The following is a 113,337-nucleotide window of genomic DNA, read 5'->3' as shown; positions in this document are numbered from 1 at the left end:
CCAGGACGCTCGGGCCCGGAGCCGCTCAGCTGTTGCGCACCGCGTTCGCGAGGATCGCGTCGTGCAGGTACCGGGCCAGGTCCGGGCGGATCTGCTCGTACGTCTGCGTGAAGCGGTCGTCCGTTACGTACAGTTCGGCCAGTCCGGTGTGGATCTCGTAGCCGCAGTCGTAGAACCAGCGGACGATCTGCTGCCGGTGCTCCTCGGCGAGGTCCATCGCGGCCTCTCCGTCCGCGGGTGCTCCGGCCTCCATGAGCGCGACCACGCGGCGGTTCCAGTCGGCGCTCTCCTCCTTGAAGCGCAGCCAGTCGTCCTTGGTGTAGCGGGCGGAGCGCCGCTGCGACTCGGCATAGGCCGCGCTGCCGCCCCAGCGCCGCTCGGCCTCCTCGGCGTACTGCTCGGGGTCCTTGTCCCCGAAGACCTCGAACTTCTCCTCGGGGGTGAGGTTGATGCCCATCTTCTTCGCCTCCATGGCTTGTTCGACGGCGGCGGCCATCTCCTGCAGCCTGGCGATCCGGCCGGTCAGCAGCTCGTGCTGCCTGCGCAGGTGTTCGCGCGGGTCCGCGTCCGGATCGTCGAGCAGCGCCGCGACCTCGTCGAGCGGGAAGCCGAGCTCCCGGTAGAACAGGATCTGCTGCAGCCGGTCGAGGTCGGCGTCCTCGTAGCGCCGGTGGCCCGCGTGGCTGCGGCCACCCGGACGGAGCAGTCCGATCTCGTCGTAGTGGTGCAGCGTGCGCACGGTCACTCCGGCGAATGCGGACACCTGTCCCACGGAGTAGCTCATGGCTTTCCGCTCCTTCGTCTCTCGTTACGCGTCCCAGCCTCACGCCTCACGTTGCGTGAGGTGCAAGCCCGTACGAGCCTGAGAACTGACCGCACACCCATGCGCCAGGAAGGCGATACCGACGATGCCACTCCACAAGGGCGCGGCCGCCCCTCCCCACAAGGACGGCTCCGCCGAGCACACGCCGGAAATGCGCAGGCTCGCGGTCAATCCCTTCTTCGGTGCGACCGACCCGACCAGCGGAATGACCGCGGCCCCGCCCACGCACCGACTTCCGGACGGGCCGCTTCCGCCCATGACGGCGTACCAGCTGGTGCACGACGAGCTGATGCTGGACGGCAACGCACGGCTCAACCTCGCCACCTTCGTCACCACCTGGATGGAGCCGCAGGCCGGGGTGCTGATGGCGGAGTGCCGGGACAAGAACATGATCGACAAGGACGAGTACCCGCGCACCGCCGAGCTGGAGCGGCGTTGTGTGGCCATGCTCGCCGACCTGTGGAACGCCCCGGACCCGGCCACCGCCGTCGGCTGCTCGACCACGGGCTCCAGCGAGGCCTGCATGCTCGCCGGGATGGCGCTCAAACGCCGTTGGGCGCAGCGCCACGCGGACCGCTATCCCGGCGCCGCCCGGCCGAATCTGGTGACGGGTGCCAATGTCCAGGTCTGCTGGGAGAAGTTCTGCAACTTCTGGGAGGTCGAGGCGCGTCTCGTGCCGATGGAGGGCGACCGCTTCCATCTCGATCCGCAGGCGGCGGCCGATCTCTGCGACGAGAACACCATCGGCGTGGTGAGCGTGCTGGGCTCCACCTTCGACGGGTCGTACGAGCCCGTCGCCGAGGTCTGTGCCGCGCTGGACGCCCTTCAGGAGCGTACGGGCCTGGACATCCCGGTCCATGTCGACGGGGCGTCCGGCGGGATGGTGGCGCCGTTCATCGACGAGGATCTGGTCTGGGACTTCCGGCTGCCGCGGGTCAAGTCGATCAACACCTCCGGGCACAAGTACGGCCTGGTCTACCCGGGGGTCGGCTGGGCGCTGTGGCGCTCACCCGAGGATCTGCCGGAGGATCTGGTCTTCCGGGTCAACTATCTGGGCGGCAACATGCCGACGTTCGCCCTCAACTTCTCCCGTCCGGGCGCTCAGGTCGTCGCGCAGTACTACACGTTCCTGCGGCTGGGCAGGGAGGGCTACCAGGCCGTTCAACAGACCTCCCGGGAGATCGCCTGCGGGCTCGCGGACCGGATCGGGGCGCTGGAGGAGTTCCAGCTCCTCACAAGAGGCGACCAGTTGCCGGTCTTCGCGGTCACCACCGCGCCGGACGTGAAGAACTTCGACGTCTTCGACGTCTCGCGGCGGCTGCGCGAACGAGGCTGGCTGGTCCCCGCCTACTCCTTCCCGCCCAACCGCGAGGACCTCTCGGTACTGCGACTGGTGATCCGCAACGGGTTCTCGGCCGACCTCGGCGAGCTACTGCTGGACGATCTGAACCAGCTGCTGCCGGAACTGCGCCGCCAGCAGCACCCGTTGAGCACGGACTCGGCGCGGGCTTCGGCGTTCCACCACTGATCAGCGCTCGTCGTGCGGGTGCCGCTCGCCCGTCGCGTACGGGTTCTCCTCGCCCTCCGCGAGCACCCCCGAGAAGGGCTCCCCCTCCCCCGCGAACACGTACGCCCCGTCCTCGATCCGCCGGATCAGCCCTCGCGTCCACTCCGCGCCGAAGTCCGCCGAGCCCACCCACATGTTCATGATTTCGCCGATGTGCCCGATCGACTCGGGCCCCGCCTCCGGTGTGTAGTACTCCGTCACCGAGGTCCGCCACTCCTCCAGGCCGCGTACGCGCTCCTTCAGCAGGGCCACGGCATCCTCCCGCGCGAGATCGACGATGAAGCCGATCCCCGCCGAGAGCACGTCCATCTTCTCGTCATAGGCCGTCAGGGACTCCCGCAGCAGCCTGAAGAACTCTTCGGTGCCCTTCTCGGTGATCTCGTACTCGGTACGCGGCGGCCCGCCGGCCGTGGACGGCGCGGTCTCGTGGGCGCGCAGCAGTCCCTGCTTCGCCATCTGCTTCAGCGCGTGGTAGATCGATCCCGGCTTGGCGTTGGACCACTCGTGCGCGCCCCAGTACTCCAGATCGTTGCGGACCTGGTAGCCGTGCGCCCGCCCGTGCTGGCGTACGGCCCCGAGGACCAGCAGCCGGATCGCTGACATCCGCGTACCTTTCTATTCAACTTTGAATAGGGTACGGCCGGGCTCAGCCCCAGCTCTGGCCGCTCTCCAGCGCCACCAGCTCGAAAGCGCCCTTGCCGTCCAGCGACTCGCGGATGATGTCGGCGTGCCCGGCGTGCCGGGCGACCTCCTCGACCAGGTGCAGCAGCATCCAGCGCATGGACACAGCGGCGTCCTTGGGGAACCAGGGCGCGGGAGGCAGCGGGAAGGTGTCGTTGAGGCTCGGTACGGAGTGGATGAAGGCCTCCGTCTCCTTGACCACCTCGTCCCAGAAGGCCAGCATCCCCGGGATGGTCTCGTCGCCCACCAGCCGGAAGCTGTCCTGCCAGGTCTCCTCGGTGCGCTGCTTCTCGTTCGTTCGCTGCTGCGCCCGCCGCAGCCAGCCGAGCTCCGTTTCCGCGACATGCTTGAGCAGCCCGGAGAGCGAGAGCTCACTGGCGCTGGGCCGGCTCGCGGCCTGTTCCTCGGTCAGCGCGAGTACCGAGCGGCGGATCGCGCCGCGCTGCGCCTCGATGAAAGCGAGCAGCGCGCCGCGCTCGTCGCCGTGAGCCTCCGCGGGAACGTGAGTGACCATGATGTCCGCCCTTCCGAGCCTGGTTGTGCCGTTCTGACACCGACCAGGCTAGTGACCCTTGCGGTCAGCTTCTGTCCGCAAGGGGGCTGCGCCCCGGAAATCAGAACGGGAACTGCGAGCGTCCGTGCTGCACCGAGATCCACTTCTGGGTGGTGAACGCCTCGATCATCGACTCGCCGTTCAGCCGCCCGCTGCCCGAGTGCTTCTCGCCGCCGAAGGGCACGATCGGCTCGTCGTGGACCGTGCTGTCGTTGATGTGGATCATCCCGGTGTTGATGCGCTGGGCGATCCGTACACCGCGCTCGATGTCAGCGGTGTGCACCGCGCCGCTCAGGCCGTACGGAGTGTCGTTGGCGATCCTGACCGCCTCGTCCTCCCCGTCGAAGGGCACGATCAGGGCCACCGGGCCGAAGATCTCCTGCTGCAGGACGGGCGAGTCGGCTTCGAGCCCGGTCAGCACCGACGGGCGCACCAGATTGCCCTCGGAGCTGCCGTGCAGCAGCGCCGTCGCGCCGGCCTCCACGGTCTGGTCGACGAGCGCCGTGACCGCGTCCGCCTGCGTGGAGTTGATGAGCGGGCCGATGTGGGTGGCAGGGTCCTTGGGGTCGCCGACCTTGAGGCTCTTGACCTTGGCGACGAACTTCTCGGTGAACTCCTTCTCCACCGTCCGGTCCACCAGTACACGGTTGGCGGCCATGCAGACCTGGCCCTGGTGCACGTAACGGCTGAAGACCGCCGCGTCCACCGCGTAGTCGATGTCCGCGTCCTCCAGCACGATCAGCGCGCTGTTGCCGCCCAGTTCGAGGATCGCGCGCTTGAAGTTGGCCGCGCAGACCGTGGCGACATGCCGCCCCACCTTGTCGGAGCCGGTGAAGGAGATCGCCTTCGGCACCGGGTGCTCCAGCAGCGCGTCGCCGATCTCCGCTATGTCGGTGATGACGACATTGAGCAGCCCGGCGGGCAGGCCCGCGTCCTCGAAGACCTTGGCGACCAGGGACCCGCCGCAGATCGGGGTGTTCTGGTGCGGCTTGAGGACGACGGCGTTGCCCAGCGCCAGCGCCGGGGCCACCGACTTGATGGACAGCAGGAACGGGAAGTTGAAGGGGCTGATGACACCCACGACGCCCACCGGCAGCCGGTAGACGCGGTTCTCCTTGCCGTCGACCGGCGAGGGCAGGATCCGTCCCTCGGGCCGCAGCGAGAGCTGCACCGCCTCGCGCAGGAACTCCTTGGCGAGGTGGAGTTCGAAGGCCGCCTTCAGATGCGTGCCGCCGAGCTCCGCGATGATCGTCTCGGTGATCTCCTGCTCGCGGTCCTCGATGATGCGCAGGGCGCGCTCGAAGACAAGGCGGCGGGCGTACGGATTGGTCGCGGCCCAGGCCTCCTGCGCACGCTCGGCGGCGCGGTATGCCTGGTCCACCTCGGCGGCAGTGGCAACGGGGATCGAGGCCAGCTTCTCCCCGTCGTACGGGTTGAAGTCGATGATGTCCCAGGAGCCGCTTCCCGGCCTCCACTCGCCATCGATGTACTGCTGGGCCAGCTCGGTGAAGAAGGACATGTGATCCGATTCCTTACCGCAGAAGACTGCAGAAGCAGATGCCTGATGTGGCGTCATCGTACTTGTGTTTCAGATGAGTTGAAGAAGACCCCGAAGAAGATCCCGGGTCTCGGACGGATCCGGGCTGTCCTCGTGCAGACGCCTCATCACCCGTTCGTACTGGGCCACTTCCTCGCGCTTGTCGAGATACAGGGCGCTGGTCAGCTGCTCCAGATAGACGATGTCGGAGAGGTCGGACTCGGGGAAGCGCAGCATCGTGAACGAGCCGCTCTCGCCCGCGTGCCCGCCGAAGCTGAAGGGCATCACCTGGAGCGTGATGTTCGACTGCTCGGAGATCTCGATGAGATGCCTCAACTGGCCCTGCATCACCGAGCGGTCGCCGTAGGGCCGGCGCAGCGCGGCCTCGTCGAGGACGGCATGGAAGCGAGGGGCGCGCTCGGAGACCAGAACCTTCTGGCGTTCGAGGCGGAGCGCGACGCGGCGGTCGATCTCGGCCGTGGGGGCGTCGGGGATGCCGCGGGAGACGACGGCATGGGCGTACGACTCGGTCTGCAGCAGGCCGTGCACGAACTGCACTTCATAGATACGGATGAGCGAGGCGGCGCCCTCCAGACCGACGTACGTCTGGAACCAGCCCGGCAGTACATCGCCGAAGCTGTGCCACCAGCCGGCGACATTGGCCTCCTTGGCGAGACCGAGGAGGGACTCGCGCTCCGCGTCGTCGGAGACTCCGTAGAGCGTCAGCAGATCCTCTACGTCCCTGGCCTTGAAGCTCACCCGTCCCAACTCCATGCGGCTGATCTTGGATTCGGATGCCCGGATCGAGTACCCGGCAGCCTCCCGGGTGATGCCGCGTGATTCGCGCAGCCGCCTCAGCTGCGAGCCCAACAGGATGCGCCGTACCACCGAACCGCTCGACTCGCCTGCGGTCACGACCCCAACCCTCCCCATCGACTCATGGTCCGCCTCGACTCAACTCGCTTGTCCGACTTGCCGGAGCACCCCCGAACCCCGAGACCCGGGATTCTGCCACCAAAACGCTTCAGCCCGTACTCATTCGATTACGGAAATGAGACGGCCTTGGGAAGGGCTGGAAAGAGATTGGTGGAAGAAATGAGCAAGAACCGGCACGGGGTCGGACAGGTCCGGCGCGTGCACGTGCATCTGCCCTTGCATCTGCCCTACGCATTCGGAACCATGGACCTCGCGCACCTGCGTGCTCGTTCGTGTTGTAGCGTCACAGCCGCGATTCCCGGGAGTGCCTCGCATGGGGATGAATGGATCGACCATGCTCGCGCCGTTACGGCAGGGGCTTCCTCCAATTGATCCCGCTGCGGTCTCCAGCTCGGCCTCGTGCGCCCTGCCCGCCCGCTTCGAAGCGGTGCGCGGAGCACGGCAGTTCACCCGGACGACGCTTCGCCAGTGGGAACTGAGCGACCGTTTCGACGATGTCGCGCTGGTTGTCTCCGAACTCGTCACCAACGCACTGCGGCACGCGCTGCCCACGGAAACGCTTCGGGAGACCCAGGAACCTCCCGTACGGCTGCACTTGATGCGCTGGACGACCCGGCTGGTGTGCGCCGTGCGCGACCCCAGCCATGACAGCCCCGGGACGGCCGGGGAGAGCGACGACGCTCCCTTCCCGGATCCCAGTGGCGCGGCCGAATCCGGCCGGGGCCTTTTTCTTGTGGACTCCTTCAGCGACAGCTGGGGCTGGCACCCGCTCGCCGGGTCCCTGCACGGCAAGGTGGTCTGGGCGCTGTTCCGGCTCGCCTGAGCACGCCTAGGTCCTGTCCGGCCGATCTTGCCGGGCTCGCGTGCCCTGGCACGGCACCTCGCTGCGTTGTCGTCAGTCGCCGACGCTCCGCGTGGGCTCCATCCTCCGCCTTGCGATGCACCACGCCAGACCCCGCTCCCTGATCCGGCCTGATCGACCGGACAGGACCTAGACGAGGTGGTCGAACTCCCCGTCCTTGACGCCCAGAAGCAACGCTTCTATCTCCGCTGGCGTGTATACGAGTGCGGGGCCGTCCGGGTGCCGTGAGTTGCGCATCGCCACGTCCCCGCCGGGCAGCTTGGCGAACTCCACGCACGAGCCCTGGGAGTTGCTGTGCCTGCTCTTCTGCCAGACGACACCGTGCAGCTCCGTCGCCGCCATGCCGTTGTACACATTGGGCACAAGTCGCTCCCGGGGTGCAAGGTGCAGGTGTCAGCTATCCCGGATCATAGCTGTGTTCATATGCCGATGCATGGGCGGCAGCACGAGCAGATGCACGTGCACGCCGGGTGGCCCTGCGATTACAGCTCCGGCGGGGCAAACCAGACCGGCCTCCCGGAGCACCGTGGGGTGTTCCGGGAGGCTCGGGCGGCGCACGTCGAAGTGGTCGGCAATCGGCTGGAACGGCTGCGGGCCGTGGCGCCTACTTGCCGGAGGCGTACGGCAGCAGCGCCATCTCACGCGCGTTCTTGATCGCCAGGGCCAGCTGCCGCTGCTGCTGGGCGCTCACCCGCGTCACCCGGCGGCTGCGGATCTTGCCGCGGTCCGAGATGAATTTCCGCAGCAGGTCGGTGTCCTTGTAGTCGATGTACGTGATCTTCGCCTGGTCCAGCGGATTGGGACGGGACTTCAGCGGCTTGCGCGGCTCGGAACTGCGGGGCATCAGACCTCCAGGAGGGAGTCGAAGGCGGGCGGCAGCCGCTTCCAGGCCTCGCGGCCCGCGGCGTATTCGGCATCGGTCAACAGGCAGGATTCGAGGAGCTGTTCCAGGCCGTCACGGTCCAGGCCGGGCGAGGTGAAGACGAGATGCTGGCAGCAGTCCCCGTGTTCGGGGTGCCAGTCCAGCGCGGCAGCGGCCCGGCGCACCGGCGGGACCATCTCCCAGGCGGCGTCAGGAAGCGAGGCGAGCCAGGGGCCCGCGCTCTCCACACACAGCGCGCCGCCGGCCGCGTCCCAGGCCAGCAGGGTGTCCGGCCGGTCGGCGAGCCAGAAGCGGCCGCGGCTGCGGGCGGCCGCGCAGGTCAGGTCCTCCAGCGCCTGGTAGAGGCGCTCGGGGTGGAAGGGGCGGCGGCGGTGCCAGACGTACGTGGCCACACCGCAGTCGTCCGCGTCCTGAGGCAGCAGCGCACAGGCGGGGTGCTGGGCGGCGGCGGCCGCCTCGACGTCGAAGCCCGCCAGCGCCGCGCGCGCCAGCTCCAGCCCCGACAGAGTCACTTGGCGGGCGGTCGGATGCAGCTGGGCGAGCAGCGCCCGGTCCTCGTCGTCGGCCTCCTCGCTGTCGACGACGGCGAGCACGGGCGCGTACTCCAGCTGGCGCGCCCAGGTGTCGGCGATCGTGCGCTGGTCACCGGCGGCGGCCGCGAGCCCCGCGTCGATCAGGTCGTCGCCGTTGCCGAGGCACGGCAGCAGCAGCGCCGGGTCGACGGCGGTCATCACCGCGGTGACGGCGAGGCGCCCGCCTCCGTGCGCGGCGACGACCTCGGCCATGGCCTTGGGCTCGACCGAGTCCCAGAGCTCGACGATCGCGAGCCGGGTCGTGCCGCCGTCCGCGAGCCGTTCCAGCTCGGGCACCAGGTCCTCGCGCAGCGCACAGCAGGCGCAGTCGTTGACCAGCGGCGTCTCTCCGGTGCTCTGCACGCCGAGCGCGTCGCGGACGGTGCGAACGACCGTGCCCTGCACGGCGGTCGACAGGTCGTGGTGCAGCACGACGCTGCCCGGCACGGTGGCCAGCAGCCGCTCGACGACGGCCTTGCGGGCCTCGGAGTGCAGGCCGCAGACGAGCGCGACGGGGAGTCTCACTTCCGGCCCCCGTAACGCTTCTCGAAGCGCTCCACGCGGCCGGCCGTGTCGAGTACACGCGCGGTGCCCGTGTAGAAGGGGTGGCTCGCCGAGGAGATCTCGACGTCGATGACGGGGTAGATGTTGCCGTCCTCCCACTCGACCGTCTTCTCGCCGGTGGCGGTCGATCGGGTGAGGAAGGCGAAGCCGGCCGCCTTGTCGCGGAAGACGACGGGGCCGTACGCCGGGTGGATTCCGGGCTTCATGGGCTTGCTCCTCGGCGGGTCAGCGCTCTTCGCGGAAGTCGACGTGGCGGCGGGCGATCGGGTCGTACTTGCGCAGCGTCATGCGGTCGGGGTCGTTGCGGCGGTTCTTGCGGGTCACGTAGGTGAAGCCGGTGCCTGCCGTGGAGCGCAGCTTGATGATCGGGCGGAGTTCGTTGCGGGCCATGGGGTTAAGATAAATGGAAATGGTTTCCATTTCCAAATGGCACCAGCCAACGAGAGGTGAATCACCCGTGTCCGCGCACTGCCAGCTGACCGGCGCCCAGCCGGGCTTCGGCAACAACATCTCCCACTCGCACCGGCGCACGTCCCGCCGCTTCGACCCCAACATCCAGCGCAAGCGCTACTGGCTCCCGAGCGAGGGCCGCCATGTCCGGCTCACGCTCAGCGCCCGCGCGATCAAGACCGTCGACACGATCGGGATCGAGGCCGCGGTGGCCCGTATCCGTGCCCGCGGGGTGAAGGTCTGATGGCGAAGAAGAGCAAGATCGCCCGCAATGAGCGGCGCAAGGCGGTCGTGGAGCAATTCGCGGCGCGCCGGGCGGAGTTGAAGGAAATCATCCGCCGTCCGGGCAGCAGCGAGGCCGAACGGCGTGCCGCGCAGGACGAGTTGCGACGTCAGCCGCGCGACGCGAGCGCCACGCGCGTGCGCAACCGGGACAGCGTGGACGGCCGGCCGCGCGGCCATCTGCGGAAGTTCGGCCTGTCGCGCGTCCGGGTGCGTGAGCAGGCACACGCCGGGTTCCTCCCGGGAGTTCGCAAGTCCTCCTGGTAGCTTGGCGCGGTCTTGAATCCGACTAGGGGGACCGATAAGTGCACAAGCGCGTACGGATGTCAGTCGCCGCGGCGGGCCTTGTCGCCGCGCTCGCGCTGACCGGCTGTGGCAGCAGCGACAGTGACGACGCGGGCAAGGGCAAGGCCTCTGCCACACCCGCGGAAGCGGGCGGCGACGGAGGGTCGGCGAGTGGGAGCATCGACGGCGCCTGGTCCGGTGTGACCGACGGCAAGCCGATCGCGCTGTCCGTCTCGGGCAAGACCGCGGCGGTCGTCGCCGACGGTCATGTCTGCACGGGCGAGGTGACGGACCACGGCAAGCCGATGCTGTCGCTGAAGTGCGCGGACGGGAACACCGACCGCACGATGGGCTCCATCGAGTCCAACGACGGTACGAAGCTGGTGGTCTCGTGGGACGCGGGCGCGAAGGACACGCTCACCAAGACCGAGCCGGGCAAGCTGCCCAAGGGACTGCCGACGGGGCTGCCGACCGGCATTCCGGCTCCTTAGCGCCTCCGACGTCCTGACGTACGAGGTCAGCCGCGGGCCGCGGACCTTCACGGGTTCGCGGCCCGTCGTCGTGTCAACGTGGTCCGGCCCGGCGGCGATTGCACCGTCAACTACAACTTTGCCTTCTCTTGGTGTGGCTGCGGGGGCTGTTGGGACAGCCTCGCATGCACAGGCGGTGAGTTCGGACACATGCGGGAGCCTCAACTCCCGTGCGCAGACGTCCGGTTCACCGGCCCCCCATGCACGACCGAAAGGCACCAACATGACGATGAACCGCGCCATACGGCACGGCGGCCGACTACTGGCCCTGACCGTGGCGGCCTGCGGAATCGCGGCGGCGACCGCCCTGCCCGCATCCGCCGACGAGCAGCCGACACGGCCGGAGCTGACGGCGGACTGCGCCTCCGGCGAGGGCAAGTGCACGTTCAACTCCCCCCAGCTGGGCGAGGCGTACCTGGGTGAGTTCCGCCAGGTCTCCGACTCGCTCTACAACTGCAGTACGTCGGACGCCACTCAGTCCATGACCTGGAGCGACACCGTGGGCTCGACCGACTCGGTCGGCGTCTCGGTCACCGCGGGCGGCAAGATCGCGGGCATCATCGACCTGAGTGTGACGGCGACCTACAGCCACACCTGGACGAGCACGCACTCGGAGAGCAGCTCGCTGGGCATGACGGTCAAGCCCGGTGAAGTGGGCTGGATCTCCCGCGCCCAGGTGATGCAGAAGGTCTCCGGCACCTGGCAGACCCACTACGACAGCCCCAAGTGGGGTCACTACTACTGGTTCTGGGATGACACCGTCACCGGTCCTGCCGCGAACGGCACGGACGGCAAGAGCAACGCGGTGGTCGTCAAGAGCCGCAAGATGACCGACGCGGAGAAGCAGTCCTGTTCCGCCGATGCCCGCGAGGGCAGGGCGTTCGTCCAGGAGCGCTGACGCACGGCCCCTGCCCTGCCGTGGGGCGGGGCAGGGGCCCGCCGTCGCACGCCGGTCGACCTACGCGTCCCCTGCGCCCGAGCGGGACTGTTCACCGCCGAGCTTGTGGCGCTCCCGCGCCAGATGCGCTGTGTCCGCCGCCGCTCTGCCGTGGACCCAGCCCGCCTCGTCACTCGCTCCGCGCACCCGCGTGGTCGTCGTCTCGGGAAACATCCGCTCCGTGCGGTCCGTGACCGCCACGTCCCGCGCGGCCAGGACCGGCAGCAGGTCGCTTCCCTCGTCGGCCGTCACCGCGGCCGTCGCCGCCGTGAGGCGTTCGCCGAGGCGCGCGGCGTACGACATCAGGAAAGACTGCCGGAAGGTCTTCGTCCGCTTGCGGCCGCCCGCGCGCTGGGTCGCCTCCGCGCGGGTCATCGACGTCGTCCCCTGGACGAGCAGCGATGTGTAGAGCAGCTCGACCGCCTCCAGGTCGCCGTCGAAGCCGACGACCGTCGAGAATCCGAAGGCGCTGTTCCATACGGCGCGGCAACGGTTCGCCGATGCGACCGCGTCCAGCAGGATCGCCTTGGCCGTTTCGTAGGGGGCGTCCACGCCGATGCGGCAGGCGGCCGGCACATCGGGGCGATGGGTCTGCGCGGCGAGCATCGCCTCGTCCAGACTGTGCCGCGCCATCAGCTCCTGGGCCTTCGCGGTGAGCGCCTCCGCCTCCTGCGGATAGCCGGTCGCCTCCGCCTTGGCGAGCAGCGCCCGGATCCGGCCGAGCATGCGCGGCTCGTGGGGCGCGGGCTCGGCGGAGAGGGGCGCGCCGGGTATCGGGCCGACCGGTTCGATCGCGGGGAGCCGGATCAGCAGGCGGTACAGCTCCAGTACGGCGGTCGCGTACGAGAAACGGTCGGCGGTGTACGGGGGCTGCTTCAGCTCGTCGAGCTGGGCCCGCCAGCGCGGGGCGAGGTGCGCGTACCGCCCGCTCTCCCCCGTGATCAGCCCGGCGGCCAGCCGCTCGTGCTCGTCGTCGAGGTCGCGCCGTACAAGCCGTACGACATCGGCGGGCTGCCAGCCGCGCTCCCAGGCCCTGCGCAGGAACTCCTCGCCGCGCAGCCTCAGTTCGGCGTCGGCGGCCGGATCGGCGGCGAGCAGCGAGGCGCCGGTGTCGAGCCCTTCGTGGCCGTCGGCATACAACGCCACGGCAAGCGCCTTCTCGACCGTGCCGACCGTGCTCACGCCTCCGATGATCCCATGGGCGCCGGGGCTGCCCTCAGGGGTCGGCCTCAGGCCGTCGTGCGGCGCCCGCGGTACGCGAGCGTCACCGCCACCAGCAGCGGAGGCCAGGCGAGCAGCGGGACATAGCAGACCACCAGCACCGCGTCCTGGAGGGCACTGCCGTCCAGTCCGTCGCCCAGACCGGCGAACTGGGCGTAGAACGACCAGGCGCAGAGCACGGTCAGACCGGCCGCGCCCAGCAGCGCCGGAACGACCGCGGCGCCCGGCCGCACCCCCCGCCCGCCGATCAGCGGAATCCAGCGGGGCACCACCTCGCCCCACGGGCGGACGAGCCCGAGGGTCAGCAGCGCGAGGCACTCCGCGACCACGCTGAGCATGACGATGTACAGCCCCTCTCCCCAGTCTTGGACGGCCTGGGGGAGCAACGGCACCCCCGCCACCACGGCGATCCGCCACAGCCCGGACGGCAGGGTGACCAGCGGTACGGCGTGGGCCGCGAGCACGGCCCAGCGCGGCACATTCGGCAGAGCGCTCATCGTCAGCATGCGTTCATGCTCGGGCCGGGGGTGCGCCGGTGACATCGGCGTCCGGGAGCATCCCTCTCCGCCGCACGGCGGAGAGGGACGTACGACCATGCGGCGGCCCCAGGCAGACCTAGCTGTCCCCGCCCTCGTCGATCAGCCGCCGCACCTCGCGGTCGATCAGCCCCAGCCGCGCCTCCGCCACCAGCGGCACCGCCCGCCGCTGCCGCCGCGCCTCGTGGAGGTCGATGTCCACGGTCACGAGCCCGGGCTCCCACTTGGGCGCCTGGGCCACCACCGACCCACGCGGGTCGACCACCCGTGAACCGCCCCAGAACGAGGCGCCGTTCTCGCTCCCCACCCGGTTCACGAAGACGACCCAGCACTGGAGCATCCGCGCCGTATAGGTCAGCAGGCTGTCCCAGTACAGGCCCGTGTCCATCGCCTCCGGATCGAGGCTGGCCGCGCTGTTCGCCGGCACGATCACCACCTCCGCCCCGTCCTGCACGGCGAGCCACGGCAGCACCGGCTGCCAGGCGTCGTTGCAGATGAGCGTGGCCGCGCGACCGGCACCCTCCGGCAGGTCGTACGCGCGCACCAACTGGCCCGGGCTGACGTGCTTGCGCTCCTCCCACGCCAGATAGTTGGGCAGATACAACTTCCGGTGCGTGTGCAGGAGTTCACCGCCGCTGTAGTACGCGCAAGTGTTGTACGCCCGCAGAGAGGTGTGCTCGTGGAACCCGGCCATCACGTCGGGGCCGTACGTCCCCAGCTTGAGCAGCCGCGGATCGCGTGCCTGCACCGAGGTGTCCCGCCGCAGCGCGCCCAGGTGATAGCCGTGCAGGCTCAGCTCGGGGAAGACGACGAGATCCGCGTTCTGGGCGGCCGCCTGCTCGATCTGCTCCCGGGCCGTTTCGAGATTCGCGTCCACTTCGCCCAGTACACAGTCGGTCTGTGCCAGTGCCATTCGCATACAACGAGCCTGACAGCGGTGGCGCGATCGGGCACCTCCGGCGGGCCCCGCCTCGCCGCGCCGGACAGCCCCTAAGCGCCGTGGAGGCTCTTCTTCGCCAGCTCGTACGCCGGGAGCATCCCCTCGTGCTCCTCGTTGTCCAGTCCACCGAGATGCACGACAACCACGCCCTTGGGGGTCGTGACGGCGAACGCCCGCTCCTTCTTGGGCGCGTCCAGGAACTCGTTGGTATTGAGGTAGGTCACCTCGGTGGCCGCGTACTCGCCCGCCTTGATCTGGGCAAACGCGACCTTGTCCCGGCTCTTGGCCTCCTCGGCGACGAAGGCCTCCAGGGCCTTGCGCGCATCGTCGCCTGCCTTGCCCCCGGTCCAGACACGCAGGAAGCCGATGTTCCCGGCGGGCTTGGCGTCGATCTCGCAGACGAGGGTGACCGGACCCTGCTTGGTCAGCCCGAACTGCTTGTCCTCCTTGACGGCCTTCGGCTTCCAGTCGGCCGCCAGGTCGAACGAGACGGGCAGGGCGCAGGGCGAACCGGCACCCCCGACCGTGCCGCCCTTCGCGGCGGCCTCGGCCGCGTCCCCCTTGCCGTCCCCCTTCGCAGCGCCCTTCGCGCTCGCCCCGGGCTGAGGCCGGTCAGATTCCCCCTCCGACGAACAGCCGGTCAGCACCACCGTCGCGAGCGCCGCCGGGGCCAGCCCCGCACCCACACCGCGCAGAAGAACTCGCACCACGATTCCCCACCCCTGGGTCAGTTCCGAACAAACCTGACCGATCCTAGATCGCCGTGAGGGAATGATCACCAGCTTTCCCCGCGCACGGCCGGCGTCCACACGCCGGGGAGCGGCACGCCGATCAGGGCCGGTGTCAGACCCGGCTGCGACACTCGCTCCCATGAGCGAACGATGGGCTCTGGCTGCGGCGGAGGGCGACGGGGCGCGGCTCGTCCCCCTCGGCCCCGACGGCCTGCCCGCCGGGCCCGTCCAGGAGGAACCCGAGCTGACCGAGGCCGTCCGCTCCCGCCCGGACGTCGGCAGATGGGTCTGGCGCTCCACCCCCGAGATCTACCCCCGGCTGCTGGCGGCCGGAGTGCGCGTCGAGCGGTGTTACGACATCGAGGACGCGGAGCTCCTGCTGCTCGGCCACGAAGGACGGCTCGGCGAGCCCCGGTCGGCTGCGGCTGCCTGGGCCCGGCTGCACAACGCCCCCGTGCCGCCCGATCCCCCGCAGCGCGCTGCCGAACCGGGCTCGCAGTCCTCGCTCTTCGAGCCGCAGCCCGTGCCCGTACCGCTGGAAGCGCTCCTCGAGGTGTACGCCGACCAGCAGCGAAGACACGAGGCCGCCGAGCACCCGGGGAGGATGCGGCTGCTCACGGCCGCCGAATCGGCGGGCCTGCTGGTGGCCGCGGAGATGAACCGCGCCGGGCTGCCGTGGCGCACGGACGTCCACCGGGACGTGCTGCACGAGCTGCTGGGCGAGCGGTACGCAGGCGGGGGCGAGCCGCGCCGACTGGCGGAGCTGGCGGACGAGGTGTCGGCGGCCTTCGGTCGCCGGGTGCGCCCGGATCTGCCCACGGATGTGGTGAAGGCTTTCGCGCAGGCCGGGATCAAGGTGAAGTCGACCCGGCGCTGGGAGCTGGAGGAGATCGACCACCCGGCGGTCGAGCCCCTGATCCAGTACAAGAAGCTGTACCGCATCTGGACCGCCCACGGCTGGGGCTGGCTCCAGGACTGGGTCCGCGACGGCCGCTTCCGACCCGAGTATCTGCCCGGCGGCACGGTCTCGGGCCGCTGGACGACCAATGGCGGCGGGGCACTCCAGATCCCGAAGGTGATCCGGCGCGCGGTCGTCGCGGACGAGGGCTGGCGCCTGGTGGTCGCGGACGCCGACCAGATGGAACCGCGGGTGCTGGCCGCGATCTCCCGCGACCCGGGCCTGATGGACGTCGCGGGCCATGACGGCGATCTGTACTCCGCGCTGTCCGACCGCGCCTTCTCCGGCGACCGCGACCACGCGAAGGTCGCGCTGCTCGGCGCGATCTACGGCCAGACCTCGGGCGACGGCCTGAAGAACCTGGCCATGCTCAGGCGCAGGTTCCCGCTCGCCGTGTCGTACGTCGACGAGGCGGCGCGGGCGGGCGAGGAGGGGCGGCTGGTGCGCACCTGGCTGGGGCGCACGAGTCCGCGGGCGGCGGGTTCGGGGGACGACGACGAGGCGGGAATCCCCCAGGAGAGCGAGGAACTCCCCTCCACGGACACGGAGTTCACCCCTGGCTACGCCTCCTCCAACGCCCGGGCGCGGGGCCGTTTCACGCGTAACTTCGTGGTGCAGGGCAGCGCGGCGGACTGGGCCCTGCTGATGCTGGCGGCACTGCGGCAGGCCACCGCGGGCATGCGCGCCGAGCTGGTCTTCTTCCAGCACGACGAGGTGATCGTGCACTGCCCGGCCGATGAGGCGGCCGAGGTCGCGAAGGCGATCCGCGAGGCCGGGGAGCTGGCCGGGCGGATCGCCTTCGGTCGGACGCCGGTGCGGTTTCCGTTCACGACGGCGGTGGTGGAGTGTTATGCCGACGCGAAGTGACCGCGTCCGGGAGAATCACCGAGCCGTGATCCACACGGGGTCCGCGGCAATGGCTTTCAGCTCTTCCATCGTGATCAGGAGTTCCTTGCCACTCTTGAGCGACTTGGGGGTTGGGGAGTTGTAGGCGGAGACCTGGATCGACAGACCGCTCGGCCGGAAGGTGTCGACCTGCCAGTGCTGGACGCCCGGATACGCGCCGGGCTTCTTCACGGCGGCCACCTTCATGCCGTCCGGACGCGTCTCGGTCCAGACGGCCTCCTCGGCGGCCATCCGTAGCGCCTCGATGTAGGTGCGGTCCCCGGTTTTCCCGTCGACCACCACCACGTGCCCGTCAGCGCCGGTGCCGCCCTCGGAGTACACCTCGAGGCGCTTGGGCAGCAGGGACTTGAGGATGGGCAGCATGTCACCCGGTTCGGCCCTGGAACCGGGCTTTACAGAACCGAACGCGTTCGGTTCACCGGCTGTGGTGAACGAGCCTTCCACGAACAGCGCGAGATGGCGCAACTTGCCCGGGTTCATCCGCGGGTTGCGGCTCAACGGCGCCTCCTGGTTCCCGGCCTTCACGTTGTTGGTGGCCAGCTCGATGAGGTACCCGCTGGACGAGAGCATCGTGACCGCCCACTTCTTGATGCCTCCGGCACGGCCCGCCTCCGTGTACCCCTTCACGGCCCGGTTGCCCGGCTGTGTGGTGCACTCCTCGTACGGCGAGCCCTTCTTGGGCGGGCACGTGACCAGCTTCGCGAGCGACTTGTCCGCCGGGTCCACGCGGCGGACCGAGAGCGTCACGGTCGCACCGGCCCAGCCGTCCTCGAAGACGATGGACGCTGTCGCTGCCTTGGCCTGGCTGGAACTGCCGCTGCCCTGCAGTTTCGGGCGGGCGATGGCGATCCCCGCGCGTTCCATGCCGTTCTGCAAGATGTTCTTCATCTGCTCGGCGGTGACCTTGAAATGCCCCGAGCCGGCCGGCGGAACCGGGTCGGTCGCACCGTCCGCGGTGTCACCTCGGAATGCGCCACCCAGGTACAGCGCGCTCGACGCCACCAAGGCCACGGCCAGAGAAACGCCGCCCACGGCGGAGACACGGCGGCGGGCGAGCCTGCGGCGGCCGCGGGCCAGGCCGCCTTCCACCAGTGCCCTGCCACCCGCCGGCCGGAAGGCCTCTCCGGTACGGCGCAGCGCATCGCCCAGTTCGTCTTCAAAGGGCATGATGAACCACCACTTCTGGGTCAATAGGGGAAAAGGGAGCCTTAATGGGCGGCGAACTCGGCGAGATTTCCGCCCAGTTGCTCCCGGACCTTCGCGAGCGCACGCGTCGATCTGGTGCGAACGGCAGCAGAGCTGACCTTCATGGCATCGGCGGTCTCCTCGACACTGCGGTCCTCCCAGTACCGCAGCACCACCACGGCACGGTCCTTGGGAGCGAGCTGCCCGAGCGCATGGAGCAGTGCGAGGCGCAGCGCCGGGTCGTCACCGGATTGCAGAGCGCTGTCGGGGACTGCGCCGAGGGGGCGTTCCGTGGCGGATCGCCGCCGCTGATGAGTGAGGAAGGTGCGTACGAGAACGGCCTGGGCATAGCCCGCCGGGTTGTCTATCCGCGAGACGCGACCCCACAGCGCATACATCCGGCCCAGCGTCTCCTGCACAAGGTCCTCGGCGAGATGGGTGTCACCACTCGTCAGGAGACAGGCAGAGCGGAAGAGGTGGCCGGTGCGACCAGCCGCGAACTCCCGGAAGTCCTCCGTGCGGGACCGTCTCATGTCTCTCCGTTCTCGTGCCTGCCTTCACCTCTCTGACGCGATGGCACCGGCGGAATGTTTCACACGAACACGGACCGGCTCCCCAGCAGCTCCCGCAACTCCCCTGCCGGCCGCCGGGGCTCTGCTGCGGCTGTGACGGACAGGCGGTTCGCTCAGCGCTCGGCTCCCGGGTCGAGCACGGGTTTCACGTCGAGTACCGGTGTCCCGTCCAGCGCCTCAAGATTCCGTACGCGCACTCTCGTGCCGTCTTTCGTCCCGTCGCTCGTCCCTTCGATCGCCACAATGGTCACCCGGTGCAGCCCGATCGGGTTGGGCCGGTCCGGCGAACGGGTCGAGAACACCCCCGTCAGCGGCCTGGTCACATCACCGCGCGGATGCACCGCCAGGACCTCCCGGCTCGCGCGATCGAGCCAGGTCAGCACTATCACCTCCTCCCCGGCCCGCAGATCGCGCAGCCCCTCGCTCACGCCCGGCTCGAACACCAGCCAGGCTTCGGGCGCACCCTCGTCCCCCTGCTTGGGAGCAGACTCGCGGTCGGTCAGCGGGGACTCGACCCGGCCGATCGGCCGCAGGACGTACCGGCTGTCGTTCATGCTTCCTCCCACGTGAGGCTTGATTCCTGGCTGATAGTTGTCACATCGGCTCGGTTTCACGGGTCACTCCTGTGACACGCGGCGGCGAAGGAATGTGTCCCATGGACGAGAACGACTTTCTGGCAGAACGCTTCGAGGAGCACCGTGCCCGACTGCGCGCGGTGGCCTACCGGATGCTCGGCTCGTCCGGCGAGGCAGACGACGCCGTCCAGGAAGCCTGGCTGCGGCTCAGCCGCTCCGAAGCCGACGCGATCGAGAACCTGGGCGGCTGGCTCACCACGGTCGTCGCACGCATGTGCCTCACTATGCTGCGCTCGCGCGAGACCCGGCGCGAGGACCCCTGGGACGCGCACCGGCCGGAACCGGCCGCCGACCGCGAGGACATCGCCGACCCCGAGCACCAGGCGCTGCTCGCCGACTCGGTCGGCCTGGCGCTCCTCGTCGTACTCGACACCCTGGCGCCTGCCGAACGGCTCGCCTTCGTCCTGCACGACATGTTCGCCGTGCCCTTCGACGAGATCGCCCGCATCGTGGATCGCACCCCGGCGGCCACCCGCCAGCTCGCCAGCCGCGCCCGCCGCCGGGTCCAGGGCGCGGAAACCGCCCCCGAAACCGACGTCACCCGCCAGCGCCAAGTCGTCGATGCCTTCCTCGCCGCCTCGCGCGGCGGCGATTTCGACGCGCTGCTGACCTTGCTCGACCCGGATGTCGTTCTGCGCGCGGACAGCGCGGCCGTCCGGTCGGGTGCGGGCGCGGCACGCGGTGCCCAGGCGGTGGCCCACACCTTCGCGGGCCGCGCGCAGGCCGCGCAGCCGGCGCTGATCAACGGCGCGGCGGGGCTGGTGTGGGCCCCGGGCGGACAGCCGCGCGTCGTCTTTGGCTTCACGATCGCCGCCGACGGCAGGATCGTCGCGATCGACATCGTGGCCGACCCCGGGGGCCTGGGCCGGCTGGACCTGGAGGTCCTGAGCGGCTGACGGGCGACGGACCGAGCTGCCGGGCGCGCCGGGCTGCGGCGGCCCGGTCGGCACGGGGGGCGTACGGACCGGGCCACCGTTTCCGCGGCTGACGGCCACGTGCCGTCAGGCCTCCTGGATAAGACCGATGACACTGCCGTCCGCGTCCTTCAGGATGGCGTTCAGCTTGCCGCCGCCGACGTCCTTGACGTCCTGCACGGTCTCCGCACCGGCGCCGACGAGCGCCTGGATCCTGGCCTTGATGTCGTCGACGTGCCAGTAGGCGACGGGACCCGTCATCCCCAGGCTGTGGCCATTGGGGTCCAGACCGACATCCTGGCCGCCGACGCGGTAGCCGACGTAGTAGACCTCGTCCATGATCGGGTCCACCCCCAGAAGCTCGGTGAAGCGGGCCTTGGCCTGCTCGATGTCCTTGACGGGGTAGATGATCGTCTTGATGCCTTCGTTCATGACGTGCTCCTGGTGCTCGGTTTCGCGGTGCTCAGGTCGTGCGTGCACTGCCATGACACGACGGGTCAGGGGAATGTGGCCTGCGGACACACGGAACCTGCCCCCGAGCGGAGGTACGGAAAAACCCATGGTGCATGCCACCAGGATCGCCAACACTGGTAAGGGTGGAAGTCTTCTGCGACGAGTCCGGATCCGACGGCGAGAATCTCACCGGCGGAAACACTGATGTGTTCGCCCACGCCAGCGTGCATCTACCCCTTGAACCGGCGGCGGATTCCATCCAGGAAATACGCAGGAGAATCCGCTCACCGGCGGAGGAATACAAGGCGAATCATCTGCTCCGGGGGAAACACCGCTCGACCCTTGAGTGGCTGCTGGGGCCTTCCGGCCCGATCCACCAGAACGCCCATGTGCATCTCACCGACAAGGCGTTCTTCGTCGTCGGCAGAGTCGTCGACCTCCTCGTGGGCGAAGCCCGCGGCCGGACCCCGGGCGACATGGCCCTCACCCTCTACCGCGAGGGCCCCCGCACCTTGGGGCAACAACAGTGGCAAGTCTTCCTGGAGTCGTCCAACAACCTGATGCGCACCAAGAACCGCTGGGACGCGCGAACCCCGGTCGACTCCTTCTTCCACCTGCTCGACGCCCTGCGCCCGGCAGTCGCGGGCAACGGAGTCGGCGACATCATGGAATTGCTTCAACAGGCCCGGCCCCGCGCCGACTCTTTCTGGGCGCGGACGCTCGAAAACCCGACGAAGATTCCGTCATTGGACCCCCTCATTCCGGCCATCGTCCAGACGGTCGCCCACTGGAGTGCGGGCGGACAGTCCGTCTCCCTTGTCCACGACCAGCAGAACGCGCTGACAGAAGAGCGCATCGCATGGCTCAAGGAGCATCTCCGTTCACCACAGGGCCGATTGACCAGCGTGCGGCTCGTCGATTCCCGCTCGGACCCACGCGTTCAGCTCGCGGATTTCCTGGCCGGAGTGGCGCGGAAGATAGCCTCGGACGAACTCAACGGCCGGGGCGACGCGGAGCTCACGGTGCTGCTGCGACCGTATGTGGACGCATCCTCGATCTGGGGCGACGACCGAAGCTGGTCCCTGCTGGGTCCCGCGCACGCCCGGGCGGAGCGATAAACGAAGCCAAGGTTCTTGGGCGCGGACCGGCACACGCGGATCGATCCCGTCAGTGGCCGTGGCCGCCGCCATGTTCGCTGAACGCAAAACCCCAGCTCAGAGCTACTCTGAGCTGGGGTCCATGGAGCCGCCTTCGGGATTCGAACCCGAGACCTACGCATTACGAGAACGTGAGCGTTCGTGATGTCTCGTTCCTGCTCGTGCTCTGGGGTGCTGGGGGCACCGCCCACGCCTGCACGACCGCGGTGATCGGCCTGCTCGCAGAGCGTGCACCGGGCCTGCTCAAGGTGCTGCGCGAAACCGATCCGACTGCGTCCTGCTCGACGGCACCCTCGCCGAGTGCGACCGGACCGGCGACGGCCGGGCCGACTACTCCGCCAAACACCGCCGCTACGGGGTGAACGTGCAGGTGGTGACCGATCCGGACGGCCGACTGCTGTGGATCTCACCTGCACTGCCCGGCCGCGCGCACGACCTGACCGCAGCACGCACCCACCGGATCCTCCGGATCTGCGAACGCCAGGGCGTCCCGATCCTCGCCGACCGCGCCTACATCGGAGCCGGCAGATAACGGGCGGCGAGCCCAGCGGCCAGCAGCACCCAGAAGCTGACCTCGCAGATGATGATCAGGGTGACAATCACGTCGAGGTCCTTCCGCTCACCTCGTCATCATGGCGTCCGCGCAGGTTCGGTACGTCGTCGGCGATCACGACCTTCGCCTGCATCCTTCGATGTACGTCCTGGTCCGCTGCGAGGAGGAGGCGGCCCTTGAGCACCCGTTGGTTGGATGGTGGAATGGCCACCTCTTGTTCACAACCGCATCGTCACGATCTGTCAATCGCCTTTGCCGGCCTGGCCGGTGGCCTTCTGATGTGGTTGCTCGGACAGCACACGCAGGCCGATCGGCCGCTGGGCGGGGCGTGGGTACTGCTGCCGCTGATCGTGACCGCCGGGCTTGAGGTGCTACGGCGCCTCAGGCCACAGACCGCCCTGCTGCTGGGCTTTCTCGCCCTGGTAGGGGACCAGTTCACCTCGGGCAGCCTGGCAACGGTGTTGATGTTCACCGACCTGGTGTACGCCGCCGTCCTCTACGGCAGCCGCTCTGCCGCCGACCGGATTCCGGTCATCGCCGGGCTGGTCACTGTCACCGCAGCCATGGGCTTCATCCCCTGGTACGGCACCTCCGAGGCAGTGTTCATCGGCGTGGTCATCGGCCTGGTCACCCTCGTCCCGGCGGCCACGGGAGCCCTCGTCCGCGACCACCGGGATGCTGCCGAGTCCGCCAGGTCGCAGGCCAGGCAGAGCATCCGGCTGGCCGAGATGGACCGGGCGCAGGCGATCACCGCCGAGCGCACCCGGATGGCCCGTGAACTGCACGACCTGGTCGCCAACCGGCTTACCGCGATCGCCCTCCACTCCACCGCCGCGCTCTCGCTGGACGACCCGGGGAACGCCAAGAACGCACTCGCGGTCATCCGGGAGAACGGTGTCGAGGGCCTGTCGGAGATGCGTCGCCTCATCGGACTGCTCCGGGACCGCGGCAGCGAAGCAGATCCGGCGCCGGTGCCGACCCTGGACGGCCTGGGCGCGCTGGCCGCGCGCGCCCGCGCGAACGGCCTGGACGTCACCGTGGACGACACCCGGCCACCTGGTCCGGAACTGCCCTCGCCCGTCGACTTCGCCGCGTACCGGATCACCCAGGAGTCTCTGACCAACGCGCTCAAGCACGCCGCCCCGGGGCCGGTCATCGTTCACCTCGCCCAGCAGGACGACGTGCTCACCGTGCAGGTGAGCAGCCCCTTCGCCGACCACTCGGAGCAACCGGAGGTCCCTGGATCCGGTGCGGGCCTGATCGGGATGCGGGAACGCGTGGCCTTGCTGCACGGCTCGTTCCAGGCCGGCCCCCAGGTCACCGCTGACGGCAGATGCTGGCAGGTCTGCGCCTCACTCCCCATCGACCAGCCCGTTCTCTCCACCCCTGCGGAAGGAACACCGTGACCATCCGTGTCATCGTCGCCGAGGACCGGTCCGCCGTCGCTCCGGACTCGTTCTGATTCTGCGCAGCGCGCCCGACATCGAGGTCGTGGGCGAGGCCGCCGACGGCGAACAAGCCGTGGCCCTGACCCGCCGGCACCGGCCGGACGCAAGGTCGCTCAACAGCCGCCCGGCGCCACCCATCACGCCTGCGATGTGCGCGACGAGCAACAGGTCATCGACCTTGTCGACACCACGGTGGAACGCCATGGCGCCCTGCGCATCATGGTCCCCGACGCCGGGGGCGGATCGCCCGCCCTCTTGTTGGGCACGGACCTCGCCGTCCGGCGGGCGGTCACCACCTCGCCGTGGTCGGGGTAGGCGTCCATGGTGGCGACGAGGAAGGCGTGGGCGCGGCGTTGGGCCGAAGTCCCGGCGAAGGCCGGGGAGTTGGCGGCCTGGGCTGCTCTCGGTCCGGCCACGATGAGCGCCGCGGCACCGAACCCGGCGATACCGATGAGCGAACGACGGCCAAGCGCGGGGCCGGGAGTCCCTTGCCTGTCGGGCGTGCCGGGACTGCCGGTCATGGGTCTCCTCCGTGTACTGACAGCGCTCTCAGGAACGTGCGCGCACTCTGCTGGTGCACTCGGGGTTGGTCAACGACCCTGACGCGCCGGCCGGTCGGGTTCCCGTCCGACGCCCCTGCCGGGCCGGTCCAGCTCGCGCCACTCCCGGCGCAGCCCGGCGAGGCTCGTGGTGAGGAAGTACGCAGCTCCGGCGGCCAACAGCACCGGTACGAGTCCGGCTGACGTCACCGCAGCCCCCACGAGCAGTCCGCCCAGGGGGACGCCGGACCGGGCCACCGAGTCGCCCACGGCGTTGACCCGGCCCAGCAGCCGGCGCGGAATCCGTTCGTAGAGGACTGCGCCCAGGACCGGGTTGAGGAATCCCGCGCCGAACCCACTCACCGCGAACACGGCGAGCGCCACGCCCATCGGCGCGTCAGCCGCCAGGACCATGAAGCGCGGCGCCCCGGCCAGCAGGAACCCGGCAAAGAACACCGCCCGGCGGCGCAGCCGGTGCGCGTACACGGCGGCGACCAGGCTCCCGCCGACCGCCGCCGCTCCCGTCACCCCGCCCAGCAGCCCGATCGCCGCGGGCCCGTTGCCGGACTGTCTGGCCCAGACGGGGATGAGCACGGTGGAGAAACCGGCGTCCAGCAGGTTGGTGACCCCGACCATGACCACGATGGTGAGCAGCAGCGGCTCGCCGCGCAGAAAGGCGAGACTCTCCCCGAACCGCCGCCAGTAGCCCGCCTCGCCCCTCTCCTCCAGCTCGTCCGGCGCACCCTCCGCTCCTGGCTCCAGCCGGCCTTCCCCGTCCGGTGATTGGGCGGCCTCGGCCGCGTACCCCATATCGCGAGGCAGTGTTACGGCGATGATCAGCGAGCCGAGAACGAAGCAGGCCGCGTTGACGGCCAGACTCGTCAGGGGGCCGAGCAGCGCCACCAGGAAACCCCCGGCGGCCGGGCCCACAGTGGCAGCGAGCCGCTCGATCACGCCGGACAGCCCGGCCGCCCGTTCCAGCGGGACCCGGCCGCGCTCGGCGGCCTCCGGGACCATCACCTCCTTGGCCAGGTCGCCCGGGCCCCGGGCCGCGCCGATCAGCGCGACCAGGACGAGCAGTACCGGGAAGGAGAGCAGATCCAGGGCGTGCAGCAGCGGTACGGCGGCTGCGGCGAGCGCGCTGACCAGGTCGGTGGTCCAGGAGACGGTGCGCGGGCCGGTCCGGTCGACCAGAGGTCCGCTGAACAGTTTGACCACGACGTAGGGGGTCATCTCGCAGAAGGCGACCAGTCCGGTCCGGGCGGCGCTGCCCGTGGTGGCGAGCACGAACCAGGGCAGGGCAACGGCCGAGACCGCCGTACCGGACAGTGAGACGGCCATAGCCGTCAGCACTCCGCCGAGCGGCCGTAGGGCGCGCCGCCCGGCCGCGGGTTCGCCGACGGACTCGGCCACGGACTCGGCGGCCGGCCCGGCGCCGTCCACCGCGCTCACTCCCCTGTCAGGCGGTTCATGCCGTGCTCGTACAGCTTCGTCGTGGAGAGCATGAGGAAGCCGACGACGCCGAAGAGCCAGGCCGTGTTCTCCCGCGCGTTGCGCCGGATCCAACGGTCGATCCGGTTCAGGGCGGGGTGCAGGGCGCGGCCCGCGATCTGCTGGGCGAGGGCGGCCAGTACCGCCGGGCCGATCATCACCAGGCAGTACAGGGCCAGCAGAGCGGCCTGTTCCACCCATGGCTGCCGGCTGCGGTCGAGGATGTCGATGGCGGCCAAGTAGGGGAACATCGTGGTGATTTCGAGGGCCACGGCGACGAGCGCCACGGTCACGACGCCGCGTGCGGTGGCCTTCGAGCCGACCGCCGCCTCCCGCCACCGGGTCAGCCGGCCCTGGTTGCCCTCCTCTCCCCTGTCGTCCCTGTCGCGTTTGACGAAGCCGTAGTAGAGCCCGAGGAGCAGGAGCGCCCCGCCGGCCACCGCGACCACGGTGTCGCCGGCCGGCGAGGCGACGGCGTCGCCCAACGGCTCCCTGACCGCCGAGAGGCCGCCCAGCAGCAGGAGTCCCAAGGCCAGGTATCCGGCGCCGACGATCAACAGATACCCGTAGACGTTGCCGATGCGCAGGCCGCGCGGGGTCAGCAGGAACCAGACCGGGATCGCCAGGGTCGACACACTCACCGTGTCGAGCAGGGCGAGGGGCAGGATCTGCCCGAGAACGTCCACGGGGGCCTTTCACAGGAGAACAAGGGAGAGGGGAGGGAAGCGGGAGTCATCCGACCCCGGGCAGCCAGGTGTCCCGGCGTCCGGTGGCGTGGGCCACGCCGGTGAGGACGCCCGCGCTACCGGTCCGCAGGTCGCCGGAGAGCTTAAAGTTGCCCGCGCCCGGATAGTGCAACTCGCCTTCGCCCAGACGGACTTCGTGCAGGCCGAGCTGTCGTGCATGACGCTCGACAAGGGGGTCGGCCTGTCTCTCGTAACCCGCGCGGGAGAGTGTGGTCAGTGCGGCCATGAAGCCAGCGCGCCCTCTGAACAGGCCGCTCTGGACCATGAGCTCGGGTCCCGTCGCCCGGATCAGGTCGGGCACCGAGATCCCGGCCGGATTCCAGGCCTCGTACCGTGCGAGCTCCGCCAGCACCAACGCGCTGCCGCAGGAGCCCACTTCGAGGTAGCCGAGGGTGCGCCGGCCGGCCTCGTTGAACTGCATCGAGCCGTCCGTGCAGCGGATGTACCCGGCGAACTCGAACTCCAGGAGTCCACGGGCGAGTTCGACGGCTGCCCGGTCTCCGGTGGCGCGGCCGTGGCGGTGTACGGCGAGGGCGATACCGGCGACGCCGTGCATCAGGCCGTACGAGGCGAGGTCGGGGGTGTCGATGGCCCGCAGGGCGGTCAGCAGTCGGCCGGCGCGGTCCGTGAGTTCCGCGCCGAGGCGCCCGACGTACGACGGGTCCGTCAACAGGCCGTCGGGTCCCGTCAGTTCGGCCACGGCCAGATAGACACCGGCCAGACCGCCGAAGAGGCTCAGGCCCGCGTCGGCGTGGTCCTTGGCCAGTGCCGTGCCGACCAGTTCCACCGCCTGCTCGGGGCGGCCGGCCCGCCACAGCACGTACCCGGCGCCCAGCTCACTGTCGTACAGGCCGCATTCGAGCCGGGACGCGGCGGCGCGCCCGTGGGTAAAGGTCCAGTCGGCGATGCGCTCGACGAGGTCGTCCTGCTCGACCCCCTTGGTGCCGAGCAGCGACCACAACACTCCGGCGGAACCGGTGGCCAGGGCCACCGGGGGCATCGAGAAGCCGGTGTGGTCCCCGGGGAACAGCCGGTCGGCACGGTCGGCGTCCATCGTGGCGCGCAGTCCGGCCGTGAGCTGCGCGGCCCAGGACTCGAAGCCGAGGTGGTGGTCCAGGTGCGTGGACTCGGCGGTGCTCAGTGCCTCGGCCGGGCGTACGGAGCCGGGGCGCGCGCAGGTGCGTTCGACGCGGTCGGCCCAGCTCGGCGGCAGGCCGAACCTGGTCCGGGCGGTGTCGAGGAGCTGGCGCAGTTTCGTGTCGTCCATGGGGACGAGATGCGTCAGCGGCAGGTAGCAGGAGAGTTCCAGCAGGCGCAGCGCGTGCTCGTCGGCGGCGCGTCCCGTCTTGGCCGGGTCATTGAATCCGGGGGCGCCGGGGAACCGCCGGTCCGCGTCCTGGGGGACGCAGGCTTCGAGGTCGAGGAGTCTGACATCGAGGTCGGGGGTGACCATCACATTGCCGGGGTGGAGGTCGCCGAAGATGTGGCCGCGTTCCCAGATGACGGCGACCGCGTCCCGTACCCGGCCGAGAATCGCCTCGACGTTCTCCCGGTAGGCGCGGATCTCCTCGGGGCGCGGCGGTTCGAAGGGATTCGCACGCAGCAGGTACGGCTGGTTGGCGGCGCACCACTCCTGGAGGGTGGTGCCCCGGACGTACTCGATCGCGGTGAAGACGTGGGACTGCCAGGTGAACTGCTCGTAGGCCGCGGGGATCTCCGGCAGGTCGGCGAACCGGAGCATCGCCGCGTACTCGGCCCCGGCCCGGGTGACCGCGTCGGCGCCCACCAGGTCGTAACCGGCGTACGGCCGGGCCTCCTTGAGGACGACCTCGCGTCCGGTGGGCAGGTGGGTGGTGAGGTAGACGCCGCCGGCGTTGGAGAAGTGCAGCGTCTTGTCGACGCGGTACGGGGGCACCGGGCCGGCGTCACCGGACGGTCCCGGCGCGGGGGCGGTGAACGCCTCGGGGACGGTGACGAACGCCGGGGCACGGAACGGCACTGACCGTACGTCCGGGACCAGCCGGCCCTCTGGGTCCGCCAGGGCGAGACTGATCCCGCCCTTGGGGGTGCGACAGAAGCGTCTGGCGTAGGCGCCGTAGCGGACATGCACCACGCTGTCGCCGATCCGGAGGTCCGAGAGGATGCGTGGGCCGGGTACGCCGTCCAGCAGGGCGGCCAGTTCCTCGGCGCTCTCGCGCGAACGGCGCTCGTCCGCCGGGTAGAGGACGATCCCCTTGCCGCTGATCTGCCGGGGCGCGTACTTGGCGTTGACCAGCCACGCGTACTCGTGCCGGGCGAGGAACTTGAACGGGGTGCCGTTCCCGAAGCAGTACCGCGCGACGGTGTCGAGCACGCCGGGGAACGTGTCCGGGGTGACGGCCACATGGATCTTCCAGCCCTGGCCGCGCAGGGGTTCGGGGCCAGGCCGGCAGACGGTCCAGATGCCGTGCCGGGCCTGCTGCCAGCCGTCGGCGACTTCGGTTCCCGTGCCGCCGTCATCGCCGTCGGCGAGGCGCACCGGGCCCTTGCGGGTGCGGTGGAAGCGCGGGTCGTCGGGGTGGGCCTGCCAGCGGGCGATGTCGTCGTACGCGCGCGCGTCGGCAAAGGTGTACAGAAAGTGTTCCATCCGCCGTCCTCCTCAGACACTCACGCTGTGGTCGACATCGACGTCCGCATCCGCGTTGGCGTCCGCATCCGCATCCGCGTCGACCGCCGCCTCGTAGATTCCGATCGCGTCCCACATCGGGGCCGTCACGTCGGTCTCGCCGTCCACGCTGCGGCTCTTGCCCTTGCACGGCTCGACGAGGTGGTAGTTGGGCACGGCACCGACCCGGGCGAGGACATCGCCGATGATCGGGTTGCCGAGGACGCCCGGCGGGAAGGACGGGGCGATCACGACGGGCACCCGGGTGCCGAGCACGGCCAGGTGGAAGGGGGACGCCCCCGAGCCCGCCGCGAGCCCGGACAGGAACGCCACCGAGGCGGGGTACACGAGGATCCCGTCGTAGGCGGTGGCGATCCTGGTGTGCACCGGCTCCAGTGAACCGGCCGGTGTGGTCCAGGAGTTGGCGGTCACCGGGCTCTTGGTGAGCGCGGCCAGCGCCGTCGGGCTGACGAAGTCGCGGGCCGAGTCGGTCAGGCCCGCGGTCACCTCGTAGTGCGGGCGGTTGGCCGACAGCCAGTTGAGCCAGAACGGCAGATGGGCGGTGGACAGCGTGCCCGTCGCGAGGACGAGGAGGCGGGCTCCGCGTTCCTTGCCCGCCGCGCTCCGGTCGAACTCGACCACTGTGTCAGCCATGCCACTTCCCGGGTTCGGTCGGATCAGTCATCGTCGCTCCGCTTCCGGGATCGGTCGAGACCGCCGATCTCCTCCCGCAGTTCGTCCATGATGCTTTTGCTCTTCTTGCCCTTGGAAGACCGATAGTCCTCCCACAGGTCCATTACTCCCAGCAGAATGAGGAGAAGCCCGACAGGGCCTCCCTGGAACCACTTGACCTCGGTGTCCCAGAAGAACGCAGCGAGAATCGCACCGGCCACGATGAATGCAATTCCGAGGAATTTCTTGAAGTTCATTTCCACCTCGCTGATTTACGCGCTCTTTACGCTTCCGTAGGCTCTCGCATCGCATCCTAACCGACACGAACACGCCCACCGATGGCGAGGCCGAAAACCGACCGGCGAAGCTGTCCGAAATCTCCCGACACCAGGAAATGACCGCCGTCGAGAACCTTCACCGTGACCTCGTCCGCGATTTCGGACCAGCCATACAAGGACTCTTCCGGAACGAGGGGATCCCGATTCCCGCCGAACACATGGACGGACAGGGGCAGCCTGCTCGACTGCGGCACATACCGATAGGACCCGCAGAGTCTCGCGTCGTCCCTTACCAGGCCCAGGAAGGGCGACAGCCACCGGGGGTGCTCCACCAGCCACGTCGGGACGCCACCAATGGCGTGAAGTCGCCGCACCAGCACATCGTCCGGGGCGTCGGGCCCCGTGGGGTCGGTCCAGGGAATACGGGGAGCCGCGTACGACGCCACAGCGAGGGCTTTCGGCAGCGGGCCGCCGCGCTCGTGAAAATACCGCGTCACGAGATAGGCAAGGAGACCTCCCATGCTCTGCCCGAAGAGCACATAATTACCGTCGCCCTGTTTATCGACCCCGCATTCCGTCACCCGTTCCGCGACATGTTCCGCCAGTACAGGGATCAGGTCATCGGCACTCCGATAAAGGCGACGACCGGCAATATCCGGGTGTTTCGGCAGCTCCAGGGCGATGACGTCCAGGCCGTCCGGAGCGGTGCGAACCCAGCGATCGAATACCGAGGGTCCGCCGCCGGCGTGGTGCAGGCAGATCAGCTTGGCCCGCGAATCCTTCACAGCCTCTCGCCCTCTCTCTCCAGTATGTTCACGACCCGGCGTGTCAACGCGTTCTCCGTCGGGTACTTGAATATGTCCTCCTGGTCGAGTTCACAGCGCAGCGCGTCCTGGAGCGCCCGTCTCAGCAGGATCGCGGAGACTGAGTCGAGGCCGAGCGAGAAGAGGTCGGTGTCCGGAGCCGGCGTCTGCCCCAGCACGCGCAGCACACTCCGGCGCACCTGAGCGGCGACGAGGCCGTGCCGATCCGGGTCGACATCCGATTCCGATTCCGAATCCGGTTCTGGATCCGGGTCCGGGTCCGGGTCCGGGCCACTGAACTGCATCCGCAACTCCGCCTGCTCGACGCCCAGTCGACGCCGGTCCGTCTTGCCGCTGGACGTCAGCGGGAACGCGGACCGGAAGGCGTAGGCCGCCGGCAGCATGGGGCGCGGCAGCCCGCGGGCGAGGAAGGCGTCCAGCTGCCCGGCTGCCGTACCGGGGTCGAGGCCGGTGCCAGGGACGACATGAGCGACCAGGCTCCGCTGCCCGTCGATCTCGGCAGCGAGCACGACCGCTTCCCTGACCAGGGGATGCCCGAGGAGCAGGGCCTCGATCTCGCCGGCCTCGACCCGTACGCCGTGCGCCTTGAGCTGGGTGTCCGTCCGGCCCAGGTGCTCAAGGACGCCGTCGGGGCGGCGCCGGGCCAGATCACCGGTGCGGTAGAGCCGGCCAGGACCGAACGGATTCGGTACGAACTTGCCTGCGGTCAGCTCCGGTTGGCGAAGGTATCCCCGCGCCAGGCCCGCGCCCGCGACGCACAGCTCTCCGACGGCGCCCCGCGCCACCTCGGCGAGGTGCTCGTCGACCACGTGGACCTGGACGCCGTCGATGGGCCGCCCGATCGGAGCGACCGCGGGCCACTCCTCCGGGTCGCCCGCCAGCGTCCAGGTCGTGGCGTCCTGGAACTCGGTGGCCCCGTAGTGGTTGTGGAGCCGGGCCCCCGGCAGCCGGCGGAAGAGGTCGCGCAGCGGGCGGGTGATCCGTAGCTGCTCACCCGTGGTGACGACCTCGCGCAGTCGCAGCCCGGAGGAGTCGTCGGGGACTTCGGTCACCGCGCGGGCGAGGTGCTCCAGCAGGGTCACCGGGGCGAAGACCCGCTCGATCCGCTCGTCCCGGAGAAATCCGGCCAGGGCGAAGGGGCTGTGCCGCGTCTCGTCGTCGGCGATGACGAGGGTACCGCCGCCGCAGAGCGTCGAGAAGATCTCGTGGAAGGCGAAGTCGAAGCTGAGCGCGCACAGTTGGGCGGTACGCAGCCGCCCGCCGCCCGGTCGGACCCGCTCGTGCCAGCGCAGCAGGTTGACCAGCGCCGCGTGCGTCATGACGGCACCCTTGGGCGCCCCTGTCGACCCGGAGGTGAAGACCGCGTAGGCAGCAAGGTCGTCCTCGGCCGCCAGGTCCCCGTCGGGATCGTAGAAGTCGGGCTCGTAGAGGTCGGGCGCGAGAAGGTCGGGGATCGCGAAGCCGGACTCGGCCGGGATCAGGTCGGCCAGGGTGAGGTCGGGGGCGGTGAGGTAGGGCGTGTCGGGGCCGTACCTGGTACTGGTCACCGGATGGCATCCCTCCGGGAGCATGAGCGCGGATACCGAAGGCATCGGGGGTGAGGCCGGCGACGGGGTCTCCGTCGTGACGATCACCTCGATGCCCGCCGTGGCGATCACGTGCCCGGTCCGCTCCGGTGGATCGGCCGGGTCGATCGGCACGTACGCGGCGCCCGTGCTCATGACCCCCAGCATCGCCGCGACGGCCTCGGGAGAGCGCGGCAGCCGCACTCCCACGAAGTCGCCCTCTCGGACTCCGGATCGGCGGAGTCCTGCGGCCACGCGCACGGCCATCGCGTCGAGGTCGCGGTAGCTGACCCGACGGGAGCGGTGGACCAGCGCGGTGGAGTCCGCGCGGGCGCCTCGGCCGTGCCGTGCGACCAGGGCGTGGACGGTGCCCCGGAAGACTGCGGAAGGCTGGTTCAGCATGGGTGCGAACCGAGGGACGGGAAGTAGTCCTCCCGGGTGCCGTCCCGGCGGATGTCCCAGGTGGCGCAGTGCAGGGAGCCGCCGTACTCGAAGACATTGCGGAAGGGCACGGTCAGCACCTCGAAGCCGAGGCTCGACAGCAATTCCTGGAGGGGCTTCTCCCGCTCCTCGCAGACGACCTTCGTCGGGGAGAGGCTCAGCACGTTCATGGACAGCCACTTCGAGGACTGGCAGTACGCGGGCATCTGCTCGTTCGTCAGCACGGGCTGCGGAGCCTCGATGAGCTTCCAGTCGTTCTCCCGGAACATCGCCGTCTCGTCCTCGCGCAGCGGCCGGTCGGGGTTGGTGAGGATCAGCCCGGGCCGCAGCGGGACGAAGGTGCAGTCGATGTGGGACGGGAAGTAGTCCAGCGGGAAGTGCACCGGGTGGACCCGGAACCCCTGTGGCTCCAGATGCCGCTTCAGCCAGTGGATGCCTGCCCGGTTGGTCGTCATGGACTCCTGTACGAGGATGTCCTTGCCGAACCTGCTCATGTCGGCGGCGTCGAAGACGATCTCGTCCTGGGTGACGCAGAACTCCGACGCGTGCATCCGCGCGTGCCGTTGCTCGGTCGGCCACTCCCAGAACTCCTGCCGGTACATGGCGTCGGCCATGCTCGGCTTGGGGGCGACGGTCCACGAGACGCCCGGGTCGGCCTCCCAGTACTCACGGACGAGGCCGCGGTAGGGCTCGTACTCGAAGTAACGGGCGCGGCGGGACATCGTCGCCTCGATGATCTCGTTGCCGACGGTGATCATCACGTCGCGGGGGCAGACCGCGCAGTACTGGTTCTCGACGTCGAAGTGGGGCGTGCGCAGGGAGCGGCCGAAGTCGTGCGGGGCCGGGCGGCGCACGGTCACCCCCTCGGAGGTCAACAGGTCTACCAAGGAGCCGAGTTCGGCCTCGGCCCGGGAGACGGCCTCGGCGGACTTGGCGCCGGTGGGGAAGGGGTTGCCCGCCCCGCCCCGGATCTGGGGCCGGTTGCCCGGCTCGGTCGGCTCGAAGTGCGCGCCGACCGCGGAACCGACGACCACCTCGCGCAGGGCGTCCCACTCGTTCCACGAATTCACCACAGCCGTTCCGGTCGCGGCCGCATCCGTAACTGCCGTACCGGTACCGGTCGTTGCCACTGTCGTTTTCATCTCTGCGTCCTCCTTGTCCTCAGCCCGGCAGTGCGAGAAGGCGGTGTTCCGCCCGGTCTCGCAGCAGACTGCGCGTGCGGGGTACGTACACGGACTTCGCGGGGGCGATCAGGTCCACGGCGCCGACCCCGTCCACCCCGCACAGGCCCGCGGTCAGCCTCGGGAGGCTCGCCGTGTCGAACGACTGGTCGATGAGCAACCGGCGGTGGGCCGCCGGCGTGTTGTCGACGGGCTTGCCGGTGAGCGGGCTGACCACGGCCGCCGACGCCGTACGGAACTCGATGCCGTCGAGAACGCGGGCGAAATCCTCGCGGCCGGGGACGGTGTAGGGGCTGTGCTCGGCCCGCTCGGCCCGGTCCAGCACGATCGCGCCGAGCCTGTTCAGTTCCGCCCCGACCACGTCCGGGTCGCCGCCGCGGATGCTGATCGCCACCAGACCGTCACCGAGGTCCACCGACAGCCACGGCTGCTCGGCGACCGGCCGCAACTCCTCGACCAGCCGGTACGCGTCTTCGGCCGAGGCGGTCAGCACGGCCAGCGTCGTACCGCTGCGGCCGGCCCGATGGGCCTGGATCTGACGGGAGTTGATCTCCCCGACGATCCGGAAACAGCCCTCCTCGGTGAGCACCCCGGCCGCCAGCAGCGCCGTGACACACCCCGCGCTCAACCCGCCGTACGCGCGGTACGAGGAGCCTGCCGGTTCCCCTTCCAGACGCCGGACGACCGCCACCGCGAGCAGTGCCTCGTGCACGGTGGTCGACAGCGCGGCGCTGTCCCGCCCCGGGTCCAGTCGGTCGGGCTCGAAGCCGCAGATCCGGGCGGCCAGGGCGAGATGCCCGTCGCGTACGGCCAGTACGGCGGCCATGTTCGCGGCGGTCAGCGGGACCAGGCCCGGCAGGACGAGCGCCCGGTCAGACACCCGGTACCAGCCCGCCGGTCTCGGGCCGCAGGCCGCAGCCGGGGTCCAGCTGCATGGACTTCACCACGAACTCCGAGGGCTCCAGCACGACATGGGTGTCGAGGCCGAGGCCCTCCAGGTAGCCGAGCACACCCCGCCAGTCGAGGACCGTGGTGTACTGCTCCACCGCCAGCTTCCAGATCGAGGTGGCACTGGCGTGCGGCCGGCAGTCGTTGATGCTGACGAGCGGCACGGCGGGGTTGGACTGGGGGTCGTGGAAGCGCCACTCCCGGGCGAAGATCGTCCGCACCTCCGCCATCAGGTCGCAGTGGCCCGGGAAGCTGTGGGGGATCACCTTGAACAGGGCGCCGGCCTTCATGGCGGCCGGTTTGATCGCGTCGATGTCCGAGCGCCGGCAAGCGGCGATGAACTGGTTGCCGGAGACCACCGCCGACAGGTGCAGGAGCGGGTCCAGTCCCTGGGCACGGAGTTCGTCGAAGACGCGGACGTGGTCGCAGTTGTAGAAGAAGACACTGGAGTAGTCGGTGCCGCCGAAGACGTCCATCTCGATGGAGGCCATGGTGTTGGCCATCCGCACCATGTCCTCCAGCGAGACCCAGCCCACCGCGGTGGCCGCGCTGAGAAAGCCCAGGCTGATCCCGGTGACGCAGACTGGCCGCATATCGCGCCGGCGCAGCTCCTCCCGGTAGCCGGCGACGCCCATCAGGTTGATCAGGGGGCGCCGGAACCGGGGATCGTTGGCCTCTTCCTCGGTGCCGTCGCGCAGGATGGCGCGGAAGTCCATCGACAGGATGTCGCTGCCCAGGTCGAGCATGATCTGCATCGCCTCGGACTCCAAGGCCCGCTTGCGCAGGTCGCTGTCGAGGAAGACCTGGGACGGGAAGATGTAGGTGCCGGCGGCGGTCACAGGGAGAACCCGTCGTCGACGGTGACGATCTCACCGTTCACGGCAGCGAAGTCGGGGCCCGCCAACCGGCATATGACCGCCGCGACTTGGCGCGGATCGAGCAGTCGCTCCTCGTAGTCGGGGCCGCCCATGATCTCCTCGATGGCTTCCCTGGGGACGGTGGAGAGCAGCCGGGTGTCACGGATGGGCCCCGGCGAGACGGCGTTGAAGCGCAGCCCGAGCCGGCCCCACTCCCGGGCGAACCCACGGGTCTGGGCCTCTATCGCCGCTTTGCTGGTGATGTAGGGCATGGCGCCGACGATGTAGTGGCGGGTGAGGATCGACGACACGTTGACGACGCTGCCGCCGCCGGTCGCGGCCATGGCCTGCGCGGCCACGGCGTTGACCTGGTAGGTGCCCAGCACATTGGCGTCGATCACCGTCTTGAAGTGCTCGGCGTTGGACACGGTCGCGAGCGCGGCCTGGTTGGCGACCGCGCAGTTGACGACGACGTCACAGGGGGTGATCTCGGTGAACAGCCGGCGGACCGCCGCGCCCCGCACATCCGGGTCGGGCAGGCTGAGTTGGTGCACGACGGCGGTGCCGCCGTCCTCGGCCACCAGGGCGGCCACCTTCTCGGCGTCGTCGCCACGGCCGTGGTAGGTCAGATGGACGGTCTCCGCGATCGGCGCGAACTGCCGGGCCACCGCCTGCCCCAGGCCGCTCGTTCCGCCGACCACCAGGACGCCCCGGTGAACGCCGGGCTTCGTGTCGCTCATGGCTGCTGGCTCCTCTGGCTGCTCTGACTGCCCTGGCTGCTGCCGGTGTCCCGACCGCCGTCGCGTATCAGGCGGTCGGCGATCGCCCGGACGTCGACGCGCCGGGACAGGGCTCTCGTACGGGCCTCGTGCCGGGCGGCGTCGAGGCGTCGGCCCACGCGGGGCTGGTAGTGCGGGTACGGCCGCCGGTACTCCTCGCGGGTCGTCCCGGACTTGACCGCCGGCACGGTGGTGCCCACGGCCGAGAAGTAGTTCCGGCAGACCGCCTCGATCGTCATGCCGTCGTCCAGGCCGATGTTGATGACGGCGTTGTTGTGCAGCCCGGTGGTGAACTCGACGCGACGGCAGTTCCTGACCTCGAAGAGGTAGTCGACCAGGAGCAGGGCGGCCTCGATGCCGATCCCCGTGTTCCACAGCCGCTCGTCGCCGGTGGCACCGCCGACCTCGTACACCCCTTCGGCCAGCCGCCACCAGTGCACGATCCCCACCGGTGTACCGCGTACGTCGGTGACGACCGCGGCCCGGCGGTCACCGGAGCCGGCGAAGGACCCGGATTCCAGGGCCGCGTACTGGGACTCGCGCGACACCGTGCTCGACGTACCGCGCACCAGGGCCTCGCACTCCGAGGGGCTCAGCCACTTCGCCACGACCCCCAAGTGGGCCTCGGTCAGCGGCGCGAGCCCGCAAAGCAGGCCTCTCACGCGCCGGTCCTAATCGGTTTCGAGCTGGTCGTGGACACTGCGGAGGCTGCTGATGCCCTCGACCTGAAGGTCGTACACCTTGTCCCCGTAGAGCGGCAGCAGCGCGGACACGAACCGCAGGGTGTCCATGGACTCCAGGCCGTACGTGCTCTCGCTGCCGAAGACGACACTGTCGTCGTCGGGGACCGCGCCGTCCAGGCGCTGTTCGAAAAGCTCCAGAAAGGTCTTGCGTAGAACGTCCATGCGGTGACTCCACAACTCCACGCCGAAGGCGGGCTGTTACTCGACATTGAGGTCGGCGGGCAGGCGGAAGCACAGGGAGCCCCACAGGAACCCGGCCCCGATGGCCCCGAGCACGATCAGGTCACCGGCGCGGGCCCGGCCGTCCCGGGCCAGGGCCGCCAGCGAGGTCAGCGGTGAGGCAGCGCCGGTGTTGCCGAGGGTGTCGGCGGTGATGGCCACGCGGTCCAGGTCGGCGCCCACGGCGCGGGCGATGTAGTGCACGAGCCGTACGTTGGCCTGGTGCAGCGCGAACCCGTTGACGTCCTCGACTCCGACGCCGGCGCTGGCGAGCGTCTCCTCCAGTGACTTCGGCACCCGGGTGCCGGCCTCCTGCCAGACCGTCCTGCCGTCCATCTGGAGGTAGGGGCTGTGCACTTCGCGCCCCAGCGTGTCGAGTTCATGGCGCAGCTGGGAGGGCGAGATCAGGGTGACGGCGTCCGAGTACGCGTTGCCCAGGTCGTACGAGAGGAGACCGGCCGGCGCCTCGCTCCTGGTGACCACCATGGCCGCGGCGGCGTCCCCGAAGAAGATGCGCGTGGTGCGGTCCTGCGGCCCGGTGTTGCGCGAGACGCACTCGGCGCACACGACCAGTGCGTTCTCGAGGCCCGGTTCCTGCAGGATGCACGACGCCGTGTAGGTGGCGTAGACGGAGGAGGCGCAGGCGTGCTGGGTGATGTCGATGATGCGCGGCGTCTCGATGCCCAGCCGGTCGGCGACCATGACACCGAGCGAGGGCATCATCCAGTCGGGGCTGGTGCAGGCCACGACGAGGACGTCCACGTCACGGGCCGCGAGCCCGGCCGCGGTGAGTGCCTTCGCCGCCGCCTCCACCGCCAGGTCCGTGATGTTCTGGTCCGCGGCGAGGTACCGGCGTTCCCGGATACCGGTCTTCTCCTCGATCCACTCCGGGGTGCTGTCCAGCGTCTCGCACAACTCGGCGTTGGTGACAACGCGTTCGGGCAATGCCACGCCGACACTCCGCGGGCTGGTCGGAATCATGCTCCACGAGGGCACGGCGACTCCTCTCAGGTGTCGTGTCAGGTGTCGTGGTGAGTGGGGTACGGAAAAGGGGGAGGGGTCCGGCCGGCGGGTGACGTCCCGCCGGCCGGACCGCGCCGGATCAGCAGCCGTCGCTGGCCGTGCTCGCGGCGAGCTCGACGCCGTCGGCGACGATCTCGGTGCCCTGCAGCTCCATCACGTTGGTGAGGTCCATGTCATGTCCTCCTCTCGGTGCTCGGTGGGTGGGTGGGACACCGCTGGTGACAGCGGTGGGTCAGGGGGGCGGTACGAGGATCGGCGACCCGGGATCGGCAACCGGGTTCAGGCGCTCCACATGTCGTGGTGGGCGTGGGCCAGATCCTCGAGTGCCTTCTTGCGCAGGCGGTCCAGGAGTTCCTGCCGGCCGGCGGGCTCCACCGCGCCCTGCGGGGCGAACTCCCGCAGGTCTGCGCAGCAGACGACGCCCGGCCAGTACCGTCCGTCGAGGAAGAACCGGTCCCGCAGGACGCCCTCCACCTCGAAGCCGGCGCAGTCGGTGAGGTACTCCAGGAACACGTCGTTGTAGGTGGGCGTCAACAGTTCGACACGCTGGACCTCGGCAGCCCGGGTCAGCAGCGCCATCGCTCTGCGTACGGCCCGGTCGACCAGGACCGGGGTCCAGGTCTCGTCGCGGCAGGAGACCAGACCGATCCGGAAGAAACCGGGCGTCTGCCCCGGTGACCAGCTGACCGCTCCCACCGGCTGCCCGGCGGAAATGACGAGCAGATGCGATTTCCGCTCGTCCCTCACATAACGCAGTCGCTCTGCCGCCGACCGCCAGACAGCGCCTTCGGTGGAAACGTAGGAGAAGGGCCGGGAAAGAACCTCGTCGAGGATTTCCTCGTCCGCTACGGTCGTCACGGGTATGAATTCGACCCCGGTTTCTCCGACCGCCGTCATCAGTCCCACCCTTTCTCCGGCTGTTTCCGTCTTTCCGTTCTCCGTCGCTGACATCCAGAAATCTAGGCAGCCCTCGAAAAACGGTCAACGGGCGGCGGATTCAACTCGCACAGCGGCTTTCCCCGCCCCCGCCGAAAGACTCACCGGCCCGCTGTTCGAGCGCCTCCGCGCACTCGGCCCACGCCTCGACGTTGACGCGGATCAGCTCGGCGACGGCGGTGGCCCAGTGCGGCGGGACGCTCCGCACGACCTGGCCCAGGTCGGCCGACTCGTGCGGATGCTGGCCCAGCCAGCGCAGGAGGCTGCGCCCGGTCTCGTTGAACCGGAGGGAAGGGTCGCTGCGCAGCCTCCGCAGCAGAACATCCCGGTCCGGCACCCGGGGACGCGGCACCGCACCGCCGGTGGGCAGGGGCGCGGACCCGGCCACGGCTTCCGGGACCGGTGCCGCGGCCGGGACGGGGGCGGGCGTCTTGGCCGGGGCGGCCGGGGTACTCGTCGCACCCTTCGCGTACTGCGGGTTTCCGCGCTGTCGCGGCGGCAGCGGGTCCTGTCCGGAGGCCAGGCGGTCACGTACGTCGCGCACGGTCGACGGTGCGATGCCGACCGCCCTGGCCACCTGCCGCAGGGACAGTTCGGGCCTGCTGAGCAGGAGTTCGCGGGCCTGGAGCCGGCCGGCGGCGCCACTGACCGGCCGTACGCGACCGTCGCTGCCCACACGGGTGTTCGACTGGTCATTGAGGTCGGTCGAACGGCTGCGCAGGCTCGCGACCGTGCTGGGCGAGAGCCCGGCCAGCCGCGCGACCCGGCGGTTGGACCACTGCGGACGGCACGTCATGATGCGTACGGCGGCGGCCGTACGGTCGGCCGCAGTGAGCGGCAGACCATGGCGGGCGTTCAGCGAGACGGCCAGGACGAATCCCTCGTCGGCGTCCCCCCGGTAGCAGCGGGCGCGGATGTCCCGCTGCCCGCGCAGAATGGCGGCGCGCACCCGATGTGCGCCGTCCATGACCTTCATCGTGTCCGCGTGCACGAGGATCGGCGGTAACTCCGCCGTCGATGCCGCGAGCAGGCGGACGTGGGCGTCGTCCTCACCGTCCAGCCGTGGCGAACCACCGAGTCTCAGTAGTGCTATGGAAACGGTTTCGACCGGACACTCCTGGAGTTTTATTTCCAGGCCTTCCATGTCCCCAGACATTGACGAAGGGGTCATCTGTGTGAGTTCTCACTTTCTGCTCGTTCTTTTCCGGGTTCGCTGAGCACAGAACGTGGCAGGCGTCGCTGATGATGTACGTGACGCGCGAGTCCCAGCTCACCTTGAACCGCCCATGACAGTTCCGTCAGGCGCGCGATTGCACCGCCTCGACGCTTCCCGCACGCTCCAGGAAAGGAATGGAATGCAGCGAATGAGTCTGATGCGCATGGGCTTGTTTCCGACCCGCTTCCCCGGCGGTTCCGCGCCGGACAGGACGCACAGGAACCCCGTATCCGGGCAGCTCGACCAACGGGCCGGGCTCAAACAGGGCATGACGGGCTTGGTGTACAGCAGGGCTTGGAGATGGCACGTACACGTGTAAGGCCACCTCCCGGTCCACGGCGACGCGGTCCCAGGTCCGGTGTCAGCGCAGGCATTCGCGTTGCGTGGAACGGGACAGAGCCGCATTGCCGACGGGCAGGCGAACGCGGACGCGCCGGGTGCCGACACTGCTCCACCGGCGTTCTGCGACATGTGCGTCGGATGCCGGCCCAGCCCGCCGACGGGGTTGACGCCTGCCCCGCAGCACTAGCGAGCGCCCCCGTGGTGTTCTCGTTCCCGGGAACGCGGAGTTGGCCTGCCGACGCGAAACGCCTCCCCATAAGCGAGCAAAAGGGGTACGCACCCGCAGCGGCCTACGTGACAGCATCAGTCATTGCCCTCTTTCCACACCGTCGACACCGTTGGCGAAGTGTCCAAAATATTGGCACCGAGCCGCGATGGAGGTCAACCAGATACGCATGGTGTCCAAGAGGCGCCGCAACATGGCCGATCTGTCACCCTGTGAGCGCGAGCATCGAACCGACAATGGGAGCATGACCATGACGGCAGAGGGCGGCAAGGGGGAACAGCAGTCACTGGCCGAGCGATTGAACGCTTTGTTCGCGCTGGCGCGATGGACCGATGGCTATGGCCGACACAGGGAGTACTCGACCGCCGAAGTGGCCAAGGCCATCACCACCGACCCGTCACATCCGGTGACCCTGTCCCGCAGCTACCTGGCGATGCTGCGCAACGGGTCTCACACCAACCCGACATTGAGCGTGCTGGAGGGCATCGCCAAGTTCTTCGACGATCACCGCCCCTCAGGAACACCGCCGATCACAGTCCAGATGCTGGTCGCCCAGGAGGATCCCGAGGAAGAGCTGTTGCGACAACGGCTTGCCGATCATCAGGTGCGGGCGATCGCGATGAGGGCGGGGGCCATGACACCGGCCACACGCAGGCAACTCCTCAAGATGATGGCGGTCTTCGACCAGGACGACGCTCCGGGTCCGGACACTGAGGCATAAGAAGGGCGACTGTGGTCGTACGTGAACGCAAGCTCCGCCGGCAGTGCAAACGGCTGCTGCGGAACCTCGATCTTCAACCTCCGTTAAAGGTGGACGACTTATGTCGCAGACTCGGTGAACGTCTGGGCAAGCCGATCCGGTTGATCCCTTGGGCGCTACCAGTTCCGGGACCCTTCGGATTATGGATGTCCCGGCCGAACGAAGAGGTCATCTTCTATCAGGAGGAAACCACCCGGGTTCACCAAGACCACATCATCCTGCACGAGGTGGGCCATATCCTCGCCGAGCACGAGGACGACGGTGACACGGGGGAGGAATTCCCTGATCTCGGACCAGATTTCCCCCAGGGCCTGATCACCCGGGGCTTCCGGCGCACCTGCTACACCGAGGACTACGAACGCGAGGCCGAGCTGGTAGCGACGATCATCCAGGAGTGGGCGATGATCATCGACTATGTCAGTCCTCGTACGCCCGAGGACCCGGACCTGGATCCGCTGTGCTCGGCGCTGAACCCCCCATGGGGATGGGCCTGATGTTCCAAATGCCACTGATCATCCTGCTCGGCTTCGGGGTGCTGTGGAAGGGCGCCGACCTCGCACGCGCCCCGCACGACCGGGTGCTGCGATTCCTCGTCGCGTCTCTGCTCCTGCTGATGACGGGGGAGATCCTCAGCTTCCCTGAGGTCAGCACCGCGATCGACAAGGTCACGGCCGTGGGCGTCGGTAAGTTGGTCTTCAACTCGGTCTATCTTTCCGGCCTCTTCACCCTCGTTCTGGTCTTCGTCTCCGCCACGCCTGGGCCGGAGGCCGAATACCGCAGGCACCTGTGGATCGACACCGGACTGCTCGCCGGTGCTCTGACCATCCTGGCCGTTGCCATGCTTGCCACACCCGCAGGGATGCGCGGTCATTCCTTGGGCACCCCGGACATGGCACTACCTCCCATCGCCTCGTTCTACTTCGTCGGCAACGCCTACTTCGTCTACGCCTACCTGGCGTCCGGGCTGTGGGCCCTCCGCTATGCGCGCCGGGCGTCCCGGAACCTCGGGTTCGGCCTGCTCATCATGACCCTGGGACTCCTCGCACTGACGATCACGGCGGTCAACCGGGTGATCCTGGTGGCTCTGCGCATCGGCGAACCCGGGGCCCACGAGGGGTTCAACACGGTGAACTGGTCACTGTCCAACTGGGCCATGGGCATCGTCCTCGTCGGAATCTGCTACGTGGGCGGCGTCCAACTGGTCACTCGCGTGCGGTCGGTCGTGCACCACCGCCGCCTGTATCGCGAGCTCGACCCCCTGTGGAAGGCACTGACCGCTGCCTATCCTGAGCTCGTCCTGAACCGGCCGCCGTCCGCTTCCGGATGGCGCAGTGTCCGCCGGAGCCGCACCCAAGAGCGGCGGTTCTACCGTCGGCTCATCGAATGCCGTGACGGGCTGGTGCGCCTGAGCCCCTACCTGACTCGTATCGCGCCCGATGCCGACCTCGCCCATGCCCCGGCCGATCAACTCGCCCAGCACATCGTCGATGCGCTGGCCATGAAGCCGCCGACCGAGTCCCCGCAGACCGAACTGCCCGCCGCTCTCGTCGCGTCGCCCGCCAGCAACGACCTGAGCGCCGAGGCCCACGAACTCATTGCCCTATCCCACGCCCTGCGTGAAAGGACATCGTGAACAAGGTACTGATCACCGCAGACCGCGTCATCGCCGGACCCTCGGACCAGGTGACTTTGGAGGGCGCGGTGCTCATCGAGTCCGGCAAGGTCACCGTCGTCGGTGCAACCGCCGACTTGGACGCATCGGTCGATGCGCGAGTGCCCCGATTGCGGTGTCCGGGGGCCACACTGATGCCCGGAATGACCGACTGCCATGTCCACCTCGCCTTCGACGCGGGTCCGGACCCGATCGGTGCTGTGGTCGAGGCGGACCCTGGCGAGCTGTCCACCGCCATGGCGGACCGTGCCGCACAGATGCTGGCCGCCGGGGTGACGACCGTGCGGGATCTCGGTGACCGTGACGCGCTGACCGTGGCGTTGCGGGCGTCCATCGACTCCGGGGCCAAGGTCGGGCCACGCATCGTCGCCGCCACCGCACCGTTGACCTCACGCGGGGGCCATTGCGGCTTCCTTGGCGGTGAAGTGAGCACGGACGACCACATCCGGGCACAGATCGCCCGCAACGCGGCAGCGGGGGCCGATCTGATCAAGGTGATGGCCTCGGGCGGCGCACTCACCCCGAGTGGCCCACGTATGTGGGAGGCGCAGTTCACACCCGGTCAGCTGCGTCTGATCGTCGAGGAAGCCGAGCGTCACGGTCTGGGAGTGGCCGCGCACGCGCACGGATCGGAGACCATCGCCCATTGTGTGGCCGCGGGTGTCCGGACAATTGAGCACTGTTCCTGGCGGACTGCGGAGGGCATCGTCCATGATCCGGCGGTTATCCGCCGCATGGTCGAGGACGACGTGGCCGTCTGCCGCTGCGTCTCCGGGGACTGGCGGCTGTTCCTCGATCAAATGGGGCCTGAGCGTGCAAAAGCGATGGTCGAGGTCATCCTTGAAATGCGGGAGGCCGGTGTCCGGTTCATCGCCGGCACCGACGCGGGCGTGCCAGGCGCTCATTTCGGCGACTACGTCGGCATGCTCGAATTCTTTGCCTCACTCGGTTTCGCACATCCCGAGATTCTCGACATGGCCACCGTCAACGCCGCTCATGCCCTCGGACTGCCCGACACAGGTGTCCTGGCCCCAGGCAAGCGCGCCGACCTCATCGTCGTTGATGGCAACCCGCTAACCGAGTTGGGCGCCCTCCGCCGGATCCAACACGTCTTCACGGCAGGTCGCCCGGTTGCGCGCCCGGGCGTGACAGGTCACCCCAGGCCGGGCGTTGGGACAGCTGAACTGGGCTGACTGTAGAAGCCGCATCGCAACCGATCTTGGAACGTGCGGGTCGAACTGGGTTCCTGGTCGGGTGATCTTCTGGCTGTTCGCGCGTGTGGGTCAGGGCCCCTCTCGGTAGCCGGGGATGCGAATCTGACCGAGCGATGCTGAGTGAAGCTTCCCCGTGGACTTGGACACCTGGAGACTGGGAGACGGTCACAGAGGCGGCCCGGGACCTGGACCAGGTCACAGACTTGCAAGAAGAAATCACCACCGGCTGTCAACCTTGGACCTACGCATTGCGATGCGTAGGCCACAGGTGCCCGATGAGCCCGCATCCCAAGGTCAAGAAAACGAAGAATCCCCAGGTCAGAGGCCTGACCTGGGGATTCACCTTGGAGCCGCCTTCGGGATTCGAACCCGAGACCTACGCATTACGAGTGCGTTGCTCTGGCCAACTGAGCTAAGGCGGCAAGCTGCCGATATACGCGTCCTGACGAAGACACGTTCGCATCAGCAGCGGCGCCAAGTCTACAGGGTTGTTTCGGGTGCCCCGAACCACCCTCGGACCTCCCTCGAACCACGTCCGGTCGCTTCAGCTGCAGCGCTTGTTGTCCGGCGGAACCGTGCCTTCCAGCAGGTAGGTGTTGATCGCCGTGTCGATGCAGTCGCTGCCCCGCCCGTACGCCGTGTGGCCGTCGCCCTCGTACGTCAGCAGGCTCCCCGAGGACAGCTGCGAGGCCAGCCCCTGCGCCCACTTGTAGGGGGTGGCCGGGTCCCGGGTGGTGCCGACGACCACGATCGGGGCAGCGCCCTTCGCCTCGATGCGGTGCGGCGCGCCGGTCGCGGGGGTGGGCCAGTACGCGCAGTTCAGCGAGGCCCAGGCAAAACCCCTGCCGAAGACCGGCGAGGCCTTCTCGAACTCCGGGAGAGCCGCCTGCACGGCCCCGGGAGTGGTGAAGGCGGGCGGCGAATCGAGGCAGTTCACGGCCGCGTTGGCGTACATCAGGTTCGCGTACGTGCCGTCGCTCTCGCGCTCGTAGTAGCTGTCGGCCAGCGAGAGCAGCGCGGCTCCGTCCCCGGCCATGGCGGTCGTGAGGGCCTCGCGGAGCTGGGGCCAGGCGGCCTCGTCGTACATCGCGGCGATCACGCCCGTCGTGGCCAGCGACTCACCGAGCTTGCGGCTCTCACCGGTCTCGGCGGGCTTGGCGTCGAGCGCGGCGAAGAAGGCCTTGAGCCGGCGCGAGGCGTCCGCGGCGGAGGTGTCGCCGAGCGGGCAGTCCTTCTGCTTGACGCAGTCCGCGGCGAAGGACTGGAACGCGGTCTCGAAGCCCGCGGTCTGGTCCCGGTTCATCTCACGGGACGGCAGTGAGGGGTCCATCGCACCGTCCAGGACGAGACGGCCGGTGCGGTCGGGGAACAGCTCGGCGTACGTCGCGCCGAGGAAGGTGCCGTACGAAGCCCCGACGTACGACAGCTTCTCGTCGCCAAGCACAGCGCGCAGGATGTCCATGTCGCGCGCCGCCTCGACGGTGGAGACATGGGGCAGGACCTCGCCCGAACGCTGCTTGCAGCCCGCCGCGAAATCCTTCAGCGAGGTCGAGAGCCGGGCCGTCTCGGCAGCGTCGTCGGGGGTCTGGTCGACCTGGGTGTACGTGTCCATCTCCTTGCCGGAGAGGCATTCGACGGGCTCGCTGCGGGCGACACCGCGCGGGTCGATCGCGACCATGTCGTATCGGGCGCGGACGGGGGCGGGGTAGCCGATACCCGCGTACCCCTGCAGATAGTCGACCGCCGAGCCGCCTGGGCCACCCGGGTTGACCTGCAGCGTGCCGAGGCGCTTGCCGGGGCCGGTGGCCTTCTTGCGGGCGACGGCCAGTTTGATGGAGTCGCCGTCGGGCGCGGCGTAGTCCAGCGGAGCCTTCATCGTGGCGCAGTCGAAGCCCTCGACACCACACGGGCGCCACTTCAACTGCTGCTCGTAGTACGGCTTGAGAGCGGCGGCCGGGGCGGCCCGGCCCGGTGCGGCGGAGGCGGAGGCGCCTGACGACGAACTCCCGCCCGTACAGCCGGAGATCAGCAGACCGGCAGTGGCCAGCGCGAGGGCGGAGGTGCGAAACAGGCGCCTGGTGTCCATCCTCGGAGCGTAACCGCAGGGTGCGGGCCATGCCTGCCGGTGCCCGTACGGGTGAGCCGGTCAACACCGTCGCGGTGGCTCAGCCCGCGCGCAGAGCCACCGCCATCGCCTCGACGGCCAGCAGGGGCGAGACATTGCTGTCCAGCGCCTGACGACAGGCGACCACCGCTTCTATCCGGCGCAGCGTGCCCTCGGGGGTCGAAGCGCGGGCGATCCGGTCGAGAGAGTCCCGTACGTCGAGATTGGCGAGCGCGACCTCGGAGCCCATCTGGAGGGCGAGCACATCGCGGTAGAAGCCCGTCAGATCGGTCAGCGCGAGATCCAGGCTGTCGCGCTGCGAACGCGTTTTCCGGCGCTTCTGCCTGTCCTCTAGCTCCTTCATCGCCCCCGCGGTCCCCCGGGGCATCCGCCCCCCGGCCGATGCGCCGAGAGCCGCCTTCATATCCTCGGTCTCCTTGACGTCGACCTCCTCGGCCACCTGATTGGCGTCCTCGGCGGCGGCGTCGATCAGCTCCTGGGCGGCCTTGAGGCAGCCGCCGATGTCCTCGACGCGCAACGGCATCTTCAGCACGGTCGCCCGGCGGGCCCGGGCCCGCTCGTCCGTCGCCAGGCGGCGCGCCCGGCCGATGTGCCCCTGGGTGGTGCGGGCGGCGGACATGGCGACATCGGGCTCGATCCCGTCACGCCGGATCAGTACGTCGGCCACCGCCTCGACGGGTGGCGTACGAAGCGTGAGATGGCGGCAGCGGGAACGGATCGTCGGCAGCACATCCTCGATCGACGGCGCGCAGAGCAGCCACACGGTGCGGGGGGCGGGCTCCTCGACGGCCTTCAGCAGGACATTGCCCGCGCCCTCCGTGAGCCGGTCGGCGTCCTCCAGGATGATCACCTGCCAGCGCCCGCCGGCCGGGGAGAGCTGCGCGCGGCGGACGAGCTCTCGGGTGTCCTTGACGCCGATGGAGAGCAGGTCCGTACGAATCACCTCGACGTCGGCGTGCGTACCGACAAGGGTGGTGTGGCAGCCGTCGCAGAACCCGCACCCGGGCTCCCCGCCGAGGGCACGGTCGGGACTCGTGCACTGCAGCGCCGCGGCGAACGCCCGAGCGGCGGTGGACCGCCCGGAACCGGGCGGACCGGTGAACAGCCAGGCGTGCGTCATCTTGGACGCGTCCGGCGGCCGCTCACGGCGGGCTTCGGCGGTGACGCGGGTGTCGGCGTCCCGGGCGGCGGCGGAGAGCTGCGCGTGGACGCGCTCCTGGCCGACGACGTCGTCCCATACGGCCATGGGCCGTCACCCGCCTTTCTTGCGTGGGGGTCTCCATTGTGGGGGCAAGGTCTGACAGCGGGGTGCGGGTCGGGGGCGTCTCCCCCACCCCGCCCCTTCCCGAGACTGGGGCAAGCCCCGAGGCCCCCAGGGGGAAGGGGGCTGCGCCCCCACACCCCGATGCGCCAGCTTCGCGGCGCGATGCGGGCACCCCGCATCCCCGGCGTCGCCTTCGCGGCGCGGGGGCCCACAAGCGTCACCCCGCGCGGACGCCCGCACCCCGCGGCAGGGGCAGGACTGCGCCGAAATCTGCGGTCCCGACGCGGCCCCGGAGCGGCCCCCGACGGTCACCCTGCGGCGCCGGGCAACACAAGGCGCGGACCCCAAAGCGCAACCGACCCCGGAGCGGACCCCAGACTCAGCGCCTCCTGCGGCTGCCGCCGTTCTCGTCGTCCTCGTGCGGGCCCAGCAGTTCGTCCGCCAGTGTCGGGAGGTCGTCCAGTGGCGTTTCTTCCGCCCAGTCCGAGCGGCGGCGCGGGCGGCCCGAGCTCGGGTCGACCTGGGGGAGCTCACGCGTGCGCTCGTCCCGGGCCGCGCCCGCGTCCCGTACCGGAGGGAGCACGGCCGTCTCGTCCGCGTCCCGTACCGGAGGAAGCACCGCAGTCTCGTCCGCGTCCGCCGGGACCTTCGGGAGTACCGCCGTCTCATCGGCCACGGGCGTCGGCGTCGGGACCTCCTGCGTCACCGCGTCCGGCGGCGCGACCACCGGCGTAGGCACCGTCACCTCCGACGGCGAGGGCGCAGCCGCCGCTGCCTCCGCCTCGGCCAGCCTCCGCGCCTCCTCGGCCCTGAGCAGCGCCTCCTCCGCCTTGCGCTGCTTCTCGAGACGCCGTTCCTCCGCCTCGGCCCGCAGCCGGGCCTCCTCCTCAGCCTGCCGGCGAAGCCGTTCCTCTTCCTCCCGGCGCGCCTTCTCCTCGGCCAGCCGCCGCGCCCGCTCCTCGTCGGCAAGCCGCCGTGCTTCCTCGGCCCGCTGCCGGGCCTCCTCCGCCTGCCGTTCGGCCTCGCGCTGCCGCGCCTCCTCCAGCTCGCGGCGCTTGCGCTCCTCCTCCTCGGCGCGGAGTTTCGCGAGCTGTTCCTGCCGCTCGCGTTCGAGCCGCTCTTCCTCCGCCTTGCGCGCGGCCTCTTCCTCGGCCCTGCGCCTGGCTTCTTCCTCGGCCGCCCTGCGCGCCTCTGCCTGCGCCTTCACCTCGGCCTCGGACAGGGGCAGCATCTGGTCGAGCCGGTGCCGTACGACCGTGGTGACCGACGCGGGCTCCTGCCCGGCGTCCACCACCAGATACCGGCCCGGGTCTGCCGCCGCGAGGGTCAGGAATCCGGCCCGCACCCGCTGGTGGAACTCCGCCGGCTCCGACTCCAGCCGGTCCGGCGCCTCGGTGAAGCGCTCCCTCGCCGTCTCCGGGGAGACGTCGAGCAGCACGGTCAGATGCGGTACGAGTCCGTCCGTGGCCCACCGGTTGATACGGGCGATCTCGGTCGGGGACAGATCGCGGCCCGCGCCCTGGTAGGCGACCGACGAGTCGATGTAGCGGTCGGAGATGACGATCGCGCCGCGCTCCAGCGCGGGCCGTACGACCGAATCGACGTGCTCGGCACGGTCGGCGGCGTACAGCAGCGCCTCAGCGCGGTTCGAGAGCCCCGCCGAGGACACGTCGAGCAGGATCGACCGCAGCCGCTTCCCTATCGGCGTGGCGCCCGGCTCACGCGTCACGACGACCTCGTGGCCCTTCGCCCGGATCCACTCCGCGAGCGCCTCGACCTGTGTGGACTTCCCGGCCCCGTCGCCGCCCTCCATGGCGATGAAGAACCCGGTCGGGGACGGTGCCTGCGCCGGGTCGGCCCCGCCGCGCAGCGCGTCGCCGAGGTCCCGGCGCAGCGGAACTCCGGACCGGTCGTCCGTCTTGGCGAGCACCACGGCCGCGACGGGCAGCAGCAGCGCGCCGACCAGCATCAGCGTGAACGCCGCGCCGCCGTGCGCGAAGACGAAGTCCCCGCTCGCGAGCCGGTGCGGCCCGATCGCCGCGGCGAGCAGCGGAGCCGCCAGCGCGCCGAGGGCGATGGCGACCCGTACGACCGCCTGGAGGTGCTCGGTGATCCGGGGACGCCGGAAGTCTTCGGCCTCCTGGTCGATCAGCGCGTGCCCGGTGCTCGCCGCGACACCGGCCGCGAGTCCCGCGAGCAGCGCGATGAACAGCACGCTCGCCGTGTCGGGCACCAGGCCCATCGCGAGCAGCGCGATGCCGGTGACGGCGAGCGCGATGGCGAGCAGCCGCCGGCGCGAGAGCGTGGGCAGTACGGCGGCGGCGGCGCGGATGCCGACACCGGTGCCGCCGGTCAGCGCGAGCACGAGAAGCGCGAAGGCGGCGGGCCCGCCGCCCAGGTCGAAGGCGTGCAGTACGGAGACGGCCACGGCGGATGCGATCGCGGCGGCGACCGACCCGCAGGCGAGGACGAACAGCGGTATGGCGCCCGTACGCCCCCGCTCCAGGCCGTTGCCGGTGGACGGACGGCGCAGCCCTTCGAGCGGCGAACGCGGCCGCGGGGTCTGCGAGCCGGGCAGTTCGACGAAGTACAGCGTCGAGATGGACGCGGCGAAGAGACCGGCCGCGACATACGAACCGAGGGCCGCCTGGTGCAGCGAGAACCAGTCGATGCCCGAGCCGAGCAGGTTTCCGATCAGCGTCGCCACGAGCAGGACCGCGGCCCCGGCGGGGATGACGGCGAAGCCCGTACGCAGCCACAGCGTGCGCAGCGCGTCGAGGTGGTCCGGCAGCGGGCGCACGGCCGCGCCCTCCAGCGGCGGGGCGGGGAGCAGCGCGGGAGCGGCACCGTCGCGGGCGACCGTCCAGAAGCGTTCGGCGACGCCCGCGACAAAGACGGTGATCAGCAGCATCGCCGGGGCATTGTCCGGGGTCCAGTCGATCCACAGCGGCGCGACGACGAAGAGTGCGAGCCGCAGCCCGTCCGCCCCGATCATCGTCCAGCGCCGGTCGAGCGGTCCCTTGGGCGAAGTGAGAGTGGTCAGCGGGCCGAGCAGTACCGCGCCGAAGAGCAGCGTGGCCAGCACCCGCGCACCGAGCACGGCGGCGACGGCGAACGCCGCTCCGCGATAGCCCTCCCCGAAGGTGCCCGCCAGGACCGAGGCCTGCAGCGTCAGCAGGAGGAGGACAAGGAGGGCGACAGAGTCACCGATCCCGCCCACGACCTGTGCGTTCCACAACCGCCTGAGCGGGGGGAAGCGCAGCAGGGCGCGCACCGCGCGTTCACGGGAATCCGCGCCAAGTGCGTCGGTTGCGTCGGAGTCTGAGGCAGTCTCTGAGGCGGTGCTCACGACCGCCTGCTGCTCGGCTGGCTGCTCGGCTCGCGTCATCCGCCCAGCCTATCCGGAGCGCGCCGCTCCCCGGAGGCCTGTCCGAACATACGGGCGCTTTGTACGGAGGGTGCGATACCTCCCGTTCGAAGCGCCCACAGGCAAACCGCTACTCGTCCGCCGACGCCTTCGTCGATGCCTTGGCCGACGCGGTCGTCTTCTTTGCCGCAGCGGCCGACGTCGTCTTCTTCGCAGCGGTCTTCTTGGCCACCGCCTTCTTGGCCACGGTCTTCTTGGCCGCGGCCTTCTTCGCGGGTGCCTTCTTGGCCGGAGCCCTCTTCGCCGTCTTCTTGGCAGGCCCCTTGGCCCGCTTCTCGGCGAGCAGCTCGTAGCCGCGCTCCGGCGTGATGTCCTCGACGCTGTCGCCGGTGCGCAGCGTCGCGTTCGTCTCGCCGTCGGTGACGTACGGACCGAAGCGCCCGTCCTTGACGACCACGGGCCGCTCGCTGACCGGGTCCGTACCCAGCTCCTTCAGCGGCGGCTTGGCCGCGGCCCGTCCGCGCTGCTTGGGCTGCGCATAGATCGCCAGCGCCTCGTCCAGCGTGATGTTGAAGAGCTGGTCCTCGGTCTCCAGGGAGCGCGAGTCCGTGCCCTTCTTCAGATACGGGCCGTACCGGCCGTTCTGCGCGGTGATCTCGACGCCGTCCGCGTCCTTGCCCACCACACGCGGCAGGGACATCAGCTTGAGCGCGTCGTCGAGCGTGACGGTGTCCAGGGACATCGACTTGAAAAGCGAGGCTGTGCGCGGCTTGACGGCGTTCTTGCCGGTCTTCGGGGTGCCCTCGGGAAGGATCTCCGTGACGTACGGACCGTAGCGGCCGTCCTTGGCCACGATCTGGTTGCCGCTCACGGGGTCGGCGCCCAGCTCGAAGTCGCCGCTCGGCTTGGCGAGCAGCTCTTCCGCGTACTCCACGGTGAGCTCGTCCGGAGCGAGCTCGTCGGGCACGTCGGCGCGCTGATGGCCCTCCGCGTCCTTCTCGCCGCGCTCGATGTACGGGCCGTACCGGCCGACGCGCAGCATGATGCCCTCGCCGACCGGGAAGCTGGAGATCTCCCGGGCGTCGATCGCGCCGAGGTCCGTCACCAGCTCCTTCAGGCCACCGAGGTGGTCCCAGTCGCCGTTGCCCGCGCCGGAGGCGGCACCCTTGTCGTCGCCCTCGCCGAAGTAGAAAGCCTTCAGCCACGGCACGGCCTGCGCCTCGCCGCGCGCGATGCGGTCGAGGTCGTCCTCCATCTTCGCCGTGAAGTCGTAGTCGACGAGCCGGCCGAAGTGCTTCTCCAGCAGATTGACCACGGCGAAGCTCAGGAAGGAGGGCACGAGCGCCGTCCCCTTCTTGAACACATAGCCGCGGTCCAGAATCGTGCCGATGATCGACGCGTACGTCGAGGGGCGGCCGATCTCGCGCTCTTCCAGCTCCTTGACCAGCGAGGCCTCGGTGTAGCGGGCCGGCGGCTTGGTCGCGTGGCCGTCCACCGAGATCTCCTCGGCGGAGAGGGCATCACCCTCGGAGACCTGCGGGAGGCGCCGCTCACGGTCGTCGAGCTCGGCGTTCGGGTCGTCGGCGCCTTCCACGTAAGCCTTCATGAAGCCGTGGAAGGTGATCGTCTTGCCGGACGCGGTGAACTCGGCGTCCCGGCCGTCGGAAGCACGGCCGCCGATCCGGACAGTGACGCTGTTACCGACCGCGTCCTTCATCTGCGAGGCGACGGTCCGCTTCCAGATCAGCTCGTAGAGCCTGAACTGGTCGCCGGTCAGACCCGTCTCGGCCGGAGTGCGGAAACGATCACCCGAAGGGCGAATCGCCTCGTGCGCCTCCTGCGCGTTCTTGACCTTCCCGGCGTACACACGCGGCTTGTCCGGCAGATAGTTGGCGCCGTACAGCTGCGTGACCTGCGCCCGGGCCGCCGAGATGGCGGTGTCGGACAGCGTGGTGGAGTCCGTACGCATATAGGTGATGAAGCCGTTCTCGTACAGCTTCTGCGCGACCTGCATGGTGGCCTTGGCCCCGAAGCCCAGCTTGCGGGAGGCCTCCTGCTGCAGCGTCGTCGTACGGAAAGGTGCGTACGGAGAGCGGCGGTACGGCTTCGACTCGACGGCCCGGACCGCGAACGACGCATCGGCCAGCGCGGCGGCGAGTGCCCGGGCGTTCGCCTCGTCGAGGTGGAGCACCTGTGCGGACTTGAGCTGCCCGTCCGAGCCGAAGTCGCGGCCCTGGGCCACACGCTGCCCGTCGACGGTGTTCAGCCGGGCCGTGAGAACGGAGGGGTCGGAGGCGTCCCCGGCGCGGCCGGTGGAGAAGGTGCCGGTCAGGTCCCAGTACTCGGCGGAGCGGAAGGCGATGCGCTCGCGCTCACGCTCGACGACGAGACGGGTGGCGACGGACTGCACACGGCCGGCGGACAGCCGCGGCATGACCTTCTTCCACAGGACCGGCGAGACCTCGTAGCCGTAGAGACGGTCGAGGATACGGCGGGTCTCCTGGGCGTCGACCATGCGCGTGTTGAGCTCGCGCGGGTTCTCGACGGCCTCACGGATCGCTTCCTTGGTGATCTCGTGGAAGACCATCCGGTGGACGGGGACCTTGGGCTTGAGGACCTCGAGCAGGTGCCAGGCGATCGCCTCGCCCTCGCGGTCCTCATCGGTGGCGAGGAAGAGTTCGTCGGACTGGGCGAGCTGCTCCTTGAGCTTCCTGACCTGGGCCTTCTTGTCGGCGTTGACGACATAGATCGGCTGGAAGTCATTGTCGACGTCGACACCGAGGCGGCGCACCTCGCCGGTGTACTTCTCCGGCACCTCGGCGGCGCCGTTGGGGAGGTCGCGGATGTGCCCGACGCTCGCCTCGACGACATAGCCGGGGCCGAGGTAGCCCTTGATCGTCTTCGCCTTGGCAGGCGACTCGACGATCACGAGTCGGCGGCCGCCCTGTGCGGTCTCGCTGGTCGGGGACAACTTCGCTCTTCTCTCCGGTCGACGCTCTGTGGGCGCTCACGGCTGCACGGCACTGGGTGCGGCACGGCTGTGACGCTGCTGTCGCTGCGGAGTGTGACGGTACAACCCGCCCCCGTGTCAAACGGCAAAAGCCCGCAACGGCCACTCGAACGGTAACCCGAGTCCGGCCATTCCTGCCGCCCCGGAGCGGCACGACGGCGCTTCGGCGCCCAGATGCCCCCAGATCAGACGCGGCCGAAGCACCAGAGACCGAGTGCGAGGAATCCCGCGCCGAAGAGGGCGGCGAGAGCGAAGGCCGTGGCGGGACTCACTCCGTGTGCGACCGGCGCCCGGTGGCGCACACGTGCTCCCGTCCACAGCAGCAGCCCGGCCCCGAACAGCGTGAACGCCGTCCCCGCGAAGATCGCCGGCCCGCTCTCCATGCCCGTACCCGGTCCTTCCCTGAAGCCGAGGTCTCCCGGAGGCCGAGGCTGGCACCTCCGGGCGACACGGGTGCGAATTCCGGGTGAACGCCGCGTCGGCTCACCCACCCGGAGGTCGACCCTCCTCTTCTTCTGTTTGATGTTGGCCGGTTTCACCTCATGGACGGACCGGTTCCAGAAAACCTTCCTCGACCAGCAGCCGCAGCGCCTGCGGGGTGCGATCACGCAGCACCACCGGATCCTCGTCGAGCAGCTGGGCGATCGCGTCCAGAATCCGTCCGGCACTGAGCGTCCCGTCGCACACCCCGGCGAAGCCCGCGCCGACCGTGTCGACCTTGGTGGCGCGCCGCATGCCGCGGTTCTGACGCAGCACCACATGCTCCGGGTCCTCCGCGCCCGGCAGCCCGACCTGCTCCTGCACGACCTCCGGGGCCAGCGTGAAGTGACCGGCGAGCAGCGCCGCGTCGTCATGCGTCCGCAGATAGTCCTGCCGCTCGAAGTGCGCCTGCACGCCGGCGCCGAGCGGCTGCTCGACAGGGTGCGGCCACTCCTCGGCGACGATCGAAGGGCGCTCGGAACCGGACTTCCTGAGCGTGATCCAGCCGAAGCCGACGGCCTTGGTCTTACGAGCCTCGAACTCGTCCAGCCACGCCTCGTACCGCGCGGCGTACTGAGCGGGGTCACTGCGGTGGTCGCCGCTGTCCCGCAGCCACAGTTCGGCGTACTGCGTCACGTCCTGCACCTCGCGCTGGGCGATCCAGGCGTCACAGCCGCGCGGCACCCAGGAACGCAGCCGGTCCTGCCACTCCTCCCCCTCCACGTGCTGCCAGTTGGCGAGGAACTGGGCGTATCCCCCGTCGTTCAGCCTGTCCCCCGCCTGCTGAACGAGCGCACGGCACAGATCGTCCCCGCCCATCCCGCCGTCCCGGTAGGTCAGCCGGGCGCCGGGGGAGATGACGAACGGAGGGTTGGACACGATCAGGTCGAAGGTGTCCTTGTGGACAGGCTCGTAGAGCGAGCCCTCGCGCAGATCGCTCTCCGGGGCCCCGGAGAGCGCCAGGGTGAGCCGCGCGAAGTGCAGGGCGCGCGGGTTCAGATCGGTGGCCGTCACGCGGATCGCGTGCTGGGTGGCGTGCAGCGCCTGAATGCCGGAGCCGGTGCCCAGGTCGAGTGCGGAGGACACCGGCGTACGAACGGTGATCCCGGCGAGCGTGGTGGACGCCCCGCCGACACCGAGAACAACACCCTCGCCCTGGCCGCTCGCACCACCCGCACCGCCGACGGCGCAGCCCAGGTCGGAGACGATGAACCAGTCCTGGCCCTCGGGACCGCCGTACGGCCTCACATCGACCGTGGCGCGTACGTCCTCGCCGTCCTGCACCACCCAGCCGTCGGCAAGGCACTCGTCGAGCGGCAGAGCTGCCCGCGCCCGCCCGGGGGCGACGGAGCGCTGGAGCAGAAACAGCTGTACGAGGGTGTCGAGGACGCCGTCCCCGCGGGTGGCGCGCAGGGCAGGCACCGTCTCACTGCGGGCGAGCGCGGCATACGCGGGAGCGCCGAGCAGGTCGAGCAGTCCGTCAGCGGTGAAGTCGGCGGCGAGGAGGGCTTCACGCAGCCGGGGCGAGCGGTCGGGCGAAGGAAGGCCTGGGGCAGGGCTGGTCGTACTCACCCGCCCATTGTGGCGGCCGGCACTGACAAACGCCGCACGGCCGGGCCCCCTTCTTGCCCGCCGGCTCCTACAGCTCGCTCGGCAGCTCGCTCGGCTTTCCTGCCGAGACCGTCACCGAGGGCTTCGGCGCGGCCTTCGCCGACGCCTTCGCCGGTGCCTTCGACGAAGCCGGGGTCGAGGGGGAGTCCGAGCCGGAACCGCCCGCGGGGGGACTCGAGACCTTCACCGTCCGGCAGCCGGGCTCCTTGGCCATCGCCTTGCCCAGGTCACCGGACTGCAGCTTCTTCACCGCGTCCTGCTTCATCTTCTCGATCGTCGCCAGACCGTCGGCGACGCCCTGCAGCCCGTCCGCGAACTTCTGCTGGTCCTTGGCGTTGAGCCCGTCGACCTGCTTCTTCAGAGCGAGGTAGGCCTTGGCCGTCGCCTGGAGTTCGGCGACCGCGTCCTGCTGGACCTTCGCGCCGTCGTCGATGGGCGGCGTTCCGCCTGCCTTGACCGCGGTGGCGAGTGAGTTGTTCACATCGGCGAGGTCCTGGAAGGCCTTCGAGTCGGCGGCCTGGATGTCGGCGGGCTTGCCGTCCGCCGCCGTCGAGATGATGGCCTGCTCAGCGTTGGCCCTCTTCTTGATCTGCGGCTGCGCCTGGTCGCAGAACGTCTTGGCCCAGTCGTTCACCTTGTTGTCGCCGTCGTCGTCGGTGCAGCCCGACAGCGCCAGTACCAGTACCGCGCCGCCCGACAGTGCGGCCGCAAGCTTCTTGTTCACCGGATTGGTCCCTTCCAAGGCTCTCGGCCCCGGAACATACACGCCAAGTGGGCGACAACCGCATGTCGTATGTCCGCTCTGTAACCTATTGAAGCCATTTGCACCAAGAGAGACAAGGCTCACGACGGCGCACAAACGGGCGGGCGACACGTCAATACGCGCCGCCCGCCCGCCTCTTGAGCAGGTGTTACGAAACCACCGCAGGATCAGGTGACTTCGCGCTCCGTTCCGCATGGTTGTCTTCGTCACCGACGGCGATGCCGCGCCGCTTGGAGATGTACACCGCGCCGATGATGACGAGGATCGCGAGCACCGCCACCAGCGCCCTGATTCCGGCGCTGGAGTCGTCCCCGTAACTGAACTGGATCACCGCGGGCGCAATCAGCAGCGCCACCAGGTTCATCACCTTCAGCAGCGGGTTGATCGCCGGTCCCGCGGTGTCCTTGAACGGGTCGCCGACGGTGTCACCGATGACGGTGGCGGCATGGGCGTCGCTGCCCTTGCCGCCGTGGTGTCCGTCCTCGACGAGTTTCTTGGCGTTGTCCCACGCGCCACCGGAGTTGGCGAGGAAGACGGCCATCAGCGTGCCGGTGCCGATCGCGCCCGCCAGGAAGGAGCCGAGGGCTCCCACACCGAGCGAGAAGCCGACGGCGATCGGGGTCAGTACGGCGAGCAGACCCGGTGTGGCCAGCTCGCGCAGCGCGTCCTTGGTGCAGATGTCGACGACGCGCCCGTACTCCGGCTGCTCGGTGTAGTCCATGATCCCGGGGTGCTCGCGGAACTGCCGCCGCACCTCGTAGACGACCGCGCCCGCCGAACGGGACACCGCGCTGATCGCGAGACCCGAGAAGAGGAAGACGACCGCGGCGCCGAGGATCAGGCCCACCAGATTGTTGGGCTGCGAGATGTCCATCACGAGGTTCATCGGAGCGCCCTCGCCGACCGTCTCGCCGACGTCCCTGGCCGCGGTCGCGATGGCATCGCGATACGAACCGAAGAGCGCGGACGCGGCCAGAACGGCCGTGGCGATGGCGATTCCCTTGGTGATGGCCTTGGTGGTGTTGCCGACGGCGTCGAGGTCGGTGAGCACCTGGGCGCCCGCGCCCGTGACGTCGCCCGACATCTCGGCGATGCCCTGGGCGTTGTCGGAGACGGGTCCGAAGGTGTCCATGGCGACGATGACGCCGACCGTGGTGAGCAGACCGGTACCGGCCAGAGCCACCGCGAACAGGGCGAGCATGATCGACGTACCGCCGAGCAGGAACGCCCCGTACACACCGAGACCGATCAACAGCGCGGTGTAGACGGCGGATTCCAGACCGATGGAGATACCCGCCAGCACCACGGTCGCTGGTCCCGTCAGCGAGGACTTGCCGATGTCCCTGACGGGACGCCGGGTGGTCTCGGTGAAGTACCCGGTCAGCTGCTGGATCAGGGCCGCGAGCACGATGCCGATGCCCACGGCGACGAGCGCCAGAATCCGCGGGTCTCCGGGGTGCGACTTGATCGCGGCCTCGGTGACACCGTCCAACTCGGCGTACGTGGACGGCAGATAGATGAACACCGCCGCGGCCACCATGCCGAGCGAGATCAGCGCGGAGATGAAGAATCCGCGGTTGATGGCAGTCATCCCGCTGCGGTCGGCGCGCCGCGGGGCGACCGCGAAGATACCGATCATCGCGGTGACCACGCCGATCGCCGGGACGATCAGCGGAAAGGCGAGTCCGGCGTCGCCGAATGCCGCCTTGCCGAGGATGAGCGCCGCGACGAGCGTGACCGCGTACGACTCGAAGAGGTCGGCCGCCATACCGGCACAGTCACCGACGTTGTCGCCCACGTTGTCGGCGATGGTGGCGGCGTTGCGCGGGTCGTCCTCCGGGATGCCCTGCTCGACCTTGCCGACCAGGTCGGCGCCGACGTCGGCGGCCTTGGTGAAGATGCCGCCGCCGACACGCATGAACATGGCGATCAACGCGGCGCCGAGGCCGAAGCCCTCGAGCACCTTGGGCGCGTCGGCCGCGTAGACGAGAACGACGCAGGAGGCACCGAGCAGGCCGAGGCCCACCGTGAACATGCCGACCACGCCTCCCGTCCGGAAAGCGATCTTCATGGCCTTGTGCGAGACGGCCGTCAGATCCTTTTCCGGCTCGCCCTCCGCCGGTGTCGCTTCACGCGCGGCCGCTGCCACGCGCACATTTGCTCGTACGGCCAGACGCATGCCGATGTATCCGGTGGCCGCCGAGAAGAGCGCGCCCACCAGGAAGAACACCGAACGTCCGCCACGCTGTGACCAGTCGTCGGCCGGAAGAAGCATCAGCAGGAAGAACACCACGACGGCGAAGACGCCGAGGGTGCGCAACTGCCGGGCCAGATAGGCATTCGCGCCCTCCTGCACGGCTGCCGCGATCTTCTTCATGGAATCAGTGCCCTCGCCGGCGGCCAGCACCTGGCGCGTCAGCACCTGGGCGACGATCAGTGCCGCCACCGCGACCGCGGCGATGACGATAACGATCAGCCGGTTGCTGTCGGTGAGTACCGCGGCTGCGAGAGAAGTGGGGTGGTCGGTCAGTTCTGGGATGAAGAGCCCCGCCATTCGTCCTCCTTGACGCTCAGAGCTCAAGATGTGGACGGATTGTAGGTAGCGGAACCTGATCAAAACAGGGCGCGGCAATTGGAATTGACCTTCACTTGCTCCTCAGCAAATGATCGGGTTCCGAAACGCCCCCCGAAAGAAGTAATGGGGCAAAGGCATTGACGCGCGATAAATGATCTAGAGAAATGGAAAGAGGCCCTGCTCAGCAGGGCCTCTTTCCAAAGAAAACGATCAATGCGCCGACAGTTCGGCACCGTTGTCGATCATCCGCGATCAGGGCACGACGGTGACAGGCGTCGTCGGCCAACTCATCCGGATCACGCCCCCCTCCTCGGTGGACGTGACCTCCACGTCGTCGACGAGACCGCTGATGACGGCGAGACCCATCTCGTCCTCGCCCTCGGAGTCCAGGTCCTCGTCCGTGGCGTCACGGGCTCCTGGGGCCCCGGAGGACCCCTCGGCGCCCGCGCTCGGGACCTCGTCCCCGACCTCGATGGAGAAGGCCTTCTCCTCCTCGGTCAGGACGACCCTCACAGGGGCCGTGATGCCATGGCTGCGATGCAGCCCGACCGCACGGCTGCACGCCTCGCCGACCGCGAGACGGACCTCGTCCAGCACGGCCTCGTCGACCCCTGCCCGGCGAGCCACGGCAGCGGCCACCAGACGGGCGGTCCTGACATGCTCAGGCTGGGCGCTGAAGCGGAGTTCAACGGTGGCCATGCAATCCCCCTCGGACGTACGGGCGTGCATCTCAGGGGCCCGGGCTGGATGCCCGGTGCCCCTCACTTCTTCCGGAAGTCTGCGGCCGACCGTCAGTCGGTGGCCGCGACAGCTTCGTCGACCGTGGTGTGAATGGGGAACACCTTGGTCAGACCTGTGATCCGGAAGATCTTGAGAATGCGCTCCTGGTTGCAGACCAGGCGCAGCGAACCCTCATGCGCGCGAACGCGCTTCAGGCCACCCACGAGCACGCCGAGGCCGGTGGAGTCGAGGAAGTCCACGCCTTCCATGTCGACAACCAGGTGGTAGCTGCCGTCGTTCACCAACTCGACCAACTGCTCGCGCAGCTTGGGCGCGGTATACACATCAATCTCGCCACCGACCTCGACGACCGTACGGTCGCCACCAGGGCCGGACACATTGCGAGTCGACAGGGACAGGTCCACGGATCCTCCAGCACCTTGCTATCGAGCGGCCGCCCCCTCAGGTCTCCCCGGCGGAGCCAGAGACGGTCGCCAGCCGCGATGGCATTCAATCACTTACCAGCAGCCATGCACGACGCCTTGGGACCATTGTCCGTCACGCCGGTGACACACTCGGTGCCGATGGCCAAGAATCACCGTCCCAGACGACCCGCCGAGAGCGGGGACAACCGCCCCTCCCCGGCTACGGTCCTCGACCGGCTCGCCGCGGGGGCGAGCCGTGCCGCGCGCATCACTCATACGGAGCACTTGCCCCCTAGGCCCGGCCGCCATGCAGTCTGGCCCGACCGCATCCGCCCGGAAGTGATCAACGCCATTCAGCAGGCGGGGATCGACCATCCGTGGGCCCACCAGGCAACCGCCGCCGAGCACGCCCTGGACGGCGAATCCGTGGTGATCGCCACCGGCACCGCCTCGGGCAAGTCCCTGGCCTACCTGGCGCCCGTGCTCACCACCCTCCTCGACGGCGCCGACGCCCCCAATGGACGCGGTGCCACGGCCCTCTACCTGGCCCCGACCAAAGCTCTGGCCGCCGACCAGTGCCGCGCCGTGAAAGAGCTCGCCGCGCCGCTCGGCAACCGGGTGCGTCCCGCCGTCTACGACGGCGACACGCCGGTCGAGGAACGCGAGTGGGTCCGGCAGTACGCCACGTACGTCCTGACCAACCCCGACATGCTGCATCGCGGAATACTTCCCTCACACCCCCGCTGGTCCTCCTTCCTGCGCTCCCTGCGCTACGTCGTCATCGACGAGTGCCACACCTACCGGGGCGTCTTCGGCTCCCATGTCGCCCAGGTGCTGCGCCGCCTTCGCCGCGTATGCGCCCGCTACGGTGCGAACCCGGTCTTCCTCCTCGCCTCCGCCACCGCCGCGGAACCCTCGCTGGCCGCCGGCCGCCTCACCGGCCTGCCCGTCCACGAGGTGGCCGACGATGCCTCGCCGCGCGGTGAGCTCGTCTTCGCCCTCTGGGAGCCCCCGCTCACCGAGCTGCACGGCGAGAAGGGCGCACCGGTGCGCCGTACCGCCACCGCCGAGACCGCGGACCTGCTCACCGACCTGACCGTCCAGGGCGTCCGCTCCGTCGCCTTCGTACGCTCCCGGCGCGCCGCCGAGCTGATCTCCGTCATCGCCAAGGAACGTCTCGCCGAGGTGGACCGCTCGCTGCCCCCGCGTGTCGCCGCCTACCGGGGCGGCTACCTCCCCGAGGAGCGCCGCGCCCTGGAGCGGGCCCTGCACTCCGGCGAGCTCCTCGGCCTCGCCGCCACCACCGCCCTCGAGCTCGGTGTCGACGTCTCGGGCCTCGATGCCGTGATCATCGCCGGATACCCCGGCACACGGGCCTCGCTCTGGCAGCAGGCCGGCCGCGCGGGCCGCTCGGGCCAGGGCGCCCTGGCCGTGCTCGTCGCCCGAGACGATCCGCTGGACACCTACCTCGTCCACCATCCCGAGGCGCTGTTCCAGCAGCCGGTGGAGTCCACGGTCCTCGACCCCGACAATCCGTACGTCCTCGCCCCCCATCTGTGCGCTGCCGCTGCCGAGCTTCCCCTCACGGACGCCGACCTTGAGCTCTTCGGCCCTGCGACCGCCGAGCTCATGCCCCAGCTGGAGGCCGCCAAGCTGCTCCGGCGCCGGGCCTCCGGCTGGCACTGGACCCGCCGGGAGCGGGCCGCCGACCTCACCGACATCCGGGGCGAGGGCGGCCGCCCTGTCCAGATCGTGGAGGCCGCCACCGGCCGGCTGCTGGGCACGGTCGACGAATCGGCCGCCCACACCTCGGTCCACGACGGCGCCGTCCATCTCCACCAGGGCCGTACGTACCTGGTGAAGCACCTGGACCTGGAGGACTCGGCCGCTCTCGTCGAGGAGGCCAACCCGCCGTACTCCACCACCGCCCGCGACACCACCTCCGTCTCCGTACTCGAAACCGACACCGAGATCCCGTGGGGCGACGGACGCCTCTGCTACGGCTCCGTCGAGGTCACCAACCAGGTCGTCTCCTTCCTGCGCCGCAAACTCATCACCGGTGAGGTGCTCGGCGAGACCAAACTCGATCTTCCGCCGCGCACCCTGCGCACCCGGGCCGTGTGGTGGACGGTCACCGAGGGCCAGCTGGACGCCGCCCGGGTCAATCCGGAGCAGCTGGGCGGCGCCCTGCACGCCGCCGAGCACGCCTCCATCGGGATGCTGCCGCTCTTCGCCACCTGCGACCGCTGGGACATCGGTGGCGTCTCGGTGCCGCTCCACCCGGACACGCTTTTGCCGACTGTTTTCGTGTACGACGGCCATCCGGGTGGCGCGGGCTTCGCCGAGCGGGCCTTCCACACCGCCCGTGAGTGGCTGACGGCCACATGCGAGGCGATCGCGTCCTGCGAGTGCGAGGCGGGCTGCCCGTCCTGCATCCAGTCCCCGAAGTGCGGCAACGGCAACGACCCGCTGCACAAGCGCGGCGCGGTCCGCCTCCTCACGGAACTGCTGCGGGACGCCCCGGCGGCGCAGGAGGCCCCGGTGGCCCCGCCCGCGACCTGACCGCCGGGCCGTACGGGCCGAAGCGGGCCTGCGCCGTCACGTCGGCGATCTCACCCCGCACCGCACAGCGCACCACCGCGGCACCCTGTGCCCGGGCCACCTCGGCCGCCTTCGCGCAGGCGGTTGCCGTGCCCCGCAGAGCCTGATCGGCAGCCGCCAGCGCGGCCAAGTCGGCTGCGGAGCCTGCGCGATGGCGGGCGACCACGGCCTGCCCCATGGCGAGGACGACGGCGAAGACGGCACACAGCACGGTGGTCGCCATGGCCACCCACACGGTCGCGGAACCCCGGTCCCGGTCCTGCTCCCGGTCCTGGCCTCGGCATCGCCGGTTCCGGTTCATGAGGCGACCTCCTGGCCCGCGGCGTCCTCCGCGAACGCAGCCGCCTCCGCGCTGAGCGTCAGAGCCAGCGCACCCGGGCCCGGGGCCTTCGCCTCGACCCGGACACGCCAGAGGTCACCTGTCCGCCCCAGCGTGACGCTGGCGCCACTGGGAGCCGCCGAACGGGCGGCGGCCAGCGTGGCCGCCAGCGGCTCGGACCGGGCGGCGGCGCGCGCCCCGGCCCGGGCCGCGTCCACGCACTGAATCTGCGCGGACGCGGCCATCAGCGCCCAGACCAGGGCCATGGCGAAGACCACCAGAGCGGGCAGCGCTACAGCCGCCTCCGCCGTCACGGACCCCCTGTCGGCTACCTCAGAACTGCGCATCGAGCGCCTTCCCGATCACCGACTGGAGCGCCCCCGAGACGGCCCCGCTCGTGACGACCTTGTACAGAACGGCGGCGAAGGCGCAGGCCGCGATCGTCCCCATGGCGTACTCGGACGTGGTCATGCCCGCGTCCTTGCGCATCGTGTCCTTACGCATCCTTCGCGTCAGCCCGCGAAGCCATCCCCGTACCGGATTCCACATGTCAACCCCCAAGAGTTCTCGTTCAGTTGCACAGCTGCGCGTGCTCAGTTGCCGTTCAGCAGTCCGTCCGCCAGGCCGATCACGACCGGGGCCACGCCCACCGCGAGGAAGGCGGGCAGGAAGCACAGCCCGACCGGGGCCGTGATCAGGACCTGCGCCTTGCGGCCTCGTTGTGCGACCGCCCGCGCCCGGTCCGCCCGGAAGCGCTCGGCCAGCCGGGACACCGGTTCCGCGGCCGGAGCCCCGGTCGAGTCGGCTCGCTCCAGGCAGCGGCCCAGCGCCTCCGCTCCCGGTATCCGCCCGAACCACCCCCACGCCCGCGCCGGCTCACCTCCGAGCCGCAACTCCGCTGCCGCCCGCGCCAGCCGCTCGCCGACCGGTCCGCCCAGCGACTCCCCGACCGCCTCCGCCGCCTCGCGGGGCCCCGCCCCGGCCGAGATACAGGCAGCCAGGAGGTCGGCGGCAAGGGGCAGTTGGCGGCTCGCCTCCTGGTCCTCGGCTCCCGCGGCCGGCTTACGGCTTCGCTGCCAGCGCGATACCCCATACGCCCCGCCGAGCCCGACAAGGCAGCCGGTCACCCCGCCGACGAGGACACAGCCGGTGATCACCGCACCCAACGGCGCCGCCCAACGCCTCGCCCATGCCCCGTACTCCGGCCGCCGTCGCTGCCGCTCGCGCTCCACCCTCAACAGCGCCTGGATCCGCCTGCGCACGGCGCGCCGACGCCGCCTTGCTGCGATCGTGAAGGCCAGGAATGCCGCCGCGGCCACGACGCACACCAATACCCCCAGCCTGTGGACGGTGTCCCCGGTCACGGCTCGCCTCCCTGACGCACGATCCGCCCTGCCCAGCAGAGACCCGCTGTCTCCAGCAGGCCGCCGACGACCAGGCACATCAGGCCCGCCGGAGTGTGCAGCAGAACCCGCAGAGGGTCGGCACCCAGCGCCCAGCCCATCCCGAGACCCGCCAGCGGAAGCAGGGCGAGGAGCCCGATGGTGGACCACGCACCTGCCAACTCGGTTTTCAGATCGGCCTGTTGGTCCCGCTCGGCCCGTAAGGCCGCCTCCAGCCGGTCGAGCCCGGCGGCCAGACCCGCACCGCTGTCCACGGCCACCCGCCAGCAGGCAGCGACTCCCGCAAGCCCATCCGCACCCGGCTCCCGCGCCGCCTCCCGCAGTGCCTGGGGAACGTCGCCCCCGAAGCGCGCGGCCGCGAGTACCCCGGCGTCCGCATCGCCCAGCACCCCGGTGGACCTCGCGGCGAACAGCAGCGCCTGCCCGGGCTGGAGCCCCGCGCGCAGTTCGCCGGCCACCGCTCCGCACAGGGTGACCACCCCGTCGGCCCGTCGTTCCTGCTCGCGCCTCAGCTCCCGGGCCCGCAGCCGCCGCCTCACCAGCGGCACCGCCACCACCCCCGCGATCAGCGGCAGCACCGACTCACCCAGCACGGCGAGGACAAGGGCAACGGGCACGCACAGCCACTCCCTCCGCAGCCCGAGCCGCGGCAGCACGCCCTTCCACGCCCACCACGGGGAAGCCTTCACGGCGCCGCCGCCCGCCAGCAGCAACCGCGCCCGCCTGAGCCCCTGTTCACGCCCGACCGTCAGCCACGCGGCCGCCCCGGCACACACCGCTGCCGCGTACACCTGCTCGCCGGCCATCACAGCGCACCTCCGATCAGCGACCGCAGCCGCTCCCAGCCCCGCCCGTACGCGAAGGCCTCCGCGCCCCACCGCAGTGCGGGCACGGTCACCACCAGCCCCGCCGCGTCCCGGTCCAGGACATGCACCTCGGCGATCCGCCGCTGCCCGCCCCTGTCCCGTACGAGATGGATCACCACGGCGAGAGCAGCCGCCAACTGGCTGTGCAGCGCCGCCCGGTCGAGCCCCGCCGCCGTCCCGAGCGCCTCAAGTCGGGCCGGTACATCCGCCGCGGCGTTGGCGTGGACAGTCCCGCAACCGCCCTCGTGCCCGGTGTTGAGCGCGGCCAGCAATTCTGTGACCTCCGCGCCGCGCACCTCCCCGACGACAAGCCGGTCGGGCCGCATCCGCAGCGCCTGGCGCACCAGGTCCCGCAGCGTCACCCGGCCCGCGCCCTCCTGGTTCGCCGTACGCGACTCCAGCCGGACCACATGCGGGTGTTCGGGTCTGAGTTCCGCCGAGTCCTCGGCCAGCACGATCCGCTCGCGCTCCCCCACGAGGCCGAGCAGGCTCGACAGGAGAGTCGTCTTGCCCGATCCGGTCCCGCCGCTGATCAGGAACGAAAGCCGGGCATCGATCAGTGCCCTCAACACCCGGTCCCCGCCGGGCGGCACCGTCCCTGCCGCGACGAGCTCCCCCACGGAGAACGCCCGGGGCCTGACGACCCGCAGCGACAGACACGTCGAGCCGACCGCCACCGGCGGGATCACGGCATGCATGCGGGTCCCGTCCGGCAGCCGGGCATCCACCCAGGGCCGGGCGTCGTCGAGGCGCCTCTCCGCCACCGCCGCGAGCCGCTGCGCCAGCCTGCGCACCGACGCCGTGTCGGCGAACGTCACACCCGTGAGCTCAAGTCCACGGCCCCGGTCCACCCACACCCGGTCGGGCGCGGACACAAGGACATCCGTCACGGAAGGATCGGCCAGCAGTGGCTCCAGGGGCCCCGTCCCGACCAGTTCGCACCGTAACTCCTCGGTGCCGCCGAGCACTTCGGCGTCCCCCAGCAGACGTCCCTGAGCCCGCAGCGCGGCCGCCACCCGTGCCGGTGTGGGCTCGGCGCCGCTCGCCGCGAGCCGCTGTCGCACGGCGTCCAGCAGTCCGGTGCTCATGAGACCCCGCCACCCGTCAGCGCGCGATCCCAGAAGGCGGCGCAGAACCTGGCCAGCGGCCCGCGCGCCCCTCCCGGTGGAGCGCCTGAGTCCTGCGCAGCCAACAGGCCCGCCTCCGCAGGCAGTTCACCGGCCAGCGGCAGTCCCAGGGCGTCCGCGACCCACTGCTCGTCCAGACCCGCCGCGAACGGGCCGCGCACCACCACGCGCAGGTCCTGGAGCACCATGCCCACCGCCGACGCCACGCGATTCGCCGCAGCCACGGCCCGCAACTCGCCCGGCACCACCAGCAGTCCGAGATCCAGCTGGGCCAGGGCCTCCGCCACGCCCTCGTCCACCCGGCGCGGCAGATCCACGACCACCACCCCGCCGCGCCTGCGTGCCGCGGCCAGCACCGACCGCATCGCCTCCGGCGGAATGACCACCGAGTCGCTTCTGTCCCAGCTGAGCACCCGCAGGGCATGCAATTCGGGCAGCGACTCCTCCAGCGCCCCGCCGGCAACCCGTCCCTTGGAGGCCGCGAAATCCGGCCACCGCCTGCCTTCTGCCTGCTCTCCGCCCAGCAGCACGTCGATCCCTCCGCCGAGCGGGTCGCCGTCGACGAGCATGGTGCGCTGCCCGGTCCTCGCCGCGGTCACCGCCAGCGCGCAGGCCAGCGTCGATGCCCCGGCCCCGCCCCGGCCGCCGATCACCCCCACAGTGAGTGCCTGCCGTCCGACCCCCTCGACCACATCGGCGATGCGGTCGACGAGCCAGCTCTCGGCGTCGGGCAGCCGCAGCACGCAGTCGGCCCCGATCTCCACCGCCCGCCGCCAGACGTCCGGGTCATCCTGATCACGTCCGACCAGAAGCACACCGCGTCTGCGCGCCGCGCCACGACAGCGAGCGGCCGCATCGTCGCCGACGAGGACCAGCGGCGCCCCCTCCCAGCTTCCCCTCCGCTCCGGCACCGAGTGATGGACATCCGGCTCGGCCCCCGCCGCGGCACACAACCGCAGCAGATCGTCGAGCAGTTCCATGTCCTCGGTGACGATCAGCGGCCCGTCCCGCCGCCCTTCGACGGCCGGCGGCCGTGTGGACGTGATGGATCCAGCCACGTACTCCACCCCCTGATTACTTCGATCTCGCTTCGTGCCGAGATCTGCGATTCCTGCGGTCCGCGAACTGTGCGGCTGGAATCACCGTGCAGCGCACCGGGAAATCGTGTGGATCTTGCTGAAAAACTGTGGACAACTAGCCACTTGTGAATATCCCGCTCGCTCGTACCGGTGACTCCCGGGAGCAGCACTTCCGCTACGCACAGTGACCGTGCAGGGTGATGGAAGGCCGTCGACGGCGCAGCTCGCACGAGGGGAGAACGATCACCATGGATCGCAGCAGCGGGACGAAAAGGCGTCCGGACATGCGACGACCCCCGCCGGGGGGGAGAGCGGGGGTCGTCTCTCCGGCCGACTCGGGGGGGGAGGAGCCGGACCGGGTTAGCACGGTCGCGAACGATCCGTGACTTCCATGGTGTACCCGAGAGCCTTCTCAGGCAAACCCACGCGCCCGAGCGTACGCCGAATGGCGGGCACCTATGCTCAGGCTCGTGGAAAACCACTCCTTGCCGCGCACAGCCGCCTTCTTCGACCTGGACAAGACGGTCATTGCGAAGTCTTCGACGTTGACCTTCAGCAAGTCCTTCTACCAAGGCGGGCTGATCAACCGCCGCGCCGTACTGCGTACCGCCTATGCCCAGTTTGTCTTTCTCGCCGGCGGCGCCGACCACGACCAGATGGAACGGATGCGCCAGTACCTCTCGGCGCTCTGCAAAGGCTGGAACGTCCGGCAGGTCAAGGAGATCGTCGCCGAGACCCTCCATGACCTGATCGACCCGATCATCTACGACGAGGCCGCGTCCCTCATCGAAGAGCACCACGCCGCGGGCCGCGACGTCGTCATCGTCTCCACCTCCGGCGCCGAGGTGGTCGAGCCGATCGGCGAGCTGCTCGGCGCCGACCGGGTGGTGGCCACCCGCATGGTGGTCGGCGACGACGGCTGTTTCACCGGGGAGGTGGAGTACTACGCATACGGGCCGACCAAAGCCGAAGCGATCAAAGAGCTCGCCGCCTCGGAGGGCTACGACCTGGCGCGCTGCTACGCCTACAGCGACTCGGCGACGGACGTCCCGATGCTTTCCTCCGTCGGACATCCCTATGCAGTGAACCCGGACCGGGCACTACGCCGGGAGGCGACCGCGCGCGGCTGGCCGATTCTCGTTTTCAACCGTCCGGTCCGCCTCAAACAGCGGCTGCCTGCCCTGTCGATGCCACCGCGGCCGGCCCTGGTCGCGGTGGCTGCGGTGGGGGCGGCGGCCGCGACCGCCGGGCTCGTCTGGTATGCGAGCCGGCGACGCAATGCCGCGGCTCAGATTGCCACTGCCGCCGCTGTGTAGATATACGTCCGTGTTTGAACCTAAAAGTAAAGATGTACAGCTAGGGGTTCCGCTTCCCCTCCCGCTGGAGTACAAATGAATCAACGGCCCGCGAGACCAAGGACATCCGAAAGGATCACCTTTAACGCATGAAGGCCCACGGACCGAAGCATGAAAACTGAGCACCCACGCGACGTCGACCCGTCGATTACGGGCCAGCCGCACCAGGTGACGGGCAGAAGTTCCCGACCTGATGGGCAATATTTTGAGGACGCTTGGTAACTCGGCGGACATGCCAGCGGCGGTACCAATTCCGGTACCGCCGCAACCCTGTTCGGGGCTCTTTCAGGAACTTGTCCGGCCACAGTTCAGGCAGCGCCGCGCTGCAATGCCTCACACACGGCCGTCGACTCCCTGACCCCGAGTTCCACCGCACGCCCGCAGTGCGCGATCCACGCGGCCATCCCGTCCGGCGTGCCCGACAGATACCGCTCGAATGCTGCGACGTATGCCGCCCTTCCCTGCTCGGCGTGACCGACCTCGGCAGGACAGATCGCCTTCGGGTCGAGCCCGCTGCCGATCAGCACGATGCGCTCGGCGGCCCGCGCCACGAGACCGTTGTACGTACCGAACGGGCGCAGCGCCAGCAGCTCGCCGTGGACCACGGAAGCCGTCACCAGAGCCGGGGCGGAGCTGCCCGCGATGATCAGTTCGGCAAGTCCGTCGAGCCGACCGGTCACCTCGTCCGCATCCGGAAGCGGAGCCTCGATCAGCGGCTCGTCGACTTCCTCGCCCGCGAGGCGCGGCCTGCCCACCGTGGCGTCGTCACCGGCGCCGCTCGCCGCGACCAGATGCAGCCGGGCGAGCACACGCAGCGGCGACTGCCGCCAGATGGACAGGAGTTGACCCGCCTCGGCGGTCAGCCTCAGGGCCGCCCCCACCGTGCGCGCCTCGGGCTCGACGCCGAAGTCGGTCCGCCTGCGGACCTCTTCCAGCGCCCAGTCCGCACCGGACAGCGCGGCGGAAGCCCGAGCTCCGCGCAGCGCCGCCTCCGACGTGACCTCGGTGCTGCGCCGCCGCATCACCCGGTGACCGTAGACCCGGTCGACGGCTTTGCGTACGGAGTCCACGGAGTCGGCGACGCCCGGCAGGGAGCCGAGGGTGGCGAGGGGGTCGACCGACGAGGCATTCGTACTCATAGGTAGCGAGGCTACGCGCCCCCGGCCCACGCCCCACCTTGGAGTGGTCTTCTTCACGCAGTTTGACCACGTCATGCGATTGACCCACTACCCTAGGTGAACATGAAGATCGCTTTCGTAGGGAAGGGCGGCAGCGGCAAGACGACGCTGTCCTCGCTCTTCATCCGCCACCTTGCCGCCAATGAAGCCCCCGTCGTCGCGGTGGACGCCGACATCAATCAGCATCTGGGGGCCGCGCTCGGGCTCGATGAGGCAGAGGCCGCCGCGCTGCCCGCGATGGGCGCGCATCTGTCGCTGATCAAGGACTATCTGCGGGGCTCGAATCCCCGTATCGCCTCAGCCGAGACGATGATCAAGACCACGCCCCCGGGGGAGGGCTCGCGGCTGCTGCGCGTCTGCGAGGACAACCCGGTCTACGACGCCTGCGCGGTCAGCGTGCGCCTCGACGACGGTGACATCAGGCTGATGGCCACGGGTCCCTTCACCGAGTCGGATCTCGGGGTGTCCTGCTATCACTCCAAGGTCGGCGCGGTCGAGCTCTGCCTCAATCACCTGGTCGACGGCCCCGAGGAGTATGTGGTCGTCGATATGACCGCGGGGTCGGACTCCTTCGCCTCCGGGATGTTCACCCGCTTCGACATGACGTTCCTGGTGGCCGAGCCGACCCGTAAGGGGGTCTCGGTCTACCGCCAGTACAAGGAGTACGCACAGGACTTCGGCGTCGCTCTGAAGGTCGTCGGCAACAAGGTGCAGGGCCCGGACGACGTCGACTTCCTGCGCGACGAGGTGGGCGAGGACCTGCTGGTGACCGTCGGGCACTCCGGCTGGGTACGGGCGATGGAGAAGGGACGGCCGCCGCGCTTCGAGCAGTTGGAGGCCGACAACCGCATGTCCCTGCAGGCCTTGCAGAACGCCGCCGAGGACTCGTACGAAGACCGCGACTGGGAGCGCTACACACGCCAGATGGTGCACTTCCACCTGAAGAACGCGGAGAGCTGGGGGAACGCGAAGACGGGAGCCGATCTCGCGGCGCAGGTCGACCCCGCCTTCGTGCTGGCCGAGCCTGCCCCCGTACCGCAGCCCGGCTGAGGGGACGCCCCGGCGCCGAACGGCGCCAGGGGGCCCAAGGAGGAAGTTCGGGCGCTCGATGTCAGTGCCGGTCAGCCTGCTTGGCCTTGGTAGAGCCCGGTGCGCCCGCCGGCTGGGTGGCGAGGAATGCCGCCCAGCCGTTCCCCGGGGCCTGACCGACCGGGAGCGTGCGGAGCTTCCGCAGGACCTCGGGATCCTGCGCGTCGAGCCAGTCGGCCAGTTGCCGGAAGGACACGCACTGCACGTCCCGCTTCACACAGACCGTCGCGATCGTCTCCTCGACCGCGCGCATATACGTTCCGCCGTTCCAGGATTCGAAGTGGTTGCCGATGATCAGCGGCGCGCGATTGCCGTTGTAGGCGCGGTCGAAGGCCTTCACCAGCCCGTCTCGCATCTGGTTGCCCCAGTACTCGTACTTCGAGGGGTCACCCTTGACCGTCCCGGACTGGTTGACCATGAAGTTGTAGTCCATGGACAGGGTCTCGAAAGCCCGGCCGGGGACGGGGACCATCTGCAGGGAGAGGTCCCACAGGCCGAGGTCCTTCTTGGGCCAGATCTGGTCATTGATGCCGCTGGTGTCGTAGCGGAAACCCAACTCGGCGGCGGCGCGCACGAAGTTCGTGCGGCCCTCGAGGCAGGGGGTGCGTGCCCCGATGAGCTCCTTGTCGTAGTCGAAGGGCAGCGGCTGCTCGCCCTCCAGGCCCGCGTTGGTCCGCCAGTTCTTCACGAATGACCTGGCCTGGCTGATCTCGCTCCTCCACTCGTCGACGGACCACTGGCCGACGCCCCCCTCATTGCCGCAGAAGTGGCCGTTGAAGTGGGTGCCCACCTCGTTGCCGTCCTGCCAGGCGCCGCGCAGCTGACGCACGGTGTCACGGATGCCCTGGGTGTCGTTGAAGCCGATGTCCGAGCGGCCGGGTGAATGCTGGGGCGGGTCGTAGAGGTTCGCCTTCTCCTCGGGCAGCAGATAGACGCCGCTGAGGAAGTAGGTCATGGTCGCGTCGTACTTCTTGCCGACCTTGCGGAAGTGCGAGAAGAGTTTCTGGCTGTCCTCACCGGCCCCGTCCCAGGAGAACACCACGAACTGCGGCGGCTGCTGACCCGGCTTCAGGCGCCGCGGCTTGAGAAGACCGGACTGGGGTCCGGTGAACGCGGTGGATCCGTCGCCGATGAGGCGTACCGCGCTCTTGGGAGCCGGGGCACCCTTCTTCGCTCCGGGGGCACCCTGTTTTGCGGCGGCCGAGCCGTCAGCCGCGTCCAGTACGGAACAGCCGACGAGTTCTGCGATCAGCGCCGTCGCGGCTACCCCAACGGCGATCCTCCTCGTGGCGGCCTTCATCCGCCCACCCACTTTCTTATGCCTATATGCCTGTACGACGCATTGCCCATGGCGCCGTCAAGCTCGCATCGCGGTGGGTGGGGGAAGGGCGCGACGAGCCGCGTTCAAAGTACTAATCACCAGAACGGGTGAAATGCTGCCCCATTTGCCCCGAAAATAATGCCTCAGTCTTTACTCTGCATTACGATCCATTTACCGAGAGTTGAGAATCCCGCCGCTGCACGCCGTGACCCACGGCCGCGTCCCCACATTCCGCGACCGCGCTGCCCCGGAGGAGACGGGAACCATGTCTGCCTGCGTCCCCACCCGCACCGAAGACCCCTCCCGCACAACCCGAAAGCCCCGCACAACCCGAGAGTCCCGAAAGAGCAAGGACCGCCCGCCCCACCGCTTCCGCATCGCTGGCGCCGATCTGTCGGCCTCGATCTCCGTCTTCCTGATCGCGCTGCCGCTCTCCCTCGGCATCGCGCTCGCCACCGGCGCACCCCTCCAGGCCGGGCTGGTGGCCGCTGCCGTCGGCGGGATCGTCGCCGGCCGGCTCGGCGGAGCGCCGCTTCAGGTCAGCGGTCCCGCCGCCGGGCTGACCGTCGTCACCGCCGATCTGATCCAGCAGTACGGCTGGCGCACCACCTGCGCCATCACGGTCCTCGCCGGAATCGCCCAACTCGGGCTGGCCGCCCTGCGGGTGGCCCGCTCCGCTCTCGCCGTCAGCCCGGCGATCGTGCACGGCATGCTGGCCGGCATCGGCGTCACGATCGCCCTGGCACAACTCCATATCGTCCTCGGCGCCACCCCGCAGAGCTCCGCGATCGACAATGTCCGTGCGCTTCCCGCCCAGTTGGCCAATGTTCACCCGTCCGCGCTGTCGGCCAGCGTTCTGACCATTGCCGTACTGCTGGTGTGGGCGCGGATTCCCGGGCACGTGGGGCGGGTCCTACGGAAGATCCCGGCCGCACTCGCCGCGGTGGCAGGAGCGACCACGTTCGCCGTGGTCGCAGGGCTGAGGCTGCCGCGTGTCGATCTGCCGTCCTGGAGCAGCCATGCCCTGCCCGAGCTGCCCCAGGGGCCGGTGCTCGGCATCCTCGCCGCCGTCCTCACCATCACCCTGGTGGCGAGCGTGGAGTCGCTCCTGTCGGCGGTCGCCGTCGACAACCTGGTGGCTGCCCGCAAGGAGCCGGGCGGCCGCATTCCGCGCGCCCGTCTCGACCGTGAGCTGGCGGGGCAGGGGGCGGCGAATGTGGTCGCCGGCGCCCTCGGCGGGCTGCCCGTCACCGGGGTCGCCGTCCGCAGCGCCGCCAATGTGTCCGCAGGCGCGGTGAGCCGGAACGCCACGATGCTGCACGGTCTGTGGATCACGGTCGCCGCACTCCTGCTGGTGCCCGTGCTCGATCTGATCCCACTGGGCGCGCTGGCGGCGCTGGTGATGGTCGTGGGCGTGCAGATGGTCAGCATCACGCATCTGCGCAGCGTGCGGCGGAACCGGGAGGTCCTCGTGTACGCGGTGACGCTGGCGTCGGTCGTGCTCGCGGGCGTACTGGAAGGTGTGGCCATCGGGATCGCGGTGGCCGTCGCGGTGGCTCTGCGCAGGCTGACCCGGACCCGGATCACCACGGACGAGCGGGAGGGGCTCCATCTGGTCCGGGTGCGTGGCCAGTTGACGTTTCTGGCCGTGCCCCGGCTGAGCCGGACGCTGGGCCAGGCGCCCCAAGGAGCCCATTGTGTCGTCGAGTTGGACGGTTCCTTCATGGACCATGCGGCGTACGAGGCGCTGCACGGCTGGCAGGCCTCGCATGTCGCGCAGGGCGGGACGGTGGAGTTCACCGGCCGGGCCGGGGGGCGGATCAGCGAGCCGGCCTCGGAGACCCACGGCTGCTGCCGCCCCTGGACGCCCTGGCGCAACCATCATTGCTGCGACGACCGCCCCCGGCAGGCGTACGCGCATCAACTGGCCAGCGGACTCAGCTCGTTCCAGCGCAATACGGCCCCGCTGGTGCGCGACGAGCTGGCGCGGCTGGCGCGCGAGGGGCAGCGACCCTCGCAGCTCTTCCTCACCTGCGCCGACTCCCGGCTGGTCACCAGCATGATCACAGCCAGTGGACCGGGCGATCTGTTCACGGTACGCAATGTGGGGAATCTGGTTCCGCTGCCCGGGGCGGAGAGCAGCGACGATTCGGTGGCCGCGGCCATCGAGTACGCCGTCGATGTGCTGGAGGTCGACTCGATCACCATCTGCGGCCACTCCGGCTGCGGCGCGATGCAGGCGCTGCTGAACGGGCCGCCCGCAAGCGTCCAGACCCCGCTGCGGCGCTGGCTGCGGCACGGACAGCCGAGCCTTGAGCGGATGAGGAGCAGGCACCGTTCCTGGGCGAGGATCTCCGGGCGGATGCCCACCGACGCGGTGGAGCAGCTGTGTCTGACCAATGTGGTCCAGCAGTTGGAGCATCTGCGCGCCCACGAATCGGTGGCCAGGCGGCTCGCCGAAGGGACGCTGGAGCTGCACGGCATGTACTTCCATGTCGGAGAGGCACAGGCGTATCTCCTCGCGAGCAGCGACGAGCACGAGATCGACGAGGTCTTCGACCGGGTCGCACCTGCTCCTTCGGCTCTGCAGGAGTTGCGCGCCTGAACCGCTCGTCGGCCGCGTCCGTGAGACCGTATGGCCCCTCTTTCCCACCGCCCGGGGAGGAGGGGCCACCCATAACTCCAACCACAGCCCCAATAGGTCTAAACCAATTTCCGGAAGGCTCTTGTCACCCGGCCCTCTGGCTGATGAGCTATGGCTTGGGACACATAGGCACATAGGACGCCCTGGGAAAGGGAGATGTCGTGAGTAACGAAAGCCTGGCCAACCTGCTCAAGGAAGAGCGGCGGTTCACACCGCCGGCGGAGCTGGCCGCGCACGCCAACGTGACGGCGGAGGCGTACGAGCAGGCCGAGGCTGACAGGCTTGGCTTCTGGGCCGAGCAGGCGAGGCGGCTCAGCTGGGCCACCGAACCGACCGAGACCCTCGACTGGTCCAACCCGCCGTTCGCGAAGTGGTTCGCGGACGGCACGCTGAACGTCGCGTACAACTGCGTTGACCGGCATGTCGAGGCGGGCAACGGCGACCGGGTGGCCATCCACTTCGAGGGCGAGCCCGGCGACAGTCGCGCGATCACCTACGCCGAGCTCAAGGACGAGGTCTCGCGCGCCGCGAACGCCCTGACCGAGCTCGGCGTCAGCAAGGGCGACCGGGTCGCCGTCTACATGCCGATGATCCCCGAGACGGTCGTGGCGATGCTGGCCTGCGCCCGCATCGGCGCCGCGCACTCGGTGGTCTTCGGCGGCTTCTCGGCCGACGCGCTTGCGACCCGTATCCAGGACGCCGACGCCAAGGTCGTCATCACGGCCGACGGCGGATACCGGCGCGGCAAGCCGGCCGCACTCAAGCCGGCCGTGGACGACGCGATCGACCGCGTCGACAACGTCGAACACGTCCTCGTCGTGCGCCGCACCGGCCAGGACGTCGCCTGGACCGAGGGCCGCGACGCGTGGTGGCACGAACTCGTCGAGCGCCAGTCCGCCGAGCACACCCCCGATGCCTTCGACGCCGAGCACCCGCTGTTCATCCTCTACACCAGCGGCACCACCGGGAAGCCGAAGGGCATCCTGCACACCTCCGGCGGCTACCTCACCCAGGCGGCGTACACCCACCACGCCGTCTTCGACCTCAAGCCGGAGACGGATGTCTACTGGTGCACGGCCGACGTCGGCTGGGTGACCGGCCACTCCTACATCGCGTACGGGCCGCTCGCCAACGGCGCGACCCAGGTCATGTACGAAGGCACGCCCGACACTCCGCACCAGGGCCGCTTCTGGGAGATCGTGCAGAAGTACGGGGTCACCATCCTGTACACGGCGCCGACCGCGATCCGCACGTTCATGAAGTGGGGAGACGACATCCCCGCCAAGTTCGACCTGTCCTCGCTGCGGGTGCTCGGCTCGGTCGGTGAGCCGATCAACCCGGAAGCCTGGATGTGGTACCGCGAGCACATCGGCGGCAACCGCTGCCCGATCGTGGACACCTGGTGGCAGACCGAGACCGGCGCCATGATGATCAGCCCCCTGCCCGGCGTCACCGCGACCAAGCCCGGCTCCGCCCAGCGCGCCCTGCCCGGCATCTCGGCCACCGTCGTCGACGACGAGGCCAACGAGGTTCCGAACGGAGGCGGCGGCTATCTCGTCCTCACCGAGCCGTGGCCGTCGATGCTCCGCACCATCTGGGGCGACGACCAGCGCTACATCGACACGTACTGGTCGCGCTTCGAGGGCAAGTACTTCGCGGGCGACGGCGCCAAGAAGGACGACGACGGCGACATCTGGCTGCTCGGCCGCGTCGACGACGTGATGCTCGTGTCCGGGCACAACATCTCGACGACCGAGGTGGAGTCGGCACTGGTCTCGCACCCCAAGGTCGCCGAGGCGGCAGTCGTGGGCGCGGCGGACGAGACGACGGGTCAGGCGATCGTGGCGTTCGTAATCCTTCGGGGTACGGCGCGCGAGGACGAGAACCTGGTGAACGACCTGCGCAACCACGTGGGCGCGACGCTCGGGCCGATCGCGAAGCCGAAGCGGGTGCTGCCGGTGGCGGAGCTGCCGAAGACCCGCTCGGGCAAGATCATGCGACGGCTGCTGCGGGATGTCGCGGAGAACCGGCAGCTGGGCGATGTCACGACGCTCACGGACTCGTCGGTGATGGATCTGATCCAGACGAAGCTGCCGACGGCGGCCAGCGAGGACTGATTCAGTCGCCTGGGGAGGGGTCCGGCCGCGTGCGGCCGGACCCTCCCTCGTGTGGGTTGTCGGGACAGCCCCCGACAACCCAGGCCCCAGCAACAACCCCGGCCCCAACAACCCCGATCCGCCCGCGACAGCGCGACGCGTGCCCCTTATGCCCCTTAAAGTGAGGCTCACCGGATACGCCCTTGCGCTCTTAGGTAAACTAAGGACCGCGTCAATGACGCAGCAAGAAACCTAGGTGCGCCGGGAAGTCTGGTCGGCATGTGCTCTGTCCTGCCCACCCGACCGGAGGTCCCCCGACGTGGCCGCGCCCACCTCCACCCCCCGCAAGTTCCTCGGACGTCTCTCCCTCCCCGAGCGGACGTTCGTCACGGACGCGCTGCGGGCCGAGACCGTGGGTGGTGTCCTACTTCTCGTCGCCGCCGTCGCCGCACTCATCTGGGCCAACACCCCCCTGGGTGACAGCTATGAATCCGTACGCGACTTCCACATAGGCCCCTCCGCCCTCGGCCTCGATCTCTCGATCGAGCACTGGGCCGCCGACGGACTGCTCGCCATCTTCTTCTTCGTCGCCGGGATCGAGCTCAAGCGCGAACTCGTGGCCGGTGAGCTGCGCGAACCCAAGGCCGCCGCGCTGCCGGTGATCGCCGCGGTCTGCGGGATGGCCATGCCCGCGCTCGTCTATCTCGTCGTCACCACTGCCGGCGGCGGGTCCACCGAAGGCTGGGCCGTACCGACCGCCACCGACATCGCCTTCGCGCTCGCAGTCCTCGCGGTCATCGGCACCTCGCTGCCGTCCGCACTGCGCGCGTTCCTGCTCACCCTCGCCGTCGTCGACGATCTCTTCGCGATCCTGATCATCGCCGTCTTCTTCACCGACGAGCTGAACTTCGCGGCGCTGGGCGGTGCCGTCGTCGGCCTCGGTGTCTTCTGGCTGCTCCTGCACAAGGGCGTGCGCGGCTGGTACGTGTACGTCCCGATGGCCCTCGTCATCTGGGGGCTGACGTACAACAGCGGCATCCACGCCACCATCGCCGGTGTCGCCATGGGCCTGATGCTGCGCTGCACGAGGCGCGAGGGGGAAGAGCACTCCCCCGCCGAGCACATCGAGCACCTCGTACGGCCGCTGTCCGCGGGACTCGCCGTACCGTTGTTCGCGCTCTTCTCCGCGGGAGTGATCGTCTCCGGCGACCTGCTCGGCGACGTCTTCACCGAGCCGGAGCCCCTCGGCGTCGTCCTCGGCCTGGTGGTCGGCAAGACCCTGGGCATCTTCGGCGGCACCTGGCTCGCCGCCCGCTTCACCCGGGCCGAGCTCAATGAGGATCTGGCCTGGCCGGACGTCTTCGCCGTCGCCGCGCTCGCCGGAATCGGCTTCACCGTCTCCCTCCTCATCGCCGAACTCGCCTTCGCGGGCAGCCCGGTGCTCACCGAGGAGGTCAAGGCCGCCGTCCTCTTGGGCTCCCTGATCGCCGCCGTGTTCGCCGCGATTCTGCTCAAGCTGCGCGTACGGAAGTACAACGCGCTCGTCGAGGCGGAGGAGCGCGACGAGGACCAGGACGGCATCCCGGACATCTATGAACAGGACAAGCCGGAATACCACCTCCGTATGGCTGCGATCTACGAGGAGAAGGCCGCGGAGCACCGTCGCAAGGCCGAACTGGCGGGGGCGTCGCACGAGGGCGGCGACAGTCCGGCATGATCTGACATCGGAACTGAGATCGGAACTGACATCGGATCCGCCGATGAGGAGAGGGAGTCAGCGATGAGCGACCCCGGCAACACCGCGGCGAACGTCGTCGGCGCCGAGCGCAGTCTCGGCCAGCTGGTCGCCTCGGCGACCGCCGAGATGTCCGCGCTCGTGCACGACGAGATCGCCCTGGCCAAGGCGGAACTGCGGCAGGACGTCCGGCGCGGCGTAATGGGCGGTGCGGCCTTCACCGTCGCGGGAGTGTTCGTGCTCTTCTCGCTGCCGGTGCTGAGCTTCGCGGCGGCGTACGGGATCCACAATCTGGGTCTCGGTCTGGCGTGGTCGTTCCTGATCGTGGGCGGTGCGTATCTGGTGCTCGCGGCGCTGCTCGCGCTGCTGGCCGTGGCCAAGTTCAAGAAGGTCAAGCCGCCGGAGAAGTCCATCGCGTCGGCCAAACAGACGGCCGCCGTACTGCAGGGCGTCAAGCCGCACACCCGCCCGGCGCAGGACAAGGTCGCGGTCTGAGGACCACGGCCGCGGGGCCTGTGAGCACCGGCGGAGCATCCTCTGTGTCTCGCTCGTCGCTCCCTCCCGGGTGGGCATGGCGACCGTGGGGTGCTCACGTGTGGCACGCTCGTCTGCATGACGGCCCCTGATACCGGTTCTGGAAGCCCTGTACGCATCGATGGTCCCTGGACCCATCGCGACGTGGCGGCCAATGGTGCGCGATTCCATATCGCCGAGATGGGCGATGGGCCTCTGGTGTTGCTGCTGCACGGCTTTCCTCAGTTCTGGTGGACCTGGCGGCATCAGCTGACCGCGCTCGCCGACGCCGGTTTCCGGGCGGTTGCGATGGATTTGCGGGGGGTGGGCGGCAGCGACCGTACGCCGCGGGGTTACGACCCCGCGAACCTCGCGCTCGACATCACCGGCGTGGTGCGCTCGCTCGGCGAGCCGGACGCGGCGCTGGTGGGCCACGACCTCGGCGGCTATCTGGCGTGGACCGCGGCGGTGATGCGGCCCAAGCTGGTGCGCCGGCTCGCGGTCTCCTCCATGCCGCACCCCCGGCGCTGGCGGTCGGCGATGCTCTCCGACTTCTCGCAGAGCCGGGCGGGCTCGTACATCTGGGGCTTCCAGCGGCCGTGGATTCCGGAGCGTCAGCTCCTCGCGGACGACTCGGCCTTGGTGGGCCGGCTCATCGAGGACTGGTCCGGGCCGCAGCTGCCGGAGGAGGACGCGATCGACGTCTACCGGCGGGCGATGAGCATCCCGTCGACGGCGCACTGCTCGATCGAGCCGTACCGGTGGATGGTGCGGTCGATGGCGCGGCCGGACGGGATCCAGTTCAACCGCCGGATGAAGCGCCCGGTGCGGGTGCCGACGCTGCATCTGCACGGCTCGCTGGACCCGGCGATGCGGACGCGCAGCGCGGCGGGCTCGGGCGAGTACGTGGAAGCGCCGTACCGCTGGCGGCTGTTCGACGGCCTCGGCCACTTTCCTCACGAGGAGGATCCGGCCGGGTTCTCGAAGGAACTCATCGCCTGGCTGAAGGACCCGGAACCCGACCGCTAGCCCGGTGGGTGGCCCTGCGCCCGCATCCTTGAACGCTTGTACGACGAACAGCCAATTGCCCGGCGCATAGGCCAATTGGCCGCCCCCGGCGCGGTTACCGACCATGGGGCACGGGCACACGTCGGTGTATGGGCTGGACGTACGACTACGGTGACGCAGCACGCAACCGCCGCTCGGCCAATGGGCCGGCCACCCGCGAGAGGGGTGGCTCCCAAGGTGAGGGCCATGAGCATCCCGGGCAGGGGATCGGCATTCCGCGCATCCTCCAGCGCCGGGCCCGATGGGTCTCGGCTCGGCTGCGGCATACCCGCGGCTGACAGCCCAGAGGCGGCTCAGCGCTGAACCGTAGGGCTTCTCGTACGGCTCACGACCGACTCGTACGGCTTAACGCCGCCCCGTGCAGCACCCCCGTACGGCTGACCGCTACAGCGCGCACCCCTGGCTGTCGACCTGCTGGTTCGCGGTCAGGCCGAACGAGATGTCCTCGCGGATCTCGTCGACCGACAGCGCGTAACCGGTGTTCGGGTCGTCCAGCGAACGGGCGAAGATCACGCCGTACACCCTGCCGTCGGGCGTGAGCAGCGGGCCGCCGGAGTTGCCCTGACGGACCGTCGTGAACAGCGAGTAGACGTCACGGCGCACCGTGCCGCGGTGGTAGATGTCCGGGCCGTTGGCGTTGATCCGGCCGCGGACGCGGGCCGAGCGCACGTCGTACGAGCCGTTCTCCGGGAAGCCCGCGACGATCGCGCTGTTGCCGCTGCGCGCGTCGGTGTCGGCGAACTGGAGCGGCCGCGCCTTCAGGTCGGGCACGTCCAGTACGGCGATGTCGCGCTGCCAGTCGTAGAGCACGACCTTCGCGTCGTACAGCTTGCCCTCACCGCCGATCTGGACGGTCGGCTCGTCGACGCCGCCGACGACATGGGCGTTGGTCATCACGCGGCGGTCGGAGAAGACGAAGCCCGTGCCTTCGAGCACCTTGCCGCAGCTCTGGGCCGTGCCGACGACCTTGACGATGGACCGCTGGGCGCGGGCGGCCACCGGGCTGCCCGCGAGCGCCGGGTCCGGTGCCTGGACCTCGGTGATGGGCTCGTTCGAGAACGGGCTGAAGACCTGCGGGAAGCCGTTCTGCGCGAGGACGGAGGAAAAGTCCGTGAACCAGGTGCTCGCCTGACTCGGCATCACCCGGGAGACCCCGAGCAGCACCTTGGAGCTGCGGACCTCCTTGCCGAGCGTCGGCAGGGCGGTCCCGGCGAGTGCGGAACCGATCAGCCACGCGACCAGCAGCATCGCCACGACGTTGACCAGCGCGCCCCCGGTCGCGTCCAGGGCACGCGCGGGCGTCCAGGTGATGTATCTGCGGAGTTTGTTGCCGAGGTGGGTGGTGAAGGCCTGCCCCACCGAGGCGCAGACGATCACGATGACGACGGCCACGACCGCTGCCGTGGTGGACACGTCGGAATCGTTCGTCAGCTGACCCCAGAGCACGGGCAGCAGATACACGGCGACGAGACCGCCACCGAGGAAACCGATCACCGAAAGGATGCCGACGACGAAACCCTGTCGGTAGCCGACGATCGCGAACCACACGGCGGCGACCAGCAACAGAATGTCCAGCACGTTCACCGTCATTTGCCTCGCAGATTCGTCGGCGCCTGCTCCGATCGGCTGGAGCGGCTGGGTTCAGCCTGTCATGAGCGCCAGTCGAGCGGGACCTGCTTGGCGCGGTCCCATGGTCGTTCCCATCCGGCGAAATGCAGAATGCGGTCGATCACACCCGCGGTAAAACCCCAGACCAGAGCCCCCTCGACCATAAAGGCCGGACCGCTGTGCCCGCTCGGGTGCACGGCCGTCGCACGGTTGGCCGGGTCCGTGAGATCCACCACGGGCACCGTGAAGACCCTCGCGGTCTCGGCGGGGTCGACCGCTCCGACAGGGCTCGGGGTGCGCCACCATCCCAGTACGGGCGTGACGACGAAACTGCTCACCGGGATGTAGAGCTTGGGCAGCACGCCGAAGATCTGGACCCCCGCCGGGTCGAGGCCGGTCTCCTCCTCGGCCTCGCGCAGCGCGGCGCGCAGTGGCCCGGTGGTGGCCGGATCGCCGTCCTCGGGATCGAGCGCACCGCCGGGGAAGGAGGGCTGCCCGGGATGCGAGCGCAGGCTCCCGGCACGCTCCATGAGCAGCAGCTCGGGCCCCTTGTCGCCCTCGCCCAGCAGGATCAGGACGGCGGACTGCCGGCCGCGGCCGCTCTCGGGCGGCAGAAAACGGCTGAGCTGCTCGGGCTCGACGGTGTCCGCCGCGCGCACGACGGGGTCGAGCCAGGCGGGCAGACCGTCGGTGGTGACGACCACCCCGTGGTCGTAGTTCTGCTCGTACGTCTCTTCTCCTGCGCGCATCATCGGCCCCCCTCGTTCACAACGCCTCGGGGCGCGTGGATGGTTCCGTCGCTCCTTCTCGGGGACGTCACCCGCCCGCCCCGAGCGGCGGGGCCGGCCTGCCCGGGTAGTCCGGGGGCGGGTTCAGGCGCTGGCCGGGCTGGCCGCCCTTCTCGTACTTGAGCAGCTTCTTCGCCTTCTCGGGGTCCGTCTCGCCCTCTCCGTACGCCGGGCAGAGGTGCGCGATCGGGCAGACGCCGCAGGCGGGCTTGCGGGCGTGGCACATACGGCGGCCGTGGAAGATCACCCGGTGCGAGAGCATCGTCCACTCGCTCTTGGGGAAGATCGCGGCCATCTCCGCCTCGATCTTCACCGGGTCCTCCTGCCCGGTGAGCTTCCAGCGGCGCACCAGGCGCTGGAAGTGGGTGTCGACGGTGATGCCGGGTACTCCGAAAGCATTGCCGAGGACCACGAACGCCGTCTTGCGGCCGACTCCCGGCAGTTTCACCAGGTCGTCGAGGCGGCCGGGGACCTTGCCGCCGAAGTCGTCACGGATCGCGGTCGCAAGGCCCATGATCGACTTCGTCTTGGCGCGGAAGAACCCTGTCGGGCGGATGAGCTCCTCGACCTCCTCCGGATTCGCGGCGGCGAGATCCTCGGGCGTCGGGTACTTCGCGAAGAGCGCGGGCGTGGTCTGGTTCACCCGCAGGTCCGTCGTCTGGGCGGACAGGACCGTGGCGACGAGCAGCTCGAAGGGGTTGGTGAAGTCCAGCTCCGGGTGGGCGTACGGATAGACCTCGGCGAGCTCCCGATTGATCCGGCGCGCGCGGCGGACCGTGGCCAGCCGCGACTCCGGTTTGGGCGATTTGCTCGTTTTCTTAGGGCCGAGCGAGGACTGTTCGCCCACAGCGGAATTCTGCTTTCCGGACACGCTCCCAGCCCCCTTGGCCTGCGCTCTCACCGGCGAATTGGACACCCGGTCAGCCTACGGGCAGGCTCTGACATCCGCCCCGGTCACAGCCAATCAGGACCCAATCGGGCCCCTGCCGCACGAACAAGCGCACCAGTGCGTCAGACTTGATGTGATTGATCGCACGGTTTTACGGCCAGGGATCCGACCTGCGCCCGCACCTCGGGTACCCGGTCCGGCATCATGGGCCACGGTCCCTGAGCAGGTCGACAAGGAGAGAACACGTGGACGACGTTCTGCGGCGCGCCCCGCTCTTCGCGGCGCTCGATGACGAGCAGGCCGCGGAGCTCCGCGCCTCTATGAGTGAAGCGACGCTCGCCCGCGGCGACGCGCTCTTCCACGAGGGCGACCCCGGCGACCGCCTCTACGTGGTAACCGAAGGCAAGGTCAAGCTCCACCGCACGTCCCCCGACGGCCGCGAGAACATGCTCGCCGTCCTCGGCCCGGGCGAGCTCATCGGCGAGCTGTCCCTCTTCGACCCCGGCCCGCGCACCGCGACCGCCACCGCGCTGACCGAGGTGAAGCTCCTCGGCCTCGGCCACGGCGATCTGCAGCCCTGGCTGAACGCCCGGCCGGAGGTGGCCACCGCACTGCTGCGCGCCGTCGCCCGCCGGCTGCGCAAGACCAACGACCAGATGTCCGACCTGGTCTTCTCCGACGTACCGGGCCGCGTGGCCCGTGCGCTTCTCGACCTGTCGCGCCGCTTCGGCGTGCAGTCGGAGGAGGGCATTCACGTCGTCCACGACCTGACCCAGGAGGAGCTGGCCCAGCTGGTCGGCGCCTCGCGCGAGACCGTGAACAAGGCACTGGCCGACTTCGCCCAGCGCGGCTGGCTGCGGCTGGAGGCGCGGGCCGTGATCCTGCTGGATGTGGAGCGCCTCGCCAAGCGTTCGCGCTGAGTCAGCTCGTACGGGAGTACAGGAAGGGCCGCCCCCACCGGGAGCGGCCCTTCCTGCATGTCTGCGTCAGTTCTTGGTGCCGTCCACGATCAGCGGGTTGGCGCTGCCGCCGCCGCAGGGCACCGCGTACACCGGGTGCTTCGCCGCCGCCTCCTTGAAGGCGTCGATGCACTGGTTGGTCAGCACCTTGTCGGTGAGCGAGTCGTTCAGGATCTTGTTGGCCTTGGCGATGCCCTCGGCCTCGATCCGGCGGCGCTCGGCCTCCGCCTTGGCGGTGCGTGCCGCTTCCGTCGCCCGCTCGGTCGCCTGCTGCTGCTGGATCTTGCGGTCGATCTGGTCCTGGAGCCGGTCGGACGGCTTCACATTGCGCAGATTGACGGTGGTGACGTCGATCCCGCGCGGGGCGAGCCGCTCCTTGATCCGGTCGGCGATCTCGCTGTTGATCGTCTCCCGGGCCGAGCTGTAGCCCTCTTCGCTGGTGTGGCGGGCGAAGACGTTACGGACGATCTCCCGGCTGTCCGGGAAGACCAGGCGCTGCTGAATCGCGTCCTCGCTGCCCGCGAGCCGGTACAGCTCGACGGCCTTGGCGGGCGTCACCGCCCACTTCACGGTGAGCTCCGCGTACATCACACCGCCCTGCGAGGAGCGCACCTCGACCACGTCCTTGTCGGAGAGGCTGAGGTCCACGGGGCGGGTGGAGAAGGTCGTGACGTTGGTGAACGGCGAGGTGATGTTCATCCCCGGCGTCATGGGCGAGCCGACCTTGCCGAAGGTGACCGGGACGCCGACCTCATAAGCGCTGATGACATGCACACAGCTGGCGATCCCCGCGAAGAGGCCCGCGAGCAGCGCGCCGAGCGCGCCGAGCTTGAGCCCGCGCTTTTCGCTGCCGCGGCCGACGAAGAACATCACGGCTGCCGCGATGACGAGCAGGATGAAGAGCACAAACACGCTGGTCCCCCCAGGAACGGTGTCAGAAGTAAGCGGAGCGTAAAGCACCGGCCAATGAATCCGACGCCTGGGGGCCTGTCGGCGGTTTCCGCCCGGAACACAGTTCAGATCAGGACAGGACTCCGTTCAGGACGGGTTCAGATCAGGCCGTGCTCGCGCAGGTACTCCAGCTGCGCCCGCACCGACAGTTCCGCCGCGGGCCACAGCGACCTGTCCACGTCCGCGTACACCTGCGCCACCACATCGGCCGCACTGACATGCCCGTCCTCGACGGCCGTCTCCACCTGGGCGAGGCGGTGCGCCCGGTGGGCCAGATAGAACTCGACCGCGCCCTGCGCGTCGTCGAGCACGGGCCCGTGGCCAGGCAGGACCGTGTGCACGCCGTCGTCGACCGTGAGCGAGCGCAGCCTGCGCAGTGAGTCGAGGTAGTCGCCGAGCCGCCCGTCCGGGTGGGCGACGACCGTCGTGCCGCGCCCGAGGATCGTGTCGCCGGTCAGTACGGCCCGGTCGGCCGGCAGATGGAAGCAGAGCGAGTCGGCGGTGTGGCCGGGCGTCGGGACGACCCGCATTTCGAGGCCGCCGACGTGGATCACCTCGCCTGACGCGAGCCCTTCGTCGCCGAGCCGCAGCGCGGGGTCGAGGGCGCGGACCTTCGTACCCGTCAGCTCCGCGAACCGGGCGGCGCCCTCCGCATGGTCGGGGTGGCCGTGGGTGAGCAGGGTCAGGGCGACCCGCTTGCCCGCCTTCTCGGCGGTCGCGACGACGGTCTGCAGATGGCCGTCGTCATCGGGGCCCGGGTCGATGACGACGGCGAGCTCGGAGTCAGGCTCGGAGACGATCCAGGTGTTCGTGCCGTCGAGGGTCATGGCGGAGGCGTTGGGCGCGAGGACGTTCACGGCGCGTGCGGTGGCGGGCCCCGACAGCACGCCCCCGCGCGGCTGCCCGGGCAGAGCGGCTGCTTCGGTCATCGCGCACCTCCGGCACGCCGCCGTATCGCGGCGTTCTCCGTCATCGCGAGCCCTCCGTCGGGATGTGCTTGGTGAACTCGTCGTGCCCCGGCCAGCTCAGCACGAGCTGCCCCTGGTCGTCCAGCCGCGCCTGGGCCAGTACGGGAGTGAGGTCCTGCTCCCCGGCGGCGGCGAGCGCGTCCGCGGCCGCCCGGTACGGCTCCAGCGCCCGCAGCGTCGCGATCGTGGGCGGCATCATCAGCAGATCGCCCTTGTCATAGCCCGCGGCCCCTTCGGCCGGCCGGATCCAGACGGTGCGGTCCGCCTCCGTCGACGCGTTCCGCGTCCGCTGGCCCTCGGGCAGGGCTGCCACGAAGAACCAGGTGTCGTAGCGCCTCGGCTCGAACTCGGGGGTGATCCACCGCGCCCATGCGGCAAGGAGGTCCGAGCGCAGCACCAGGCCCCGCCGGTCCAGAAAGTCCGCGAAGGAGAGCTCCCGCTCGACCAGCGCCCGCCGGTCGGCCTCCCAGTCGTCGCCCGTCGTGTCGCCGACGACCGTGCCGGGCGTCTCGCCCGCGAGCAGGACGCCCGCCTCCTCGTACGTCTCGCGCACGGCCGCGCACACGATGGCCTGGGCCGATGCCTGGTCCACGCCGAGCCGGTCGGCCCAGGCCTGCAGCGAGGGGCCCGCCCAGCGCACCAGATGGTCGTGGTCGCGCGGGTCGACCCCGCCGCCGGGATATGCGTACGCGCCTCCGGCGAAGGCCATGGAGGCGCGTCGGCGCAGCATGTGGACGGCGGGACCGTCCGCGGTGTCGCGCAACAGCATCACGGTCGCGGCCCGCTTCGGGGTCACGGCGGTGAGCTCGCCGCTCGCGAGTGCGCGAATCCGGTCCGGCCACTCCGGCGGGTACCACTGACCATTCGACATGGCCGGAGGCTATCCGCTCTCGTCGGGATGTTCGAGGGGCGGCCGTGAGCGCCGCCCCTCGCGGTGCCTGCGCTCAGGTGCCGGCGCTGGAGTTGCCGCGGAGCTTCACGTTCGCGGTACTCGCGTTCTTGATCGCGGTTTCGATCTGGGCCATCGACGAACCCGAGCCGATCCCGGGCACGGTCGCCGAATTCACCGCGTACAGCGTGAAGGTGTACGGGTGCGTCGAGCCTCCGGGGCAGGCCCGAAGAACTTCTGCGCGTTCGCCCCACTGCCCATCGCTTTCTGCTTGGCGCCGTTCTGCCCGGGGACGTCGAAGCCCGATCCGAGACCCTCGGGGAGGGAGAGCCTGGCCGCCGGGATGTCCCAGATCGCCCAGTGCAGCTTGTTGCCGCTGTTGGCGACGTCGGCGAAGACGATGGCGTAGCTCCTCGCCCCGGAGCTTCCCGCGCCCCAGGCCAGCGGCGGCGACGGATCCTGGCCCGCCGTGCCGTCCCCGGCGCAGGTGTACTTCGCCGGGATGGTGGCGTTGTCGTTGAAGGCACCGCTGGTCAGCTTGAACTCGCCGGGCTGCGGACTGCCGCCCGAGTAGACGATGTCGATCAAGAGGACCCGGTCGTTGCCCGCAGTGCCGTCCTTGTCGGTCGACGTGGTGAGCCAGATGTCGCCGTCGTGGTCGACCTCGACGGTGCGCAGCCGGTCGTAGGTGCCCTGGAAGTACGTCTTCTGCTCGACCAGGTTGGAGTTGGCGTCGATACGCAGCCGGTAGACGCGCTCGCCGACGGTGGTGGCCACGAAGACGTGGTCGTTGATGATCGTCAGGCCGCTGGGTGAGGCCGAGGACGTGGGCCAGGTCTTCTTGGGCGCGATGTAGCCGGAGCAACTTCCGCTGGTGCCCTCACAGTTGGGCCAGCCGTAGTTGCCGCCCTTCTGGATCAGGTTGACCTCGTCCATGATGCTGTTGCCGAACTCCGCCTGCCACAGGCGGCCCTGGGAGTCGAAGTCCAGGCCCTGCGGGTTGCGGTGGCCGAGCGACCAGACGGCGTTGCCGAAGGGGTTGTCCGACGGGACGGTGCCGTCGGGGTTGATACGCAGGATCTTGCCGTTGAGCGAGTTCTTGTCCTGAGCCCGGCTGCCGCTCTGGGCGTCGCCCATCGACGCGTACAGCTTGCCGTCGGGACCGAAGCGCAGCCGTCCACCATTGTGGAAGCGGCTCTTCTCCATGCCCTGGAGCAGGATCTTGTAGTCGCTGAGCGCGTTGTTCTCGTACTTCATCCGCACGATGCGGTTGCCCTCGGACGCGGAGTGGGTGAAGTAGAGATAGTGGTCCGTCGTGAAGCCCGGGCTGATCTCGATGCCGAGCAGTCCGCCCTCACCGCCCGTGCCGACCACGCCCGGGACCTTGCCGATCAGTGTCTTCTGGCCCGACTTGGTGAGCCGGTAGACGTTGAAGGTGTTCCGCTCGGTGTAGATGCCGGAGCCGTCGGGGAGGAAGAGCAGGCCCCAGGCCACGTCCACGCCGCCGGCCAGGGTGGAGACGGTGCCCGGGTCGGGGACGCCGCCGGGCAGGCTGCCGCCGGTCGTGACGGTGATCTCCGGTCCGAACCCGGACTTGTTGCCTTTCAGATCGAAGGCCCTGACCTTGAACTTGTACGCGGTGTTGGCCTTCAGCCCGGCGATGGTCGCCGACGTGGAGTCGGAGGTTCCGGCGGCCGCGCCGTCGCGGTAGATGTCGTACCCGGTGACCTTCACATTGTCCGTGGAGGGGTTCCAGGCGAGGTCGACGCTGGTCGCGGTCTTTCCGGTGGAGCGCAGGTTGCCCGGGATGCTCGGCGCCTCGTTGTCCGGAGGGGCGGGCAGGGTGGCGATGGTGACGGCGTTGCTCGCGGCGGAGACATTGGCGGCGGCGTCACGGGCGAAGACCGTCCAGTCGTACGAGGTCTCGGGGTTGAGGCCCTCCACAGTGGCGGCGAGCGTGCTGCCGTCGACGCTCTTCATCAGCTGGCCGTGCTGGTAGATGTCGTAGCCGGTGACCTTGACGTTGTCGGTGGACGCGCCCCAGGCCAGCGAAACGGTGCTCGCCGTCGGCTCCTTGTCCTTGCGCAGATCGGCGGGCGGGGTCGGCTTCTCGGTGTCGGCCGGGCCGCTCGCGGTGACGGTGAGCTTGTCCAGGTTGGGGCCGTCGCCCGCGGAGGTGGTGGCGCGGATCTTGTTGGAGCCCGCCTTGAGCGCCGCGTTGGCCGTGACGGTCTTCCAGGTGGTCCAGGCGCCGGTGACGGGGAAAGCGAGGTCGTCGGCGACCGGGGTGCCGTTCACCGTGATGTCCATTGCGCGGCTCGCGGTGGAGCCGTTGGCGTAGCGGAAGTCCAGCTTGGCGGCCGCGGCCTGTGCGGAGTCGACGGTGAACTCCACAGAGGCGCCCGCCACTGCCTGGAAGTTGACGAAGCCGGTGCCGGAGTACCCGGCGTGGTTGGACTCGACGGCGCCCTGGGAGATGGTTGCCGATTCGGCTTCGTAGCCGACGGGTGCGGCGTTCACGGTCGTTCGGGCGGTGGGCTGGGCAGTGCTCAGGGCCGGAAGGGCCACGGTTAACGCTGCGGTGGCCGCGGCCACGAGGGCGGCGCCAACCGATCTGCGCGACCGGTGGGGGGTTGGTGCCACGGATCCCTCCTGCGTTCAGATGGTTAGGAAACGTTCCTAACCGTGGACAGGTCACACCCGTCGACGCGTCCACGTCAAGAGAGATGCAAGGGGTTACCGAAGACGAGTGAGGCCCCGTGTCCGCCGGAAAACCGGCGGACACGGGGCCCCATACGGTGCTTGACCAGGAGCTTCGGCTCCGTAGGAGCTCCGCTCCGTGCTGAACGATCAGTCAGTCCCGCACGGTGCGTCCGTCCGGCGCCGCGCGTCAGTCCCCGACAGAGTCAGTCCTGGACGAGCTCCACCTGGATCTCGACCTCGACCGGAGCGTCCAGCGGCAGCACCGCGACGCCCACCGCGCTGCGCGCGTGCACACCCTTGTCGCCGAACACCGCGCCGAGCAGCTCGCTGGTGCCGTTGAGCACGGCGGGCTGGCCGGTGAAGTCCGCGGCCGAAGCGACAAAGCCGACAACCTTCACGACTCGGGCGACCCGGTCCAGGTCGCCGACGACCGACTTCACGGCGGCCAGCGCGTTCAGCCCACAGGTGCGCGCAAGCTCCTTGGCCTCCTCGGGGGTGACCTCGGCGCCCACCTTGCCGGTGACCGGAAGCTTTCCTTCCACCATCGGGAGCTGGCCCGCGGTGTAGACGTACGCACCCGACCTCACGGCCGGCTGGTACGCGGCCAGCGGCGGCACGACCTCCGGCAGCGTCAGCCCGAGTTCGGCGAGCTTCGCCTCGACAGCGCCGCTCACGACTGCTTCTCCCGCTTCAGGTACGCCACGAGCTGCTCGGGGTTGTTCGGCCCGGGAACGACCTGGACGAGCTCCCAGCCGTCCTCGCCCCAGGTGTCCAGAATCTGCTTGGTCGCGTGCACGAGAAGGGGCACGGTCGCGTATTCCCACTTGGTCATGGAGCCGACTGTAGCCGCACCGGCCGCCCGCCTCGTGACGCAGCCCGCAGGCAGCCTCCTGCATGGGCGACAGCCCGACTGGTTAGGCTCGAATACGTGAGCAGGCTCCAGGTCGTCAGCGGCAAGGGTGGTACCGGTAAGACGACGGTGGCCGCCGCCCTCGCGCTGGCCCTCGCAACCGAGGGAAAGCGCACTCTCCTTGTGGAGGTCGAGGGCAGACAGGGCATCGCACAGCTCTTCGAGACGGAGGCGCTTCCCTACGAGGAGCGGAAAATCGCCGTCTCGTCGGGCGGCGGCGAGGTGTTCGCGCTGGCCATCGACGCCGAGCGCGCGCTACTCGACTACCTCCAGATGTTCTACAAACTGGGCACCGCGGGCCGCGCGCTCAAGAAGCTCGGCGCGATCGACTTCGCGACGACCATCGCGCCCGGGGTCCGGGACGTACTGCTGACCGGCAAGGCCTGCGAGGCCGTACGCCGCAGGACCAAGCAGGGCCCGTACGTCTACGACTACGTGGTGATGGACGCCCCGCCCACCGGCCGCATCACGCGCTTCCTCAATGTGAACGACGAGGTGGCGGGCCTGGCCAAGTTCGGCCCGATACACAATCAGGCCCAGGCCGTGATGCGCGTACTCAAGTCCCCCGAGACCGCGGTCCATCTGGTGACGCTCCTGGAGGAGATGCCCGTCCAGGAGACCGCGGACGGCATCGCCGAGCTGCGCGCCGCCGACCTGCCCGTCGGCAAGGTCATCGTGAACATGGTGCGCCCCCACATCCTCGACGAGGAGGCGGTGCGCGACGCCGCGGGTGACCGGCGCGCGGACATCGCCAAGACGCTCACGGCGGCGGGCGTCAGCGGCTCGGCGAAGCTCGTCACTCCGCTCCTGGAGCAGGCCGCCGACCACGCCCAGCGCGTGGAGCTGGAGCGCGAGCAGCGCGCGGCACTGGCCGGCTTCGGCCTGCCGACGTACGAACTCCCCCTGCTGAGCGAGGGAGTCGACCTGGCGGGGCTCTACCGGCTGTCGAAGGAACTGCGGAAGCAAGGGACCGGCTCATGACCCTGGACGCGGCGGCCGCTCTGGAAGTCGACCCGCTGATCGACGACCCCGCGACCCGCATCATCGTGTGCTGCGGTGCGGGGGGCGTCGGTAAGACCACGACCGCCGCGGCCCTCGGCGTACGGGCGGCGGAGCGCGGCCGCAAGGTCGTCGTCCTCACCATCGACCCGGCCCGCAGGCTCGCCCAGTCCATGGGCATCGACTCCCTGGACAACACCCCGCGCCGGGTCAAGGGCATCGAGGGCGAGGGAGAATTGCACGCCATGATGCTCGACATGAAGCGGACCTTCGACGAGATCGTCGAGGCGCACGCGGACGCCGAGCGGGCGCGGGCGATCCTGGAGAACCCCTTCTACCAGTCCCTGTCGGCCGGTTTCGCAGGCACGCAGGAGTACATGGCGATGGAGAAGCTGGGGCAGCTGCGCGCCCGTGACGAGTGGGACCTGATCGTCGTCGACACTCCGCCCTCGCGCTCGGCGCTGGACTTCCTCGATGCGCCCGGGCGTCTCGGGTCCTTCCTGGACGGGAAGTTCATCAAGCTGTTGATGGCGCCGGCGAAGATGGGCGGCCGGGCGGGGATGAAGTTCCTCAATGTCGGCATGTCGATGATGACGGGGACGCTCGGCAAACTGCTCGGCGGTCAACTCCTGTGCGATGTGCAGACGTTCGTCGGTGCGATGGACTCCATGTTCGGCGGCTTCCGCACCCGCGCCGATGCCACCTACCGGCTGCTGCAGGCGCCCGGTACGGCCTTCCTGGTGGTCGCGGCGCCGGAGCGGGACGCGCTGCGGGAGGCGGCGTACTTCGTGGAGCGGCTGGCGGCGGAGGAGATGCCGCTGGCCGGTCTGGTGCTCAACCGGGTCCACGGCAGCGGCGCCGCCAGTCTGTCGGCCGAGCGGGCTCTGGCGGCCGCAGAAAATCTTGACGAGGGCCGCATTGTGGATCAAAGGTCCGGGAAGACTGGTGTTCGTGACTCCACGGCCGCCTCTCCCGAATCCCAGCCCGTGGACGACGCCCCCATGGACGGCACCCCCGAGGAACACACGTCCGCGGACCACACCACAGAACAGCTGACGGCGGGTCTGCTGCGCCTGCATGCCGAACGGATGCAGGTGCTCGCGCGCGAACAGCGCACGCGCGACCGTTTCACCGCGCTCCACCCCGAGGTGGCGGTGGCCCAAGTGCCCGCCCTGCCCGGCGATGTACACGATCTCGCGGGGCTGCGGGCCATCGGTGACCGGCTCGCGACCGGCGGTTCCGCTCCGGCCGGAGCTGTGTAATCGGACGCCGTGTACACAGACACAGACGCCGTGAAGACAAGCGCCGCCTAAGAAGCGCCGTATAAACAAACAGCGGTGGGCTACCCCACCGCCGCGTACGTCTCGTATGTCTCGTCGTCGTCGAGGCCCACGGGCAGGATGCCCGCGCTGCGCTCGTACTCCGTACGCGCGGTCTCGAGCAGCCTGCGCCAGGAGGTGACCGTGGGACGCCTGCGCAGCAGTGCGCGCCGTTCCCGCTCGGTCATTCCACCCCAGACGCCGAACTCGACGCGATTGTCGAGCGCATCGGCCAGGCACTCGGTCCGCACCGGACAACCGGTGCACACCGCCTTGGCCCTGTTCTGCGCTGCCCCTTGTACGAACAGTTCATCCGGATCGGTAGTGCGGCAGGCTGCCTGCGCACTCCAGTCGGTTACCCAGCCCATGCCGGCGCCGTCCTCTCCCGAATCGAGGCTCCCCCACGGCGGCAGCGGCATATTCACCGCTGCCAGTTGAGGACGTTACGGAAGGTGGGCACAGCGCAACACCCCCTTCGGGCCCAATCTTGAATGGCCCGAACGGACTATGCGTACGCGGCAGATCACCCAGGGGAGTGAGCTGAGGGCATACGTCACTATCCCGACAAAACGGGACAGGTTGGTTGAGTCACAACGGACGTCGGGCGACGCATGAGGCGGATTCGGACAGTGGCCCGCCGGCTTCGGGTACAGCGGGAATCCGGGAAGGCCTTGATGCAGAACCGCACTGCTGTGACAGTTGTGAGCAGCTTAGGCCAAGGCCTATACGCGTGTCCGGCGAATGAGAACGTAGGCTGCCCCCATGCCAAAGAAGCGCTCCGGCGGAGGTCTGACAGGGACCCAGCAGGCCGCCAAGTTCCTCGGTGTCAGCGTGCTCGCCGGAGCCGTGCTGGCAGGCATCGCGCTGCCCGCCGTCGGTGCGCTGGGCCTCGCGGCCAAGGGGACGGTCAAGGGATTCGATGAGATCCCGGCCAATCTCAAGACTCCGCCGCTGAGTCAGCGGACCACGATCCTGGACTCGCAGGGCGGGCAGATCGCCACGGTCTACTCACGCGACCGCACGGTGGTGTCGCTCAAGGACGTCTCCCCGTACATGCAGCAGGCGATCGTCGCGATCGAGGACTCACGCTTCTACGAGCACGGCGCGATCGACCTCAAGGGCGTCCTGCGCGCGCTCAACCGCAACGCCCAGTCGGGCGGCGTCTCCCAGGGCGCCTCGACCCTGACCCAGCAGTACGTGAAGAACGTCTTCGTCGAGGAGGCCGGGGACAACGCCGACAAGGTCGCCCAGGCCACCCAGCAGACGATCGGCCGCAAGATCCAGGAACTGAAGTACGCGATCCAGGTCGAGGAAGAGCTGGGCAAGAAGAAGATCCTGGAGAACTACCTCAACATCACCTTCTTCGGGCAGCAGGCGTACGGCATCGAGGCCGCCTCCAAGCGCTACTTCTCCAAGTCCGCCAAGAACCTGAAGCTGGAGGAGGCGGCGATGCTCGCGGGCATCGTGCAGTCCCCCAGCCGCTACGACCCGGTCAACGACACACAGGAGGCGACCAAGCGTCGCAACACCGTGCTGCAGCGCATGGCCGACGTCCACGACATCACCCAGGCGGAAGCGGACAAGGCGAAGGCTGCGCCGATCGGTCTGAAGGTCAGCAAGCCGAAGAACGGCTGCATCACGGCCGTCAACGGCGCGGGCTTCTTCTGTGACTACGTACGCGAGGTGTTCCTGTCCGACCCGGTCTTCGGCAAGACCAAGGAGGACCGGGCAAAGGTCTGGAACCAGGGCGGCCTGACGATCAAGACGACGCTGGACCCGCAGGCCCAGAAGTCCGCCCAGAAATCGATCAAGGAACACGTCTACAAGACGGACGACGTCGCCACCGCGGTGACGATGGTCCAGCCCGGCACCGGCAAGATCGTGGCGATGGGCCAGTCCAGGCCGTACGGCTTCGGCAAGACCGAGACCCAGATCAACTACTCGGTCAACCAGGGCATGGGCGGCTCGAACTACGGCTTCCCGGTCGGCTCGACCTTCAAGCCCTTCGTGGCGGCGGCGGCGATAGAGCAGGGCAAGCCGCCGACGCAGGTGTATCCGGCGCCGTACGAGATGCCCTACCCCTCCCAGGTGGCGACCTGCGGCGGAAAGCCGTGGGTCAACCTCGGCAACCAGCGGCTGGAGAACGAGAACGAGAAGGAGGTCGGTCCGTACGCCCTCAAGGAGGCGATGGCGAAGTCGGTCAACACCTACTTCGTTCAGATGATCGCCGACATCGGTCTCTGCCCGGTCATGGAGATGACGCAGAAGCTCGGAGTGGTACAGGGCAACGGCAAGAAGCTCCCCGAGGAGCCCTCGCCGCTGACCCTGGGCTCCACAGGCATCTCGCCGCTGACGATGGCCAACGCGTACGCGACCTTCGCCAACCGCGGCACGTACTGCACCCCGACCGCGATCGAGTCGATCGAGACGGCCGACCGCAAGAACCTCGAGGTCCCGAAGTCCACCTGCGGCAAGGTCATGTCCGACCAGACGGCGGACACCATCAACACCCTGCTGCGCGGAGTGATCGACTCCGGTACGGGTCAGCAGGCCGGTCTCCAGAGCCGTGACAACGCGGGCAAGACGGGTACGACCGACGGCCGCAGGAACGCCTGGTTCGTCGGCTACACCCCGAACCTGTCCGCCGCTGTCTGGGTCGGCAGCCCCACCCAGCAGGTGAAGATGGAGCGCATCTACATCGGCGGCGAGTACCAGGACAAGGTCTTCGGCGGTCAGGTCCCCGGACCCATCTGGCGCGATGCGATGACCGGGGCCCTGGAGGGCAAGGAAGCGCTGCCGTTCATCACCGTCCCGATCCCGGACCCGCCCAAGCAGAAGCCGGAGAAGCCGGAGGACGGCAAGCCCGGTGACCACCGGGGCCAGGACAACGGCGGGCAGGACCCGTTCCCCGACATCTCGATCCCGCCGGACCTGATCGGCGGCGGGAACAACCGCGGGCAGGGGAACGGCGGGACGACCGGCGCATTCCCGTAGGAAGACCGCAGCAGTCGCGTACACGTAGTTCGCGTAGAGGTAGTCATGTACGAACCGAGGGGACCCGGCCGGGCGGCCGGGTCCCCTCGGTCGTGCTGTGTCTGTGCGCGGCTCAGCCCGCGAGGAGCTGCTTCACCGCGGCGGCCACCCGGCCGCCCTCGGCACGCCCCGCCACCTTCGGGTTCACGATCTTCATGACGGCACCCATTGCCCGCGGCCCCTCGGCGCCGGCGGCCTTGGCCTCCTCGACGGCCTGCGCCACGATCGCGCCCAGCTCGTCGTCGGACAGCTGCTGGGGCAGGTACGCGTCGAGCAGCACGCCCTCGGCCAGCTCCCGCTCGGCCGACTCGGTCCGACCACCCTGCTGGAACGCCTCGGCAGCCTCGCGGCGCTTCTTCGCCTCCTTGGCGATCACCTTCTGCACCTCGTCGTCGGAGAGTTCGCGCGCCGTCTTGCCGCCGACCTCCTCCTTCGTGATCGCGGTGAGGGTCAGCCGGAGTGTGGAGGAGCGCAGTTCGTCGCGCGCCCTGATGGCGGCGGTGAGGTCTTCCTGGAGCTTGGACTTGAGGCTGGTCATGGGGTCCAGTGTGGCAGGTGGGTCGATGTGCTGGCCCGCGCATTTCGCGGCGACGGCCCGGACAGGCCTCGGAACCCCTCGTGCGTATGTTTGTAAGACTGCCGACATATGGCGGCCGCACGATGGCGATGACGACGTCGCCTTTCGGACACCGCCCGTTGACACGCTGCCCAGATGCTGGTGCTCCCCGTCTCCGTCGACACCCGCCGCTGCCAACTGCTCGGCCTGGTGGGCTCGGCAGCGCTCGCCGCGGGTGGCGTGACCGCCGGCGCCCTGCCCGTACGGAATGCTCTCGCACCGGAGTCGGGCCGAGCAGCGCTCGGACTGGTCGCCGCGTACTTCGGACTCGTCCTGCTGGTAGCGGCCTGGGCGCTGCTGGGGCGGGCGGTCCGCGGACCCAAGCCGCCCGGACGGCGCACCCTGCTGCTCACGCTCGGACTGTGGGCGGCCCCGCTGCTGCTTACGCCGCCGCTGTTCAGCCGGGACGTGTACAGCTATCTCGCGCAGGGCGCCATGGTCGACGCACAGATAGACGTCTACACGCACGGGCCGTCCCGGCTCGGCGGACCGTTGCCCGCCGAGGTGGCGCCGCTGTGGCAGCACACCCCCACTCCGTACGGACCGCTCTTCCTCGCCTGCGCCCGCGCCATCACCGACTTCACCCGCAGCGAAGTCTTCACCGGCGTGCTCGGGATGCGGCTCGTCGCCCTGCTCGGCGTCGCCGTGATGGTCTGCTGCCTGCCCGCGCTGGCCCGGCACTGCGGGGCGGAACCGGCAGCCGCGCTCTGGCTCGGGGCGCTCAATCCGCTGGTGCTGCTGCATCTTGTCGGCGGCGCCCACAATGACGCGATCATGCTCGGCCTGCTGGGCGCCGGTCTGGTGGCGGCGCTGGGGCGCTGGCCGATCGTCGCGGTCGTCCTGGTCACGCTCGCGGCCCTGGTGAAAGCGCCCGCCGCGCTCGGGCTGCTGGCCGTCGCCCTGCTCTGGGCCCGGCAGCTCGACAGCCGTACGCCACGGGTGAGGGCCGCGGCGGCGGTCCTGGGGATCAGCGCCGCCACCACGGCGGTGACCACCGCCCTGACCGGCACCGGATATGGATGGATAGGCGCCCTGGACACCCCGGTCTCGCCGCAGAACTGGTCACTCACCTCCTCCCTCGGCCGCATGACCGGCGCACTGCTGGAGAACGCGGGCAGCGGGCTCGCCCAATTCGCCGCGCCCGCCTGGCACTTGGCGGGCCTCGGCGCAACTGCCCTGGCCGTACTGCTCGCATGGCGGCGCCACCACCGGCTGCGCCCTGTGTACGCACTCGGGCTGAGCCTGATCGCGGTGGCCGTCCTCGGACCGGCGATAAGGCCCTGGTACGTGCTGTGGGGGCTGTTCCTGATAGCCGCGGCGGGACCGGACAGTTGGGTGCGCCGGACGGTCGCCGTTGCGAGCGGAGTCCTGGCTCTGGTCGTACTGCCGAGCGGCTTCGCACCGGAGGGACCGCAGGTGGCGCTGGCGACCTGCGGCGGAGTCCTCGCCGTACTCGCGCTGTGGTGCGCCCACCGCATGACGGTGCGCGCCGCGGCCCGCACCGGGACGGACCCGCTGGGGAGCACCGCATGACGAAGAGACCGGGGAGCCGCCGGACGATGCCAGGGAGCACCACATGTCGATGACCAGAGCCACGGCCATGACCTGGCCGACGACCACGCGCGGACGGCTGTCCCTCGTCGGGGGGCTGGCGGCCGCCGTCGGACTCTTCCTGGCCACGGTCCCGCTGCACCGGGACTGGTTCGACCTCGGCGTGTACTACGGCACAGTCGAGTCGTGGACCGACGGCGGACGCATCTACGACTATCTGGTTCCGGGGACTCACTACGGCTTCACCTACCCGCCGTTCGCCGCCGTGTGCATGCTGCCGATGACCCTGGTCGACTGGCAGAGCGCCGTCGCGATCAGCGTGCTGCTCAACCTCGCGGCGGCGGGAGCGGTGCTGTACTGGTCGGCCGGAACCGTCGTGCGGCGGCAGGGCTGGAGCCGGTGGTTCACCTTCGCCGTCGCGGGCTGTCTGTTCGTCCTGCTGGAGCCCGTCCGCGACACCTTCAGCTTCGGCCAGGTCAATCTGCTGCTCCTGGCGCTCGTACTGTCCGACGCCTGGCTCCTGTCCACGGGCCGCGGCCGCTTCGCGGGCTTCGGCATCGGCCTGGCCGCCGCGATCAAGCTCACCCCGGCCGTCTTCATCGGCTACCTGCTGGTCACGCGCCGCTGGCGAGCCGCCGCCACCGCCACGGGCGTCGCGACCGGCGCCACACTGCTCGCCATGTGGGTGGCGCCCGACGCCTCGCGGGTCTACTGGACCGAGGCGATGTGGAACACCGACCGGGTCGGCTCGCTCGCGTACGTCTCCAACCAGTCCTGGCAGGGAGTCGTCGCCCGGCTCTCGGAACCCGACGCCCCCAGCCGCACGGTCTGGGCGCTCGGAGTGATCATGATCCTCTGCCTCTGGGCCTGGCGCGCCCGCCGGGCCGTGGCCGCCGGAGACGAACTGGCGGGCTTCGCCGTGACCGGCCTCACGGCCTGCCTCATCAGCCCGGTCACCTGGGTGCACCACCTGGTCTGGGTGTTCCCGGCACTGGCCGTCCTCATCGACGCGGGGCTGCGCCTCCAGAAGGGTGACCCGAGACGGCGCCGCCTGCTGCGCTGGGCGGGCGGGATCTACGTCATCCTGTGCAGCAGCGTCGTATGGCTGTGGAGCTGGGACGCGACGGGCATCGACGGCTTCGTCGGCAGCAATACGTACGTCTGGATCTGTCTCGGTCTGCTCATCGCCCTCCCCCTGCGGAAAGGGGCGGCCGCCGCCCGCCCGCTCCCCCACCACGCCGGGTCTGCGACGATGGGCGCATGCGCGCACGCTACGGAGTACCCCTGGGAATCACGGCAGTCGGCGCTGCCGGCCTCGCCTACGCCGCCGGCTTCGAAGCCCGCTCCTTCCGCCTCCGACGGCTGACGGTTCCCGTCCTGCCGCACGGGATGCGCCCGCTGCGCGTACTCCAGGTCTCCGACATCCACATGGTGTGCGGCCAGCGCAAGAAACGGGCATGGCTCCAGTCCCTGGCAGGCCTGCGCCCGGACTTCGTGGTCAACACCGGCGACAACCTGTCCGACCCGGACGGCGTACCCGAGGTCCTCGACGCGCTGGGCCCGCTTCTCGAATACCCCGGCGTCTACGTCTTCGGCTCGAACGACTACTACGGCCCCACGCTCCGCAACCCGGGCCGCTATCTGATCGAGAAGGCCCAGGGCCGACACGGCCTGAACGGCAACGCCCCGGCGGTGGGCGTGGTCCACAACCCGTGGGAAGAGCTGCGCGACGCCTTCGACACGGCGGGCTGGGTGAACCTGAGCAACAGCCGCGGCAGCCTGAAGCTCGACGGCTACGAACTCGCGTTCACGGGCCTCGACGACCCACACGTCAAACGCGACCGCTACGACCGCGTCGCCGGCGGCCCGGACACGGCCGCCGACCTCTCGCTGGCCGTGGTCCACGCCCCGTACCTGCGTACGCTCGACGCCTTCACGGCGGACGGCTACCCCCTGATCCTGGCGGGCCACACCCACGGCGGCCAGCTGTGCATCCCGTTCTACGGCGCCCTGGTCACCAACTGCGACCTGGACACGGCCCGCGTCAAGGGCCTCTCGACCCACCAGAACGCCGGAAACGTCTCCTACCTGCACGTCTCGGCGGGCTGCGGCACGAGCCGCTACACGCCGGTGAGGTTCGCGTGCCCGCCGGAAGCGACACTGCTCACACTGGTGGCGCGGGACTGAGACGGCCCCGGGAGATGCGCGAAAACCGGATTTCGTCCAGGGGCGCGGGTGGGCTAAAGTAATCGATGTCGCCGCGACAGCGGTGACATCGGGGTGTAGCGCAGCTTGGCAGCGCGCTTCGTTCGGGACGAAGAGGTCGTGGGTTCAAATCCCGCCACCCCGACAGCTGAAACACCAGGTCAGGGCCGGTTTCCGTCACAGGAAACCGGCCCTGATTCGTTGTACGGCGGCCTCCTGGGAGAAATCTGGGAGAAGATCTTGAAACTCCTCTCCCAGATGGCGGCTACTGGCGCCGAGTCAGACGCTCCTGCAGGAGACCGTTCAGCACGGTCACAGGAGAGGTGAGACTCATCGCCAGTCGAGTATCGAGCGCCGCTTCCCATTCCGCGGTGAGGCCCTCTCTGAGGTCCTGACGCATCTGCCGCGTGATGTGCGAATAGCGCGCCTGGACCGAGCCATCCATGTGGCCCATGCGCTCATCCATCAACTTCGGAGGGATACGCAACTCCTCCATCCGCGTCTTGTGCGTGTGACGCAGCCCGTGAGGAGTGAGCCCCTTCGCGATCGGCAGCCAGCACGCATCCGCTCGCCCGTGGGCACCCCTCCCCCGCGCCGGCACTCCCGGCCAGGGCTCGGCCAGGAGCGGCACAGGCCGCGCCTCCTGCGGCGCCTTCTTCGGGTACCAGCCCGAAGCTGCTGGCGTGAAGAGCCACGTTGCGAACCCGTTCCGACGCCAGTGGGCAGCCTGCTCCATGGCTCCCCCGCCGCGCGTGAAGCCAAGGGCGAGGATCGCCTCCCGAACACGACCCCTGGTCGCCTCAGCCACCATGTCGGGCCGATTGAGGACGTTGGACACGGTGCCCGTGGAGACCCCGGCACGTCTCGCCACGTCCACCACCTTCGCTCCGGTCTCCCCTGTTCGAGAGATTCCCTGGCCACGGAACACGTACGTCTTGCCGTGGCACGGGCATGGCGCAGGGCGGGTGCGGGCGACTTGCTCTGACAGCAACCGTGCGAGCCAGGCCGGAAGGTCGATCGTGCGATAGCTGTCATCCTTGGGAGGGCATCGCTCAAACTCGCCTGAGTCGAGCTCGTAGAGCTGCCACTCAACTCGGAGAGCTGCAGGGCGAAGGAACTCAGCCTCCAGACCGACGAGTTCCCCCCATCGCATACCGGTGTAGCCCTTGGTGACGCCAGCCACGAATTCGTCGTCGCGGCCGGAGAGTAGGGCAGCACGCTCGGCGACGAGCAGGATGCCGAGAGGATCCGTGACCACCTTCTCGGGGCCGCGATTACGCGAACGGCCGGCGCGCTTGCCTCGGCCACGGCGCTTGGCGGCCGGGTTGGCGCTGATGAGTCCCTCATCGATTGCGTCCTCAAGGACCAGGTGCAGTGTGCCGCGCCACGTCTTCACACTGGACGCGGCGTACAGCGCCCTTTCCTTCCTGTCCCACGCATCGACGTCCACACGCTGAATCGACGAGAGAGGGCGGTCCTCGAACTCGGGGAGCAGGTGCTCTTCGAGATGCCGACGGTAGTTCTGCATCGTGGAGGCTGCGAGGTCTTGACCTGCGTACCAGCGTGAGGCGTAGTCACCGAAGGTGGTTTGGCCCGCGGCCGGGTCCTTCCACCCTCCTGAACGGATCTTTGCTTCCTCTGCGTCTGCGGCGCGCTTGGCCTCTCGCTTCGTGCGGAAGCGGACGGTGTTCCCGTTCTCATCAGCGACCGTCCCATACCTGCCGGTTGAGATCTTGTAGCGGCCACGCCAGTACGTGCCGCGGTCTTCCGCGAAGCCCATGCTCCCTCTCAAGACAAAGCGGTGGGTGGGAGCCGTCGACTCCCACCCACCGCGATCGTTCAGTTCGTCAGGCGGCGTTCCGTGTGCGTCGTGGACGCCGCGCCCGGAGCTGCACTACGGGTCCTGCTGCTTGCGCCTTAGCGCGACGGCGAGGCGAGGACGCGCTGCCCTCAGAGGGGCTCGCCTCTTCAGGGCGTTCCTCAAGGATGTGGAAGATCTCCCTTACGTGATCGTTGGTGAAGCGGTAGCCACTGCCGCTTCGCATGAAAGGGATACGCCGACGCCGGGCCTGCTCTTTGACCCACCACTCAGAGCACCCAAGTGATGCCGCTACCTCGGCAGCCGAGTAGCTCTTGGGGAGTCCGATCTCCTTCTGCACCTTCACGGCTCCTCACTACGCGTCGTCTCTGGTACCGCCACGCGCGAGCATGGCGGGCCTGCGAATGGGGTTGATCTCAGGTCTCCTTGGGAGCCTGCGCCTGTCCGAGGCGCGGGATTCTGCGTCACCGCGTCATCTGCGTCATTCGTGCTCCTGACCTGCGGTTTTGAGTGACGCAGAGGTCCCGGGGGTGTGTCACCGGCACGGGTGGTCTCTGTCATCGGTGACGCGGGTGACGCGGGGTGACGCAGCCATTGCCCGTCTGCGTCACCGCCGTAGTGGCAGGTCAGTGGCCATTTTCCGTGCCTCGGTGACGCGGGTGACGCAGCGTCCCTTTTCTTCGGACAAGAGAAGGGAGGTGTCTGTTGTGGTGCGCTGCGGCTCAGAGCGTGAAGAAGGAGCCGCTGCGCGGCGCGACCACCGGGCGGCGGCGTTGCCGCCGAACAGCAAGAGGAGCACGTCCTCCGCGCGTGGTGCTCCTCTTGCTTGTGCGGGTCGGTCGTGGTGTCGCAGGTCAGAACGCCTGCTCCTGCTCGTGTGACGGCGGGGTCGGCGGTCGGGTCATCTCGATGTAGCGGGCCGTCTTGGTGCGGCCCCAGTCGATGAGGACACCGCGAGCGGCAAGGGTCGGCTGGAGGCGCTTGAGGCGGTCCGAGAGGACTTTGCCCGTGGTGGGCCAGCCCTTGGGCAGGGGGCGGCAGTCGTCGCCGGTGTAGAGGCGGGTGAGGCAGTGCAGCCATTCGGCAGACGTCATCCGCTCCTCTGCCCCCGCATCGAGGCCGGCGGCGTGCGTCAGCACGGTCTGTGCGAGGAGGTCGCCTTCGATGACGTCGTCGTTGAGGTCATCCAGGCTGGTCCGGTAGGCGTTGAGCGCTCCGAGGCCGGTCGCCGCGTCGAGCTGTGCGCACAGGTGGGCGAAGTCGGCCATGCGCAGGTCGGTGGGGATGTCTGCCTCGGCTGCGCGGACCTTGCCGGTGAGGTCGAGGAGGGACCCGAGAACGACGGGGAGAACCTCTTCGAACTCCGCCCACAGTTCGGCTTCGGTCCGCCTCACTCGGGGGCGTTCCAGGCGCAGCGGCAGGAGGCGTTCGGCGAGGTCGGGTCGGATGACTCCGACGTCGATGCCGGTCAGCAGCAGGGGCCGGCGGTAGCGGGCGCGGACCACGTCGCCATCGGTGTACAGGGCGCGTTTGATGGTCTCGGCGCCGGTGACGATGCAGCACAGGAGGTCGGACAGGTCCGGAGCCAGGTGGGAGAGGTTGTCCAGGGCGGTGACCCATCCGGCTGCCACGGCCGCGATCAGGTTCTCCTCATCCTTCGGGGCGCGGCGCAGGTCGCCGCTCATGCCCTCGATGATCCGCACGAGCATGCGGCCACCGGTGGACTTGCCCGCACCCTGGGGGCCGGTGAGGAAGGGAGCGGGGACGGGCACGGACGGCCCGAGACAGCCGATGAGCCAGGCGACGGCCAGGCACTCGGTCTCGGCGTTGGCGAAGTTGCACAGCCGTAGCAGGAGGTCGATGCCCTTGCCGTCGGTGTCCTTGGCGGGCAGGGGCAGTTCGCCGGTGAGCTGTGTCCGTCGCCAGCACACTTCCTGCGGGTCGGGGGTGACGATGTCCCAGCCGGTGGGGTGGATACGGATGGACTGTCCGTCGTTGCGGCCCAGGTCGAGCCACGTCGCACCGTCGAATCCCGGCGCGACGCGGATGTGTACGGGCTGCACGTCCTGGCTCATCGCCAGCGCTTCGATGAGGTCCAACGCCTCCTTGAGCGCGGACCCGTTGAACACGCCGAGCCCGTCGTGGAAGAGGCCGACCATGAGTTCCTGCCGGTGGCTGCCCGAGGTGCCCTGGGACCGGATCGGGCGGGCCACGGGGTGGCCGTTCTTCTGCGCGAACACGGTCCCATCAGCGGTGCGGAAGTACCGGAAGTGCGCTTGCGCGTAGTCGGCGATGACCTCGCGGGCCGGGTTCTTATCGTCGTCGGACATAGCTACAGTCCCAACCTGGTACGGGCGTTGGTCCACGCGTCGGTGCAGTGCCGCGGAGATTCGCCCTTTGCCTGGGCGGCGGTGAACAGTCGCGTGATGTGGGCGTCGGTGAGGCAGCCGCACCGGCCGTGCGTGGACAGCACGGCGAGGAACGTCCGGTAGACGGTGGCGTGCACCGCACTGGAGGCCTCGGTGATGCGCTGCTCAGCCATAGCGATGCCACGGTCCAGATAGGCCGGCGTGCGGTGGCGGCACTCCCCGCCCCCGGCCAGTGCGGGCACGGCGATGGCCTGCGGCGCCGGCCGGACCGTGGAGGGTTCGTTCACGGCCAGCGCGCGCACGACGTCCGGCAGCGCCGTGATGGTGCCGGTGCCGGGACCGAGCCACCGGGCGTAGGCCATCGTGGACTTGATGTCGACGCCGTCACGAACGGCGTTCACGGAACGCACGGCGCCCCGGTAGATCCAGTGCTCTCCGCGCGTGGTGGACACGGTCTGGGTGGACGGAAGGGTTCGACCTGCCCAGGCGATGGCGGCCGGGTTGTCGAGATCGACGACAGTGAGGCCGGCGCCGCCGGGGTGGTAGGCCACCGCTACCGCTTCCCGCCACGCCCGCGCCCACGAGTTGATGGCCCGGAGGTCGATGGTGGCGGCGGCCCAGCCGTGGCACGGGTGCGGGCAGGTACAGGGGCCGGGGGTCTTCATGTTCGGCCGGCCACCGCAGCCGTTCTTGGCGCAGGCCGGGCAGTTCCCGAAAGGGACCTTGCCCTTGCGCAGGGGCAGCGCGGGCACGCCGTGGGTCGCGAGCCGGAGGGCCGTGTGCAGGTGCTCGCTCATGCCACCACCGCCATCGCGCTTGCCAGGAACGCGGTGCCGATCCACTCCGCGTAGGCGGGCGGGATGCATTCGCGGATGCCCTCGCGGGTCATCCACTCCACGCTCATCACGCGGCGGGCGAGGGGGACGCCGGAGAAGTTGCCGACGAACTGCCCGTAGTGGCCGGGCGGGACGGGTCGGCCCATCTTCGCCTGAGGGACGGTGTGGGCCGGATGCGCGGGCGGCGTGAGGGTGAAGCCTCCGCCGGTCTCGAAGTAGCGGTGCCGGTAGGTCTCCAGCCCGAACATGGGCCCGCACAGCATCACCGGACGGCGCAGCTTGGGCACTGCTCCCCGAACGTTCTCGATGACCCACTGGCGACCGGTTTCTTCCAGGGCGGTGCGGGTGGGACCGATCAGGTCGGGGTGCTGGTTGCCGTGCAGCCGCTGGCAGTCACTGTCGAGCTGGCAGGGCGGCGAGGCGTGGATGAAGTCGAACTCTGCGCCGTGCTCACGGATGAACGCGACCGCATCACCCTGGATGAACGGGAAGGGGTAGAGGGGCTGAGGCTCGATGTCGATGCCGGTCACGTCGAATCCGGCGTCGGCGTAGCCCTTGCCGGCGCCGCCCTGGCGGCAGAACGCGTCCAGCAGGCGCGGCCGTAAGTCGCGCTCTCGCATGATGTCGGTGGGTTGGGTCATGCTGGAGGTCTCCAGTTCTCTTGTGATTGCTGGGAGACCGGGGCGACCGCGCTTCTTTGGCGAGAGTGGCGGTCGCCCCGGGCGTCATTGCTTGGGGCGGGTGAGCTTGAAGGTGAGGCCGCCGATGCCGATCGGCCCGGCGGCCCCGGCGATGAGGGTGGCGGTGTGGATGGCGAACTCGAACAGGGCGAGGATCGCGGCGACCGTGCCCGCGACCCCGATCGCGGTGGCGAAGCCGAGGCCGAGCGGCACCAGGTAGGTGTGTGCGGTCCGGGCAGCCGGGGCGGCCTGGAGGACGACGATGATCGGCCTGCCTTCTCGTTCGGCCTGCCGGTAGATGTCGGCGGGTATGTGCGGGGCGATGGTTCCGGGCGGGTGGTGGGTCATGGTGGTGCCTCCGTTCGGCTCGCGGTGGGTGGTGCGGGAGCGGGGCGGGCCGGTCTCCACAGGGTGTGGAAACCGGCCCGATGCGCAGCGCCGTACGGTGTCGGCTTGTCGTGTCGCTTGTCGTCTGACTTGTCGTGCGGCTTGTCGCTTGTCTTGTCTTGTCGCTTGTCACCTTGCAGGTCACAAGCCGTTTCGGGCCCTCAGCAAGCCGCCAGAGCCCTTCTCGCAGGGATGGGCGACAAGCGACAGGCGGTCACGCCTCGGGGGCGTGGCGTTGGTGGACGTAGCGGGCTTTGGTGCCCGCTCCGACGCGTACGGCGGTGCCGTCGGCGGTCCATGTCTTGAGCCATCCGACGACGGTTTGCCGGGTGGTGCCGTACTCGTCTGCGAGCGCGCGGGCGATGGCGGATGCCCCGGTTCCCTCCGGCCCGGCGGCGAGCAGCAGCGCGAGCGCGGCCTCCTTCGCGGCGTTGTCCTCGGCCCTGAGCGCGGAGAGGTTCAGCCCTGCCGGTGTGGGCGGCTGCTCCGTCCCCGTGTCCGGCTCGGTGGCTCCGGGTTCGGGGGCGGTGGCGAACTGGGCGTCGATCTGCTCGCGGAACTTCCGGGCGAGCGCGTCCGCGGCGGACTCTGCGGCGGGCGGCTGCTCGCGCAGGGCGGAGAGGTTCAGTCCGCCCGGGGTGCCGGCGGACTCGGCCGCTGTACCCGTGGCGGGTGCATGGTCGTGGTCGTGCATCCAGGCGATGCGGTCGCTGTACCAGCGGCGGGCGTAGTCCTGCCCTGCCGCCTTGGCGGAGGTGGCGTCCAGGGTGGGGTGCCGGTCGGACGTGGCGGCGACGATGTCGCGGATCTGGTTGGGCAAGATCCGCCACGACTTGAACAGCGCCGGGGCCGATTCGGGGGTGCCCATGAACCCTGCGCCCTTGTGGGGGGCCTGGTCCACGCGCAATCCGCGGGAGCCAGGGAATTGCTTGCCCAGGTCCATGCCTTCGGTCTCACCGCCCGTGAGGGCGACGCGGACCTTGGCTTCCCGTCGGATCATCAGGTTTCCGAGGACGGCCCCGGTGGCTCCGAGCGCGGTCAGGACGGTGCGGATGCCCATGGCGCGGGCGATCCGGATCACTTCCAGGATCTTCGCGGCCAGGATCTTGGACGGCCGGTCCATGCTCGCGAGGATCTCCGCGCCCTCGTCGATCACGATCTCGATCTGCGGAATCTGCGCGCTGATCGGCAGCAGATCGGTGTTCGCCTTCGACATGAGGTCCTGGTAGGCCATCTTGCGGTGCTTCGCGATCCGCACGGCCGCATCCAGCATCAGCGCGGCTTCCTCGTGGGTGGAGGCGAGCCAGTCCACCCCCGGCCGCACTCCCTCGCGGTCCCCGGCCAGCGCGGGGCGGACCCAGGGCAGGCCGGCGGAACCGGCGTTGAGGTCGATCACCCAGGTGAGGACGTCGGTGGCGCGGGCGAACCCGGCGAGGATCGTGTGGACCATGTTCGTCTTGCCCGAACCGGTCGGCCCGACCACCAGCGCGCACTGCTCGCGCAGGTAGGCGCGGATCTCGTCCGCGTTCGTCCTAAGCCCCCACGGGATACCCGTGTGGAGGGAGAGCGGCCCGTAGTCGGTCGGGTAAGTGACCTCTGCCGCGAGCACGTTGACCGTGGTCACGTCGATGAGGACGCGGCCCTGGTCGATGCCCTGAGAGGCGGAAGCGGTGCAGCCGTGCGGCAGCCGCGCATCCGCCGAGAGGCGGGCGGCCTCCCGCGCGATCCTGTCGTAGGTGACGCCACCCGGCGGGAGCGCGGCATCGATCGTGAATCCGGCCCCGGTGGGCCACATCTCGACGGCGAGGACGCGCACGGTGATGCCGCAGACGCGCTGGATGCGGTCCACCCACTCCGCGGCGATCGCCCGCCGTTCCGCAGAGAGTTCCTGGGAGACCTGCCGGTCAGCTGCGGCGATCGCCTCCAACTCCCGTGCCTCCTCGTGCAGGAGGGTGGCGCGGGCGGCAGCCCCGAGGCCGACGCCGAGGGTGGCGAGTGATCCGAGGGCGGCCCAGGTGAGCGGGCCCGAAGCCATGGCCCACGTCGTCCACCCGGCACCGACCAGCCACGACGCGGCGCAAATGCCGATCGTGCGGGCCGAGAGACGATCGCGCAGGCTGGTGGCGGTGTGGCCGATCGCCCCGGCCGCGCCGACCGCGAGCACCCAGCCCGGGGGCATGCCGGTCGCGGCGCCAGTGGTGGCGAGGGCGAAGGCTCCGGTGGTGGCGGACAGAGCGCCGGTCACAGGTCCGTGACCGGCAGCCCAGTCCCACACCGGCCCCGTGCTGGCCTGTGTGTTGGTGGCCATGGTTAGACGTTCCATCCCTTCTCGGCCTCGGTCCCGTTGCGCGGGTCCTCGTGACGGGCGATGTCCTGCTCGTGGGCCTGGCGGAACAGCGGGCCCATGTCCTCGGCGACCGCGACAGCCGACATGAGCGCACCGAAGATGTCGTTGAAGCCGTCCGCGACTTCCTTCTCCAGCGGGAACTCCGAGTCGGCCCGCTCCGCGAGGATCCGCATCACGTTCGCCACGCTGGTCAGCGCGGCCGGGAGCCCTTCGACCATGGCCAGAATCTCCATGGCGTCCTCGGGGTCGTAGCTGTTGGCCGCGGCTTCCATCTCCGCCGCGTACTCCTCGAACCGGAAACCAGACACGATCTCTCCCTCACTGCTCTCGCTGCTGGTGGGTGCTGCCGGCGTCGGCCCGGCCGGACGCTTGGCCGTGTCCCCGACCTGCTCCGTTCCGTCGTCGGCCGCCTCGGCATCGGCCGCGGCCTCGGCGTCCTGCAGGACCTCCCGGATCTCCTCATCCCGCGCTGTGCGCTGCTCGTCGGCGGTGCGCATCATGCGCGCGTAGAGACGGCGGCCCGGGTGCACCAGCCACGGCAGCCCGAGCTTCCGCCCGATCGGGGACGTGATCAGACCGACGATGCCCAGGGCACCGGCGAGCAGGACCGCGAGCAGGCGGCGACGCTGGAGGCGAGCAGCCGAACGACGCAGGGCTTTGCGCGCCTCCTTGCGGGCCGGTGCCTTACGCACCTGGTCACGCTGCCCGGCGACCTGCCCGGCGGTCCGCTCATCACGCGCCTGACGGGCGCGCTCTATCGCCGCGCCCCGGGCCTTGCCCATGCGCCCGGCAGCCTTCCCAACGCCCCGACCGACCAGCCCCTTACGGGCAAGGGAGGCGGACCGCTGATCGGCCTTGGCCTTGCGGCGGGCGTCCGCCACTGAACGGCGGGCGCCCTGCGTGTCGTTGCGGCGGGCGGCCCGCGACGGCGAGGTCTGCCGGGCCGCATCCCGCAGCGCCTTGACCTGCCCGACCTTGCCCCGAGCTCTGCTCGACGCTCCGGACAGTTGCGACGCCGTGGCAGCCTCGCGAGGGCTGCGGTTCAGCCCTCCCGCCTTGGCAGCAGCAGGGGAACCGGCAGCAGCGCGGGGCGACTTACCCCGGCTACGACCAGCGGCCCTAGTGGCGCCGACGTTCCCATTACGGGCCTGCGTCGGCACCCGACCAGCGCCGTGCCGGGAGGCACGGCCGGCCGATGCGCTTCGGGTCCGGGCCGTACTGCCGGTCGTCGTCTTCCTCTTGCGGTCGCGGCGGCCTCGGGAGGCAGCGGCGACGGTGCCGAGAACCACCGCGCCGGTGGCGGCGACGGCGAGCGCGACAGGTCCGCCGACCAGCGTGGCGGCGGCCAGCAGGGACGTGGTGGTGTTCGTGCCGGTCACCGCGAGCGGGACGACCGGCCACCCGCCCGGCGTGTGCTCAACCTCGGCGGCTGCCGGTTCGGGTGCCGGGGGCGGTGTGGTGTCCGGCGGGGCCTCGGTGCCCGCTTCCGGAGCGATGGTGGTCTCAGTCATGCTGGTGTGCACTCCTTCGCTGGAGAACAGCAGGGCCCGCACGCGATGCTTGGTAGGCGCGGCGTGCGGGCCCTGCTGGGCGAGGTTTGGCAGGTCAGAGCCGGTTCGGCTCCAGGGAAAAGAAGACGACGTTGGCCCTGGCGAACGCGGGGTTCTCCGTGCCGACGTGGTCCCGCAGGGCCACGAAGAGGCTGTGCCGGGTGTCGTCGCAGGCCGGGGTGACGGTGCCGTACCAGGTACCGGCAACCCGACCCGGCAGATCGAGAGTCAGCACGTAGTGATGCGAGCCCTGATTCTGGGCGGCCGGGGTGGTGCTCTCTTCCGTCTGGCTGCTCATGTGCTGTGTCTCCTGTCGTGTCAGGCGGCGGATTCAGGTGAGTCGGCGCAGGGCGTGCACATGCCGCGCGACGGCGGGATGCGATAGCCCGCGTCACGGCGGCAGTTCGGGCAGATCCGGCGAGCGGCGTTCGCCCGCTCCAGAGCCGCGCATTTGGCGGGGGTCATGGGACGGACGGGCTTGGCCCGGTCGATCCGGTAGAGGTAAGCGACCAGCGGGCCCCGGCGACGGCGGGGGCGCTGCAACTCCGCGGCCACGTCCTGCCCGCCGGGCCGCAGCCCCATGGCCCGCAGCTGGCGGTAGGTGGCGTAGCCGTCCGGGGCGAGGCGCCACCGGTAGACCGGAAGCGCGCTCACGACGATGCGACCTCGAGCTTCCGGCCGGCGGTGGTGTCGCGGTACTCCTGGTAGCGGGTGGAGACCCAGCCGACCGACCAGCCGCACAAGTCCGCAGTCGCCCGCACCGGCAGGCCCTCAGCGAACGCGGCGGCGACGATCTGGCGGGCGCTGTCCTCGGGCAGCTTCTCGTTCACCGGGCCGCCGGACAGCAGCGCGGCCCGTTCACGCTCCGCCTGCTCCTCCCGCTCCGCCTGCTCACGACGGGCAGCGGCTTCCCGCTCCAGACGCTCCGCCTCGCGGCGCTGAGCAGCCTCCCGTTCCAGGCGTTCACGCTCCCGCTGCTGCTGTTCACGCTCACGTTCACGGCGTTCACGGGCTTCACGCTCGGCACGCTCGCGGGCTTCGGCCTGCTCCCGTTCCTCGCGCCGTACCGCCTCTTCCCGTTCGGTCTGTTCACGGGCGATGTGTGCCTCGTGCTCGCGCTGTTGACGGGCCAGCGTCGCGGCGTGCTCGCGTTCCTCGCGGGCCCGCTGCTCGGCCGCCTCGCGCTGTTCCCGCTCAGCTTGCTCGCGCTCGTTTTGCTCGATCCGCATGCGGGCTTCCT

Annotated in this window: 107 protein-coding genes, 2 tRNA genes and 2 pseudogenes (1 of these 111 running past the window's edge); 33 read left to right on the top strand and 78 right to left on the bottom strand. The window is 69.7% G+C overall.

Annotated features, from left to right (window positions below; genetic code table 11):
- Positions 1-25 precede the first annotated feature (25 nt).
- On the bottom strand, positions 26-784 hold the full coding sequence (locus tag OG741_RS22450) for a MerR family transcriptional regulator (protein WP_266479741.1): 759 nt from the start codon (positions 782-784) through the stop codon (positions 26-28).
- 124 nt (positions 785-908) lie between these two features.
- Here OG741_RS22450 and OG741_RS22445 point away from each other — a divergent pair, with 124 nt between their 5' ends.
- Positions 909-2,351, top strand: a complete 1,443-nt coding sequence (locus OG741_RS22445) for a glutamate decarboxylase (RefSeq protein WP_405600580.1) — start codon at positions 909-911, stop codon at positions 2,349-2,351.
- Here the strand turns inward: OG741_RS22445 and OG741_RS22440 are convergent, their stop codons facing one another.
- From OG741_RS22440 to OG741_RS22425, 4 genes are all read right to left on the bottom strand, one after another.
- The gene (locus OG741_RS22440) at positions 2,352-2,993 is read right to left on the bottom strand and encodes a PadR family transcriptional regulator (protein WP_405600578.1); all 642 of its coding nucleotides are present in this window, start codon (positions 2,991-2,993) and stop codon (positions 2,352-2,354) included.
- 43 nt (positions 2,994-3,036) lie between these two features.
- Entirely contained in the window at positions 3,037-3,585 is a 549-nt protein-coding gene (locus OG741_RS22435; RefSeq protein ID WP_405600576.1) for a DinB family protein, read from the bottom strand.
- A gap of 100 nt (positions 3,586-3,685) precedes the next feature.
- Positions 3,686-5,143: an aldehyde dehydrogenase family protein gene (locus OG741_RS22430; RefSeq protein WP_405600575.1), complete on the bottom strand. Its 1,458-nt coding sequence runs from the start codon at positions 5,141-5,143 to the stop codon at positions 3,686-3,688.
- Positions 5,144-5,212: 69 nt separating this feature from the next.
- Positions 5,213-6,076 (bottom strand): helix-turn-helix domain-containing protein, encoded by an 864-nt coding sequence (locus OG741_RS22425; protein WP_405600572.1) that lies wholly within the window; start codon positions 6,074-6,076, stop codon positions 5,213-5,215.
- Positions 6,077-6,410: 334 nt separating this feature from the next.
- On the opposite strand from OG741_RS22425, the gene OG741_RS22420 reads away from it, so the two are divergent.
- Positions 6,411-6,920 carry an ATP-binding protein gene (locus OG741_RS22420; RefSeq protein ID WP_405600570.1) on the top strand — a complete coding sequence of 170 codons (510 nt, stop codon included), beginning with the start codon at positions 6,411-6,413 and terminating at the stop codon, positions 6,918-6,920.
- Positions 6,921-7,088: 168 nt separating this feature from the next.
- On the opposite strand, the gene OG741_RS22415 is transcribed toward OG741_RS22420, so the two are convergent.
- The 5 genes from OG741_RS22415 to rpmG all read right to left on the bottom strand — a co-directional run bounded on the left by OG741_RS22415 (position 7,089) and on the right by rpmG (position 9,368).
- Positions 7,089-7,322, bottom strand: a complete 234-nt coding sequence (locus OG741_RS22415) for a DUF397 domain-containing protein (RefSeq protein WP_142214438.1) — start codon at positions 7,320-7,322, stop codon at positions 7,089-7,091.
- 241 nt (positions 7,323-7,563) lie between these two features.
- Complete coding sequence (rpsR, locus tag OG741_RS22410) at positions 7,564-7,803, bottom strand: 30S ribosomal protein S18 (protein ID WP_405600568.1); 240 nt, start codon at positions 7,801-7,803, stop codon at positions 7,564-7,566.
- Complete coding sequence (locus tag OG741_RS22405) at positions 7,803-8,939, bottom strand: CobW family GTP-binding protein (protein ID WP_405600566.1); 1,137 nt, start codon at positions 8,937-8,939, stop codon at positions 7,803-7,805. The genes rpsR and OG741_RS22405 overlap by 1 nt, the downstream gene beginning before the upstream one ends.
- A complete protein-coding gene (locus tag OG741_RS22400; RefSeq protein ID WP_405600564.1) occupies positions 8,936-9,184 on the bottom strand; it encodes a type B 50S ribosomal protein L31 in 249 nt (82 codons plus the stop codon). Before OG741_RS22400 ends, OG741_RS22405 begins: the two co-directional genes overlap by 4 nt.
- Positions 9,185-9,203: 19 nt before the next feature.
- The gene (gene rpmG / locus OG741_RS22395) at positions 9,204-9,368 is read right to left on the bottom strand and encodes a 50S ribosomal protein L33 (protein ID WP_266479761.1); all 165 of its coding nucleotides are present in this window, start codon (positions 9,366-9,368) and stop codon (positions 9,204-9,206) included.
- 67 nt (positions 9,369-9,435) lie between these two features.
- On the opposite strand from rpmG, the gene rpmB reads away from it, so the two are divergent.
- From rpmB to OG741_RS22375, 4 genes are all read left to right on the top strand, one after another.
- On the top strand, positions 9,436-9,672 hold the full coding sequence (gene rpmB, locus OG741_RS22390) for a 50S ribosomal protein L28 (RefSeq protein WP_324987944.1): 237 nt from the start codon (positions 9,436-9,438) through the stop codon (positions 9,670-9,672).
- Positions 9,672-9,977, top strand: a complete 306-nt coding sequence (gene rpsN / locus OG741_RS22385) for a 30S ribosomal protein S14 (protein WP_405600561.1) — start codon at positions 9,672-9,674, stop codon at positions 9,975-9,977. The genes rpmB and rpsN overlap by 1 nt, the downstream gene beginning before the upstream one ends.
- A 38-nt stretch (positions 9,978-10,015) precedes the next feature.
- A complete protein-coding gene (locus OG741_RS22380; RefSeq protein WP_405600558.1) occupies positions 10,016-10,486 on the top strand; it encodes a hypothetical protein in 471 nt (156 codons plus the stop codon).
- A 262-nt stretch (positions 10,487-10,748) separates the two neighbouring features.
- Complete coding sequence (locus OG741_RS22375; RefSeq protein WP_405600556.1) at positions 10,749-11,423, top strand: hypothetical protein; 675 nt, start codon at positions 10,749-10,751, stop codon at positions 11,421-11,423.
- Between the two features lie 60 nt (positions 11,424-11,483).
- On the opposite strand, the gene OG741_RS22370 is transcribed toward OG741_RS22375, so the two are convergent.
- The 4 genes from OG741_RS22370 to OG741_RS22355 form a co-directional block, all read right to left on the bottom strand.
- A complete protein-coding gene (locus tag OG741_RS22370) occupies positions 11,484-12,644 on the bottom strand; it encodes a DUF2786 domain-containing protein (RefSeq protein ID WP_405600555.1) in 1,161 nt (386 codons plus the stop codon).
- A 47-nt stretch (positions 12,645-12,691) separates the two neighbouring features.
- Positions 12,692-13,189 carry a hypothetical protein gene (locus OG741_RS22365; RefSeq protein ID WP_405600552.1) on the bottom strand — a complete coding sequence of 166 codons (498 nt, stop codon included), beginning with the start codon at positions 13,187-13,189 and terminating at the stop codon, positions 12,692-12,694.
- 109 nt (positions 13,190-13,298) lie between these two features.
- Positions 13,299-14,138: a nitrilase-related carbon-nitrogen hydrolase gene (locus OG741_RS22360; RefSeq protein ID WP_266479773.1), complete on the bottom strand. Its 840-nt coding sequence runs from the start codon at positions 14,136-14,138 to the stop codon at positions 13,299-13,301.
- Positions 14,139-14,209: 71 nt separating this feature from the next.
- The gene (locus tag OG741_RS22355) at positions 14,210-14,869 is read right to left on the bottom strand and encodes a lipoprotein (RefSeq protein ID WP_405600550.1); all 660 of its coding nucleotides are present in this window, start codon (positions 14,867-14,869) and stop codon (positions 14,210-14,212) included.
- A gap of 160 nt (positions 14,870-15,029) precedes the next feature.
- Here OG741_RS22355 and OG741_RS22350 point away from each other — a divergent pair, with 160 nt between their 5' ends.
- Positions 15,030-16,715, top strand: coding sequence for a bifunctional 3'-5' exonuclease/DNA polymerase (locus OG741_RS22350; RefSeq protein WP_405600548.1), 1,686 nt, complete (start codon positions 15,030-15,032; stop codon positions 16,713-16,715).
- Positions 16,716-16,730: 15 nt separating this feature from the next.
- Here the strand turns inward: OG741_RS22350 and OG741_RS22345 are convergent, their stop codons facing one another.
- From OG741_RS22345 to tsaA, 3 genes are all read right to left on the bottom strand, one after another.
- On the bottom strand, positions 16,731-17,921 hold the full coding sequence (locus tag OG741_RS22345; RefSeq protein ID WP_405600545.1) for a hypothetical protein: 1,191 nt from the start codon (positions 17,919-17,921) through the stop codon (positions 16,731-16,733).
- A 41-nt stretch (positions 17,922-17,962) separates the two neighbouring features.
- Positions 17,963-18,472, bottom strand: coding sequence for a SigE family RNA polymerase sigma factor (locus tag OG741_RS22340; RefSeq protein ID WP_405600544.1), 510 nt, complete (start codon positions 18,470-18,472; stop codon positions 17,963-17,965).
- 152 nt (positions 18,473-18,624) lie between these two features.
- Positions 18,625-19,065, bottom strand: coding sequence for a tRNA (N6-threonylcarbamoyladenosine(37)-N6)-methyltransferase TrmO (tsaA, locus tag OG741_RS22335; RefSeq protein WP_405600541.1), 441 nt, complete (start codon positions 19,063-19,065; stop codon positions 18,625-18,627).
- 101 nt (positions 19,066-19,166) lie between these two features.
- On the opposite strand from tsaA, the gene OG741_RS22330 reads away from it, so the two are divergent.
- A complete protein-coding gene (locus OG741_RS22330) occupies positions 19,167-20,042 on the top strand; it encodes a sigma-70 family RNA polymerase sigma factor (protein WP_405600538.1) in 876 nt (291 codons plus the stop codon).
- A gap of 105 nt (positions 20,043-20,147) precedes the next feature.
- Here the strand turns inward: OG741_RS22330 and OG741_RS22325 are convergent, their stop codons facing one another.
- Complete coding sequence (locus tag OG741_RS22325) at positions 20,148-20,492, bottom strand: VOC family protein (protein ID WP_405600536.1); 345 nt, start codon at positions 20,490-20,492, stop codon at positions 20,148-20,150.
- Positions 20,493-20,656: 164 nt separating this feature from the next.
- On the opposite strand from OG741_RS22325, the gene OG741_RS22320 reads away from it, so the two are divergent.
- Both OG741_RS22320 and OG741_RS22315 read left to right on the top strand, forming a co-directional pair.
- Positions 20,657-21,631, top strand: coding sequence for a DUF3800 domain-containing protein (locus tag OG741_RS22320; RefSeq protein WP_405600534.1), 975 nt, complete (start codon positions 20,657-20,659; stop codon positions 21,629-21,631).
- Between the two features lie 221 nt (positions 21,632-21,852).
- Positions 21,853-22,196, top strand: a pseudogene (locus OG741_RS22315) (transposase family protein); the annotation flags it as partial.
- A gap of 73 nt (positions 22,197-22,269) precedes the next feature.
- Here OG741_RS22315 and OG741_RS22310 read toward each other — a convergent pair.
- Positions 22,270-22,434 (bottom strand): hypothetical protein, encoded by a 165-nt coding sequence (locus OG741_RS22310; protein ID WP_405600532.1) that lies wholly within the window; start codon positions 22,432-22,434, stop codon positions 22,270-22,272.
- On the opposite strand from OG741_RS22310, the gene OG741_RS22305 reads away from it, so the two are divergent.
- Positions 22,427-23,629: a sensor histidine kinase gene (locus tag OG741_RS22305; protein WP_405600529.1), complete on the top strand. Its 1,203-nt coding sequence runs from the start codon at positions 22,427-22,429 to the stop codon at positions 23,627-23,629. The two genes, OG741_RS22310 and OG741_RS22305, sit on opposite strands and share 8 nt — an antisense overlap.
- Positions 23,626-23,774: pseudogene (locus OG741_RS22300) on the top strand (response regulator transcription factor); the annotation flags it as partial. The gene OG741_RS22305 and the pseudogene OG741_RS22300, both read left to right, overlap by 4 nt.
- A 34-nt stretch (positions 23,775-23,808) precedes the next feature.
- Here OG741_RS22300 and OG741_RS22295 read toward each other — a convergent pair.
- The 17 genes from OG741_RS22295 to OG741_RS22215 form a co-directional block, all read right to left on the bottom strand.
- Positions 23,809-24,192, bottom strand: coding sequence for a hypothetical protein (locus tag OG741_RS22295; RefSeq protein ID WP_405606004.1), 384 nt, complete (start codon positions 24,190-24,192; stop codon positions 23,809-23,811).
- Between the two features lie 69 nt (positions 24,193-24,261).
- Positions 24,262-25,623, bottom strand: a complete 1,362-nt coding sequence (locus OG741_RS22290) for an MFS transporter (RefSeq protein ID WP_405605709.1) — start codon at positions 25,621-25,623, stop codon at positions 24,262-24,264.
- 35 nt (positions 25,624-25,658) lie between these two features.
- On the bottom strand, positions 25,659-26,387 hold the full coding sequence (locus OG741_RS22285) for a GAP family protein (protein ID WP_405600527.1): 729 nt from the start codon (positions 26,385-26,387) through the stop codon (positions 25,659-25,661).
- Positions 26,388-26,433: 46 nt separating this feature from the next.
- Positions 26,434-29,073 (bottom strand): class III lanthionine synthetase LanKC, encoded by a 2,640-nt coding sequence (gene lanKC / locus OG741_RS22280; RefSeq protein WP_405600525.1) that lies wholly within the window; start codon positions 29,071-29,073, stop codon positions 26,434-26,436.
- Positions 29,074-29,085: 12 nt separating this feature from the next.
- The gene (locus OG741_RS22275) at positions 29,086-29,745 is read right to left on the bottom strand and encodes a flavoprotein (protein WP_405600523.1); all 660 of its coding nucleotides are present in this window, start codon (positions 29,743-29,745) and stop codon (positions 29,086-29,088) included.
- Between the two features lie 23 nt (positions 29,746-29,768).
- Positions 29,769-30,020, bottom strand: coding sequence for a hypothetical protein (locus tag OG741_RS22270; RefSeq protein ID WP_252309967.1), 252 nt, complete (start codon positions 30,018-30,020; stop codon positions 29,769-29,771).
- A gap of 56 nt (positions 30,021-30,076) precedes the next feature.
- Entirely contained in the window at positions 30,077-30,826 is a 750-nt protein-coding gene (locus tag OG741_RS22265) for a thioesterase II family protein (protein ID WP_405600520.1), read from the bottom strand.
- Entirely contained in the window at positions 30,823-32,832 is a 2,010-nt protein-coding gene (locus OG741_RS22260) for an amino acid adenylation domain-containing protein (protein WP_405600518.1), read from the bottom strand. The genes OG741_RS22265 and OG741_RS22260 overlap by 4 nt, the downstream gene beginning before the upstream one ends.
- Positions 32,826-34,013, bottom strand: coding sequence for an arginine deiminase family protein (locus OG741_RS22255; protein WP_405600516.1), 1,188 nt, complete (start codon positions 34,011-34,013; stop codon positions 32,826-32,828). The genes OG741_RS22260 and OG741_RS22255 overlap by 7 nt, the downstream gene beginning before the upstream one ends.
- Positions 34,014-34,032: 19 nt before the next feature.
- The gene (locus OG741_RS22250) at positions 34,033-34,932 is read right to left on the bottom strand and encodes a hypothetical protein (protein WP_405600514.1); all 900 of its coding nucleotides are present in this window, start codon (positions 34,930-34,932) and stop codon (positions 34,033-34,035) included.
- Positions 34,925-35,839 carry a hypothetical protein gene (locus OG741_RS22245; RefSeq protein ID WP_405600511.1) on the bottom strand — a complete coding sequence of 305 codons (915 nt, stop codon included), beginning with the start codon at positions 35,837-35,839 and terminating at the stop codon, positions 34,925-34,927. The genes OG741_RS22250 and OG741_RS22245 overlap by 8 nt, the downstream gene beginning before the upstream one ends.
- On the bottom strand, positions 35,836-36,597 hold the full coding sequence (locus OG741_RS22240; protein ID WP_405600509.1) for an SDR family NAD(P)-dependent oxidoreductase: 762 nt from the start codon (positions 36,595-36,597) through the stop codon (positions 35,836-35,838). The genes OG741_RS22245 and OG741_RS22240 overlap by 4 nt, the downstream gene beginning before the upstream one ends.
- Positions 36,594-37,298 carry a GNAT family N-acetyltransferase gene (locus OG741_RS22235; protein ID WP_389371411.1) on the bottom strand — a complete coding sequence of 235 codons (705 nt, stop codon included), beginning with the start codon at positions 37,296-37,298 and terminating at the stop codon, positions 36,594-36,596. Before OG741_RS22235 ends, OG741_RS22240 begins: the two co-directional genes overlap by 4 nt.
- 9 nt (positions 37,299-37,307) lie before the next feature.
- Positions 37,308-37,541, bottom strand: coding sequence for a hypothetical protein (locus OG741_RS22230; RefSeq protein WP_405600506.1), 234 nt, complete (start codon positions 37,539-37,541; stop codon positions 37,308-37,310).
- A gap of 36 nt (positions 37,542-37,577) precedes the next feature.
- Positions 37,578-38,549 (bottom strand): 3-oxoacyl-ACP synthase III family protein, encoded by a 972-nt coding sequence (locus OG741_RS22225; protein ID WP_405600504.1) that lies wholly within the window; start codon positions 38,547-38,549, stop codon positions 37,578-37,580.
- A gap of 351 nt (positions 38,550-38,900) precedes the next feature.
- Complete coding sequence (locus tag OG741_RS22220; protein ID WP_405600501.1) at positions 38,901-39,479, bottom strand: hypothetical protein; 579 nt, start codon at positions 39,477-39,479, stop codon at positions 38,901-38,903.
- A gap of 139 nt (positions 39,480-39,618) precedes the next feature.
- Positions 39,619-40,701: a ParB/RepB/Spo0J family partition protein gene (locus OG741_RS22215; protein WP_405600498.1), complete on the bottom strand. Its 1,083-nt coding sequence runs from the start codon at positions 40,699-40,701 to the stop codon at positions 39,619-39,621.
- Positions 40,702-41,489: 788 nt separating this feature from the next.
- On the opposite strand from OG741_RS22215, the gene OG741_RS22210 reads away from it, so the two are divergent.
- The 4 genes from OG741_RS22210 to OG741_RS22195 all read left to right on the top strand — a co-directional run bounded on the left by OG741_RS22210 (position 41,490) and on the right by OG741_RS22195 (position 44,966).
- Positions 41,490-42,062: a hypothetical protein gene (locus tag OG741_RS22210; RefSeq protein ID WP_405600496.1), complete on the top strand. Its 573-nt coding sequence runs from the start codon at positions 41,490-41,492 to the stop codon at positions 42,060-42,062.
- Positions 42,063-42,247: 185 nt separating this feature from the next.
- On the top strand, positions 42,248-42,595 hold the full coding sequence (locus OG741_RS22205; RefSeq protein WP_405600493.1) for a hypothetical protein: 348 nt from the start codon (positions 42,248-42,250) through the stop codon (positions 42,593-42,595).
- On the top strand, positions 42,595-43,734 hold the full coding sequence (locus OG741_RS22200) for an MAB_1171c family putative transporter (protein ID WP_405600491.1): 1,140 nt from the start codon (positions 42,595-42,597) through the stop codon (positions 43,732-43,734). The genes OG741_RS22205 and OG741_RS22200 overlap by 1 nt, the downstream gene beginning before the upstream one ends.
- A 173-nt stretch (positions 43,735-43,907) precedes the next feature.
- Positions 43,908-44,966 (top strand): amidohydrolase family protein, encoded by a 1,059-nt coding sequence (locus OG741_RS22195; RefSeq protein WP_405605707.1) that lies wholly within the window; start codon positions 43,908-43,910, stop codon positions 44,964-44,966.
- A gap of 366 nt (positions 44,967-45,332) precedes the next feature.
- Here the strand turns inward: OG741_RS22195 and OG741_RS22190 are convergent.
- From OG741_RS22190 to OG741_RS22140, 11 genes are all read right to left on the bottom strand, one after another.
- A tRNA-Thr gene (locus tag OG741_RS22190) sits at positions 45,333-45,409 on the bottom strand.
- Between the two features lie 122 nt (positions 45,410-45,531).
- The gene (locus OG741_RS22185; RefSeq protein WP_405600489.1) at positions 45,532-47,073 is read right to left on the bottom strand and encodes an alpha/beta hydrolase; all 1,542 of its coding nucleotides are present in this window, start codon (positions 47,071-47,073) and stop codon (positions 45,532-45,534) included.
- 79 nt (positions 47,074-47,152) lie between these two features.
- Positions 47,153-48,358 carry a DNA polymerase III subunit delta' gene (locus tag OG741_RS22180; protein ID WP_405600487.1) on the bottom strand — a complete coding sequence of 402 codons (1,206 nt, stop codon included), beginning with the start codon at positions 48,356-48,358 and terminating at the stop codon, positions 47,153-47,155.
- Between the two features lie 397 nt (positions 48,359-48,755).
- Positions 48,756-51,764 (bottom strand): dTMP kinase, encoded by a 3,009-nt coding sequence (tmk, locus tag OG741_RS22175; protein ID WP_405600486.1) that lies wholly within the window; start codon positions 51,762-51,764, stop codon positions 48,756-48,758.
- A gap of 109 nt (positions 51,765-51,873) precedes the next feature.
- On the bottom strand, positions 51,874-54,714 hold the full coding sequence (topA, locus tag OG741_RS22170; RefSeq protein ID WP_405600485.1) for a type I DNA topoisomerase: 2,841 nt from the start codon (positions 54,712-54,714) through the stop codon (positions 51,874-51,876).
- 224 nt (positions 54,715-54,938) lie between these two features.
- Positions 54,939-55,136 carry a hypothetical protein gene (locus OG741_RS22165; RefSeq protein ID WP_405600483.1) on the bottom strand — a complete coding sequence of 66 codons (198 nt, stop codon included), beginning with the start codon at positions 55,134-55,136 and terminating at the stop codon, positions 54,939-54,941.
- 157 nt (positions 55,137-55,293) lie between these two features.
- A complete protein-coding gene (locus OG741_RS22160) occupies positions 55,294-56,805 on the bottom strand; it encodes a methyltransferase (protein WP_405600481.1) in 1,512 nt (503 codons plus the stop codon).
- Positions 56,806-56,872: 67 nt separating this feature from the next.
- On the bottom strand, positions 56,873-57,568 hold the full coding sequence (locus OG741_RS22155) for a small secreted protein (protein ID WP_405600479.1): 696 nt from the start codon (positions 57,566-57,568) through the stop codon (positions 56,873-56,875).
- A gap of 187 nt (positions 57,569-57,755) precedes the next feature.
- A complete protein-coding gene (locus OG741_RS22150) occupies positions 57,756-60,161 on the bottom strand; it encodes a sodium-translocating pyrophosphatase (protein ID WP_405600477.1) in 2,406 nt (801 codons plus the stop codon).
- A gap of 273 nt (positions 60,162-60,434) precedes the next feature.
- Complete coding sequence (locus OG741_RS22145) at positions 60,435-60,881, bottom strand: ATP-binding protein (RefSeq protein ID WP_266479825.1); 447 nt, start codon at positions 60,879-60,881, stop codon at positions 60,435-60,437.
- A 92-nt stretch (positions 60,882-60,973) separates the two neighbouring features.
- Positions 60,974-61,327, bottom strand: a complete 354-nt coding sequence (locus OG741_RS22140) for an STAS domain-containing protein (RefSeq protein ID WP_003967428.1) — start codon at positions 61,325-61,327, stop codon at positions 60,974-60,976.
- Positions 61,328-61,405: 78 nt separating this feature from the next.
- Between OG741_RS22140 and OG741_RS22135 the strand changes: the two genes are divergently transcribed.
- Positions 61,406-63,889, top strand: coding sequence for a DEAD/DEAH box helicase (locus tag OG741_RS22135; protein ID WP_405600475.1), 2,484 nt, complete (start codon positions 61,406-61,408; stop codon positions 63,887-63,889).
- On the opposite strand, the gene OG741_RS22130 is transcribed toward OG741_RS22135, so the two are convergent.
- From OG741_RS22130 to ssd, 7 genes are all read right to left on the bottom strand, one after another.
- Positions 63,825-64,229, bottom strand: coding sequence for an Rv3654c family TadE-like protein (locus tag OG741_RS22130; RefSeq protein ID WP_405600472.1), 405 nt, complete (start codon positions 64,227-64,229; stop codon positions 63,825-63,827). The genes OG741_RS22135 and OG741_RS22130 overlap by 65 nt on opposite strands.
- Positions 64,226-64,594 carry a TadE family type IV pilus minor pilin gene (locus tag OG741_RS22125; protein WP_405600471.1) on the bottom strand — a complete coding sequence of 123 codons (369 nt, stop codon included), beginning with the start codon at positions 64,592-64,594 and terminating at the stop codon, positions 64,226-64,228. Before OG741_RS22125 ends, OG741_RS22130 begins: the two co-directional genes overlap by 4 nt.
- Positions 64,581-64,751 (bottom strand): DUF4244 domain-containing protein, encoded by a 171-nt coding sequence (locus OG741_RS22120; RefSeq protein ID WP_266479833.1) that lies wholly within the window; start codon positions 64,749-64,751, stop codon positions 64,581-64,583. Before OG741_RS22120 ends, OG741_RS22125 begins: the two co-directional genes overlap by 14 nt.
- Positions 64,752-64,840: 89 nt before the next feature.
- Complete coding sequence (locus OG741_RS22115; RefSeq protein ID WP_405600468.1) at positions 64,841-65,611, bottom strand: type II secretion system F family protein; 771 nt, start codon at positions 65,609-65,611, stop codon at positions 64,841-64,843.
- On the bottom strand, positions 65,608-66,456 hold the full coding sequence (locus OG741_RS22110; RefSeq protein WP_405600464.1) for a type II secretion system F family protein: 849 nt from the start codon (positions 66,454-66,456) through the stop codon (positions 65,608-65,610). The genes OG741_RS22115 and OG741_RS22110 overlap by 4 nt, the downstream gene beginning before the upstream one ends.
- Positions 66,456-67,604, bottom strand: a complete 1,149-nt coding sequence (locus tag OG741_RS22105) for a TadA family conjugal transfer-associated ATPase (RefSeq protein WP_405600462.1) — start codon at positions 67,602-67,604, stop codon at positions 66,456-66,458. Before OG741_RS22105 ends, OG741_RS22110 begins: the two co-directional genes overlap by 1 nt.
- Positions 67,601-68,701, bottom strand: a complete 1,101-nt coding sequence (gene ssd, locus OG741_RS22100; RefSeq protein WP_405600460.1) for a septum site-determining protein Ssd — start codon at positions 68,699-68,701, stop codon at positions 67,601-67,603. Before ssd ends, OG741_RS22105 begins: the two co-directional genes overlap by 4 nt.
- A gap of 479 nt (positions 68,702-69,180) precedes the next feature.
- Here ssd and OG741_RS22095 point away from each other — a divergent pair, with 479 nt between their 5' ends.
- The gene (locus OG741_RS22095) at positions 69,181-70,038 is read left to right on the top strand and encodes an HAD family hydrolase (protein ID WP_405600458.1); all 858 of its coding nucleotides are present in this window, start codon (positions 69,181-69,183) and stop codon (positions 70,036-70,038) included.
- A gap of 347 nt (positions 70,039-70,385) precedes the next feature.
- Here OG741_RS22095 and OG741_RS22090 read toward each other — a convergent pair whose 3' ends face one another.
- Positions 70,386-71,216 carry an oxidoreductase gene (locus tag OG741_RS22090; RefSeq protein WP_405600456.1) on the bottom strand — a complete coding sequence of 277 codons (831 nt, stop codon included), beginning with the start codon at positions 71,214-71,216 and terminating at the stop codon, positions 70,386-70,388.
- 102 nt (positions 71,217-71,318) lie between these two features.
- Between OG741_RS22090 and OG741_RS22085 the strand changes: the two genes are divergently transcribed.
- Complete coding sequence (locus tag OG741_RS22085; protein ID WP_405600454.1) at positions 71,319-72,305, top strand: ATP-binding protein; 987 nt, start codon at positions 71,319-71,321, stop codon at positions 72,303-72,305.
- A gap of 61 nt (positions 72,306-72,366) precedes the next feature.
- On the opposite strand, the gene OG741_RS22080 is transcribed toward OG741_RS22085, so the two are convergent.
- On the bottom strand, positions 72,367-73,644 hold the full coding sequence (locus OG741_RS22080) for a hypothetical protein (RefSeq protein WP_405600452.1): 1,278 nt from the start codon (positions 73,642-73,644) through the stop codon (positions 72,367-72,369).
- Positions 73,645-73,930: 286 nt separating this feature from the next.
- On the opposite strand from OG741_RS22080, the gene OG741_RS22075 reads away from it, so the two are divergent.
- From OG741_RS22075 to OG741_RS22050, 6 genes are all read left to right on the top strand, one after another.
- Entirely contained in the window at positions 73,931-76,270 is a 2,340-nt protein-coding gene (locus tag OG741_RS22075; protein ID WP_405600450.1) for a bifunctional SulP family inorganic anion transporter/carbonic anhydrase, read from the top strand.
- Between the two features lie 200 nt (positions 76,271-76,470).
- Positions 76,471-78,426, top strand: a complete 1,956-nt coding sequence (gene acs / locus OG741_RS22070) for an acetate--CoA ligase (protein WP_405600448.1) — start codon at positions 76,471-76,473, stop codon at positions 78,424-78,426.
- A 298-nt stretch (positions 78,427-78,724) separates the two neighbouring features.
- Positions 78,725-80,122: a Na+/H+ antiporter NhaA gene (nhaA, locus tag OG741_RS22065; RefSeq protein ID WP_405600446.1), complete on the top strand. Its 1,398-nt coding sequence runs from the start codon at positions 78,725-78,727 to the stop codon at positions 80,120-80,122.
- Positions 80,123-80,185: 63 nt separating this feature from the next.
- On the top strand, positions 80,186-80,635 hold the full coding sequence (locus tag OG741_RS22060; RefSeq protein WP_405600444.1) for a phage holin family protein: 450 nt from the start codon (positions 80,186-80,188) through the stop codon (positions 80,633-80,635).
- Positions 80,636-80,752: 117 nt separating this feature from the next.
- Complete coding sequence (locus tag OG741_RS22055) at positions 80,753-81,682, top strand: alpha/beta fold hydrolase (protein ID WP_405600441.1); 930 nt, start codon at positions 80,753-80,755, stop codon at positions 81,680-81,682.
- Positions 81,683-81,810: 128 nt separating this feature from the next.
- The gene (locus OG741_RS22050) at positions 81,811-81,999 is read left to right on the top strand and encodes a hypothetical protein (RefSeq protein ID WP_405600439.1); all 189 of its coding nucleotides are present in this window, start codon (positions 81,811-81,813) and stop codon (positions 81,997-81,999) included.
- Between the two features lie 106 nt (positions 82,000-82,105).
- On the opposite strand, the gene OG741_RS22045 is transcribed toward OG741_RS22050, so the two are convergent.
- The 3 genes from OG741_RS22045 to nth form a co-directional block, all read right to left on the bottom strand.
- Positions 82,106-83,305 carry a MarP family serine protease gene (locus OG741_RS22045; protein WP_361907265.1) on the bottom strand — a complete coding sequence of 400 codons (1,200 nt, stop codon included), beginning with the start codon at positions 83,303-83,305 and terminating at the stop codon, positions 82,106-82,108.
- Positions 83,306-83,370: 65 nt separating this feature from the next.
- Positions 83,371-84,081, bottom strand: a complete 711-nt coding sequence (locus tag OG741_RS22040; protein WP_405600437.1) for an NUDIX hydrolase — start codon at positions 84,079-84,081, stop codon at positions 83,371-83,373.
- Positions 84,082-84,145: 64 nt separating this feature from the next.
- Positions 84,146-84,988, bottom strand: a complete 843-nt coding sequence (nth, locus tag OG741_RS22035; protein WP_405600434.1) for an endonuclease III — start codon at positions 84,986-84,988, stop codon at positions 84,146-84,148.
- A gap of 263 nt (positions 84,989-85,251) precedes the next feature.
- Between nth and OG741_RS22030 the strand changes: the two genes are divergently transcribed.
- The gene (locus tag OG741_RS22030; protein WP_015034542.1) at positions 85,252-85,926 is read left to right on the top strand and encodes a Crp/Fnr family transcriptional regulator; all 675 of its coding nucleotides are present in this window, start codon (positions 85,252-85,254) and stop codon (positions 85,924-85,926) included.
- A gap of 66 nt (positions 85,927-85,992) precedes the next feature.
- Here OG741_RS22030 and OG741_RS22025 read toward each other — a convergent pair whose 3' ends face one another.
- The 7 genes from OG741_RS22025 to OG741_RS21995 all read right to left on the bottom strand — a co-directional run bounded on the left by OG741_RS22025 (position 85,993) and on the right by OG741_RS21995 (position 92,308).
- Positions 85,993-86,877: a prohibitin family protein gene (locus OG741_RS22025; RefSeq protein WP_405600431.1), complete on the bottom strand. Its 885-nt coding sequence runs from the start codon at positions 86,875-86,877 to the stop codon at positions 85,993-85,995.
- 137 nt (positions 86,878-87,014) lie between these two features.
- Positions 87,015-87,845, bottom strand: a complete 831-nt coding sequence (locus OG741_RS22020) for an MBL fold metallo-hydrolase (RefSeq protein ID WP_405600429.1) — start codon at positions 87,843-87,845, stop codon at positions 87,015-87,017.
- Positions 87,846-87,885: 40 nt separating this feature from the next.
- Positions 87,886-88,755 carry an NUDIX hydrolase gene (locus OG741_RS22015; protein ID WP_405600427.1) on the bottom strand — a complete coding sequence of 290 codons (870 nt, stop codon included), beginning with the start codon at positions 88,753-88,755 and terminating at the stop codon, positions 87,886-87,888.
- A 73-nt stretch (positions 88,756-88,828) separates the two neighbouring features.
- Positions 88,829-88,951, bottom strand: coding sequence for a hypothetical protein (locus OG741_RS22010; RefSeq protein ID WP_405600425.1), 123 nt, complete (start codon positions 88,949-88,951; stop codon positions 88,829-88,831).
- Entirely contained in the window at positions 88,948-91,416 is a 2,469-nt protein-coding gene (locus OG741_RS22005; protein ID WP_405600423.1) for a PQQ-dependent sugar dehydrogenase, read from the bottom strand. The genes OG741_RS22010 and OG741_RS22005 overlap by 4 nt, the downstream gene beginning before the upstream one ends.
- 263 nt (positions 91,417-91,679) lie before the next feature.
- Entirely contained in the window at positions 91,680-92,150 is a 471-nt protein-coding gene (locus OG741_RS22000; protein ID WP_405600421.1) for a RidA family protein, read from the bottom strand.
- On the bottom strand, positions 92,147-92,308 hold the full coding sequence (locus OG741_RS21995) for a DUF4177 domain-containing protein (protein WP_121891618.1): 162 nt from the start codon (positions 92,306-92,308) through the stop codon (positions 92,147-92,149). The genes OG741_RS22000 and OG741_RS21995 overlap by 4 nt, the downstream gene beginning before the upstream one ends.
- Before the next feature lie 96 nt (positions 92,309-92,404).
- Between OG741_RS21995 and OG741_RS21990 the strand changes: the two genes are divergently transcribed.
- A complete protein-coding gene (locus OG741_RS21990; protein WP_266479886.1) occupies positions 92,405-93,367 on the top strand; it encodes an ArsA-related P-loop ATPase in 963 nt (320 codons plus the stop codon).
- Positions 93,364-94,647, top strand: coding sequence for an ArsA family ATPase (locus OG741_RS21985; RefSeq protein ID WP_405600418.1), 1,284 nt, complete (start codon positions 93,364-93,366; stop codon positions 94,645-94,647). The genes OG741_RS21990 and OG741_RS21985 overlap by 4 nt, the downstream gene beginning before the upstream one ends.
- A gap of 80 nt (positions 94,648-94,727) precedes the next feature.
- On the opposite strand, the gene OG741_RS21980 is transcribed toward OG741_RS21985, so the two are convergent.
- Positions 94,728-95,072 (bottom strand): WhiB family transcriptional regulator, encoded by a 345-nt coding sequence (locus OG741_RS21980; RefSeq protein ID WP_177149633.1) that lies wholly within the window; start codon positions 95,070-95,072, stop codon positions 94,728-94,730.
- A gap of 394 nt (positions 95,073-95,466) precedes the next feature.
- Between OG741_RS21980 and OG741_RS21975 the strand changes: the two genes are divergently transcribed.
- Positions 95,467-97,698: a transglycosylase domain-containing protein gene (locus OG741_RS21975; protein ID WP_405600415.1), complete on the top strand. Its 2,232-nt coding sequence runs from the start codon at positions 95,467-95,469 to the stop codon at positions 97,696-97,698.
- Positions 97,699-97,810: 112 nt separating this feature from the next.
- Here OG741_RS21975 and OG741_RS21970 read toward each other — a convergent pair whose 3' ends face one another.
- A complete protein-coding gene (locus tag OG741_RS21970) occupies positions 97,811-98,275 on the bottom strand; it encodes a GatB/YqeY domain-containing protein (RefSeq protein ID WP_405600413.1) in 465 nt (154 codons plus the stop codon).
- Positions 98,276-98,449: 174 nt separating this feature from the next.
- On the opposite strand from OG741_RS21970, the gene mptB reads away from it, so the two are divergent.
- The 4 genes from mptB (at position 98,450) to OG741_RS21950 (ending at position 102,254) form a co-directional block, all read left to right on the top strand.
- Entirely contained in the window at positions 98,450-99,886 is a 1,437-nt protein-coding gene (mptB, locus tag OG741_RS21965) for a polyprenol phosphomannose-dependent alpha 1,6 mannosyltransferase MptB (RefSeq protein ID WP_405600411.1), read from the top strand.
- 67 nt (positions 99,887-99,953) lie between these two features.
- Positions 99,954-101,270 (top strand): glycosyltransferase 87 family protein, encoded by a 1,317-nt coding sequence (locus OG741_RS21960; RefSeq protein WP_405605705.1) that lies wholly within the window; start codon positions 99,954-99,956, stop codon positions 101,268-101,270.
- Entirely contained in the window at positions 101,165-102,091 is a 927-nt protein-coding gene (locus OG741_RS21955; protein WP_405600409.1) for a metallophosphoesterase, read from the top strand. The genes OG741_RS21960 and OG741_RS21955 overlap by 106 nt, the downstream gene beginning before the upstream one ends.
- Before the next feature lie 89 nt (positions 102,092-102,180).
- Positions 102,181-102,254, top strand: a tRNA-Pro gene (locus OG741_RS21950).
- A 120-nt stretch (positions 102,255-102,374) separates the two neighbouring features.
- Here OG741_RS21950 and OG741_RS21945 read toward each other — a convergent pair.
- From OG741_RS21945 to OG741_RS21900, 10 genes are all read right to left on the bottom strand, one after another.
- Positions 102,375-103,889 (bottom strand): tyrosine-type recombinase/integrase, encoded by a 1,515-nt coding sequence (locus tag OG741_RS21945; protein ID WP_405600408.1) that lies wholly within the window; start codon positions 103,887-103,889, stop codon positions 102,375-102,377.
- 893 nt (positions 103,890-104,782) lie between these two features.
- Complete coding sequence (locus tag OG741_RS21940) at positions 104,783-106,258, bottom strand: ATP-binding protein (protein WP_405600406.1); 1,476 nt, start codon at positions 106,256-106,258, stop codon at positions 104,783-104,785.
- Between the two features lie 2 nt (positions 106,259-106,260).
- Positions 106,261-107,094, bottom strand: coding sequence for a bifunctional DNA primase/polymerase (locus OG741_RS21935; RefSeq protein WP_405600404.1), 834 nt, complete (start codon positions 107,092-107,094; stop codon positions 106,261-106,263).
- Positions 107,091-107,774 (bottom strand): SAM-dependent methyltransferase, encoded by a 684-nt coding sequence (locus OG741_RS21930; protein WP_405600402.1) that lies wholly within the window; start codon positions 107,772-107,774, stop codon positions 107,091-107,093. The genes OG741_RS21935 and OG741_RS21930 overlap by 4 nt, the downstream gene beginning before the upstream one ends.
- Before the next feature lie 84 nt (positions 107,775-107,858).
- Entirely contained in the window at positions 107,859-108,161 is a 303-nt protein-coding gene (locus OG741_RS21925; RefSeq protein ID WP_405600399.1) for a hypothetical protein, read from the bottom strand.
- A gap of 253 nt (positions 108,162-108,414) precedes the next feature.
- On the bottom strand, positions 108,415-110,508 hold the full coding sequence (locus OG741_RS21920) for a hypothetical protein (protein WP_405600397.1): 2,094 nt from the start codon (positions 110,506-110,508) through the stop codon (positions 108,415-108,417).
- A 2-nt stretch (positions 110,509-110,510) separates the two neighbouring features.
- The gene (locus OG741_RS21915; RefSeq protein WP_405600396.1) at positions 110,511-112,058 is read right to left on the bottom strand and encodes a hypothetical protein; all 1,548 of its coding nucleotides are present in this window, start codon (positions 112,056-112,058) and stop codon (positions 110,511-110,513) included.
- Between the two features lie 94 nt (positions 112,059-112,152).
- Positions 112,153-112,395, bottom strand: a complete 243-nt coding sequence (locus OG741_RS21910; protein ID WP_405600394.1) for a hypothetical protein — start codon at positions 112,393-112,395, stop codon at positions 112,153-112,155.
- Between the two features lie 20 nt (positions 112,396-112,415).
- Entirely contained in the window at positions 112,416-112,751 is a 336-nt protein-coding gene (locus tag OG741_RS21905) for an RRQRL motif-containing zinc-binding protein (protein WP_405600391.1), read from the bottom strand.
- A protein-coding gene (locus OG741_RS21900; RefSeq protein ID WP_405600390.1) for a DUF2637 domain-containing protein crosses the window boundary here: on the bottom strand, positions 112,748-113,337 show its 3' portion. Its footprint extends 415 nt past the window's final position; only the last 590 of its 1,005 coding nucleotides appear in the window; its start codon lies off the right edge, out of view; the stop codon is at positions 112,748-112,750. Before OG741_RS21900 ends, OG741_RS21905 begins: the two co-directional genes overlap by 4 nt.

The organism is Streptomyces sp. NBC_01410 (assembly GCF_045040195.1).
Lineage (GTDB): Bacteria > Actinomycetota > Actinomycetes > Streptomycetales > Streptomycetaceae > Streptomyces.
The sequence above is the reverse complement of the archived record's forward strand: the minus strand, read 5'-3'. Positions and strand labels throughout refer to the sequence as shown.

What these genes read in the sequence shown, in the direction of transcription:
- OG741_RS22450 (WP_266479741.1), bottom strand. Translation starts at nt 784, where the DNA reads ATGAGCTACTCCGTGGGACAGGTGTCCGCATTCGCCGGAGTGACCGTG.
- OG741_RS22445 (WP_405600580.1), top strand. Translation starts at nt 909, where the DNA reads ATGCCACTCCACAAGGGCGCGGCCGCCCCTCCCCACAAGGACGGCTCC.
- OG741_RS22440 (WP_405600578.1), bottom strand. Translation starts at nt 2,993, where the DNA reads ATGTCAGCGATCCGGCTGCTGGTCCTCGGGGCCGTACGCCAGCACGGG.
- OG741_RS22435 (WP_405600576.1), bottom strand. Translation starts at nt 3,585, where the DNA reads ATGGTCACTCACGTTCCCGCGGAGGCTCACGGCGACGAGCGCGGCGCG.
- OG741_RS22430 (WP_405600575.1), bottom strand. Translation starts at nt 5,143, where the DNA reads ATGTCCTTCTTCACCGAGCTGGCCCAGCAGTACATCGATGGCGAGTGG.
- OG741_RS22420 (WP_405600570.1), top strand. Translation starts at nt 6,411, where the DNA reads ATGGGGATGAATGGATCGACCATGCTCGCGCCGTTACGGCAGGGGCTT.
- rpsR (WP_405600568.1), bottom strand. Translation starts at nt 7,803, where the DNA reads ATGCCCCGCAGTTCCGAGCCGCGCAAGCCGCTGAAGTCCCGTCCCAAT.
- OG741_RS22400 (WP_405600564.1), bottom strand. Translation starts at nt 9,184, where the DNA reads ATGAAGCCCGGAATCCACCCGGCGTACGGCCCCGTCGTCTTCCGCGAC.
- rpmG (WP_266479761.1), bottom strand. Translation starts at nt 9,368, where the DNA reads ATGGCCCGCAACGAACTCCGCCCGATCATCAAGCTGCGCTCCACGGCA.
- rpsN (WP_405600561.1), top strand. Translation starts at nt 9,672, where the DNA reads ATGGCGAAGAAGAGCAAGATCGCCCGCAATGAGCGGCGCAAGGCGGTC.
- OG741_RS22375 (WP_405600556.1), top strand. Translation starts at nt 10,749, where the DNA reads ATGACGATGAACCGCGCCATACGGCACGGCGGCCGACTACTGGCCCTG.
- OG741_RS22365 (WP_405600552.1), bottom strand. Translation starts at nt 13,189, where the DNA reads ATGCTGACGATGAGCGCTCTGCCGAATGTGCCGCGCTGGGCCGTGCTC.
- OG741_RS22360 (WP_266479773.1), bottom strand. Translation starts at nt 14,138, where the DNA reads ATGCGAATGGCACTGGCACAGACCGACTGTGTACTGGGCGAAGTGGAC.
- OG741_RS22350 (WP_405600548.1), top strand. Translation starts at nt 15,030, where the DNA reads ATGAGCGAACGATGGGCTCTGGCTGCGGCGGAGGGCGACGGGGCGCGG.
- OG741_RS22345 (WP_405600545.1), bottom strand. Translation starts at nt 17,921, where the DNA reads ATGCCCTTTGAAGACGAACTGGGCGATGCGCTGCGCCGTACCGGAGAG.
- OG741_RS22340 (WP_405600544.1), bottom strand. Translation starts at nt 18,472, where the DNA reads ATGAGACGGTCCCGCACGGAGGACTTCCGGGAGTTCGCGGCTGGTCGC.
- tsaA (WP_405600541.1), bottom strand. Translation starts at nt 19,065, where the DNA reads ATGAACGACAGCCGGTACGTCCTGCGGCCGATCGGCCGGGTCGAGTCC.
- OG741_RS22330 (WP_405600538.1), top strand. Translation starts at nt 19,167, where the DNA reads ATGGACGAGAACGACTTTCTGGCAGAACGCTTCGAGGAGCACCGTGCC.
- OG741_RS22325 (WP_405600536.1), bottom strand. Translation starts at nt 20,492, where the DNA reads ATGAACGAAGGCATCAAGACGATCATCTACCCCGTCAAGGACATCGAG.
- OG741_RS22305 (WP_405600529.1), top strand. Translation starts at nt 22,427, where the DNA reads ATGGCCACCTCTTGTTCACAACCGCATCGTCACGATCTGTCAATCGCC.
- OG741_RS22295 (WP_405606004.1), bottom strand. Translation starts at nt 24,192, where the DNA reads ATGACCGGCAGTCCCGGCACGCCCGACAGGCAAGGGACTCCCGGCCCC.
- lanKC (WP_405600525.1), bottom strand. Translation starts at nt 29,073, where the DNA reads ATGGAACACTTTCTGTACACCTTTGCCGACGCGCGCGCGTACGACGAC.
- OG741_RS22275 (WP_405600523.1), bottom strand. Translation starts at nt 29,745, where the DNA reads ATGGCTGACACAGTGGTCGAGTTCGACCGGAGCGCGGCGGGCAAGGAA.
- OG741_RS22270 (WP_252309967.1), bottom strand. Translation starts at nt 30,020, where the DNA reads ATGAACTTCAAGAAATTCCTCGGAATTGCATTCATCGTGGCCGGTGCG.
- OG741_RS22260 (WP_405600518.1), bottom strand. Translation starts at nt 32,832, where the DNA reads ATGCTGAACCAGCCTTCCGCAGTCTTCCGGGGCACCGTCCACGCCCTG.
- OG741_RS22255 (WP_405600516.1), bottom strand. Translation starts at nt 34,013, where the DNA reads ATGAAAACGACAGTGGCAACGACCGGTACCGGTACGGCAGTTACGGAT.
- OG741_RS22240 (WP_405600509.1), bottom strand. Translation starts at nt 36,597, where the DNA reads ATGAGCGACACGAAGCCCGGCGTTCACCGGGGCGTCCTGGTGGTCGGC.
- OG741_RS22230 (WP_405600506.1), bottom strand. Translation starts at nt 37,541, where the DNA reads ATGGACGTTCTACGCAAGACCTTTCTGGAGCTTTTCGAACAGCGCCTG.
- OG741_RS22215 (WP_405600498.1), bottom strand. Translation starts at nt 40,701, where the DNA reads ATGGAAGGCCTGGAAATAAAACTCCAGGAGTGTCCGGTCGAAACCGTT.
- OG741_RS22210 (WP_405600496.1), top strand. Translation starts at nt 41,490, where the DNA reads ATGGAGGTCAACCAGATACGCATGGTGTCCAAGAGGCGCCGCAACATG.
- OG741_RS22205 (WP_405600493.1), top strand. Translation starts at nt 42,248, where the DNA reads ATGTCCCGGCCGAACGAAGAGGTCATCTTCTATCAGGAGGAAACCACC.
- OG741_RS22200 (WP_405600491.1), top strand. Translation starts at nt 42,595, where the DNA reads ATGTTCCAAATGCCACTGATCATCCTGCTCGGCTTCGGGGTGCTGTGG.
- OG741_RS22195 (WP_405605707.1), top strand. Translation starts at nt 43,908, where the DNA reads ATGCCCGGAATGACCGACTGCCATGTCCACCTCGCCTTCGACGCGGGT.
- OG741_RS22185 (WP_405600489.1), bottom strand. Translation starts at nt 47,073, where the DNA reads ATGGACACCAGGCGCCTGTTTCGCACCTCCGCCCTCGCGCTGGCCACT.
- OG741_RS22180 (WP_405600487.1), bottom strand. Translation starts at nt 48,358, where the DNA reads ATGGCCGTATGGGACGACGTCGTCGGCCAGGAGCGCGTCCACGCGCAG.
- tmk (WP_405600486.1), bottom strand. Translation starts at nt 51,764, where the DNA reads ATGACGCGAGCCGAGCAGCCAGCCGAGCAGCAGGCGGTCGTGAGCACC.
- OG741_RS22165 (WP_405600483.1), bottom strand. Translation starts at nt 55,136, where the DNA reads ATGGAGAGCGGGCCGGCGATCTTCGCGGGGACGGCGTTCACGCTGTTC.
- OG741_RS22150 (WP_405600477.1), bottom strand. Translation starts at nt 60,161, where the DNA reads ATGGCGGGGCTCTTCATCCCAGAACTGACCGACCACCCCACTTCTCTC.
- OG741_RS22145 (WP_266479825.1), bottom strand. Translation starts at nt 60,881, where the DNA reads ATGGCCACCGTTGAACTCCGCTTCAGCGCCCAGCCTGAGCATGTCAGG.
- OG741_RS22135 (WP_405600475.1), top strand. Translation starts at nt 61,406, where the DNA reads ATGGCATTCAATCACTTACCAGCAGCCATGCACGACGCCTTGGGACCA.
- OG741_RS22130 (WP_405600472.1), bottom strand. Translation starts at nt 64,229, where the DNA reads ATGAACCGGAACCGGCGATGCCGAGGCCAGGACCGGGAGCAGGACCGG.
- OG741_RS22125 (WP_405600471.1), bottom strand. Translation starts at nt 64,594, where the DNA reads ATGCGCAGTTCTGAGGTAGCCGACAGGGGGTCCGTGACGGCGGAGGCG.
- OG741_RS22120 (WP_266479833.1), bottom strand. Translation starts at nt 64,751, where the DNA reads ATGCGTAAGGACACGATGCGCAAGGACGCGGGCATGACCACGTCCGAG.
- OG741_RS22110 (WP_405600464.1), bottom strand. Translation starts at nt 66,456, where the DNA reads ATGGCCGGCGAGCAGGTGTACGCGGCAGCGGTGTGTGCCGGGGCGGCC.
- OG741_RS22105 (WP_405600462.1), bottom strand. Translation starts at nt 67,604, where the DNA reads ATGAGCACCGGACTGCTGGACGCCGTGCGACAGCGGCTCGCGGCGAGC.
- OG741_RS22095 (WP_405600458.1), top strand. Translation starts at nt 69,181, where the DNA reads ATGCTCAGGCTCGTGGAAAACCACTCCTTGCCGCGCACAGCCGCCTTC.
- OG741_RS22090 (WP_405600456.1), bottom strand. Translation starts at nt 71,216, where the DNA reads ATGAGTACGAATGCCTCGTCGGTCGACCCCCTCGCCACCCTCGGCTCC.
- OG741_RS22085 (WP_405600454.1), top strand. Translation starts at nt 71,319, where the DNA reads ATGAAGATCGCTTTCGTAGGGAAGGGCGGCAGCGGCAAGACGACGCTG.
- OG741_RS22080 (WP_405600452.1), bottom strand. Translation starts at nt 73,644, where the DNA reads ATGAAGGCCGCCACGAGGAGGATCGCCGTTGGGGTAGCCGCGACGGCG.
- OG741_RS22075 (WP_405600450.1), top strand. Translation starts at nt 73,931, where the DNA reads ATGTCTGCCTGCGTCCCCACCCGCACCGAAGACCCCTCCCGCACAACC.
- OG741_RS22060 (WP_405600444.1), top strand. Translation starts at nt 80,186, where the DNA reads ATGAGCGACCCCGGCAACACCGCGGCGAACGTCGTCGGCGCCGAGCGC.
- OG741_RS22055 (WP_405600441.1), top strand. Translation starts at nt 80,753, where the DNA reads ATGACGGCCCCTGATACCGGTTCTGGAAGCCCTGTACGCATCGATGGT.
- OG741_RS22050 (WP_405600439.1), top strand. Translation starts at nt 81,811, where the DNA reads ATGGGCTGGACGTACGACTACGGTGACGCAGCACGCAACCGCCGCTCG.
- OG741_RS22040 (WP_405600437.1), bottom strand. Translation starts at nt 84,081, where the DNA reads ATGATGCGCGCAGGAGAAGAGACGTACGAGCAGAACTACGACCACGGG.
- OG741_RS22020 (WP_405600429.1), bottom strand. Translation starts at nt 87,845, where the DNA reads ATGACCGAAGCAGCCGCTCTGCCCGGGCAGCCGCGCGGGGGCGTGCTG.
- OG741_RS22015 (WP_405600427.1), bottom strand. Translation starts at nt 88,755, where the DNA reads ATGTCGAATGGTCAGTGGTACCCGCCGGAGTGGCCGGACCGGATTCGC.
- OG741_RS21995 (WP_121891618.1), bottom strand. Translation starts at nt 92,308, where the DNA reads ATGACCAAGTGGGAATACGCGACCGTGCCCCTTCTCGTGCACGCGACC.
- OG741_RS21985 (WP_405600418.1), top strand. Translation starts at nt 93,364, where the DNA reads ATGACCCTGGACGCGGCGGCCGCTCTGGAAGTCGACCCGCTGATCGAC.
- OG741_RS21980 (WP_177149633.1), bottom strand. Translation starts at nt 95,072, where the DNA reads ATGGGCTGGGTAACCGACTGGAGTGCGCAGGCAGCCTGCCGCACTACC.
- OG741_RS21975 (WP_405600415.1), top strand. Translation starts at nt 95,467, where the DNA reads ATGCCAAAGAAGCGCTCCGGCGGAGGTCTGACAGGGACCCAGCAGGCC.
- OG741_RS21970 (WP_405600413.1), bottom strand. Translation starts at nt 98,275, where the DNA reads ATGACCAGCCTCAAGTCCAAGCTCCAGGAAGACCTCACCGCCGCCATC.
- mptB (WP_405600411.1), top strand. Translation starts at nt 98,450, where the DNA reads ATGCTGGTGCTCCCCGTCTCCGTCGACACCCGCCGCTGCCAACTGCTC.
- OG741_RS21960 (WP_405605705.1), top strand. Translation starts at nt 99,954, where the DNA reads ATGACCTGGCCGACGACCACGCGCGGACGGCTGTCCCTCGTCGGGGGG.
- OG741_RS21955 (WP_405600409.1), top strand. Translation starts at nt 101,165, where the DNA reads ATGCGCGCACGCTACGGAGTACCCCTGGGAATCACGGCAGTCGGCGCT.
- OG741_RS21945 (WP_405600408.1), bottom strand. Translation starts at nt 103,889, where the DNA reads ATGGGCTTCGCGGAAGACCGCGGCACGTACTGGCGTGGCCGCTACAAG.
- OG741_RS21940 (WP_405600406.1), bottom strand. Translation starts at nt 106,258, where the DNA reads ATGTCCGACGACGATAAGAACCCGGCCCGCGAGGTCATCGCCGACTAC.
- OG741_RS21935 (WP_405600404.1), bottom strand. Translation starts at nt 107,094, where the DNA reads ATGAGCGAGCACCTGCACACGGCCCTCCGGCTCGCGACCCACGGCGTG.
- OG741_RS21930 (WP_405600402.1), bottom strand. Translation starts at nt 107,774, where the DNA reads ATGACCCAACCCACCGACATCATGCGAGAGCGCGACTTACGGCCGCGC.
- OG741_RS21925 (WP_405600399.1), bottom strand. Translation starts at nt 108,161, where the DNA reads ATGACCCACCACCCGCCCGGAACCATCGCCCCGCACATACCCGCCGAC.
- OG741_RS21920 (WP_405600397.1), bottom strand. Translation starts at nt 110,508, where the DNA reads ATGGCCACCAACACACAGGCCAGCACGGGGCCGGTGTGGGACTGGGCT.
- OG741_RS21915 (WP_405600396.1), bottom strand. Translation starts at nt 112,058, where the DNA reads ATGACTGAGACCACCATCGCTCCGGAAGCGGGCACCGAGGCCCCGCCG.
- OG741_RS21910 (WP_405600394.1), bottom strand. Translation starts at nt 112,395, where the DNA reads ATGAGCAGCCAGACGGAAGAGAGCACCACCCCGGCCGCCCAGAATCAG.